Source organism: Streptomyces sp. NPDC102274 (assembly GCF_044766385.1).
Taxonomy (GTDB): domain Bacteria; phylum Actinomycetota; class Actinomycetes; order Streptomycetales; family Streptomycetaceae; genus Streptomyces.
This window is the reverse complement of record NZ_JBIWLW010000025.1, coordinates 1-114473: the sequence shown is the minus strand read 5'-3', so window position 1 is coordinate 114473 and position 114473 is coordinate 1. Positions and strand designations below refer to the sequence as shown.

Sequence of the window (114473 nt, the reverse complement as noted above, 5' to 3'; positions counted from 1 at the left end):
TAGCCCTGGGATTCACCGGTGAGCGCCGCGTGCAGCGCGTGATGGAAGTCGTCGTTCCACTGGGCGTGCAGCCCGAGGCCCCCCGCCCTGCGCGGGGTGGTGGTGCGTGGGTCGCCGAGGTCGGACTCGGCGATCAGGAAGAGCGGTCGCCCCAGCTCCGCGGAGAGCGCGTCGACGGCCGTCGACAGCTCTTCGAGGAAGGTCAGCGCACGCCGGTCGGCGAGCGCGTGTACGGCGTCGAGCCGCAGCCCGTCGAGCCGGAAGTCCCGCAGCCAGGCCAGGGCGCTGCCCAGCAGATACGCGCGCACCTCGTCCGAGCCCGGGGCGTCCAGATTGACGGCGGCCCCCCACGGGGTGTGGTGGGTGTCGGTGAAGTACGGGCCGAAGCGCGGCAGATGGTTGCCGGCGGGTCCGAGATGGTTGTGCACCACGTCGAGCACCACGCCCAGGCCGAGACGGTGTGCGGTGTCGACGAAGCGCTTGAGCCCCGCGGGACCGCCGTACGGCTCGTGCACCGCCCACAGCGAGACGCCCTCGTACCCCCATCCGTGAGTCCCGGGGAACGGGCACACCGGCATCAGCTCGACATGGGTGATCCCCAGTTCGGCCAGCGGAGCGAGCCGTTCGGCCGCCGCGTCGAAGGTGCCCTCACGGGTGAACGTGCCGATGTGCAGTTCGTACAGGACCGCGCGGGGCAGATCGCGGCCCTGCCAGGGCGTCTGCCACGCGTACGCCGACTGGTCGACGACGGCGCTCAGGCCGTCGGGGCCGTCCGGCTGGCGGCGGGAGCGCGGATCAGGCAGTACGGGACCGCCGTCGAGCGCGAAGCCGTACCGCGAACCGTCGGCGGCGGGCGCCTCGGCGGTCCACCAGCCCGTCCGCTCAGGATCGCGCTCCATGGGCAGTCCGGCGCCCGCGTCGCCCGCGTCGCCCGTGCCGCTCCCGCTGTCCCGGTCGTCGCGATGGTCCCGGTCGTCCTCGTCGTCCGCCAGCCGGAGCACGATCCCGTCCTGCGCCTGCGGCGCCCACACCTCGAACCGCACGGGTGGTTCCCCCTCGTCGTCGGCACTGTCCACTCTTCCCTCCATACGGTGGCAAATTCCATGCTGACAAGCGAGACGGCGCGAGGCGCGGCGACGGTGGTGAAAGGGGTGGGCACCTCCGGCGCCGTGGCCGGAGCGGCGGGAACCCCTGACCGTCTGGACACCTCAGGTGCGTCGGCAGGACAATCACGTCTGTGACGTCCTCCTTCGAGTTCCACACGTATCCCGCGCGGCTCTCCGACGCCGAGCGCGACCGTGTCCTCGCGGTACTCCGGGAAGGCGCCGCGCAGGGCAAGCTGTCGCACGACACCTTCCTGCGCCGGATGGATCTGGCGCTGGCGGCGCGCAGGGCCGATGAGCTGAAGCTGCTCACCGCGGATCTGGAGTCCGAAGGCCCGTGGTCCCGGCGGGTGTTCGGCACGGTGAGCCGGATGTCCGCGTTCTCGCAGCGGCTGCGCAGGGCCTGGCAGGCGGAGCGGCTGCCGAAGCTGCTGCTGCCCCATCCCGGCCCGTATCCGCTGCGGATAGGACGCGATCCGGTCAACGGACTGCGGCTCAGCCATGACACGGTCTCGCGGCTGCACGCCGAACTGAGCATGCAGGGCGGGCGGTGGATCCTGCGCGATCTCGGCTCGACCAACGGCACGACCGTCAACGGCCGGCGGGTGACGACGACGGCCGAGGTGCGCGACGGGGATCTGGTGAGCTTCGGGACGATGGGCTTCCGGCTCGCCTCGCACTGAGCGGGAACTCGCCCCGGTGGAGACCCCGGCCGCCGACGACCCGTTCCCGTCGGCGTTGTGGACCATCACCTCCTGGCCCCGTCGGCCGGCCCGTCACCGGTCCGTCAGTCGGCCGTCAGCAGCGCCACCGGGAACTGGCCGAGCAACTCCACGAGCCGTGGCGCGCCCGACATCTCACGCCCCGTCAGTACATCGCGCCAGCGGCCGGGCGGTAGCGCCAGTTCCGTGGAGCGCCACCCTCCGGAGCGCTCAAGTCCGTACGGCAGCCGGGTGGTTACCGTGATCACGCGCCCCGACCTGACGAAGGCCAGACAGTGCGAGGAGGCGGGTCCGGCCGCGGGCAGCGGGGCGTACGTCCCCGACTCGCCGAACAGCTCGGGCCGTTCACCGCGCAGCCGGAGCGCCGCTGTCGTGATCACCGTCTTGTCGTCCGGCGGCCCGGTCCTGAACGGCCGCCTGTTGTCCGGGTCCACCAGCGCGAAGTACGCGCGCTCGGTGCCCTGGTAGAGATCGGGCACCCCCGGCATGGTCAGCTGCACCAGCGCCGCGCCCAGCGCGGCGGCTCGCGTGTACGGCGCCAGCGAGCGGCTGAGCGCCGCGACCGTACGGCGCGCGGGACCGGCGGGGCCGGCCTCCACGAACGCGGCCACCGCCTGCTCGTACAGCGGCTCCGCCTCCGTCCAGCTGGTGTGCAGCCCGGCTTCCCGTACGGACTTCAGCAGCGCGGGCACCATCCGCGAGCCCTCCGGGAGGATGCCCTCGGCGGCCGGGGTGAAGCCCACCGCCGTCTGCCACGCCTGCCAGGCCACCTGCGGATCCGGCGCCGGCGCGGGGACGGCCCCCGCCACCTGTTCGAGCAGCTCGTCCCAGCGCTCCGGGCACTCGGACAGCACGGCGATCCCGGCCCGGACGTCCGCGCTCCGCTTGGTGTCGTGCGTGGTCAGCACGGTGCCGGTGGCCGGCCAGTCGCGCGCCAGCCGGGCGCAGTACGCGTGGAACCGCTCCGGGCTCACCGCGGGCGTGCCCGGATCGCCGCCCACCTCGTTCGCGGAGATCAGCGGCACATAGCGGTAGAACGCCGTGTCCTCCACCGACTTGGCGCGCAGCGCGGACGCGGTCTGGGCGAAGCGCGCGCAGAAGGCCGTATGGTCCGGGCCCGTACCGAGCCGGCCGAGCGCCAGCTCCCGCACCACGTCCACGGCCGTCGCCTCCCGCTCCACCGGGAAGACGGTCTTCGCCTGCCGCGCCGCCTCCATCGAGACCGCCGCCTCGGCGGCCTCGGGGCAGGGGCCGCCCGCCGTCGTATAGGGCCGGTAGACGGGGACCCGTACCAGCAGCTCACGGATCGCGGTGCGCAGCGCCCACGGCGCGTGGTCGCGCAGCGCGGGGTCGGCGGCGCAGACGCGCTGCGCGGTACGGACCAGGGCGGAAATCTCGGCGGCCAGTTCATGGAAGACGACCTTGTACGCGGCCCGGCGCACCGTCCCCTCCCAGTAGCCACCCCGGTCCCCGACGGGCGCGGCGACATCGCGGTAGCGCAACTCCAGCACCTCGGCGCCCACCGGGTCCGTGAACACCCCGTCGATATGGCGCAGCGCGTCATAGCCGGTGGTGCCGGCGACCGGCCACCCCGCGGGCAGTACCTCGTCGTCGGCGAGGATCTTCTCCACGACCGTCCAGCACTGCCCGGCCGTCGCCTCGTGCAGCCGGCGCAGATACTCCTCCGGGTCGGCGAGACCGTCCGGGTGGTCGACGCGCAGCCCCTGGACGACTCCGTCCCGTACCAGCTCGATGATCTTGGCGTGGGTGGCGGCGAACACCTCCGGGTCCTCCACCCGGACCCCGATCAGTTCGGCGATGGTGAAGAACCGTCGGTAGTTGAGTTCGGTACGGGCCAGCCGCCACCAGGCGAGCCGGTAGTGCTGGACGTCGAGCAGCTCGGGCAGCCCCAGGTGCTCGGTGCCGGGCGCGAGCGGGAAGCGCTGGTCGCCGTGGTGCAGCACCCCGTCCTCGACGCTCAGCCCGCCCGCGTCCAGCTCCTCCCCGATCGGCCCGGCCAGCACCGGCAGCAGCAGCTTGCCGTCGCCCGCCGCCCAGTCGATGTCGAACCACCGGGCGTACGGCGAGTCGCGGCCCTCGCGCAGCACCTCCCAGAGCGCCTTGTTGTGCCGGGGCGCCGCCGCCATGTGGTTGGGCACGATGTCGAGGACGATCCCGAGGCCGTGCTCACGGGCCCGGTCGGCCAGCCGCCGCAGCCCCTCCTCACCGCCCAGCTCGGCCCGTACGGTCGAGTGGTCGACCACGTCGTAGCCGTGCGTCGAGCCCGGTACGGCCTCCAGGACGGGCGACAGATGCAGATGCGAGACCCCGAGCGCGGCGAGATACGGGACGGCCTTGGCGGCGGCCGCGAACGGGAAGTCCGGCTGGAGCTGGAGCCGATAGGTCGCGGTGGGAGTCATACGATCGTACGTACCCCGCTTCTCGGTATCTGTGTCATACGGGATCCGTACGCGATGCGTGTCATACGAGGTCATACGAGGTCACCCGAGGGCGCCGGTCGAGCCGGGTGAGCCAGGTGAGTCCGGTGAGCCCGGTACCCGCGGCCGGTACAGGAACGGCGTGGTCGTGCTGAGCACCCTGAACCCGAGGCGCTCAAGGATCGGGCGGCTCAGGTCCGTCGCGTCGACATGGAGCCGGCGGTAGCCGCGCTCGGCGGCGATCCGGGCCCGATGGGCGACCAGGGCGCGGTAGAGACCGCGGCCGCGCCATCCCCGTACCGTCCCGCCGCCCCACAGCCCGGCGAAGTCCGCGCCCGGGGGCAGCTCCATCCGGGCCGCGCTCACCGGCGTGTCGCCCGCCATGGCGACGACCGCCACGACGGTCTCCGGGGCGGAGGCGAGCTGCGCCGACACTCGCTCCCGCAGCCCCGTGCGGTCCGTCCCGAACGCCCGCTCGTGGACCTCCGCCAGCAGCTCCACGCCCGCCGCGTCGGTCACGGTGAGCAGTCGTACGCCGTTGGGCAGGGCGGGCTCGTCGGGCGTGCCCCCGGTCTCCCGGACCATCAGCGCCTCGGTGGGCCCGGGGATGAACCCGGCCGCGCGGAGCAGACCGGTGAGGCCGGCGGGCCGGTCATGGGCGTACAGCTTCCACTCGAACTCACGCCCGAGCGAGGTGAAGTACACGATCTGCGCGGCGATCGCCCCGGCGGCCGTGTCCTCGGTCAGGTCCGACCAGAGGACACCGTGCCAGTCGTGCGCAGCGCCCGTCTGGCGGACGATCTCTCCCACCCGCTCGACCCGGGCGCCGGGGCCGTCGGGCCGCGCGTCCCGCCGCATCAGCCGGTCGAAGGCGGCCAGGGTCTGTCCGGCAGCATCGTGATCCATCCGGCCACTGGAACATCGCGGGGGCGGCGCGGCAACCGGGTTTCCCGTACGCGCCGCCCTCGGTACGGACCGAGCCGGGCCCCATCCGGAGAACGGGCCCTACGCCGGCCGCATCAGCACCGTCATGCTGCGGCCGATCATCGGGATCCGCTCACCCCCGTCGACCTTCTCGCCCTGCCCCGGAGCCACTCCCTCCGGCCGGGCCGTGTCCACCATGATCTGCCACTGCTCGCCGTGGTTCACCGGCACCACGAACTCCAGCTTCTCGGCGCTCGCGTTGAACATCAGCAGGAACGAGTCGTCCGCGATCCGCTCACCGCGCGGCCCCGGCTCGGAGATCGCGCCACCGTTCAGAAAGACCGTCATGGCCTTGGCGTGCGCGGCCTGCCAGTCCTGCTGGGTCATCTCCTCGCCCTCCGGCGTGAACCACGAGATGTCCGAGAGATCGTCGTGCGTGCCCTCCACCGGACGCCCGTGGAAGAAGCGCCGGCGCCGGAACACCGGATGGTCGCGCCGCAGCCACACCATCGCCCGGGTGAACTCCAGCATGGTGGTGTCGGTCTCCGCGCCCTTCTCCGGCCAGCGGACCCAGGAGACCTCGTTGTCCTGGCAGTACGCGTTGTTGTTGCCGCCCTGCGTACGGGCGAACTCGTCGCCGTGGCTGAGCATCGGGACGCCCTGCGAGAGCATCAGCGTCGCGATGAAGTTCCGCATCTGGCGGTTGCGCAGCTCCAGGATCTCCGGGTCGTCGGTGTCGCCCTCCGCCCCGCAGTTCCAGGACCGGTTGTGGCTCTCGCCGTCCCGGTTGGACTCTCCGTTGGCCTCGTTGTGCTTCTCGTTGTACGAGACGAGATCGTGCAGCGTGAAGCCGTCGTGACAGGTGGTGAAGTTGATGGAGGCCAGCGGCCGGCGTCCGTCGTCCTGGTAGAGATCGGACGAGCCGGTCAGCCGGGACGCGAACTCCGCCAGTGTCCTGGGCTCACCCCGCCACAGGTCCCGTACGGTGTCGCGGTACTTGCCGTTCCACTCCGTCCACAGCGGCGGGAAGTTCCCCACCTGGTAGCCGCCCTCGCCCACGTCCCACGGCTCGGCGATCAGCTTCACCTGACTGACCACCGGGTCCTGCTGGACGAGGTCGAAGAACGACGACAGCCGGTCCACCTCGTGGAACTGACGGGCCAGCGTCGCCGCGAGGTCGAAGCGGAAGCCGTCGACATGCATCTCGGTCACCCAGTACCGCAGCGAGTCCATGATCAGCTGGAGTACGTGCGGGCTGCGCATCAGCAGGGAGTTACCGGTCCCCGTGGTGTCCGTGTAGTAGCGGGGATTGTCGGCGAGCCGGTAGTACTGCGCGTTGTCGAGACCCCGGAAGGAGAGCGTCGGGCCGAGGTGGTTGCCCTCCGCCGTGTGGTTGTAGACGACATCGAGGATGACCTCGATCCCGGCGCGGTGGAGCGCCCGTACGGCCTGTTTGAACTCCAGGACCTGTTCGCCCCGGTCGCCCCAGGACGCGTACGCGTTGTGCGGGGCGAAGAAGCCGATGGTGTTGTAGCCCCAGTAATTGCCGAGGCCGGCGTCGACCAGTCGGTGGTCGTTGACGAACTGGTGGACCGGCATCAGCTCCAGCGCGGTCACGCCCAGCTCCGTCAGATGCTCGATCACCGCCGGATGGGCGAGTCCGGCGTAGGTGCCGCGCAGCTCCTCGGGCAGCTCCGGATGGAGCATGGTCAGGCCCTTCACATGGGCCTCGTAGAGCACCGTGCGGTGATAGTCCGTACGGGGCAGCCGGTCGTCGCCCCAGTCGAAGTAGGGGTTGACGACGACGGAGGACATCGTGTGGGGGGCCGAGTCCATGTCATTGCGCGAGTCCGGCTTGCCGAAGTGGTAGCCGTACACCGACTCACCCCAGTCGATACTGCCGCTGATCGCACGCGCGTACGGATCGAGAAGCAGCTTGGCGGAGTTGCAGCGGTGTCCACGCTCCGGCTCATAGGGGCCATGGACCCGGAAGCCGTAGCGCTGACCGGGCATGACACCCGGCAGATAGGCATGCCGTACGAAGGCGTCCGTCTCGCGCAGCTCCACCGCCGTTTCTGAACCGTCGTCGTGCAGCAGGCACAACTCGATTCGGTTGGCGGCCTCTGAGTAGACCGCGAAGTTGGTACCGGCGCCGTCGTACGTGGCGCCGAGGGGATACGTCTGTCCCGGCCAGACCTGCATAGATAAGACTCTTCCATTTCTGATCCGGGTGCTGCGGGGCTCTTGAGAGGCCGCACGCATGGGTGGGGCGGCGTCGCGTGCCGATGGGCGGCGCCCGGCGGCGTTGTCGTCGACGCTCCGCGTCGCCTTCCTCCTCCGCCTTGCCGGGCTTGCCCCTCGCCCCGCTCCTTCCTCCGCCCCACCTGTGTGCGCGGCCTCTGAGCCAGATCTTCCCCGAAAGAAGGGCAACCACCTAGGAACCCGATGGGTTCTTGCCCCTTCTTGCCGGTTCTCGGCCCGGGCGGCGAGAGGGGCGCGGCCCGGCGTCAACCTCGTGTGACGGGCCGTCGCCGGGATCGCCGCGACGGCCCCGGCTGTCCCGCGCGTCACCTGGTGTCCCGGTGGACCCGGGGACGGACCAGGTCCAATCACTATGAATCACCTCACTCCGGCTGATCTCGGCGCCGGGAACCGGCCTCATGAATAAGGGAGTTGGGAAAGGACCCTGTGCATCCTGCTGCACTGCCTCCGGGATGCGGAGTACCCTTCCTTGATCGTTGAAGGGGAGAGAAGGCGGTGCGCGGGTGAGCTCGGGAGGGCTGGAGTTGCCCCCTGGTGACGCAGGTCATGCGGGGGAATCCGGCGACATCCCGCCCGGAGCGGTCTCCCTCGCACGACCGATGGAGATCGGGGCGGAGCTGGAGTGGGGCGCGGACGCGTGGAGTGAAGTGCGTACGCGCGCACAGCGGGCCGGGCGCGCCTATATCTGGCTGAATCTCGTGGAACAGCGGCTGCGCGCGGTGGTCGCCGCGGTCCTGCGGCCCATCTACGAGCCCGTGCACGGCGAGGAGTGGGTGGTCGCCGCCGCCGGACCCGCCGGACAGGAATGGGTGCAGCGCGCCGTCGCCGTACGGGAGGTGTCGCGGCGCAAGGGGTATCTGCTCGACCCGGCCGACGACAACGTCCTGAGCTTTCTCACCCTCCCGCAACTGCGCGAGCTGATGGTCCAGCACTGGCCCTGCTTCGAGCCTTACTTCGACGACCGCCGGGACGTGGAGCTGGCGCTGGACGAGCTGGAGGTCGCGCGCAACGTCGTCTCCCGCAACCGCGCGCTCTCCGAGACGGTCCTCGCCCAGGCGGAGCGGGCCTCGGCCAGACTCCTGGAGATCCTGGGCGGCGGCAGCGGGGTGCCCTCGGCGGCGCGGCTCGGGGTCGACGCGGTGGAGGATCTGGTCGGCGACCGGTACGCGGACGTGGTCTCCGTACACCCCGACCGGGTGAGGCTGCAACGCCAGATCCCCGCCGAGGATCTCTTCGGCGGCGCCCGGCGTGTCGACGCCATCGGGATCGGTCTGAACCTGCTCGTACAGAACTTCTCGGGACGGCGGCTGATCCGGCTCGCCGAGTCGGGCTGCCGGATACGGCTGGTCTTCCTCAACCCGGCGAGCAGCGCGGTCAAACGCAGGGAGCGCGAGCTGGGGCTCAAGAAGGGCGAGCTGAGCCGGTCGGTGGAGATGAACATCCTTCATATGCGCCGGGTGCGCTCGAAACTGCGCGATCCGGGCGCCTTCGAGATCCATGTCTTCGACGAGACCCCGCGCTTCACCGCGTATCTCGTCGACGGGGACGGCCCCGACGGGCTGGCCGTCGTCCAGTCCTATCTGCGCAGGGCCCGGGGCATGGAGGCGCCGGTACTGGTGCTGCGGGGCGGCGGGCGTGAGGTGGTGCGCACGGGGCAGGACTCCGAGCACGGCCTCTTCCAGACCTACCGCGAGGAGTTCGAGTCGGTCTGGACCGACTCCCGGCCGGTCTCCTGAACCGACTGCCGGGGTCGGCTGCCGGAGCCGGGAGCCGGAGCCCGTGCCAGGGCACTGTCAGTGGTGCGTGGCAGGGTGAAGGTCCAACGGGGGAAGCACCACCGCACCATGAGGGAGGGCCACGATGACTTGGCATGGGGAATCACTGGTCGGTTTCGATCTGGAGACCACCGGCACGGAGCCGCTGGAGGCGCGGATCGTGACGGCCGCGGTGGTCGAGGTGCGGGGCGACGAGGTGATACGGCAGCGGACCTGGCTGGCCGACCCGGGCATCCGGATCCCCGCCCAGGCGTCCGCCGTGCACGGCATCAGCAGTGAACGGGCCGCCGCGGAAGGGCGTCCGGCGCCCGAGGTGGCCGCGGAGATCGCGGGGGTCCTCGGTGAGTACTGGACGCGCGGGGTGCCCGTCGTGGCGTACAACGCGCCGTTCGATCTGACGCTGCTCTCCGCCGAGTTGCGCCGGTACGGGCTGCCGCCGCTGGAGCCGGTCGGGCCGGTGATCGATCCCTATACGATCGACCGTGCCGTCGACCGCTACCGCCGCGGCAAGCGCACGCTGGAGGCGGTCTGCGCGGAGTACGGCGTCGTGCTGGACGCCGCGCACGAAGCGGGCGCGGACGCGCTGGCGGCGGTCCGGGTGGCCATGGCGATAGCGGAGCGGCATGCCCCGGTGGCCGGGCTGACCCCGGCTCTGCTGCATGAGCGTCAGATCGGCTGGTACGCCGAGTGGGCGGCCGACTTCCAGAAGTTCCTGCGGAAGAAGGGCAACGCGGACGCGGTGATCGACGGCGTCTGGCCGCTGCGCGAGCCGGCGGCCGAGCCCTCGGCGCGGGCCACGCCCTGACGGCGCCGCCGGGGCGGAGTGCGGCGAAGACCTGGGCGAGGGCGCGATCGGGATCCGCCCTGTGGTGGAGCGACGCGGACGCCTTCGGGGGCCACGACGGCCCGGCGGAGATCGGGCCCTGTCTTGGGGAAGTCCGGGGCGGGCCCGGCGGGGCCGGTCAGAAGGGGTACCAGCGGACCTCGGGATCGTCGTCGCGCAGCGAGGCGACCCGGCGCCGGAACTCGTCGAGGGCCTTGGGGTTGGCCGGGGCGTGCTGCGCCACCCAGGCGCAGCTGGCCGTCTCGCGGGCGCCGCGCAGGACCGGGCAGCCGGCCCATTCGCGTACGTCCCAGCCGTAGACGGCCGTGAAGGTGTCGTACGCCTCGGCGGACAGACCGTACCGGTCGCGGGAGAGCGCCATGACCACCAGATCGTGTTCCCTGAGGTCCGAGGAGAAGGTCTCCAGATCGACCAGGACGGGGCCGTCCGGGCCGACATGGACATTGCGCGGCAGCGCGTCGCCGTGGATCGGGCCCATCGGCAGCCGGGGGACGAGCGTGGCGGCGGCCTCGGCGAAGCCGTCGCGGCGCGCGCGCAGATAGCCGGCGTCGGCCGGGTCGATCGCGTCCCCGGCGATCCGCAGCCAGCGCTCGACGCCCCCGAGCAACTCCCGGCGGGGGAGCGTGAACAGCGACGAGTCCGGGGCGGGCAGCGCGTGCACCAACCGCAGCAGGGATGCCAGATCGCCGGGCCCGGCGGGCCGTACGGCGGCCGGCAGCCGGTGCCAGAGCGTCACCGGATGACCGTCCACCGTCCGCGCCTCCGGCTCGGCCGCCCGCACGGCCGGAATCCCGCACTCCGCGAGCCAGGACGCGAGAGCGACCTCGCGCCGCGCCCGCTCCAGCAGTTCGGTGTGGGCCGTCGCGTCCCGGCCGACCTTGACGACCAGCCCGGCCGTTCCGAATACCGCGTTCTCGCCCAGGGCCAGCAGCTCCGCGTCGCGCGGCAGCCCCGTCGCGGCCAGGATCTCCCGCGCCCGCGCCTCGTCCATCGATGACTCTCTTTTGCTTCCGGTGGTCGCACTCGTCGGCAAAGTCTCGCATTCGCGAACGCGGGCAGGTCCCTGGGGCTCTATTGAGTTGTACGAGACGTCTCGTCTCGTTTACGGTCGGCTCATGACCGCATCGAAGCGTGCCCATATCGCCATGTTCTCCATCGCCGCCCACGGGCATGTGAACCCGAGCCTGGAGGTCATCCGGGAACTGGTCGCCCGTGGGCACCGTGTCAGTTACGCGATCCCCGCCTCCTTCGCCGTGAAGGTCGCGGCCACCGGCGCGGAACCGGTGATCTACACCTCCGTACTGCCCGGCCCCGACGACGACCCCGAAGCCTGGGGCACGGAGCTGATCGACAATCTGGAGCCGTTCCTCGACGACGCCGTCCAGGCGCTGCCGCAGCTGGCCGAGGCGTTCGAGGGCGACCGCCCCGATCTGGTCCTCGGTGACACCACGTCCTATCCGGCGCCCGTGCTCGCGCACCGCTGGGGTGTTCCGTACTTCCAGTTCTCGACGCACATGGTCGCCTGGGAGGGGTACGAGAAGGACGTCGCCGAGCCGATGCTCGCGGAGCTCGACGCCTCCGAACGCGGCAGGGCGTACCGCGCGAGGTTCCAGGAGTGGCTGGACGAGCACCACATGGACCACACCGACCCGGACCGGCTGGTGGCCAGGCCCGCCCGTTCTCTCGTACTGATCCCCAGAGCGCTCCAGTACAACGCCGGGTCCGTGGACGAGTCCGTGTTCACCTTCGTCGGTGCCTGTCAGGGGGACCGCGCCGACCAGGGGGAGTGGGAGCGGCCCGCCGGGGCGGAGCGGGTGCTGCTGGTCTCGCTCGGTTCGGCCTTCACCAAGCAGCCCGCCTTCTACCGGGCGTGCGTCGAGGCCTTCGGGGATCTGCCGGGCTGGCATGTCGTCCTGCAGATCGGCGCGTACGTCGACGAGGCGGAGTTGGGCGACGTGCCGGCCAATGTGGAGGTGCACCGCTGGGTGCCGCAGCTCGCCATTCTCCAGCAGGCCGACGCGTTCATCACCCACGCGGGCGCCGGCGGCAGCCAGGAGGGTCTGGCGACGGGCACGCCGATGGTCGCGGTTCCGCAGGCCGTCGACCAGTTCGGCAACGCCGACACGCTGGTCGCGCTGGGCGTGGCCCGCCGTCTCGACACGGAAGCGGCCACCCCCGAGGCCCTGCGCGCGGCGGTCCTCGCCGTGGCCTCGGACCCCGAAGTGGCCAGGCGGCTGGGGGAGGTCGGGCGCGGGATGGCGCGGGAGGGTGGAACGCGACGGGCGGCGGACCTTATCGAGGAGGCCCTGCCCGCGGACGCGGTCTGAACAGCGAGTGCGTCTGAACAGCGGGTGCGGCGTGAGCGGCGTGAGCGGCGGGTGCGGCGGGTGCGGCGGGTGCGGCAGGTGCGGCGTGAGCGGCGGGCGCTCACCGAACGGCGCGCGTGCGGTCCGAACGGTGCGTGCTGAGCGAACGGCTGTGACGGCCGCCCGGGTTGGGCATGGACGGGTTCAAGCCGTGTCGTCCCGTGCGCCGGTGGTCCGGGAGGGGGGTTCTCTCCTCCCGGGGGCGTGCGGACATCTCGCGTAAACGGGATCGAAGTCCCCTGCGTCTCCGGGGGGTTGGCGGCCATGACCGATGTGTTCCGGACTGGCCGATTTCTTATGACAGAAATGTGTTTACTGCGTCACGGCCTCTTGAAGCTCTTGATATGAGCGCGTCAATCGGCCAGGGTTTCGCATCAGTCCGTCGGAGATCTTCCGTCCGGCGGCGATCCCCCCACAGACAGTGACGAGGAGTTCCCTCTTCATGCCAATACAGAAGCGCGCGAGCAGGATCAAGCTCACCGCCGCCCTCACCGCCGTGGCCGCCGCGGCCGGAATCACCGCGCTCACCTCCCCCACAGCGGGCGCGGCTCCGGCACAGGGAGTGGTGTACGGCGCCGACGCCAAGGACGCGGTCGCCGGCAGCTACATCGTGCTGCTGGACCAGAAGACCGCCAGGAAGACCGACAAGAAGGAGCTGGCGAAGGAGTACGGAGGCCGGCTGAAGCGCAACTACAGCACGGCCGTCAACGGCTTCTCCGCCAGTGGGCTCACCGCGACGGAGGCCAAGCGCCTCGCGGCCGACCCGGCCGTCGACAAGGTCGTCCAGAACAGGACGTTCACCGTCAGCGCCACCCAGGACAACCCGCCGTCCTGGGGGCTCGACCGGATCGACCAGACCGCGACCGCCGGTGACAGCGCCTACACCTACCCGGACAGCGCCGGCGAGGGCGTGACCGCGTATGTGCTCGACACCGGAGTCCGGATCAGCCACCAGGACTTCGAGGGCCGCGCCAGCTACGGATACGACGCCATCGACGGTGACGACAACGCCGACGACGGCTACGGCCACGGCACGCATGTGGCCGGCACGATCGCGGGCGCCGCGCACGGCGTCGCCAAGAAGGCGAAGATCGTCTCCGTCCGGGTGCTCGACAACAACGGCTCGGGCACCACCGAGCAGGTCGTCGCCGGGATCGACTGGGTCGCCGCCAACCACCAGGGCCCGTCCGTCGCCAATATGAGCCTCGGCGGCGGCGCCGACCCCGCCCTCGACGAGGCCGTCCGCAACGCCATCGCCTCCGGTGTCACCTTCGGCGTCGCGGCCGGAAACGACTCCAGCGACGCGAGCACCACCTCGCCCGCACGGGTCGAGGAGGCCATCACGGTCGCCTCGTCCACCGAGGCCGACGGCCAGTCGAGCTTCTCCAACTACGGCTCGCTGGTGGACCTCTACGCGCCGGGCTCCGCCATCACCTCGGACTGGAACGACAGCGACACCGGCGTCAACACCATCTCCGGCACCTCGATGGCGACGCCTCATGTGGTCGGCGCCGCCGCGCTCTATCTCGCCGGTCACCCGGACGCCACCCCGGACCAGGTCGCCACGGCCCTGACCGACGGCGCCATCCCGGACGCCATCACCGACGCGTCCGCGGGCACCCCGAACAAGCTGCTCAAGATCGTCGAGTAGCCCCGGCACGTACGGCAGGCTCAGCACATCCGGCAGGCTCAGCACATCCGGCGGCCGTCGCGCTCTCCCCCACGGAGTGCGGCGGCCGCCGCGCCGCGTGTGCCCGTCGCCGCGTGTGCCCGCCGCGACCCGCTCGCGCCGGGAGCCACGCGCGCGGCTGCCGTCCTATCGTGTGCTCATGACCACGACGTACGCCGCCCTCCTGCGAGGGATCAATGTGAGCGGCCACAGACGGGTCCCGATGGCCGACCTCCGTGAGTTGCTCGCGGAGCTGGGCCACGGCGATGTCCGTACCTATCTCCAGAGCGGCAACGCCGTCTTCACCAGCGCGTCGGACGACGAGAGCGCCCTCGGCGTCGCTCTGGAGCGCGCCATCGAACAGCGCTTCGGGTTCACCGTCGACTGCCTGGTGCGCGGCGCCCCGTATCTGCGGGCCGTCACCGAGGCCTGCCCCTTCCCGGCGCACACGCTGGAGGGCAAGCAGCTCCATCTCACCTACTTCTCCGAGCAGGTGGGCCCCGAGCGGCTCGCGTCACTCGATCCGGCCGCGTACCTCCCCGAGGAATTCCGGCTGGGCGACCGCGCGCTGTATCTCTACGCGCCGGACGGCCTCGGCCGCTCCAAGCTCGCCGGAGTCCTGGCCAGGCCGGCCCTGTTCAAGGGCGTCACCGCCACCAGCCGCAACTGGAACACCGTACTCAAACTGGTGGAGCTCACCCGTGACTGACCGAACCTCCGCGATCTCCGCCGCCATCCGGGCCGAACTGCGGCTGCTCGACCGGGCGGTACGGTCCTCGCCGGCCCTGCTCGCGGAGTTGCTCCACCCGGACTTCAGGGAGTTCGGCGCCTCCGGCCGGGAGTGGGACCGCGCCTCGGTCATCGCGATGCTCACGGAGCAGGGCGGCGCCTCGGCGCCCTCGCCGATCACCACCTCCAAGATGCGGGGCGTGCGGCTCGCTCCCGATGTGGTGCAGCTGACCTACGACAGCGAATCCAACGGCCGCCGGGCACACCGCAGTTCACTGTGGCGGCTGACCGATGACGGCTGGCTGCTCTTCTTCCACCAGGGCACGCTGTTCGACTAGATCCGGTCCCTGGACCCTTTTCTGTCCACGCGGCTCGGCGCGCGCCGTCCACCGGCCGTCCGTACGGGAGATCCGCACCGGATGGTCGAAGCAGGTGCTGACCCGGTCCGTGGTGAGCACGTCATCCGCGAGCCCCGCCCCCACACACCGCCCCGCGCGCAGCAGCATCGCATGGGTGGTGGAGGCGGGCAGCTCCTCCAGATGGTGGGTGACCAGCACCGTCGCCAGCTCGGGATGTTCCTGCCGTAGCGCGTCCAGACTGCTCAGCAGCTGCTCGCGCGCGGCGAGATCGAGACCGGTGGCCGGCTCGTCGAGCAGCAGGAGCCGCGGCCGGGGCATCAGCGCGCGGGCGATGAGCGTACGGCCCCGCTCGCCCTGCGAGAGCGTCGGCCAGCGGGCCTCGCCCTTGCCGTCCATCCCCAGCATGGCCAGCAGTTCGCCCGCGCGCTCGCGCTCGCGGGGGGGTGGGGGACCAGCGGGGTACCGGCTCGACCGAGTTCGTCAGCCCGGTCAGTACGACATCACGCACCCGCAGCGGCGAACGCAGCGGATGGCGAGGGTTGACATGGCCGAGCCGGGCGCGCAGCCGGCGCAGATCGACCCGGCCGAGGGACTCTCCGAGGATCTCGACCGTGCCGCGGGTGGGGTGCGTGACCGCGCCCACCATCCCCAGCAGGGTGCTCTTCCCGGCGCCGTTGGCACCGAGCAGTGCCCAGTGTTCTCCACCGCGTACGGTCAGTGACACCGAGTCCAGCAGCAGCTTTCCGTCGCGGACGACATCGACGCCTTCCGCGCGTACCACGGTGGCCGCGGTGATCATGCGCATGTGCTCCTGGGTTCCGTCAGTCGGTGCCGGGTGTGCCGGGTGTGCCGGGTGTGCCGGGTGTGCCGGGTGTGCCGGGTGTGCCGGGTGTGCCGGGTGTGCCGGGTGTGCCGGGTGTGCCCGGCGGGACACGCGTGGCAGGTGTGTTGAGCGCCGTGAGCGTTTCGAGCCTGCTCATGTCCTCGGCGGACAGCCGGACCTCCGCGGCGGCCAGATTCTCGTCCAGATGGGCGGGCGAGCCGGTGCCGGGGGTGGGGCACAGGACGGGGGAGCGGTGCAGCAGCCAGGCCAGGGCGATCTGCCCTCCGGTCGCTCCATGGCGGGCCGCGACGGAGCCGAGCGCCGTCGCCGCGTCACCGGTCAACGCGCCATTGGCCAGCGGGAACCACGGCAGAAACGCGAGACCATGGGCCTCGCACAGACTCAACACCGCGGCCGAGGTCCGGTCGAGGAGATGAAAACGGTTCTGCACCGAGGCGATCCCGGTCAGGGAGAGCGCCCGCTCCAGCTGGTCGGCGGTGATGGTGTCCAGACCGATATTCCGGATCTTACCTTCCCGCCGCAGCTCATCCAGAGCCCCCAGCTGCTCGGCGAGCGGTACGCCGGGGTCCAGCCGGTGCAGCTGGTACAGGTCGATCGTGTCCGTACGCAGCCGGCGCAGGCTCGCCTCGCACATCTCCCGCAGCCGTCCGGGGCGGCCGTCTATGTGCCAGGCACGGTCGCTGGTACGGACCACTCCGCCCTTGGTCGCGATCACCAGACCGGCCGGATACGGATACAGCGCCTCGGCGACCAGCTCCTCCGCGAGACCGGGTCCGTAATTGTCCGCCGTGTCGATGAGCGTCACCCCGCGCTCGACGGCCCGCCGCAGCACGGCGACTGCGTCGGCCCGCTCACCGCGCGGTCCCCAGTAGCCGGGCCCGGTCAGCTGAGCCGTACCGAACCCCAGCCGGCCCACGGGGAGGGTCCCGCCGAGCGGGAAGTCGTTCTGAATCATCCCCGGACGGTACCGAAGGACCCGGCCGGGGAGGGCTGCCGGGCCTCGTCACCTCCGGGAGGACTCGGCGGGGCCCGCGAGGTCGACGATGTCGTCGGAGGCGACGTCGTGCAGGCGGATGGCAAGATCCTCCAGCGCGCGGCTGGCGGCGAGTTCGTCACCTATCTCGGGTACGGTCCGGTCGATCGGATTGCGCCGGGCCATGCCTCTGCCCGCGATGCGTGAGGTGTCCCGGGTGGTCAGGACGGCATCGGCCTTGGTCTCGTCACCGTCTTCCGTGATGTGGATCCGGACGGTCCATTCCTTGGATTCCATGGCTACCACCTTCCGCTCTTCCGAGTCTCCGCACGGATGAGCGCGATGAATAGGGCCGAACGGTACCGGCAGGCGCTCTCGCGCGGACGCACGGCGTACCGCGGGCCGCGGGCCGCGGGCATGTCTCGCTACGCGGGGCGCGCCAGGGCCCTGAGGCGTGCCGGCGCCGTGAGGTGTTCCGGGGCCGTGAGGCGGTCCCGGGCCGATGCCCTCTCGTCGTACCTGCGCAGCAGCAGCCGCGCCAGCTCGGGGGCGGCGCCCAGCACCCCGGCCAGCACCTCCGCGCCGCCCTCCCGGGCACCGGCCGCGATGCGGTCCGGCAGGAAGCCGGGGGCGATGACGTACGGGGCCACGGCGACCCGCCGTACGCCCTCGGCGCGCAGCGCGCGCACCGCGTCCTCGGTGCGGGGCAGCGATGCGGAGGCGAACGCAGGCCGCACGGCGCACCAACCGGTGTGCCGCCACTCCCGCGCGATTTCAGCGATCACTGCGATCGCCTCCGGGTCGGAGGAGCCCGCCGAGGCCAGCACGACCCCGGTCGAGCCCTTGTCGGCGGGGGTGAGCCCCGCCTCGTACAGCCGCCGCTCCAGCGCGTCGGTCAGCAGCGGCGAGGGGCCGAGCACCTCGGCCTGCCCGATCCGCAGCAGCGGGTGGCGCGCCGACGCCTCGCGCAGCACCGCCGGGATGTCGGACTTGGCGTGGAAGGCGCGCGTCAGCAGCAGGGGCAGCGCGATCACGTTCCGTACGTCCTCCAGCGCCAGCCGGTCCAGCAGCTGGGGGACGGACGGGGCGTTGAAGTCCAGGAAGCCGGTCTCCACGCGCAGTCCGGGCCGCTGCGACCGCAGCCGCCCGGCGAGGGCGTGCACGGTCGCGGCATGCCGGGGGTCGCGGCTGCCGTGGGCGACGATCAGCAGGACAGGAGGCTCCGGGTGGTCCATGGGACGCCTGGAGCACGTGTGGAGCGTGGGGTGCCCGGAGTACGTGTGGTGCATGGGTTCAGCTCTTCACCAGGAGACCGCGGCCGCGCAGCACGCGCCGCTCCAGCGGACTGAAGATCAGCAGGTCGATGGCGATACCGACGATCAGGATCAGGAAGATGGCGAGGAACACCATCGGCATACTGCCGACCGTACGGCCGTTCTCCAGCAGCTGCCCGAGACCCACACCGAGATCGGGCGAGGACGCGATGATCTCCGCGGCCATCAGGGAGCGCCAGGAGAACGCCCAGCCTTGCTTCAGCCCGGCCAGATAGCCGGGCAGCGCGGCCGGCATGACGATGTGCCAGGTACCACGCAGCCCGGTGGCGCCGAGCGTACGCCCGGCCCGCAGGAAGAGCGGCGGCACCTGATCGACGCCGGAGACCAGGCCGTTGGCGATCGAGGGGACCGCGCCGAGCAGGATGACCGCGTACATCATCGAGTCGTTGAGCCCCAGCCAGATCACGGCCGGCGGCACCCAGGCCACCGAGGGCAGCGACTGGAGTCCGGAGAGGATCGGGCCGATGGCCGCGCGGATGAACTTCACCCGGGCGACCAGCAGCCCGAGCGGCGTGCCGATCACCAGCGCCAACAGGAAGCCCAGCAGACCGCGCGACACGCTGGTCCAGATATAGCCGAGCAGTGTGCCCTGCGCCCAGGCGTCGGACACCTCGCCCCACACCGCGCCGGGCGAGGGGAGCTTGTAGTCGTCGGTGACCTCGGCCCAGACGAGGATCTGCCACACCACCAGCACCAGCGCGATGGCGACGACCGGCGGCAGCACCTTCTGGACGAGCGTCTGGCGCAGCGGCGTACGCCCGGTCCGCACGGTCTCCAGCGCGTCGAGTCCGGCCTCCAGGCCGGCCATGTCGCCGTGCGACGGGGCGTTCCCCGGCGCCGTGTTTCCCGGCGTCGCGTCCCGTGGCGACGTGCCCTCCGGCGACGTGTCCTTCCGCGTCGTCTCAGTGCTGGCCATGGCGGCGGATCTCCCCACGCAGTTCTTCGGTGATCTCGACCGACAGCTCCGCGACGGCGCTGTCCTCGATACGGCGCGGCTGCGGGATGTCCACACGCCACTCACGGGCCACCCGGCCGGGGCGCGACGACAGCAGGACGACGCGCTCGGCGAGCCGTACCGCCTCGCGCACGTTGTGTGTGACGAAGAGGACCGACAGACCCGTCTCGCGCCAGATACGGGTCAGTTCGTCGTGCAGGACGTCCCGGGTGATCGCGTCGAGCGCCGCGAACGGCTCGTCCATCAGCAGGAGCCGGCTGTCCTGGGCGAGCGCGCGCGCCAGCGCGACCCGCTGCCGCATCCCGCCGGACAGCTCGTGCACCCGCTTGCCGTACGAGCCCTCCAGCCGTACGAGACCGAGCAGCCGCTCCGCCTCGCCGCGCCGCTCCTGCTTGGGCACGCCGCGCAGCCGCAGCGCCAGTTCGATGTTCTTGCCCGCGGTCAGCCACGGGAACAGCGCGTGCTCCTGGAACATCAGGGCGGGCCGGCCGCCCGGGGTCTCGATGGACCCGGCGGACGGCCGGTCGAGCCCGGCGACCAGATTGAGCAGGGTCGACTTGCCGCATCCCGACGCTCCCAGGAGGGTGACGAACTCGCCCGGTGCGACATCGAGGGTGATGTCGTCCAGGACGAGCTGCTGCCCGGCCGGTGTCACGAAGGACTTCGAGACATGCGCGATACGGGCGGCGTGGTCCACCGCCGGGGTGCTCTCGGCGGCCTTGGCGAACGTTGTGGCCATGGTCGTCACCTCCTGGGAACGGGTGGATACGGTCCGGGTCCTGGTGGGTCCTGGCTTACGGCTTACTCGGCGCCGAGTCCGGCGTCGGCCACCTCGGGCCGACCGGCGGCCTTGAGCACCTTGTTGAGGGGCCCCAGGTCGTAAATGCCGTTCAGGTCCGGCTTCTTGAGCAGTCCTGCCTTGACCGCGTGATCGGCCTGCGCCTGGAGCGTCGTGGCCAGCGGGTCGTCGGTGATCTGGATCGACTGCCACGCCGGGTCGAGGACCTCGGGCGGCAGCGCCTTGCCGGAGAGCGTCTTGAGCGCCTGGTTGGCGGACGCCTTCGCCTTGTCCTCGTTGGCGTTGATCCACTCGTTGGTCTTCACCGAGCCGCGCAGCACGGCCTCGACCACGTCCGGGTGCTCGCCGAGGAACTCCTGCGACACGATGATGTTCGTGATCACGAACTTCTTGTCCGGCCACAGGTCCGACTCGTCGAGCAGTACCTTGGCGCCCTCCGCGACCAGCTTGGACGCGGTCGGCTCCGGCACCCACGCGCCGTCGATGGAACCGGACTTGTAGGCGTCCGGGGTGATCTTGTTGTCCGTACGGACGACGGAGACATCGCCCTTGCCGGACTGGGCGTCGACCTTCCAGCCCTTCTCGGAGATCCAGTTGAGGAACGCCACGTCCTGCGTGTTGCCCAGCTGCGGGGTGGCGATCTTCTTGCCCTTGACGTCGTCCAGGGTCTTGATCTTCGCCGGGTCGACGACGAGCTTGACCCCGCCCGAGGCGGAGCCGCCGATGACGCGCAGGCTCTTGCCGCCGGTCTGGGTGTAGCCGTTGATGGCCGGCGAGGGGCCGATGAAGCCGATGTCGATGCTGCCCGCGTTGAGGGCCTCGATCTCGGAGGGGCCCGCGTTGAAGGTCGAGGGCGCCACCTTCGTACCGCCCAGCTCCTTCTGGAAGAGCCCCTCCTCGATGCCGACCAGGGCGGTCGCGTGGGTGAGGTTCGGGAAGTACCCGATCTTCACCGTGTCGGCGGAGAGCGCCTTGCCCTCGGCGGCCGGGGCGGCGTTGTCGCTCTTGTCCGCCTCGGAGCCGTAGCCGCAGGAGGTGAGCGCGACGGCGAGCAGCGGCAGCACGGCCACGAGGGTGAGTCCGCGGCGGGCGGTGATGCGGGAGACAGGCACGGGAGGGGTTCCTCTCGTTGGCCCGGTGCTCACGCCCTTCTTACGGAGTCGGGGGCGCGGCCGGGAGATCGGCAGGTCTTCGGCGGAACGGGTCGTGCGGGTGAGGCGGGCGGGGGGTGCGGGCGCGCATGCGGTGCGCGTACGTCATCGCGCACATCGCGCCACCCCGCCCGTTCCCGCGCCGAGGGCGCCGCTGCCGACCCGGCCGCCCTCCTTCGCGAACGTCGCGTAGACGTCGTGCACCGCCGGCGTCATCAGAAGTCCCAGCTCTCGTTGTCGGCGGCCGGGGCCGTGTCGGGCGCGGTGGCCGCGAAGGCGTCGCCCGCCATACCGGCGCTCAGCGTCGTTCCGTCGGCGGGGTCGATCAGCAGGAAGGAGCCGGTGTGCCGGGAGTCGGCGTAGCTGTCGAGCGCGAGCGGCTCGGCGGTACGGACCCTCACCCGCCCGATGTCATTGGCGACGAGTTGTCCGGGGGCCGGATGCTGGGAGAGATCGTCCAGCGTCAGCCGGGACGGGATGTCCTTGACGATCGCCTTGACCGTACGGGTGGTGTGCTTCAGCAGCACCCGCTGGCCCACGGTCAGCGGCTGGTCGGCGACATGGCAGACGGTCGCCTCGACGTCCTGGGTCGTGGCGGGCAGCTGTGCGGTGGGCGCGATCAGATCGCCGCGCGAGACGTCGATGTCGTCGGCGAGCCGGACCGTCACGGACTGCGGAGCCCAGGCGAGATCCACGGTGGTGCCCGCGCCCACGCCGACGCCCAGCGCGTCGATGCCCTCGATCGTGCTCGTACGGCCCGAGGGCAGGACGGTCACCGGGTCGCCGACGCGCAGCACCCCGGAGGCGATCTGGCCCGCGTAGCCGCGGTAGTCGGGGTGCTCGGCGCTCTGCGGGCGGATCACGTACTGCACCGGGAAGCGTGCCGGGCACCCGGCCAGGTCATGGCTGACCGGGACGGTCTCCAGGTACTCCAGTACGGTCGGGCCGCCGTACCAGTCCATGTGCGCGGACGGCTCCACGACATTGTCACCGGCGAGCGCGGAGATCGGGATCGCGGTGATCTCCGGGACGCCGAGGGAGGCGGCGTACGCGGTGAACTCCTCGGCGATCGCGGCGAACACGGGCTCCGCGTACCCGACGAGGTCCATCTTGTTGACGGCCAGGACCACATGCGGGACCCGCAGCAGGGCGGCCACCGCGGCATGGCGGCGGGTCTGCTCGACCACACCGTTACGGGCGTCCACGAGCACCACGGCCAGCTCGGCGGTGGAGGCTCCGGTCACCATGTTCCGGGTGTACTGCACATGCCCGGGGGTGTCGGCGAGGATGAACCGCCGCCGGGGCGTGGCGAAGTAGCGGTAGGCGACATCGATCGTGATGCCCTGCTCGCGCTCGGCCCGCAGCCCGTCCGTGAGCAGCGCCAGGTCGGGTGCCTCCTGGCCGCGGCGGCGGGAGGCGTGCTCGACGGCCTCCAGCTGGTCGGTCAGCACCGACTTGGAGTCGTGCAGCAGCCGGCCGACGAGCGTGGACTTGCCGTCGTCGACGGAGCCCGCGGTGGCGAACCGCAGCAGGGTGGTGGCCGACAGCCGCTCCGCGAACTGATCCGTGGCACTGTTGCTCGTCATGGCTAGAAGTACCCCTCGCGCTTGCGGTCTTCCATCGCGGCCTCGGACATCTTGTCGTCGGCGCGGGTCGCGCCGCGCTCGGTGAGACGGGAGGCGGTGATCTCGGCGATCACCGCGTCGAGCGTGGTGGCGTCGGAGTCGACGGCGCCCGTGCAGGACATGTCACCGACCGTGCGGTAGCGCACCCGGCGCTTCTCGGCGGGCTCGGACTCCTTGGGGCCGCCCCACTCCCCGGCGGTCAGCCACATGCCACCGCGCTGGAAGACCTCCCGCTCGTGCGCGAAGTAGATCTCCGGGAGCGCGATCCCCTCGCGGGCGATGTACTGCCAGACGTCCAGCTCGGTCCAGTTGGAGAGCGGGAAGACCCGGACATGCTCGCCGGGGGCGTGCCGGCCGTTGTAGAGCTGCCACAGCTCGGGCCGCTGACGGCGCGGGTCCCACTGCGAGAACTCGTCGCGCAGCGAGAACACCCGCTCCTTGGCGCGGGCCTTCTCCTCGTCGCGCCGGCCACCTCCGAAGACCGCGTCGAACCGCTCGGCCTGGATCTTCTCGGTGAGCGGCACGGTCTGGAGCGGATTACGGGTGCCGTCGGGCCGCTCGCGCAGCTTTCCCGCGTCGATGTACTCCTGCACGGACGCGACATGGAGCCGCAGTCCGTGCGCGGCCACCGTGCGGTCGCGGTATTCGAGCACCTCGGGGAAGTTGTGGCCGGTGTCGACATGGAGCAGGGAGAACGGCACCGGCGCGGGCGCGAACGCCTTCAGCGCCAGATGCAGCATGACGATCGAGTCCTTGCCGCCGGAGAAGAGGATCACCGGCCGCTCGAACTCGCCCGCCACCTCCCGGAAGATATGCACCGCCTCGGACTCCAGGGCGTCCAGATGGCTCAGCGCGTAGGGGGCGTCCGTGCCCTCGGCGATGGTGGCTACGGTGGTGGTCACGCGAGACCCCTCTCGGTGAGCAGCGCGTGGAGCGCGGCGGCGGACTCCGGTACGGACTGGGTGTGCGACTCGATCCGCAGATCGGGCGAGTCCGGTGCCTCGTAGGGGTCGTCCACCCCGGTCAGTCCGGAGATCTCGCCGGCCGCCTGCTTGGCGTACAGACCCTTCACATCGCGTACGGAGCACACCTCGACCGGCGTGGCCACATGCACCTCCAGATACCCGGTGCCCTCGGTCTGATGGCGTTTGCGCACCGCCTCGCGGCTGTCCGCGTACGGTGCGATCACCGGCACCAGCGCCTTGACGCCGTTCGAGGCGAGCAGCTCGGCGACGAACCCGATGCGCTGCACGTTGGTGTGCCGGTCCTCGCGGCTGAAGCCGAGGCCCGCGGAGAGGAACTCCCGGATCTCGTCGCCGTCGAGCACCTCGACACGGTGGCCCTCGGCGCGGAGCCGGTCCGCCAGCGCGTTCGCGATGGTCGTCTTGCCGGCGCTCGGCAGTCCGGTGAGCCAGACCGTCGCGCCCTGCTCCGTTGCCCCCGTCGTGCCGGTCGTCCCCGGTATCCGCGCCGTCTCCGTCACGATCCCCGGCGTCTCCGTCACGCTCGCACGTCCCTCCTGGCGGCCCGTCATCCGTGCAGCCCGCACTCCGTCTTGGCGCGTCCGGCCCAGCGGCCGGCGCGCGCGTCCTCGCCCTCCAGCACCCGGCGGGTGCAGGGGGCGCACCCCACGGAGGCGTAACCGTCCATCAGCAGCGGGTTGGTGAGCACACCGTGCTCGGCGACATAGGCGTCCACATCGTCCTGCGTCCACCGGGCGATCGGGGAGATCTTGACCTTGCCGCGCTTCTCGTCCCAGCCCACGACCGGCGTATTGGCCCGGGTCGGGGACTCGTCGCGGCGCAGTCCGGTGGCCCAGGCGTCGTACCCCGCCAGGCCCTCCTCAAGGGGCGCGACCTTGCGCAGGGCGCAGCACAGGTCGGGGTCGCGGTCATGCAGCCGGGGGCCGTGCTCGGCGTCCTGCTCGACGACGGTCCTGCGCGGGGTGAGCGTGATGACATGGACGTCCATCACGGCGTCCACCGCGTCCCGGGTGCCGATGGTCTCGGGGAAGTGATAGCCGGTGTCGAGGAAGACCACATCGACACCGGGCCGTACCCGGGAGGCGAGATGGGCGACCACCGCGTCCTCCATCGAGGACGTCACACAGAACCGCTCGCCGAAGGTGTCGACGGCCCAGGTGAGGATCTCCAGGGCCGAGGCGTCTTCGAGTGCGCGGCCCGCACGCTCGGCGAGCGCGCGGGGATCGTCGGTCTCCGTCAGTCCGGTCATATCTCTTCGCCTCCATCGCTCCGTTGGAGTCCACGGGACAGCAGCCCGAGGAACTTCAACTGGAAGGCGCGATTGCATGCCGCGCATTCCCAGGCGCCATGTCCCTGCTCGTTCGGACGCAGGTCCTCGTCGCCGCAGTAAGGGCAGTAGAAGGGCGCCGCGCGCTCGCTCATGACAGCGCCTCCTCCGACGCGCGCGCCGCCCAGCTGGCGAAGCGCTCGCCGTCCTCGCGCTCCTTCTGGAACCGCCCGAGCACCCGCTCGACGTAGTCGGGCAGTTCCTCGGAGGTGACCTTCAGACCGCGGACCTTACGGCCGAATCCGGCCTCCAGGCCCAGCGCGCCGCCCAGATGCACCTGGAAGCCCTCGACCTGGTTGCCGTCCTTGTCCAGCACCAGCTGTCCCTTGAGACCGATGTCCGCGGTCTGGATACGGGCGCAGGCGTTCGGGCAGCCGTTGACGTTGATCGTGATCGGCTCGTCGAACTCCGGGATACGGCGCTCCAGTTCGTCGATGAGCGTGGCGCCGCGCCGCTTGGTCTCGACGATCGCCAGCTTGCAGAACTCGATGCCGGTGCAGGCCATCGTGCCGCGCCGGAACGGTGACGGATCGACCCGCAGGTCCAGCGCCTCAAGACCGGCCACCAGCGAGTCGATCCGGTCCTCCGCCACATCGAGGACGATCATCTTCTGCTCGGCGGTGGTACGCAGCCGGCCCGAGCCGTGCGCCGCCGCCAGCTCGGCGATCTTCGTCAGCGTGGCGCCGTCGACCCGGCCGACGCGCGGTGCGAACCCGACGTAGAAGCGGCCGTCGCGCTGCCGGTGCACACCGACGTGGTCCCGCCAGCGGTGTACGGGCTGCTCGGGCGCCGGGCCGTCGATGAGCTCGCGCTTGAGGTACTCCTCCTCCAGGATCCGGCGGAACTTCTCCGCGCCCCAGTCGGCGAGCAGGAACTTCAGCCGGGCGCGCGTGCGCAGCCGGCGGTAGCCGTAGTCACGGAAGACCGAGATGACACCGGTGTAGACGTCCGGGATCTCGTCCAGCGGCACCCAGGCGCCGAGCCGCTGGCCGATCTTGGGGTTGGTGGAGAGCCCGCCGCCCACCCAGAGGTCGAAACCGGGGCCGTGCTCCGGGTGGTCGACCCCGACGAACGCGATGTCGTTGATCTCGTGCGCCACGTCCAGCGACGGCGATCCGGAGATCGCGGACTTGAACTTGCGCGGCAGATTGGAGAAGTCGGGGTTGCCGATGATCCGGCGCTGGATCTCGTCGATCGCCGGGGTGCCGTCGATGATCTCGTCCTCGGCGATACCGGCCACCGGCGAACCGAGGATCACGCGGGGGGTGTCACCGCACGCCTCGGTCGTGGAGAGACCCACCGCTTCGAGCCGGTTCCAGATCTCCGGCACGTCCTCGATCCGGATCCAGTGGTACTGGATGTTCTGCCGGTCGGTGATGTCGGCCGTCCCGCGCGCGAACTCCTGCGAGACCTCGCCGATGACCCGCAGCTGCTCGGTGGTCAGCCGGCCGCCGTCGATCCGTACCCGCAGCATGAAGTACTCGTCGTCCAGCTCCTCCGGCTCCAGGATCGCGGTCTTGCCGCCGTCGATCCCGGGCTTGCGCTGGGTGTAGAGACCCCACCAGCGCATCCGGCCGCGCAGGTCATTGGGGTCGATCGAGTCGAACCCGGCCTTGGAGTAGATGTTCTCGATGCGGGCCCGCACATTGAGGCCGTCGTCGTCCTTCTTGAACTGCTCATTGCCGTTGAGCGGAGTGAAGTGACCCACGGCCCACTGGCCCTCGCCGCGGTGACGGCTCACCTTGCGGCGTGGCGTGGCGCTGGCGGGCTTGTCCGGGGTGGCGGCCATGGCGGATACGTCCTTCGAGACATGCGGGAGGGCGGCTCTGAACCGCACACTCGCGCGTGGGCGCGGTAGTGCGCGGCAGGATTCAGAGAGAAGTCGGGGAGCGCGTGAGATCGCTGGATCGCGGCGGTGCTGGGACTCTCAGCCCGCCGGACAGATGGCGCTGGACATGCGGCCGAGGTCGACGTGCAGCCGACTCACCAAGGCAATTCCAGCTCGGGACATGATGGAAGCGTGGCACGCAGATCTCAGGGCAGTCCACTAGGATCCAAAGTGTGGACCTAGTCGTCCCATATTGCGGGACGGTGTGGTGTCTGTCACTGCCCCGGCGGGTTTGGAGCCTGCTCTACGGCTCCTCTTCGGTCTTGGTGTCGAAGAGCCGGAAGCCCCGGCGCAGATAGTTGTCCATGGCGTGCGGCCCGTCCTTCGAGCAGGTGTGCAGCCAGACCCGCTTGGTCGGCTCCGTACGCGGCCACCGCTCCGCCAGGTCCCAGGCCCTGGCCGCCCCGTACGACAGCAGATGGCCGCCGATACGCCGGCCCCGGAAGGCGGGGATCAGCCCGAAGTACACGATCTCGACCGTCGCCCCGTCCTGCGCCGCCAGCTCCATGTACCCCGCCGGGGTGCCCCGCTCGTACGCCACCCAGGTCTCCACCCCGGGCGCGGCGATGGTCTCCTGCCACCGCTCCCGTGTCAGCGAGAGCCGGTCACGCCAGCTCACGTCGTCGCCGACGGCCGTGTACAGGAACCGGCTGAACTCCGCGGACGGCACCTCCGCCCGTACGATCCGCACCTCGCCCGCGGGCTCCGCCGCGGGCCGCAGATCGTCGGGCGAGGTCTGTTCCAGGGACCAGGTGGTCACAGAGATGCTCATACCGGCCAGAAAACCACGCCGCCCGAACGCGCCCGGACGTGCCCCCGTGCGGCCCCGCCCCACCGCCGTCACGGACAGGGCTGCCGCCGTGCGCCGAGCACCGCCGGGGCCGTCGAGTGCGGCAGCAGATCGCCGGGGTCCTCGGGCCGTACGACCTCCACCTCGACCTCCTCGCTGAAGCGGTAGGGCCGGTGCGCCAGCACACCCGACAGATGGCGCCGTACCCGCGACATCTCGGCCCGTACGGTCACCGTCCTGGTGGTGTCGCCGAAGACATCGCCCGCCAGCTCCGCCGCGCTGCGGCCGGCCCGGTGCACCGCCAGGATGTACAGCAACTCGGCATGGCGCGGGGTGAGCTCCTGCGCCCAGCCGCCCGCCGACCCGGACACCGCGACCGACCAGCGCCGGGGGCGGCTCAGGTCCAGCACCACCCGGCTGGGTGTCTCGGCGGGCGGACACTCCTCGTCCACCTGTATGAGCCATCCGCCGGGCAGCGGCTCGACCGTGCACATGCCCAGCGAGGGCTGCCAGAGCCGGCCGGCCCGCAGCGTCTTCGGCAGCCGCAGCCGGTCCATCGGCGGCATGCCCGTCACCGCCGCCGTCCAGCCATGGGGGTCGACCGCCAGGGCGCGGCCCCCCAGTCGGCACAGGATCGGCGCCGCCACCGAACGCAGCCGCTCCACGGCCCGGCCGTGGAGCTGGCGCAGCTCGCTCTCCGCGAGCCGGGCGACGGAACTGACCAGCGCCAGTGTCGTCGGATGGAAGCCCGTCGCCGGGCCGCTCACATCGACCACACCCAGCAGCCGCCCGCCGCGCGGATCGTGCACCGGCGACGCCGCGCAGGTCCAGGTGTGCAGATCACGGACGAAATGCTCGGCCGAGTGGACCTGCACCGGCCGGCGCAGCGCCAGCGCCGTACCTATCGCATTGGTCCCCATGGCCCGCTCGGACCAGGCGGCGCCCTCTTCGAGACGGATGCCGTTCGCCTGCCGCAGCACCGCGAGGCCGCCCTCCCGCCACAGCACCCGCCCCTCGTCGTCGGTCACCACCATCACCTGGCGCGAGGAGCGGACGATCTCGCCGAGGGAGCCGCTGAGCGTGTTCATCACGTCGCCCAGCGCGGAGGCGCGTCTGCGCTGCTCCAGCTCGTCCGGCTCCAGCAGCACCCCGTTCGCGGACCGGTCGGGATCCAGCCCGATCCCGAGCATCCGCCGCCAGGACGCCTCGATCACCGGCCGGGGAGCCACCGGCGGCGGCTCACCCGCGAGCGCGGCGTCCCGTACCCGGTGCAGCAGCCGGGCGGCCCGCGCACTGTCCATGGCCATGAGCCGCGTCAGATCGAGCGGCACGTCGTTCAGTGGTGCGTCCTTCAGCGGTACGTCCTTCATCGGGCCCCCCGTGTCACCTGCGGTGCTTCGGATATCCAGCGCGCCCGCTTGCAACGGCCTGCAACTCTGGCGGAGCGCGGGTGGGTGCGTGAAAGTGAAGGCAAGCCAGGGGTGGTGCCGTGTCGGCGCGGCGCCACCCCGGCTTGCCGCCGGACAGCGCCTCGGCCCTGTCCGGCGGGCCCGCCAGGTTCTGTCCGCCCTAGCCCCTGACCGGCCGAGCCCGGTCCACGACCGATGCCAGATCGAGCGTGGGGGGCAGCGTGCCGAAGGCCGTGCCCCAGTCCCCGCCCAGCCGCGAGGCGCAGAACGCGTCGGCCACCTCCGGCGGCGCCCATCGCACCAGCAGCGAGCCCTGGAGCACCAGCGCCAGCCGCTCCACCAGCCGCCGGGCCCGCGCCTCGATGCCGGACAGATCGGCCAGTTCGGTCAGCAGCCCCTTGATCGCGCCGTCCAGCCGGTGATCGGCCCCCCGTGCCTCGCCGACCTCCCGGAGCACGGCGTTCAGCGCCTCCGGCTCGCGCTGGAGGGCCCGCAGCACGTCAAGGGCCTGCACATTCCCCGAGCCCTCCCAGATCGAGTTGAGCGGGGACTCGCGCAGCAGCCGCGGCATACCCGACTCCTCCACATAGCCGTTGCCGCCCAGGCACTCCAGGGCCTCGGCCGCGACCGGCGTACAGCGCTTGGTCACCCAGTACTTGGCCGCGGGCACCGCGAGCCGCAGAAAGGCCCGTTCCCGGTCCGCGCCGTCACCACCGTTCTGGACGGTGTCGTACGCGGACGCCAGCCGCAGCGCGAGGGTCGTCGCCGCCTCCGACTCCAGCGCCAGATCGGCCAGTACGTTGCGCATCAGCGGCTTGTCGATCAACTCACCGCCGAACGCGCGGCGGTACGTGGCGTGATGCACCGCCTGCGCCACCGACTGCCGCATCAGCGCGGCCGAGCCCACCACACAGTCGAGCCGGGTCGCCGCCACCATCTCGATGATGGTGCGCACCCCGCGGCCCTCCTCGCCGACCCGGCGTGCCCACGTCCCGTCGAACTCGACCTCGGCGGAGGCGTTGGAGCGGTTGCCCAGCTTGTCCTTGAGCCGCTGGATCCGGAACACATTGCGGGTGCCGTCGGCCAGCACGCGCGGTACGAGGAAACAGGTCAGACCGCCGGGTGCCTGCGCCAGGACGAGAAACCCGTCGCACATCGGCGCGGAACAGAACCACTTGTGCCCGGTCAGCAGATACTCGCCGGCCGCGTCCAGCGGCACCGCCCCCGTCGTGTTGGCCCGTACGTCGCTGCCGCCCTGCTTCTCCGTCATGCCCATCCCGAAGAGCACGCCGGCCTTCTCCGCGGCGGGCCGCAGACCCGGCTCGTACCGGTGGGAGATCAGCCTCGGCTCCCACTCGGCGGCGAGTTCCGGTTCCGTACGCAGCGCGGGCACCGCGGCGTGCGTCATCGACACCGGACAGCCGTTCCCGGCCTCCACCTGCGTCCAGACGAAGAAGCCGGCCGCACGGCGCAGATGGCCGCCGGGCCGGCCCCAGGCGTCGGTCAGTCCCGCGCCGACCGAGCGCCCCAGCAGCTGATGCCAGGCCGGATGGAAGTCCACCTCGTCGATCCGGTTCCCGTAGCGGTCATGGGTGCGCGGCTTCGGGGGATTCTCATTGGCCAGCGCACCCCACTCCTGGGCCTCGGCCGATCCGGCGGCCCGGCCGAGGGCCGTCAGCTCCGCTCGGGTCTCGTCGAGGAGTGCGGGCGCACTGTGCCGCTCCACGCCTTCGGTCAGGGCACGGTCGGCGCTGAAGACGTCGTACCCCACCAGGGGCGGAACCTGGTTGGTCACTGTGTGGGTGCTGGCTGCCATGCCGATACGGTAAGGAGGTGCAGGCAGCAAAAGAAACACCCGAGCGGCCGGCGGGTCGACTCCACCGGGCCCGAGTCCTCTATCGCGACGTATCCAAGCGGAAGATGGCCTGGTTGCTGCTGAAGGACACCGTCAACTCGTGCATCGAGTACCGCATCCTGGGGCTCGCGGCCGAGGCGGCGTTCTTCACGCTGCTCTCGCTGCCGCCGCTGCTGCTCGGACTCATCGGGCTGCTCGGCTATGTGGACGACTGGACCGACACCACCACCGTCGCCTCCATCGAGAAGAACATCCTCTCGGCGGCCGGCACGGTGCTCTCGCAGCGAGGCGTCGACGAGATCGCCAAACCCCTGCTGAAGGACATCACGCACGGTGGGCGGCCCGATGTGATCTCGCTCGGCTTCGCGATCGCGCTCTGGTCCGGTTCCCGCGCGGTCAATGTCTTTGTCGACACCATCACCGTGATGTACGGGCTCGACGGCCGGCGCGGCATCGTCGCGACCCGGCTGCTCGCCTTCCTGCTCTACCTCGTGGCGATCGTGATCGGCGCGGTGGTCCTGCCGCTCGCCGTGGTCGGCCCCGACCGCGTCGTCGAGCTCATCCCCTGGGGCACGGAGGTCGTCAGCGTCCTCTACTGGCCGGTGGTGATCCTGCTCTCCATCGTCTTCCTCACCACGCTCTACCACGTCTCCGTACCGGCACGGTCGCGCTGGATCGAGGACGTTCCCGGCGGGCTGGTCGCCCTCGGGATGTGGGTGCTCGGCAGCTTCCTGCTGCGGATCTATCTGACCAGTACGGTCGAGGGCCCCACCATCTACGGCTCCCTCGCCGCCCCCATCGCCGTGCTGCTCTGGATCGGTGTCTCGGCGTTCGCGGTGCTGGTGGGCGCGGCGGTCAACGCCGCCATCGACCGGGTCTGGCCGTCGGTCGCCACGGCCGCGGCGCGGGCGGCCAATGAACGGCTGCGCGCGGCCCAGGCGGCGGAGCTGGTGGCCCGTACGGTCGCGGCGGAGGGACCGGACGGGCCGCAGGACGACGATGTGACCGACCCGGACATGCCGTCGGAGTTCCCGGAGCGCTGGTCCAGGTTCCTGCCGCCGGACGATGTCAGGTCGCGGATGAGGGCGGGGCTGCACGGGACGCGGGAGAGCCGTGACAAGGGCCGGGACAGCCAGGGGAGTTAGGGTCTTTCGTTTGGATCAGGCCGGATCAGGGAGCGGGGGCTGGTGCCGTGGATCGCGAGGCGGAGGAGGGAGCCGACGCGGAGGGGGCACCTCCCACGCCCTTGAGGCTGTGGGGGAGTCGGCGACTGACGACAACGTGGCGAGGCATGGTGCCAGGGCTCGCGAGCCCGGCCTGATCCAAACGAGAGGCCCTAGCCCTCCGGCTCGGTGTTCCCCGGGGTCTCCGCGGCCGCTGTGTTCTCGTTCTCGGCGGTATCGCCGCCGCCGAACAGACGGCGCAGCCAGGAGGGCCGGTTCGCGGGCTTGGGCGGCGCGTAGTGAATGACCCGGTACCAGACGACATGCGTGCTGCCGTCCTCGGTCTCGATGTCGAAGGGACGGTAGCCCTCGGGCGCGCCGACCCGCCGGTACAGGTCGTCCCGTAGCCCCAGCATCATGGCGATCTTCCCGAACCCCATGCCGCCCAGCGTTCCCAGGGCCGGGGACTTCCGCTCCAGTTCCAGCGCCACGGCGTCCGGCGGCCCGGAGTGGAAATGGATGGTCAGCACCACGGGCAGCGGGAAGAGCCAGCTCGACATCCCCTCGGCCAGGAGCGGAGCGAACGGGTCGACGAGCCGGTCGAGTACATCGGCCGTCGTGTACTCCGGTCCGGCCGTCACACGCAGCGTGGTGTCGGGCACCATGGGGGTGCCGCGCTCCTCGAAGGTGCCCGGGTCGCCGAACGCCTCCCGGCACGCGTGCCGGAAGCGGGGGATGAAGAACAGTTTGGCTTCGGTCCGGGTGTCCCTGGGGACGCCGAACAACTCGGCGCCGCCGATGGCGAGGTGGACATCGTCACCCTGGACGGCCTCGGGCGGGGACGCGGCTTCCGGCGCGGCTCCGGATTCCGGTGGGCTCGTCGTGCCGGGCCCCGGCACCGCGCCGCGGGCGGCCTCCAACGAGCGGCGCCACGCGTGCAGTCGCTCCCGCTCCCGCTCGGCCCAGGCGCCCTCGATACCGTCCAGCGGCTCGCCGTACCAGTGCCCGAGAGCGGCGTCGTACAGCCAGGCGGCCCGCCGTGTCTCCCCCGCCTCCGCGGCACGCGCGGCGTCGGCGGCCAGCTGTTCGGCGAGGGAGAGGTCCAACTCGTCGGCGTCGAGCGGCAGACGGTAGTGCCCGTCGGGCCCCTCCACGGCATGCCCGTCGCTCAGCAGGACGACGAGGACATCCGCGACGAGGGTCGAGTCCCGGAGCGTGGGCGCGTCCCCCAGAGCGAGGACGAGCTCGGCCTCGGACACCGGCTCGCCGCGCGCCAGCAGCAAACTGCTGAGGGCGATCCGTCCCGCGTGCGAGACGGGTGTACGGTCACGCCCGCCGTGCATCGCCCGCAACGGGCCCAGCACGCCGTACTGCCAGGTGCTGCCCGGTACGGCCGACCTCAGCGTGTCGGCGCCGCGTCGGCGGGTCTCGGGGGCGTCGAGGAGGAGATCCATGATCGCCTCCGCCAGCGGGACCGGCAGGTCGGGCCGGAGTTCCCGCGGCGGGTGCCAGGTGTTCGCGGCGCCGATGGGCTTGACGCCGGTGGCGAGTTCGTACAGCACACGGCCCAGGTCGTGGAGTTCGTCGTAGGCGTCCTCGACCCCGGGAACGCCCTCGAATCCGCGGAACTTCACCGTCCCGTTCGGCAGCCGCATGATGTTCGTCAGGGACGGTGGCTCGGGCCGGATACCTCTCTCCCGGGCATGGACGAGGACGTCGAGCACCTGCACCGCGATGAGGATGATGCCGGTCACGGGGAGCGGACGGTGTCCGTTCTCCACCAGCAGCTCGTCGAGGGTTCTCCCTCCCAGAGCCTCGCTGACCAGGTAGACGACATCGCCGTAACTGCCGTGCTCCCGGACCTTCACGACGCCGGGGTGCCGCAGCGCGGCGGTGGACTCGTGCTCCGCCCGCGCCATCTCCAGGAGGAAATCGCTCGTCGCTCCAGGGCTGTCGAAGACCTTGACAGCGACCGTACGGTCCCGGTCCCGGTCGTGCGCCCGCCACACCACGCCGTGCGTACCGCGTTCGATGACCTCCACCAGCCGGTATCGCTTGGCCAGCAACCGCCCGCCGCTCTCCGGCGCGGGCTCCCCGGCGGCCTCGCCCGGCGGCTCGGGCCCCCGGAGCAGGCGTACGCTCTCCCGGCTCACCAGCGCGAACGGCTCGCCCGCCGCCCGGCCGTACCCCGCCCGGCCGTCGCCGGCGAGCAGTGCCCGGAACTCACCACGTGCCGAGCCCGCGCGCGACTCGATCACCGCGCCCACCCGTTCGAGCAGGTTGACCGTGCGGGCCAGCCCCGTACGCGGCAGCGCACCGAGCAGCAGTTCGCGCACGCCGGGCCGGAAGTCGTAGGAACCGGCGGGGCCGGGTACGGCCGTGAGCATGCCGCTCAGCACCACTTCCGCCAGATGCTGCGGCTGCGGACGCTCCTCGATGGCCGCCTGTACGAGCCGCATCACCGGCAAGTGCGGTGGGCCCACCGCCAGATGGGCCGCGAGCCGGACGGCCTGCGGAGAGGCGACCGAGCGGAAGCGCAGCACCAGCTCCCTGGCCGGCACCTCACGCGGGATCAGTCCGTCGTCCCTGTCGGCTCCGTCGGCCCCGTCGTCCGCGAGCATCGCGGACGGGCCGGCCGGTGGTCCCGCGGGCAACAGGGCCGCCGCACCCGGGAATTCGGCGCCGGCCGGGGAGGCCACCAGCCCCGCCCAGTGGCCGAGCCACTCCGGCGTCGGTTCGAGCACCGGCACGGGAACGCCCCGCGCCTCGGTGTCGTACGGCGTGAAGCGCAGCGTGGTGTTGGGGGCGCCGGGACCGGCCGCCGTGAACAGTCCGGGCACCGGTGCCGGTGGGGTGTGCCGCCACATCCGCTCCGGCAGCGGCTGGACCACGGCCACCGGCAGTTCACGGGTCCAGCGCCGCAACGTCCGGTACCACCGCCGTCCCGCGACTCCCGCCGTTCCTCTCAGCCCCGGCCGCCACTGCGGGCCCATCGTGTCGCTGAGGATCAGCACCGACGTCCGTCCGGCCGTCCACTGCCGAGGGGGTACGGAACCGTCCGCCCCGAGCCGTACCAGCTCCACGGTACGGAACGCGCCCGTCTGCCCGAAGGCCGTGTACAGATCGTGCGCGAGCGGCTGCCACATGGCCATCGTCGGGCCGCAGTCCAGGACGAGCCGCAGATGGAGCCAGCGCTCCGGTGCGGGCCGCAGCTCGGGCAGCCACCGGCCGCGCCGGGCGCCGAGCGCGGCGATGCGGTGCGCGGTGCCCGTCTCGTCCAGCTCCTGTTCGCGCGCCGACGGCACGGTCCTGCGCAGCGGACGCAACGCCCGCTGGACCGCGAGCGGATGGGAGATCATCGGCGGGGCGGGGGCGAGCACCTCGGCCCGCGCGTCGGGAGCCGGGGAGCGCGCCGCCGGTCCGGTGACGGCGGGCGGCGACAGGCGGTGCAGGGCGACCCGGCCGTTCGGGTTGTTCGGGGAAAGGGAGTACCCGGAGCGTGGGTCCGGCACGGTCCGTCCCGGGGGAGTCCCCTCGGGATCCGTGCCACGGGAAGCCCCGTGGGAGAGGGGCGCACGCAGGGCGGCGCCCGGCTCGGGCGGCGGAAGAACGTCCTCGGAGTCAGCTTCGGAGTCCGCGTCGGTCTCGGAGTCCGGCTCGGGCCGAACATGCGTCGCCAGCCAGAGCACCTCGGCCAGCTCCCGGCCGGTCGGCGGAGCGCCGCCCGCCGCCGCCAGCACCTCGCGCAGCGCGGCCAGTTCGGAGACCGCCCGGTCAGAAGTCATCGGGTTCCGGTGTCCGGCTCAGATAGCTCATCAGCCGGTCCGCCAGCTCGTCGCGTGTCGGCGCGTCGAGCCCCGAAGCCCGGGTCAGATAGATGGCGTTGAGCAGCTGGTCCGTCGCCAGCTCGCCTCCGCTGCCCCGCTCCAGGAACCGGTGGACCAGCTCGCGTGCCTGTCCGTCGAGCGGGCCCAGATGCGCCTGGACGATGGCCTCCAGATGCGCCGCCTCCGGCTGCTTCAGCTCCAGTGTGACGCAGCGCCGCAGAAACGCCGGCGGGAACTCCCGCTCCCCGTTGCTGGTCAGGACGGTGAACGGGAACGCACGGCAGCGCACCCGCCCCCGTTCCAGCGCCACCAGCCGGTCCGAGTCGGCGACCAGCACCTCCGCGGTGGAGCGGGTCCGCGCGGCGCGTACCAGCTCGGGGATCTCGTACTGGCCCTCCTCCAGGATGTTCAGCAGGTCGTTCGGGAGATCGAGATCGCTCTTGTCGATCTCGTCGATCAGCAGCGCCCGGGGCCGCTCGTACGGCAGCAACGCCGTGCCCAGTGGGCCCAGCCGCAGATGGTCCTCGATGTTGGTGTGCTCCGGATCGCCGCTCTCCGGGCCCCGGCCCGCCGCGTAGAGCCGGGAGAGCGGGTCGTACTGGTACAGCCCGTCGCCGAGAGCGCTCCGGCTGGTGATGTTCCAGCGCAGTACGGGGCCGAGTTTCAACTCCCGTGCCACCGCGTACGCGAGGCTCGTCTTGCCGCTGCCCGGAGGGCCCGTCACCAGCAGGGGCCGCCGCAAGTACAGGGCGGCGTTGACCAGTTGCACGCTCTCGTCCGTCGCGCGGTACGCCTGCGCGCGGTGCGCCCGGTCCGGCGAGGGCGCCGGGTCGTCCTGGGGCGGCCCGACCGCGGGGCCGCCGTTGAAGGCGCGCCAGGGCGGCGGCTCGGGCAACCGCCCGATGCCGTCGTGCGGTTCATCGGCTCCGGTGTAGACTGGCCACAGGGACATTCCGTTCTCCAGGTCTCGGCTTAGACGGTGTCGGGCTGCGGCTCAGCCGACCGGCGAATGGCTCAGTGGGGGCACGTCGGGGAACCACCGCGGATCCTCCCAGACGAAGGAGAGGCCGGCGGCCCAGTGCGGCTCGGGCCCGTCATGGCCGAAGGCGCTCTTGCGCAGTTCGAAGATCCGCTCGGGCAGATCGCCGGGCGGCAGTACGGAGAGCTGGTCGGCCAGCGCGTTCAGGAACTCGGTGCCCCGGCAGGAGTCGCCGCAGGCCGCCCCGCCGGCGCAGCCCGTGCGCGGCCACAGCACGATCGGGGCCGGGGCGTCCAGTACCGCGGTGTGCAGCCGGTCACCCTTGCTCCTCGGCGGTCTGGTCAGCCCCACCGGACCCAGCACGTCCTGGAGTTGCACGGTCAGCAGCTCGGGCCGCGCGGAGCCCGCGCAGCTGATCGGGTGGACGGGCGAGCCGGGCTGCCGGTCGAGTACGTCCCACATCTTCTTCAGCCGGAACTGGAGCCGTTTGCTGCCCCGCCGGTCGTGATCCATCACCACCACCGGCGCGACACACCCCAGCGGTGTGTTCATCCCCTTGCGCGCCGTCCACTGGTCGACCGGCTTGTTGAGCCAGGCGCGCGGCAGGGCGAACGCGATCAGTTCTCTTCCCTCGGTGTCGATCTCGGCGAACGCGTCGTCGATACGGTCCAGCACCCAGGCCCGGACCTTGCCCTCCGCCAGCCGCTCTTCACCGACCAGCCGCCGTCCGCCGTCGCGGTACGCGGACACCTCGACCAGCAGCGAGCCGCGGTCGGCCCCGCTGCGCTTGATCTCGACGAGGATCGGCGACCAGCGGCGGGTGGCGGGGCGCACGGGCGGCGTCGCGACGGCCGGTCCCGGGACCGCCGCCACGGCCGGGGTGGTCGCGTACGGGGCCGCACCGTACGGCGCGGCGTGCTCGGCCGCGTACGGTACCGCGTTCGGGGCGCAGTGCTCGGCCGCGTACAGCGTCGGTGGCGCGTAGCCCATGGTCCCCACAGCCGCGTGGCTCCCGGCGGGCGGTGCCACGGGAGGCGGATCGTGCCGCGCGCGGTGCGTGCGGGACCAGTCGCGCAGCTCCGCGCCCAGCGTCTCGTCGCCGACCAGCCCGGCCAGCCGTACCGTGAGCTCGGCGAGCGGCAGCGCCCCCGGCCCCGGCCGTCCGGCCTCCGACAGCAGATACCAGACCGCCTCCCAGAGGCTGCCCGGCTCACCGGGCGGCGGCTCCACGCCCAGCGGCCCGGCGGCGGTGCGCAGCAGTCTGCCGAGGGCACCGGCGAGCGCGGGGGAGCCGGAGGGGGCGCGGGAGCCGGAGGGGGCGACGCGGGCCACCAGTTCGCGCAGCGACCGCTTCTCCTCCGCCGGATAGCCGGGGGTGGGGACGAGATCGGCGAGCGGCGCCCAGTGCCGGGCGAGGATCCGCGCCGGGATCATCCGGCTGGTGTGGCTCACCGGATCGTGCGAGACGACCATCCCGGCCACCGCGCCGGTGCCCTCCAGCATCACGGCGGCGCCGCTGAACCCGTGGTCGGTCTCCTGCCCGTACCCCCGCCAGCCTCCCAGCTGCGCCCACTCGTCGCGGATCAACTGGCTGGAGATGGCGCGTAATTCGCTCTGCACGCCCTCCTGGTCGTATCCGTAGGGGAAGCCGTACGCCACCAGCTTCGGCGCGGGCGAGGCGTACGGCGCGTCGAGCGGGGCGAAGGACGCGGGGGCGAGGCCCGCCGGCCGGTCCAGCTCCAGAACGGCGAGATCGCCCGGATCACGGTCCCCGCCCGCCCAGGCGTGCCCCCGTACGACGACCCGGGCCGGTACGGGGGCGAGCCCCGGCGCGCCGGGGAAGACCACCGAGGCCCGGTCGCCCGTCACCACATGGGCGCACGTCAGCACGGTACGGCCGGAGACGAGGAAGCCGGAGCCCACCGCCCCGTCGGCGTCGATCCTGGCGTGCCAGGCCGGGGAGCGTGTCACCGGCCCGCCGTTCCCGGACTCCCCGTCGTTCCCGGGCTGCCCGTCGATCCGGAGCCTCCGGCGACCGCCGGGTCCGCGACCGTGCCCGGCTCACCGGTCGTGCCCGGGTTCCAGGAGAGTTTGACCGTCATATGGCCCTCGGCCGAGGTCTTGGCGATCACCGCCCCGGCCTCCGCCACCAGCTTCACTCCGAACTCAAGCTCCACACCGTCCGGTTTGAGCGAGCCGTCCCGGAACACCGCGAGGGCGGATTCAGCGGCCGAGCGGATCCCCTGGAGCGCCTCGCCGAAGGTATGGCCCGCCTGCGCGAGGGAGTTGCCGCGTGCGACCGGTCTGGCGCCCGGCGTGTCACGGTCGACCTCCACCACCACGGTGGCACCGCTGTCGGTCGTGAACTCCATCAGTGCCGTCATCGTCGCCCCCGCGATCGGAAAAGTACAACGTCCTACCGGACCTGCCCGACGCCCATTCTGGATCAATGGCCCACTTCCCGGCGAGGCTTTAGGGCGTTTCGTTTGGTTCGGGCCGGATCGGGGAGCGGTGCCGGCGCACGCGAGCCCGGCGACGCGGCGAGCACGCGTGCCGGGCGCCGCGTGCCGGGCGTCGCGTGCCAGACGGGATCTGTCGGACAGGGCCTAACCTGATCCGTATGTACGAGGAACGGGCATCGCGGCTGGACGGTGCGTTCGTCTGGACGCGGACGGCGCGGGCCGACGACGGCTCCCCTCCCTATCCCGTGCTGCCGGACGGCTGTATGGACCTGCTGTGGATCGGCGGCAGACTGCTGGTCGCGGGGCCGGACACCCGCGCGTACGCCCCCGAGGGGATCGCCGGGCTGTACTGCGCCGGAGTGCGCTTCGCGCCCGGGACCGCGCCGGCGCTGCTCGGCGTCCCGGCGCACGAGCTGCGCGACCGGCGGGTGGAGCTGGCCGATCTGTGGTCGCCGGCCGAGGTGCGCCGGCTGACGGCCCGGCTGGCGGCGGCTGCGGACCCGGTGGCCGCCCTGGAGGCCGTCGCGCTGCGCCGGGCCGCCGCGACGGGAGCGCCGGACCCGCTGCTCCGGGCGGTCGTCGACGCGCTGGAAGTGGGCCGTACGGTCGCCGCCACCGCCGACACCGTCGGCCTGGGCGCCCGGCAGCTGCACCGCCGCTCGCTGGATGCCTTCGGCTACGGGCCGAAGACCCTGGCCCGGGTGCTGCGGCTCCAGCGCGCGCTGACACTCGTACGGGCCGGAGCGCCGTTCACCGACGCGGCGCTCGCCGCGGGCTGCGCCGACCAGGCGCATCTCGCCCGGGAGACCCGCGAGCTGGCGGGGCTCACGCTCGGCGCCTACGCGGCGCTGGCGAACAGCGAGACCGCGCAGCCGTCCGGGTCGACCACCACCGCGTAACGCTGTCCCCAGACGGCGTCCCAGGGCTTGAGATGCCCGGTGTGCCCGGCCGCGACCAGCGCTTCGTAGGTGGCGTCCACCTCGGCGGGGCCGGCGCAGAGGAAGGCGAGTCCGATCCGCTCGCCGCCCCGCGGCCGGGTCCACCCCGGATCGTAGGAGCGGACGGTCTCCTCCGTGTCCCAGAGGATCCGCAGCCCGCTGGGCAGGGTGGCCTCGGCGTGGGCCGCGGTGTCGGCGTCGGCGGGGACGTCCACACCGAGCAGGCGGTAGAAGGCGAGCGAGGCGGCCATGTCGGAGACGACCAGGCCGACGGCGTCGAGTCGTGGTGTGCGTGGAACAGTAGTCATACGTCCACCGTAGGAGCGCGGGCCGGGCGGGTCTTGAACGAATCGGACGTCCGGGATCCATGGCCGTCATGGTGTCGGGCGTCATGGTTTCGTAAGAGGTGAGGGGCGGTGCACCGGTCACCGCCCGAGGAGACTGGACGTATGCACACCATCCTGGTCGTCGATGACGATCCGACCGTCGCCGAGGTCGTCACCGGCTATCTGGAGCGGGCCGGTTTCTCCGTGGACCGGGCGGCCGACGGCCCCGAGGCGCTGCGGCTCGCCGCCGCGGGCCCGCCCGCCCTGGTGGTACTCGATCTGATGCTGCCCGGTATGGACGGCCTGGAGGTGTGCCAGCGGCTGCGGGCCACCGCGCCCGTACCGGTGATCATGCTGACCGCGCGCGGCGACGAGGACGACCGGATCCTCGGGCTGGAGATAGGGGCGGACGACTATGTCACCAAACCCTTCAGCCCCCGGGAACTGGTGCTCCGGGTCGAGTCCGTACTGCGCCGCCACAGCGGTGACCAGGGGCGCGCGAGGGGGGCCGCGGAGCCCGAGCTGCGCCGGGCGGGTATCACCCTCGATCCGGCGGGCCGCCGCGCCACCAAGGACGGCAGGCCGCTCGCGCTCACGCTGCGCGAGTTCGATCTGCTCGCCCACCTCATGCGCCATCCCGGCGTGGCGATCGGCCGGGAGACGCTGATGCATGACGTCTGGGGCTGGGAGTTCGGTGATCTGTCGACGGTCACGGTGCATGTACGGCGGCTGCGCGGCAAGATCGAGGACGATCCGGCCAGGCCCCGGCTGATCCGGACGGTCTGGGGCGTCGGCTACCGCTTCGACGTACCGGCCGACGACCCGGCCCCGGTCCCCGGCCGGGTTTCGGTCCCGGCTTCCGTACCGGCGGCTTCCGTAGAGGCCGCGGCCGTATCCGTACCTGCACCGGTAGCCGCACCCGCACCGGTAGCCGCACCCGCGCCCGTACCCGCGCCCGTCGACGGGAGCCGAGGGCGCCGTGCGTGACATGGTGCTGATCGCTCTGCTGGCCTTTCTCGGCGCCGTTGCCGCCGGTCTGCTCGGCGCGCTGGTGCTGCGGTTGCTGCGGGACCGCTCGGTCGCCGTCGCGCTGACCGTCGTCGCCGCCGTCACCGTCACCGCCATGCTCGCGGGCACGCTGGTCGTCGCCCGCGCGATGTTCCTGTCCGCCCACGACCTCTCCGTCGTCACCACGGTCGTGGCGATGGCCGCGGTCGTCTCGCTGGCCACCGCGCTGCTGCTGGGACGCTGGGTGGTCGCCCGCAGCCACGATCTGGCGCTGGCCGCCCGCTCGTTCGGCGACGGCGGCAGCTTCGCCGCGCCCGATGGCGCCTCCACCGCCGAACTCGCCGCGCTGGGACGCGAGCTGGCGGCCACCAGCGCCAAACTGACCGCCTCCCGGGAGCGCGAACGGGCGTTGGAGACCTCCCGGCGCGAGCTGGTCGCCTGGATCTCGCACGATCTGCGTACGCCCCTCGCCGGACTGCGCGCCATGTCCGAGGCGCTGGAGGACGGCGTCGTCCAGGACCCGGACCGCTACTTCCGGCAGATCAGGGCCGAGGTGGAGCGGCTCAACTCGATGGTCGGCGATCTCTTCGAACTGTCCCGTATCCACGCCGGGGCGCTGGCGCTCGCCCCGACCCGGATGTCGGCGTACGACCTGGTCGGCGAGGCCCTCGCGGGCGCCGATCCGCTGGCCAGGGAGCACGGGGTACGGCTGGTCGGGGGCCGGGTGGAGGCCGTACCGGTCGAGGTGGACGGCAAGGAGATGACCCGCGTCCTCGCCAATCTCCTGGTCAACGCCATCCACCGGACCCCGGCGGACGGCACGGTCGCGGTGGCCGCCGAGCGGCGCGCGGACTCCGTGGTCCTCTCCGTGACGGACGGCTGCGGTGGTATCCCGGCCGAGGATCTGCCGCGGGTCTTCGACACCGGCTGGCGTGGCACCCAGGCGCGTACCCCGCCCGCGGGCGCGGGCCTAGGTCTGGCGATCGTCCGGGGCATCGTGGAGGCGCACGAGGGCCGGGCCGAGGTGCGCAATGTGACGGGCGGCTGCCGGTTCGAGGTCACGCTGCCCGCGGCGGCCACCGGCTGACACCGGCACGGTACGGGACCGCGTAACGGGACACGCCATGACGGGCCGCGCACCAGGTGCGCGGCCCGCCGGGCAGTCCGAGGGAGGGTGTCGCTTAGAAGACGCTGACGCCGTAGGCGTTGAGGGCCTCGACGACCGGCTGGAAGAACGTGGTGCCACCGGAGGAGCAGTTGCCGCTGCCGCCCGAGGTCAGGCCCAGCGCCGTGCTGCCGGCGAAGAGCGCGCCGCCGCTGTCACCGGGCTCGGCGCAGACGTTGGTCTGGATCATGCCGTAGACGATGTCGCCGCCACCGTAGTTGACGGTCGCGTTGAGGCCGGTGACCGAACCGCTGTGGACACCGGTGGTCGAGCCGCTGCGCCGGACGCTCTGGCCGACCGAGGGGTTCGCGGCGGAGGTGATGTCCTGGTACGAGCCGTTGTACAGGTAGACCCGGCCGTCGGCCGCAGCCGAGTTGGAGTGGCGGATGAGGCCGTAGTCGTTGGTCGGGAAGCTCGTACCGGCCCTGGTACCGATGTTCCAGGAGCTGCCGATGTTGGTGCAGTGTCCGGCGGTCACCGCGTAGTACGTCGAGCCGCTGCGGACGTTGAAGCCGAGGGAACAGCGGCTTCCGCTGGTGGTGATGGCCTCGCCGCCGGCGATGAGCTTGTTGATCTTGCCGGGGGTGTGCTTGACCGTGACGCCCGCGGCGTCGCCCACGGAGTCCTTGATCGTGGCTATCTCCGAGGCCGTGACCGTGCTGTCGACGGTGAGGACGATCTTGCCGGAGGCCTTGTCCGTGTACCAGGCCGTGCCGGCGACGTCCGCGTCGGCGATGGCGGTGCTCGCGCTGGCGAGCTGCGCCGCGCTCGGCTGGGGGGCCGGGGCGGGAGCAGCGACGGCCGCCGGGGCGGCAAGCGCGACGGCGGTCACCAGACCGGAGGCGGCGGCGAGGAGCCGAGCTCGTCTGGAAACCGAGCCGAGGGGGGAGAAGCGCTTGAAGGTCACAAAATCCTCCATTGGTGGGGGAAACGCGTGGCCCGTTGGGTGAGCGGGCCGCTGGGGGTGCGATCGTCCATGGCTATTCGGTTTTAGCCGTGGACCTGTCAACCGCACTTCCGAATCGTTGACTCCGTTTGCTTTTGAAGCAAGGCCGACTTCTGGACCGACGACGTGGATCGACCGTCGGCGGCCCGAGCGCCCCCGAAGTTCCGGGACGGACCGCCCTGTTGGCCGGTTTCACCGGCCCGGCGGACGGCGATGCGTGAGCTGCTGCAAAGCCTGTGCCGACGGCAAAGCACCGGCAAATATCCGTCAAGGCACACGCCAGGCAGGGGGTTTGTCTCCTGATGTCATTCGGCCACGCGAAGATCCGTCACAAACACACATGCTTCACCGAGGGTGGTGGATGTATGACGCAGTGGCTTCAAGTTACCGGCGGGAAGAGAGTGATCGCTCTCATCTATGCGCGTCCGTCGCCCGTTTATGCGCCGTACCACCGAATTGCCCTCGTGTTGATCATGGCTGAATGTAATCGGTACGGGCGTGGAACGGGTGTGCAACAGCCCGAGACAGTACGGGGATTCGACCGGCAGGGCGCTCTTGCGCACCCGTGTGGCGTGTGCTGCGGATGGGGCGGGGGCGACGGCCGTGCGGCCCCTCGGGCGAGCCGGGCGAATCCAGGGACCGCCGAGAACCGCCGAGGGACCGCCGAGAACCGCCGAGGCGCCGCCGAGGGGGCCGTTGAGGGACCTCCCGCGTCCGCCGAGGGGGCTGTGGCGCGGGCTACAGCGCGCTGTACAACGCGTCGATCAGCGCCATCTTGCGTGGATCGTCGGCGATGTGCGACCCCATCCGGTTCATGACGTAACCCATGCTGATGCCCGCCTCCGGATCCGCGAGTCCGCAGGAACCGCCGAAGCCGTCATGGCCCACCGCCCGGGGATTGGGGCCGTACGAGCCGTTGAGTCCGCTCAGCCAGAGCCCGAGGCCGATCTCCGTGTCATGGGCGAAGCCCGCCCCGAGCACCAGGTCCCGGCAGCCGCCCTGGCCCTCGCGGATCCGCTCGACGGTCTCCGGGGAGAGCACCCGGTGCTCGCCCAGGCGCCCGCGCCCGGCCACGATCCCGTACAGCGCGGCGACCGCGCGGGCCGTGCCGTGCCCATTGGCGGCGGGGATCTCGGCGGCGCGCCACGCGGCCGTGTTGGCCTCGGCGGCCCCTGTCGCCGGGTTGCCCAGGGTCGCGAGCGCGACCGGCTCCAACTGGGCGAATGCGGCGGCCCGTTCGCTGGTGAGTGGGGCGCGCGGATGCACCAGCTCGGCGGCGCGGGCGGTCTCCTTCTCCGGCAGCCCGATGGTGAAGTCGATCCCGAGCGGCCCGGTCACCTCCCGGTGCAGGAACTCGCCCGGCAGCAGGCCCGTGACGCGTCTGACCACCTCGCCGACCAGGAAGCCGTAGGTGATGGCGTGATAGCCGGACCGGGTGCCCGGCTCCCACCAGGGCTCCGTCGCGGCCAGCCGTGACGTGGTCAACTCCCAGTCGTAGAGCTGCTCGACGGAGTGCGGCTCGCGCAGTCCCGCCAGTCCCGCGCGGTGCGCGAGCAGATGCCGCACGAGCACGGCCTCCTTGCCCGCGGCGGCGAACTCGGGCCAGTACGCGGCGACCGGCGCGTCCGGGTCGAGCAGCCCGCGGTCGATCAGCAGATGCGCGCACAGGGCTGTCGGACCCTTGGTCGTCGACCAGACATTGACCAGGGTCTCGCGCTCCCACGGCCGGGTCCGCGCGCCGTCGGCCCACCCCGCCCATAGGTCGACGACCGTCTCGCCGCCGGCCAGTACGGTCACGCCCGCGCCCAGTTCGTCGCGCTCCTCGAAGTTCCGCTCGAACGCGGCGCGCACGGCGGCGAACCGCTCGTCGCAGTGCCCCTGTATTCGCGGTACGCGTGGTGTCATCTGGCCCCTCCGTCGCCCGGGGCGGGCCGGGTGGCCCGCTTGCCGATCTGGTTGCCGGAAACGTACCGACTGGTCGGACCGGCGGGAAGACGCGGGAAGACCCGGGACGGCGCCGGACGGCGCCGGACGGCGCCGGACGGCGCCGGACAGTATCGGGCAGCGCCGGACGGAACGTCTTTTCCGCGGCGGGGCCGGTGAGGAGACCCGTACGGCCGCGCGCGTGCCATCGCCATCAAGTTGCCGGTCCCGAAGGGGGGTAGGAGGGTGACCTCAAGAGCACTATCCGCCATAAAACGGACCATGAGGAGTGATCCACATGCCACGAGGTTCCAGCCCCAAACGTGAGCGCCAGTACGAACACATCAAGGACAGTGTGCGAAAGCGCGGCGAGAGCGCGATGCGGTCGGAGGAGATCGCCGCGCGTACCGTGAACAAGGAACGGGCCCGTGCGGGGGAGTCCCAGACGGCAAGCAAGACGTCGACCGAGGACATGTCGTCCTCCAGGCGCGGCGGGCAGCGCTCGCACAGCGGAGCCGCGGGGCCGACGTACGACCAGCTCTACGCCGAGGCGCAGCGCCGCAATGTCCACGGCCGCTCGTCCATGAACAAGGCCGAGCTGATGCGCGAACTGGGCCGCTGACCCGCTCGCGATCCGCTTCACCGGCAGTCGGTCATGGTCTTCCGCTGCCGGGACGGCGGCGCTCGGTGAGGATCGTCAGCAGCTCCAGGGTCAGCTCCGGGGCCGCGGCGCGGCGAGTTCCGTGCGTACGGCGTGGCCTGCCGCCGTGGCCCGCCGTGCGTCCAGGGCCGCGTTCGGCGTGACCGGATCCGTCTCGGTCCTGCGGAGCGCGGCCGGGGGGCCTCCGCTTCGATGCACGCGGGTCGCCGTGCCGCTGGTCGCCGGACGACCGGGCGAAGGACCCGCCCCGTGAATCCCGTGCCCCCCCGCGACCCCGCGCCCCCACGCGGCCGCTGTCGTCTCTGTCCCCGTTGTCTCCGCGAGCCCGGCGCCCCGCCTGGAACATCCGGCGCCCCGGCCCCATCTCTGACGGACCGCACCCGACCCTCCCGCCGCATCAGGCGCCGGCCGAGCCGGTGGACACCCCGCGCGGGCGCCGGAGGTTCGGCCTCCTCGTCGCGACGGGCCGCGAGGAGATCGAGATCGTCCACCCGTCCGCGAGCCGGACCGACTTCGATTCCGTACGTCATCTGGCCGAGAGACGGGCAACGGGCCACTGTCGCCGTTCGCCGCCGCGGGCCGGGACACCTCCGTGGACACCTCCGTACTCACCGCGTCCGTGCGCGCGGTGCCGGCGGTGGTCAACCGCGCGCTGAGCCGTCCGGTGCGGTGAAGGGATGATCGCACCGCACCACTACAGTTTCAGCGCCCCCTCAGCCCAGCACGAGAGGTATCAGTGACTCAGCACGCGTTCCCGGACGGCAATGGCGACGGCGACGGAAGCGGCAACGGCCACGGCTACGGCGGGAGAGACCACGGCGGGAGAGACCACGGGCGCGACTGGTGGCGGGAGTCCGTCGTCTACCAGATCTACGTCCCCAGCTTCGCCGACGCCGACGGCGACGGAATGGGCGACCTCCGCGGGATCACCGACCGGCTCGGCCATGTCGCCGAACTCGGCGCGGACGCCGTCTGGCTCACGCCGTTCTACCGCTCCCCACTGGCCGACGGAGGCTATGACGTCGCCGACTACCGGGACGTCGACCCGCGGCACGGCACCCTCGACGACTTCCGCGCGCTGCTCGGCCGGGCCCGCGCGCTCGGGCTCCGTACGATCGTCGACATTGTGCCGAACCACTGCTCCGACCAGCACCCCTGGTTCGCCGAGGCACTGGCGTCCGAGCCCGGCTCGGCCGCCCGTGACCGCTTCGTCTTCCGGGAGGGACGCGGCCCCGACGGCGCCGAGCCGCCCGCGGACTGGCAGTCGAAGTTCGGCGGCCCGGCCTGGACACGGGTCCCCGACGGCCAGTGGTACATGCATATCTTCGCGGCCGAGCAGCCCGATCTGAACTGGGAGAACCCCGACGTCACGGCGGAGTTCGAGAGCGTCCTGCGCTTCTGGCTGGACCTCGGGGTCGACGGCTTCCGTATCGATGTGGCGCATGGGCTGCGGAAGGACCTCACCGCGCCGCTGCGCGATACCCGGGGCGGTGACACCGCGCCCCTCAACTCCCCGCCCAGCGGCGAGAACCACCCCTTCTGGGACCGCGACGAGGTCCATGACATCTACCGCGTCTGGCGGAAGATCACCGACTCGTACGCCCCGCCCCGGATCATGGTCGCCGAGGCGGGTGTGAGCGCCGGCAGGCTGCCCCTCTACACCCGGCCCGACGAGTTGCACCAGGCGTTCAACTTCTTCCATCTGCGCTGCCCGTGGGACGCCGGTTCCTTCCGTGACGTCATCGACACCTCGCTCACCGGCGCGGCCTCGGCCGGGGCCCTGCCGACCTGGGTGCTCTCCAACCACGATGTGGTGCGCCACCGCACCCGGTACGCGCTGCCGGAGGGCATGGACGTCCGCGCCTGGCTGCGGACCGACGGCCGGGATCCGGAGCCCGACGACGCCCTGGGCGGCCGGCGGGCGCGGGCCGCCGCGCTGCTGACCCTGGCGCTGCCCGGTACGACGTACCACTACCAGGGCGAGGAACTGGGCCTGCCCGAGGTCGCCGATCTGCCGGCGGACGCGCTGCGCGACCCGATGTGGGAGCGCACGGGACACCGGGTGAAGGGCCGCGACGGCTGCCGCGTGCCGCTGCCGTGGACCACGGCCGGCTCCTCGTACGGCTTCGGCCCCGGCGGCAGCTGGCTGCCGCAGCCCGACGGCTGGGGCGGGTGGTCGGTGGAGGCCCAGTCCGGCAGGCCGGACTCCTTCCTGGAGCTGTACCGTACGGCGCTGTCCCTGCGCCGGGGCTTCCGCGGCGACGAGAGCTTCGCGTGGCTGCCGTCGGTCCCGGGCGAACTGGCCTTCAGGAAGGGCGCGGGCCTGGTCTGCCGGGTCAATCTCTCCGACGCGCCACTGCCGTTGACCCTGCCCGCCGGGGCGAAGCCGCTGCTGGCGAGCGGTGAACTGACGGCCGGCGCCGGGCAGAACGCCACCCTGCTGCCGCCGGACACGGCGGTCTGGCTGGACGCGAGGGAGATCCCCAGGGAGATCTGACGGGCCCTGCACAGGACTCGCGGTAACTCGCCGGAACTCGCCGGAACCTGGCGGGGCCGGGCCGACCGGCATGACACGCGGGGCGGCGGCCGTCGGCCACCGCCCCGCGTGTGTCCGCCCCGTCGGACGGCGGGCCGCTACTCGTCGCCGCCCTCGTCCTCCTCGCCCTCGTCCTCGAACGCGTCACCGATCTCGTCGACGACCTCGGCGGCCACCATGCCGCCGATCACACCTACCGCCACGCCCGCCGCGACACCGGCCACCACCGCTCCCGTACCGGGACCGGACCGATGCCCGCCGGAGTGGTGGTCGCCGTGGTGGTGGTCGCCGTGGTGTCCGCCGTAGTGGCCCGGCTGCGCGCCACGGCTGTCGACAAGTTGCTTGATCCACCTGTCGACCTCGGCGTTCCAGTCCACGTGCTGGACGTTGTGGTGCGAGACCGTGAACCGGTTGACCGTGTCGTGTCCGCCGGAGAACAGCCCGCCGCGCTTGTCGGCCTCGATGACGACGTCCATCCCGCCGGCGGTGGCGAGGAAGGTGACCTCGATCTCGTTCAGCACGTGCGCGTAGTGCGCCGGCGGGGTGAGTTCGAGCTCCTGGTAGAAGGGCAGCCGCTGGTCGGTGCCGTTGATCCGGCCCAGCTCCAGATCGGCCGATTTGAAACCCCAGCCGAGCTGTCCGAGGGCCTCCAGAACGGCCTCCTGGACCGGCAGGGGAGACACACTGAGCTGGTCGAGATCGCCCTTGTCCCGAGCCCCGGACACCGCCAGCTCGGTCCGTACGCCGAGTACCACGCCCAGCTGCTGGCCGTAGAGCTCGGTCACGGGCGTCTCCCACGGCAGGGTCAGCGTGAACGGAATCGTATGCTCCGACTCCTCCGCCAGCCGGAACCCGCCGGCGACGGTGACCCGGTCGAAGACGACCGTGCCCTCGCTCTCCTCGTCGTGTCCCTCGGCCTCCACACGGGCGACCAGGTCCAGCGTGATCTGCTCGATCTCCAGGTCCGTACGGCCGCCCCGCAGCAGCACCCGACCCGACAGCGGGCCGCCCGGCACGGCTGCCGAGCCGTCCAGCACTGTGTCGACCGAGGGGCCGCCGACACCGACGGCTCCGAGCAGTTTCTTGAACACCATCGTGGCGTCCACTCCTTCATAGGGGTGTTGAACGCCACCAGAACTACCCCAGAAGGTAAAGCGGTTCCCAAGAGGCCCACCGGCCGGGGCATTTTCAGCCACCGGGCCGACCGCGCGCTACGCGGAGCGGTTGCGGCGTTCCCTTGTGCGGGCGCGCTTCTCGCGCGGTACGAGTGTGGGGTTGACGTTGTCGAGCACGGTGTCGCGGTCGACCACGACCCGCGCCACGTCGTCCCGGCTCGGCACCTCGTACATCACATTGAGCAGCACCTCTTCGAGGATCGCGCGGGCCGCGCGGGCGCCGGTGCGACGCAACAGCGCCTGCTCGGCGATCGCGCCGATGGCGTCCTCGGTGAACTCCAGTTCCACGCCGTCGATTTCGAAGAGCCTCTGGTACTGCCTGATCAGCGCGTTGCGCGGCTCGGTGAGGATCCGCGACAACGCCGCCCGGTCCAGCGGCTGGACGGTCGTCACCATCGGGAGACGGCCGACGATCTCCGGGATCAGCCCGAACTTCAGCAGATCCTCGGGCATCACCTCGGCATAGACATCGCGCTGCTCCCGCTCCTCCTTGCCGGCGATCGTCGCGCCGAAGCCGATGCCCCCGCGGTCGGCCCGCTGCTCGACGATCCGCTCCAGCCCGGCGAAGGCGCCGCCGACGATGAACAGCACATTGGCGGTGTCGATCTGGATGAACTCCTGCTGCGGATGTTTCCGGCCGCCCTGGGGCGGTACGGAGGCGATGGTGCCCTCCAGGATCTTCAGCAGGGCCTGCTGGACGCCCTCGCCGGAGACATCGCGGGTGATCGACGGGTTCTCGCTCTTGCGGGCGACCTTGTCGATCTCGTCGATGTAGATGATCCCGGTCTCGGCCTTCTTGACGTCGTAGTCGGCCGCCTGGATCAGCTTCAGCAGGATGTTCTCGACATCCTCACCCACATACCCGGCCTCGGTGAGCGCGGTGGCGTCGGCGATCGCGAACGGCACGTCGAGCAGCCGGGCGAGCGTCTGGACCAGATAGGTCTTGCCGCAGCCGGTCGGACCGATCAACAGGATGTTGGACTTGCCGAGTTCGACCGGCTCGTCCGCGTGCGCGGCGTCCGCCCGCTCGTCCGTCCGGATGCGCTTGTAGTGGTTGTAGACCGCCACCGAGAGCGACATTTTGGCCTTCGTCTGACCGACGACATACTGGTCGAGAAAGGCATGGATCTCGCGCGGTTTCGGCAGCTCCCAGGGCCCGTCCCCGTACGCGTCGTCGAGCTCCTCCGCGATCAACTCATTGCAGAGCCCCACGCATTCGTCGCAGATGCAGACGGGACTCGGACCCGCGATGAGCTTCCTGACCTGCTTCTGGTTCTTCCCGCAGAAAGTGCACTTCAGCAGTTCGCCGCCGTCACCGATGTGTGCCACTGGGAAGCGTCTCCTCAACGGTTGTGCGGCGTTCGCATGGTTGGACCATATGACATCACCATCTGAGTGGTCACGGTATCTTGAAGCGGCACTGAACAGCAACGCGGGGACGAGTGAGGGCGATGGGCCGGCTCAGCAGAGCGGAGCTGCAGGAGCACAACCGCGCCAAGGTACTGGCCGCCGCCAGAGACGAGTTCGCGGAGCGCGGATTCAGGGACGCCAAGGTCGACGGTATCGCCGAACGCGCCGGACTGACACGCGGGGCGGTCTACTCCAACTTCCCCGGGAAAAGGGCCCTTTACTTCGCGGTCCTGGCCGGTCTCGCCGAGCGTGAGTCCATGTCCGACGCCGAGCTCTCATCCGAGCCCCTGCCCGAGTCCGTACCCGGGGCCGCACGTGGGACCGCACCCGAGGTCGTCGTCAGGACCACTCGTGAGGCGCTCGGCGCGCTCGCTCGCGCATGGGTCGCGCGGCTGCCGCTCGCCGACACCGACGAGGAACAGGGCCCGGCCCGGCTCGGTATGCATGTGATGCCCGAAGTCCTCGCCGAGGGGCGGATCCGGCGGCCCTTCGCACAGTTGATGAAGCTGGACGCGATCCTGCTCGGGCTGGCCCTTGAGCGCCTTCAGCCGTCCGAATGGCACGACGGGTCCGACGGGTCCGACGGGCACGACGCGCACGACGGGTCGGACGGGTCCGGCAGTCAGGTGCGCGTCGCGGAGGCCGCGCTCACCACCCTGCACGGCGCGAGTCGGCTCGCCGCCGTGGCGCCCGGCTTCGTGGAGCCCTTCAACGTCGTCAGCGCCGTCGAGCAGTTGGCCGGCCTCGTGCTGGACGACTGGTGGCCGCCCTCGCATGTGATCACCGAGGCATGGCCGACCGACGAGCCGTGGGACCCGCCGCGGGTGCGGGACGCGGTACGTGGCGGACCCGCGCGCCTCACGGACGACGGCGTGGTGGCGTTCCTCGGGCTGCACCGGATCGACGCCGTGGAAGAGGCGGTACGTGCCGCACCGGCCGGGGCCCGGATCACCGCCGTCCTCGTCACCGGCGACCCCGCGGAACTGGCACCACTGGCGCGGCTGACCGTCGCCGATCTCTGCAACTGTCTGCGCGAGGCGTTTCCGCCCTCGGCCTGGCCCCGGCTGCAAGTGGTGTTCGACGAGTCGGGCGCCTTCGCGGCGACGGCCGGCCTGCCCGCCGTCAGCGACGCGACCGAGGCCGCCGTACGGGTCGAGGCGGGCCGTATCGTCGCCCGCGCCGACGGTCGCGGCGCGTGCCACGCCGCGGCGTCCGCGGAGGTGGCGGCCCCGGCCGTATCGGCGGACGGGCCCGGATAAATATCTCGCGTCACCTCGCCCGGTACGTCTAGGGTGAGCGCCGTACGGCCGACCGCCGTCGTCGGCCGTCGCGTATCGGATCGGTCCGGTGCGGTGAGGTTCGGTTCGAGGAATCAGGAGGTGAGGACATTGATGACTGTCTCCACGCTGGGCGCTGCCCAGGAACAGAAGTTCATCAATCCCACCCCCGTGGTCTCCGGCTGACCTTCCTCTTTCTTTCTCGCGCCCACGCGCGCGCCGGGGCCACCCTTGTGAAGGGTTCCCCCTTGTCTTTCTCCTCTCTGCTGGCCTTCCCCACCTCACATCCGCTCGTCCCCTACGGCTGGGACGAGGGCTGGGAAGCCGAGTTCGCTCCGTATGCCGAACGCGGTCTGGTGCCCGGCCGTGTGGTGCGGGTCGACCGCGGCCAGTGTGATGTCGTCACCCCGTACGGACCGGTGCGGGCCGACACCGAGTTCGTGACGCCGCGTGATCCGCTGCGGGTGATCTGCACCGGCGACTGGGCCGCCGTCGACCCGGGCGGCGATCCCCGGTTCGTACGGGACTATCTGCCGCGGCGCACCGCGTTCGTACGGTCCACCGCCTCCACCCGGTCCGAGGGGCAGGTCCTCGCGGCCAATGTCGATCACGCGGTCATCGCGGTCTCCCTCGCCGTCGAACTCGACCTCGGGCGGGTCGAGCGCTTTCTCGCCCTCGGCTGGGAGAGCGGCGCCCTCCCGGTCATCGTGCTCACCAAGGCCGATCTCGTGAGTGACCCCGCCGTCCTCGGCCATCTCGTCGAGGACGTACGGAACACCGCGCCCGGAGTACAGGTGCTGACCGTCAGCTCGGCCACGGGGGAGGGGATCGATGTGCTCTCCGCCGTGCTGTCGGGCGGCACCAGCGTCCTCCTCGGTATCTCCGGGGCCGGGAAGTCGACCCTCGCCAACGCCCTCCTTGGGGACGAGGTGATGGAGGTGCGGGCCATCCGTGAGGTGGACGGGAAGGGGCGGCACACCACCACGACCCGCAATCTCCTCACCATGCCCGGGGGCGGTGTGCTCATCGACACTCCGGGGCTGCGCGGTGTCGGGCTGTGGGACGCCGAGACCGGGGTCGGGCAGGTCTTCTCGGAGATCGAGGGGCTCGCCGAGGAGTGCCGGTTCCACGACTGCGCGCATCTGGCGGAGCCCGGATGCGCCGTGCTCGCCGCGGTGGAGGACGGCTCGCTGTCCGTGCGGCGGCTGGAGAGCTACCGCAAGCTGCTGCGCGAGAACCAGCGCATCGTCGCCAAGACCGACGCCCGGCTGCGCGGCGAGATCCGGCGGGACTGGAAGCGCAAGGGCGCGGAGGGCCGCGCGGCCATGGAGGCCAAGCGCGGACGGATCCGGTAGCGCCGGGCCGGGGCGTATGGCTGTGCGCCTTACGCCGGCGTACAGCTGTGCGCCCCGGCAGCCCGTCCCCGGACCGCGGGACGCGCCGGGGCGCCGTACGCGCCGAGTGTGGCGTCCGAAATCCGCCAGTCCGGTGGTCCGGGCCGTCGCACACTGGAAACCGTGATGGACGAGGAGACGAGATACGAGGCGGTCGCCAGTCGCGACGCGCGTTTCGACGGCGCGTTCTTCTTCGCCGTCGAGACGACCGGGATCTACTGCCGGCCGAGCTGCCCCGCCGTGACGCCGAAGCGGAAGAACGTACGGTTCTACCCGACCGCGGCCGCCGCCCAGGGCCATGGCTTCCGCGCCTGCCGACGGTGCAGGCCGGACGCCGTGCCCGGGTCGGCGGAGTGGAACGTACGCGCCGATGTCGTCGGCCGCGCGATGCGGATGATCGGCGACGGGATCGTGGACCGGGAGGGCGTGCCGGGGCTGGCCGGGCGCCTCGGCTACAGCGCCCGGCAGGTGCAGCGCCAGCTCACCGCCGAGCTGGGCGCCGGGCCCGTCGCCCTCGCCCGTGCCCAGCGGGCGCACACGGCACGGGTGTTGCTCCAGACGACCGGGCTGCCGGTTACGGAGATCGCGTTCGCGGCCGGCTTCGCGAGCGTGCGCCAGTTCAACGACACGATCCGGCGGATCTACGCCCGTACCCCCAGCGCGCTGCGCGCCGAGTCGGGGACCGGGGCGGGCACCCGCACCCTGACCGGGCCCCCGGCGCTCCCCGCGGACCGGGCGCCGCGCACCGATGTGCCGCGTCTCACCGGCATCCCCCTGCGGCTCGCCTACCGGGGCCCCTACGCCGAGCGCGAGGTCTTCGACCTCCTCGCCGCGGAAGCGCTCCCGCACACGGAAGAGGTGACCGGCGAACCCGGCGCCCGCACCTACCGCCGTACGCTGCGGCTGCCGCACGGCCCCGGCTTCGTCTCCGTGGACGAGGCCCGGCCGGCCGGCGACGCACGGGACCCACGCGACCCACGCGCCCGGAGCGGCTGGCTGGAGGCGCGAATCCACCTCACCGAGCTGCGCGATCTCACCACCGCCGTACAGCGGTTGCGCCGGCTCTTCGACCTCGACGCCGATCCGTACGCCGTGGACGAGCGTCTCGGTGCCGACCCGCGTCTCGCCCCGCTCGTCGCGGCCCGCCCCGGGCTGCGCTCGCCCGGCGCGGCGGAACCGGAGGAGTACGCGCTGCGCGCGCTCGTGGGCCACGCGGCGGCCGTGCGGCTCGTCGAGAGATACGGCGAGCCGGTGAACCGCCCCCACGGCCGGCCCGACCGGCTGTTCCCCGAGCCGGCCGCCCTGCGTACCGACCCGGTGGCGGGCCCGCTCGCCACCGCGCTCGCCGACGGCACCGTACGGCTCGACCCCGGAGCGGACCGCGACGAGGCCGAGCGGGCTCTGCTGACCGTGCCCGGGGTGACCCGTCGTACGGCGGCGCTGATCCGGATGCGGGCGCTCGGCGACCCGGATGTGGCGCCCGAGGGCGAAGGCGACGACGAGGCGTGGCGGCCCTGGCGGTCCTACGCGACACGGCATCTGTGTCTCGACGCGGACCACGCCGTACCCGTCGGCACGGGCGGGGAGCCGGGCTCCGCGTGACGGATCACCAGGCCCGCCAGGACGAGCTGCCGCACTTCCGTCCGCCCCACCCGTGCGGGACCGGGCTCAGGGCCGCGGGTCGCGCGCCACCCAGCCCTTCTCGTAGGCGTGCCAGCCCAGCTGGAGACGGGTCGTCACCCCGCTCAGCTCCATCAGCCCCTTCACCCGGCGCTGTACGGTGCGCAGCCCCAGGTCCAGCTGTTTGGCCACGCTCGCGTCGGTCATGCCGACGAGCAGCAGGGACAGGATCTCCAGGTCGGTGGTGTCAGGGCCGGGAAGGCCGAGCTCCGTGACCGTGCCGCCGGTGCCGAGCCGTAGCGGCAGCGCCTCGCGCCACACCGCCTCGAAGAGCCCCAACAGCGACTCCAGCAGTCCGCTGGCGTGCACGACCAGGGCCGCCGGCCCGACCCCACGGCCCGTCAGCGGCACCATCGCCAGGGCGCGGTCCGCCACCACCAGCTTCGTCGGTACCCGCTCGGTCACCCGGACCTGCTCGTCGCGGCCGAGCGCGGCGGACAGTTCGGTGACACCGGTGGGCAGCGAGAGCACCTCGCGTTCGAGCACCACCCGGTACACGACCCCGCGCGCGGCCGCCCGCTCCTCGGCCTCGTTGTCCATCCCGGTCATGGCCACCGGCCGGCCGGTGACGAAGGCGCAGACCTCCTCCGCGGCGCCCAGTTGCAACTGGCGGAAGCGGTGGGCCACCGCGCTCGCGCCCGTCACCACCTCGATCAGATCGTGCACCGCGGGCTCGGTGGCCTCCGCGCGGTACTCCTCCGCGAGCAGCACGGCGGCCAGTTCGGCCTGTTCCAGCTCATGGCGGTGCTGGGTGAGCAGCGCGCCGAGCGCGACGGCCGGCGGCGCCGCGACCCAGCGTCCGGCACGGGACGAGGACCGCGCGGCCAGGCCCTGCCGTTCCAGCCGGCGCAGGGCCCGTTCGGTGTCGGGCTCGGGGAGCGCGAGCCGATGGGCCAGATCCGCCACCTCCGCGGCGCCGATCGCCACCAGCGCGCGGTACGCGGACTCCTGTCTCTCGTCGAGACCTATCGCTCCCAGCATCCCTGCCTACCCCTCCCTGGACGCCCGCGCGGCCTTCCCGGCCGCACTCTTTCCGCCACGGGTCGTGGCGGAAACCGGCCACGGCGTAAACCCGCCGCCCTCATCATCCCTGTACAGGCCGTCTGTCTGCCAAGGTGGCGCCATCACAGCGGCACCAGACCGGTCATATGCCACCTGGGTATGCATGACTTGGCTCTGCTCGAATCTGTGAACGTCCGCCGGGCGTCCTTCCCGTGGGGGGTGGGGTCGCCCGGCGGATTCCGGGTTTCTCCCCGCCCTCTTCTCGCCACCCTTTTTCCCCGCGCCCCGTTTTCTTTTCCCCGCGCTCCGTTTTCGCGTCCCTGCCGCGGTCGAAAATAGGGTCATGAGCCAGCAGGGGGAGAAGTCGGCCGACGGCGACTGGTGGAACCGGCTGTACGACGCGTCCACGCCGGACACCGGTCCGGCCCCGGCGGCGGGTGACACGCTCGACGACCGCTTCGACTCGGCGGCGGACGCGGTGTCGGAGGCGGTGTCGGAGGCGGTGTCGGACGCGGTCGTGGACTGGATGTCGGACGTGGCCGGGACGTGGCCGGAAACCGTGGCTCCGGAGCGACCGCGACCGCAGCCCCCCGCCGCGTGGGCACCGTGGGAGCCGGCCGCTCCCTACACGCCCAGCGACGCGCGACCGCTGCCGGGCGCCACGGCCGAGTCACCCCGGTCCCAGCCCACGCCCACGCCCCGGCCCCCGGACCCGCGCCGGCCAACTCCCGTCGCCTCCGCGCCCCGTGAGCCCGTCACCCCCGCGCCCCGCGAGCCCGCCGTCCCGCCTGCCCCGCCCGCCCCCGTCACCCATGTGGGCGACAGGCCGCCCACCTACGACCCCGAGCCCACCGCCCTGCCCGCCGCGCACGCCGACCGGATGGACGAGATCGTCGCCGACACCGTCCTCGACGGCGCGCGCTACGGCGCGTACACCCTGCGCGCCATGTCCGTACGGGGCGACTCCGCGCGCTACTGCGGCGATCCCCGCCGCGACGCGCTGCTGACCGCCCGCTTCGGGGACGGCGCCGACGCGCTCGTGCTCGTCGCCGTGGCCAGCGGCGCCCGCGCCACCGAGGGCGCGCATCGCGCCGCGGCGGACGTGGTCCGGTGGATCGGCGGCGCCGTCGGACGCAGCCACGGCAGCCTCTCCGCGGACATAAGGGCGGACCGCAGGGGCGATCTCAAGTCCGGGCTGCACCGGCTGACCGACCGGGGGTTCGGCAAGCTCCGGGCCCGCGCCGCCGAACTGGGGCTGCCTCCGGGGCAGTACAGCGCCGGCCTGCGCTGTCTGCTGCTCTCCGCCGATCCCGACTGCCGTACACGCGTGTTCTTCGGGGTCGGTGACGGCGGTCTCTTCCGGCTCAGGGACGGTGCGTGGCAGGACCTGGAGCCCCCTGTCGCCGAGCCCGCCCCCTCCACCGGCGCGCCCGTGACCGGCTTCGGCCCCTCGCCGGCCGAAACACCCGAGGGCGACCGGCTGACGATGGATCTGGCGATCACGAAGCCCCCGTCCCCGTACGCCCCCTCCCCGTACGCCCCCTCCCCGTACGGCGAGGAGCCGCCTCCGCCGCCCGAGCCGTTCCGGTTCCGCGCCTCGGTGGCACGTCCGGGTGACGCCCTCCTGCTGTGCAGCGCCGGTCTGTCCGAACCGCTGCGCGGTGAGCCCGCCCTCGCCCGCGAACTGGCCGACCGCTGGGGTCCGGGCGGTCCACCCGGTATGGCCGAGTTCCTCGCGGACACCCGGCTGCGGGTGAAGGGTTACGCCGACGACCGCACGGCGGTCGGCGTCTGGGAGGCGTAACCGCGTCCGGCATGCGTTGATGGACACCGGACAGAAGGGGTGCGCTTCCATGGCCAAGCAGAGTGTGGCGGAACAGTTCGTCGACCTCCTCGTCAGGGCAGGGGTCAAACGGCTGTACGGGGTTGTCGGGGACAGCCTCAACCCCGTCGTCGACGCCACCCGCCGTACCCGCGCGATCGACTGGATCCAGGTCAGGCACGAGGAGACCGCCGCCTTCGCGGCCGGTGCCGAGGCCCAGATCACCGGCAAGCTCGCCGCCTGCGCCGGCTCCTGCGGCCCCGGCAATCTGCATCTCATCAACGGCCTCTACGACGCGCACCGCTCCATGGCGCCCGTCCTCGCCCTCGCCTCCCACATCCCGTCCAGCGAGATCGGTCTCGGCTACTTCCAGGAGACCCACCCGAGTCTGCTGTTCGGCGAGTGCAGTCACTACAACGAGATGATCTCCAACCCGAAACAGATGCCGCGCCTCGTCCAGACGGCGATCCAGCACGCCATCGGGCAGAGCGGCGTCAGCGTGGTCACGCTGCCCGGCGACATCGCCTCCGCGCCCGCCCCCGAGAAGGCGGAGGAGCACGCGCTCGTCACCTCCCGGCCGTCCGTACGCCCCGGCGACGCGGAGATCGACAAGCTCGCCCGCATGATCGACGAGGCGGACCGGATCACCCTCTTCTGCGGCAGCGGTACGGCCGGCGCGCATGCCCAGGTGATGGAGTTCGCCGAGCGCGTCAAGTCCCCCGTCGGGCACGCACTGCGCGGCAAGGAGTGGATCCAGTACGACAACCCGTACGACGTCGGGATGAGCGGACTTCTCGGCTACGGCGCCGCCTACGAGGCCACCAACCAGTGCGATCTGCTGATCCTGCTGGGCACGGACTTCCCGTACAGCGCCTTCCTGCCCGACGATGTCAAGATCGTCCAGGTCGACATCAGGCCCGAACACCTCGGCCGCCGCTCCAAGCTGGACCTCGCCATCTGGGGAGACGTCCGCGAGACCCTGACCTGTCTGACGCCGCGCGTACGGGCCAAGACGGACCGTAGGTTCCTCGACAAGATGCTGAAGAAGCACGCCGACGCGCTGGAGGGCGTGGTCAAGGCGTACACCCGCAAGGTCGAGAAGCATGTCCCGATCCACCCCGAGTACGTCGCCTCCGTACTGGACGAACTCGCCGACGAGGACGCCGTGTTCACCGTCGACACCGGCATGTGCAATGTCTGGGCGGCCCGCTATCTCACACCGAACGGACGGCGCCGTGTCATCGGCTCGTTCAGCCATGGCTCGATGGCCAACGCGCTGCCGCAGGCCATCGGGGCGCAGTTCACCGACCGGAACCGCCAGGTCGTCTCGATGTCCGGGGACGGCGGATTCTCCATGCTGATGGGCGACTTCCTCACCCTCGTCCAGTACGACCTGCCGGTGAAGATCGTCCTGTTCAACAACTCCGCGCTCGGCATGGTGGAGCTGGAGATGATGGTGGCCGGGCTGCCCTCGTACGGCACGACCAACCACAACCCGGACTTCGCCGCCGTCGCCCGCGCCGCCGGAGCTTACGGGGTACGGGTGGAGAAGCCCCGGCAGCTCGCGGGCGCGCTCAAGGACGCCTTCAAGCACAGGGGCCCGGCGCTGGTCGATATCGTCACCGACCCGAACGCACTGTCCCTCCCACCGAAGATCAGCGCCGACATGGTGACGGGATTCGCGCTCTCGGCCAGCAAGATCGTCCTGGAAGGCGGGGTGGGCCGCATGGTCCAGATGGCACGCTCCAACCTGCGGAACGTGCCCCGGCTGTGATACCCACGGCCCGGTTCACCCCGTTCGCCTCAAAGGCTCAGGCGGGCGTGAGCCGCAGCGTCAGGATCTGGAACGGCCGCAGCCGCAGCCGCAGTCCCTCCTCGTCCGTCTCCGCGTCGTGCAGCGGCCGTTCCAGCAGATCCGTCACCCGCGCCCCGATCACCGGGAAACCGACCCGCAGCGTCGCCTCGGCCCGGCCGCCGGCCGACTCGTAGAGCCGTACGATCACATCCCCGCTCCGGTCCTCGGCGAGCTTGACCGCCTCCACGGTCACCGCCGGGTGGTCGACATTCACCAGCGGCACCTGCTCCGGCGCCGGTGCCACACGCAGCGGCAGATTGAGCGCCAGGCCCTCCCGTACGGTCTCCTCCACCGTCCCGCCGGGCAGCAGCGCGTACCGGAAGCGGTGCGTGCCCAGATCGGTCTCCGGGTCCGGGCTGTGCGGTGCGCGTAGCAGCGTCAGCCGTACGGTCGTGCCGAGCCCGTCGGGGTGCGGCGTCCGGGTCACATCGTGCCCGTAGGTCGAGTCGTTGAGCAGCGCGACGCCGTAGCCGGGCTCCGCGACCCGCAGCCAGCGGTGCGCGCAGATCTCGAACCGGGCGGCGTCCCAGCCGGTGTTGTCGTGCGTCGCCCGGTGCACATGGCCGAACTGCACCTCGGCGGTGGACCGTTCGGCGTGCACATCGAGCGGGAACGCGGCCTTGAGGACCTTCTCCGACTCCTGCCAGTCGACCTCGGTGACGATATCGACCCGCCGGGTGTCGGCGGTGAGCCTGATCTCCTGTGTGATCCGGGACGCCCCGAACGTCCGCACCACCCGTACCGCCGCCCTCAGCGGCCCCTCCTCGATCAGCTCGACGGAGTCGGCGGCGGTCAGATCGGTGTGCCGGCGGCGGTAGTGCCGGTCGATGTCCCAGGCGTCCCACTGATTGGGGTGGTCGGGATGCAGCTGCAACAGATTGCCCCGGCCGCCGGGCGCGAGCACCTCACGGTCCGCGACGAGATCCCTTACGGAGGCGAGCAGCCCGTCCGCGTCGATGACCACCTCCAGTCGCTGATCGCGCAGCACGTAGCCGCCGTCGGCCGGCACGGCCGTCACGGGGGCCGGGGCGAGCGGGGTGAACGTGCCCGGCGCCACCGCCCTGACCAGGGCCGGAGCGAGGACCTCACCGTCGGCCAGCGACTGCGTCACCACACCCTCCGCCACATCGGTGGCGCGGGCCGCGATGACATCGCGGCGGGCGAACGGGGCCGCGTTCCACACCCCCACCGCACTCCCGTCGCCGCCCAGCGCCGCCAGCGCGTCCCCGATGATGCCCGTCAGCTCGTCCCGTACCGCCGCGTAGGTCGCGCGCGCCTCCCGGTGCACCCAGGCGATCGACGAACCCGGCAGGATGTCATGGAACTGGTGCAGCAGCACCGTCTTCCAGATCCGGTCCAGCTCCTCGTACGGATACGCGTACGGAGCGGCATGGCCCCCGGAGCGCAGCGCCGCCGCCGTCGCCCACAACTCGGCCTCCCGCAGCAGATGTTCGGCACGCCGGTTGCCCTGCTTGGTCTTGGCCTGGGTGGTGTACGTGGCACGGTGCAGCTCCAGATACAGCTCGCCCGACCAGACCGGGGCCCGGTCGCCGTACTCCTCCTCGGCCGCCGCGAAGAAGGCCGCCGGGTGCTCGATCTCGACCCGGGGCGAGCCCTCCAGGGACTTCAGCCGCCGTGCCCGCTCCATCATCTCGCGGGTGGGGCCGCCACCGCCGTCGCCCCAGCCGAACGGCACCAGCGAGCGGGACGCCCGGCCCTTCTCGGCGAAGTTCCGCTCAGCGTGGGCCAGTTCGGAGCCATGGAACTGCGAGTTGTAGGTGTCGACCGGCGGGAAGTGGGTGAAGACGCGCGAGCCGTCGATGCCCTCCCACCAGAAGGAGTGGTGCGGCATCTTGTTGGACTGGTTCCAGGAGAGCTTCTGGGTGAGGAACCACTTCACCCCGGCGAGCTTCGCCAACTGCGGGAAGGCCGCCGTGTATCCGAAGGAGTCGGGCAGCCAGATCTCCTCCGTCTCGACGCCCAGCTCTTCCAGGAAGAACCGCTTGCCGTGCACGATCTGCCGGGCGAGCGCCTCACCGCCCGGCATATTGGCGTCCGACTCCACCCACATGGAGCCCACCGGCGCCCATGTCCCGTCCACCACCGCCTGCTTGATCCGCTCCCAGATACGCGGCTGATGGTCCCGCACCCAGGCGTACTGCTGCGCCTGCGAGCAGGCGAAGACCAGCTCCGGGTAGTCGGCGGCGAGCGCCGTGACATTGGCGAAGGTGCGCGACGCCTTCCGTACCGTCTCCCGCAGTGGCCACAGCCAGGCCGAGTCGATATGGGCGTGCCCGGCCGCCGAGATCCGGTGGGCGCTCGGGGACGCTGGCCGGGAGAGCACCTCCGTCAGCTCACCGCGCGCGGCGGCGGCCGTGCCCGCCACATCGTGCAGATCGAGCGCGTCGAGCATGGACTCCAGGGCGCGCAGGATCTCATGGCGGCGTGAGCGGTCGGCGGGCAGCTCGCGCATCAGCTCCGTGAGCACCTCGACATCGAGGATCAGATGCCAGACCTCCTCGTCCAGAACGGCCAGATCGGCGGCGGTGAAACGGTAGAGCGGACGGTCGCCCGCGGTCAGTACGTCACCGAGGAGCGTCGGCCGGAAGTCGTGCAGGACGGCCGGATTGGCAGCCGCCTCCAGCAGCAGACGGACGGGCTCGCCACCGGCCGCGGGCGCGGCGACGGGGATGTGCCGGTCGCGTGGATGGATGCCCTTGAGGGGGACGCCCGCGGTGTCGTACACCAGACCTTCGGCCTGGAAACCGGGCCCCGCACCGGTGAATCCGGGGTCGATGACCACCTCGACCGGCCGCCCGGCCCAGGACTCGGGGACCACGCCCTCCAGCCGGAACCAGCTGGTGGACCAGGGAGAGCCCCACTCCGTACCGGTCGTGAACGGCTCGTAGGAGCCCTGGAGCGCCTGCTCCACCGGTACCGGCTCGCCCGGCGCGTGCCAGACGGAGAGCGAGAGCGGCTCCCGGGCCGCGTACTGCGCGGGACGGATGAACTGGCGCAGCGCCCGTTCCAGCCGCCCTTCCACCAGGGATCGGTCGTCGTGCATCGGTGCTCCTCGCTCCTCGGGATCGGATCGCACGGTTTCACTCCCCCCTCACTTCCCCGGGCAGTCCTCGCGCACCCGCCGCGCGCCGTCTGCCCCCACCGCCGCGATCAGGTGATGAACACCATGAGTGGTCCATTCCGGGTGGGGAATGCATCTCCTGTACGCATACGAGCGCGGGGCGGGTCCGGACCAGCGGGGAGAGGGACGTCATGAGCGGGGGGAAAGAGTGATGAGAGATCTGCGACGCAGAGTGGGGGGCGCCGATCTCGCGGCCGTTCCCGAAGTACGCCACGCGTTAAGGGAGATGCTGCGGCACTGGCAGGAGCGGGACTCCGCGGCGGTGGCGGAGCTGCTGATCAGCGAGCTGGTCACGAACGCGCTCGTGCATACGGACGACGGCGCCGTGGTCACCGCGACCTTCGCGGACTCCCGGCTGCGGGTGGAGGTGCGGGACTTCGTCGCGGGGGTGCCGACGCCGCCCGCGCCGGAGCGGCCGGTGCCCGACGACGCGACGCACGGCAGGGGGCTCGCGCTGGTACGGAGCCTCGCGGACGACTGGGGGATACGGGCGAGGCCGGCGGGCAAGGTGGTGTGGTTCGAGCTCAACGGCGAGGCGGCGTAAGACCGGTGAGGGAGGGAACTCGGTAAGGGAGAGAGCCCGGTAGGGGAGAGAGGGCGGTGAGGGAGAGAGTGGGGCGGGACGAAACAGCGGACCGGCGTGACGGCTGTCCGTCACACCGGTCCGAGTGCTGTTCCCCCGAGGTCGCTCCAGCCGACCTGTCCGCGTCAGCGAAGCTGCCCGCGTCAGCCGAACTGCTGCTCCAGATCCTTGAGTTTGCGCTCCAGGGAGTCGAGCCTGGGCAGCGCCATGGTGTCGTCCTCCGCGGTCAGGTCGACCGTACGGGGAGTCTCAGTGGCCTTCACGGGCTGAAGGGAGAGCCGAGAGCGCTGGTTGAGCTGACCGGGCTCCAGCTCCACTATGGCAGGCTCCGCGGCGGCTTCGACGGCTTGCGGCGAGCCCGATCCCGAGTTCATGGCAGGAAGGGCCACCTGACGGCCACCACGTCCCCGGCCCCAGGCTCGGTGCTGACGGTTGAGCGCCTTGATCTGCGCGCGGTCCAGCTTCTCCTGCTCCCGCCTGCGGTGCCGGTTGTGCTCCTTCTGGCGGCGGTCCTCGCGAACCTCGTCGACCGCCTCGTCCAGCGTACGGACGCCTTCGAGCAGCATCAGCGACCAGGCGCCGAAGGTCTCGCGGGGGGCCCGCAGCCACCGTACGATCCGGATCTGCGGCAGCGGGCGGGGGACAAGGCCCTGCTCGCGCAGTGCCGCACGGCGGGTCTGCTTCAGCGCGCGGTCGAACAGGACCGCGGCCGAGAGGGACATGCCGGAGAAGAACTGCGGAGCGCCTTCATGGCCGAGACCCGTGGGGGCGTGCACCCAGTTGAACCAGGCGGCGGCACCGGCGAACGTCCACACCAGCAGCCGCGAGCCGAGGGCCGCGTCGCCGTGGCTGGCCTCGCGCACCGCGAGCACGGAGCAGAACATGGCCGCTCCGTCGAGACCGAACGGGACGAGATACTCCCAGCCTCCGCTGAGGCCGAGGTTCTCCTGGCCGAAGCCGACCAGGCCCTTGAACGAGAGCGCGGCGGCGACCGCCGCGCAGCAGAAGAGGAGCGCGTAGGAGGCGATGCCGTAGATGGCTTCCTTGCGCCTGCGGCGCTCCTCGCTGCGTTCCCAGGAATCCTCGATGGGTGCGGGCTTGTCAGCCGCGCGCTTGCCGCGCGCGAACACCGCGGCCGCCACCAGGATTCCGACGAGCAGGACGACGCCCGGAAGCAGCCAGTTCAGCGATATGTCTGTCAGTCGCATGCGGTGTTCCTTGCATCGCAGTAGGGCGTTTGGGACGCCATTTTGGCGGAAGTGCGGTGACGCTCAGGGGGTTTCGGGACAAGAGAACACCAACGAGGCGGTGCAGCACGTAAAGAGGCACGAACGGCTGACACCGCCGTTCGGCAGGTGACTGTCATGTTCGATTAATATCACCCCTGCGGGTGGCGTGGGACCGAGGGTGACGCGGAGTCAGACGCCCGCGGAGAGCCTCCGGACCCGGTCGTTGTCGCAGGTACGCGGACAGGTGACGCAGGTGTCCTCGGGGCGCAGCGTGTAGAAGAGGCAACAACTGGCCCGGTCACGGGTCGGCAAAGATTCGCCGTCGGGACCGGTCAGCTCGCGGAAACCCGCCGTCCCGACATACGGCGCGGTCGTGCCCGGCATCAGCCGCTCCAGCTCCGCCATCGCGTACCGCTCCTCGCCCAGCAGATGGGCGATGTACCAGAGGCCCTCGACGATCTCGTCGGTCGCCATCCCCCACAGCGCTCGCCGACCGCGCCGCATCCGCGGGGCGAAGCCGTCGAGAACCGGCGCGAGATGGCCGGCGACGGCCGCCCGCACCTCGGCGCGCAGGGCCTCCTCGTCCGGGACGACCCGGGCGCCGGGCAGTGCCGCGGCCGGGTCGTCCGGCAGACACGCGAAGTCGTCTATCCGGACGGTCATCCGGCCCAGCGTCCGGTGGAAGGACACGGCCTCGACGGGCAGGCGGGGCACTCTGCGGTGCAGGAACCAGGGCACGGTGATCAGCAGACAGGCCGGCCAGGCGTACCGGTGGAAGGCGAAGCCGGCGACCACATCGGGGCGCGCCTCCTGTCCGTAGTCTCGACGCACCTGCGCCTCGTCCCAGGCGAGAAACGTATCGAGGGCCGCGCCCCCGGCCGCCAGATCCGCCGCGCTCACCCAGCCGCCCTCGGCCGGGGGCCGCTCACTCTCGGTGAGCTGGTCGATGCTCAGCGCGGGGAACACCTCTGCCAGACGGGCATACGCGTCCGTCACGGGCGAGGCGAGGTGGCCGGGCAACAGGGTGGGCAGGGTCATGCAGGGACCACCGAATCGGGATCGTTTGCAGGTAAGCCTTACCTTACCCGATGTGATCGAGGTTTGAACTGCGGCCCGGTCGGCCTATCGTGCACAGGCGAGGAGAAGGAGGTGGACAAGGATGGAACAGGGCAGAGCGCGCGACGCGGCCGAGTCGCGGCCGTACGCGGCGGGGACGTCGGGAACGTCCGGGGCGTCGGCCGCCGGGTCCCGGCGGGTGCCGGAGCAGGTGCGCGGCGAGCACACACACGGTGAGCGGGACCGGTCCGGCTGCCCCACGCGGTCCCCGTCACCGCCCCCGTCCCCGTCACCGTCACCGTCCTCGTCCCCAACACCGCCCTCCTCCCCGTCGCCGTCCCCGCATCCGTGCCCGTCCTCGCCGGTACGCCGTCATTCCGTACGCGGACAGATCCTCGACGCCCTGCGCACCGCGCTCGTCAGCGGTGAGCTGGCCCCCGGAGAGGTCTACTCCGCCCCCGTGCTCGGCGAGCGCTTCGGTGTCTCCGCCACCCCGGTACGCGAGGCCATGCAGCAGCTCGCACTGGAGGGCGCCGTCGAGGTCGTGCTCAACCGCGGCTTCCGCGTCATCGAGCGCAGCGCCCGTGAACGGGCCGAACTGGCCGAGGTACGCGCCCTGCTCGAAGTGCCGGTGATGCTGCGGCTGGCCCGTACCGTATCCGCCGAACAGTGGGCGGAACTGGCCCCGTTGGCGGAGGCGACGGGCGCCGCGGCGGCCGTCGGGAACCGCGCGGCGTACGCGGAGAGCGACCGAGCCTTCCACCGCGCGCTGCTCGCCCTCTCGGGCAACGAGCAACTGGTCATGGTCGTGGACGATTTGCACCGGCGCTCGCAGTGGCCACTGGTCAGTGCCCCGGCCGTACGCCGTGCCGATCTCATCGCGGACGCCGCGGAACACTCCGCGCTGCTCGACGCGTTGATGGCGCGGGATCTGCCGGTGGTGCGGTCGCTGGTACAGGAACACGTCACGGGCTCGGCCGGCTGAACCGCACGGATTGCCCGGCGCCACCGTTCTCGGGGCGCTTCGAGTCACCGGTTCGCCGGTGTCAGCGCTGGCGGGAGGCGGCCGCCGCCATTGTCAGCGCCGAGGTCATCAGCTCCGCGTCGAGGAGAGTGGTGTCCGCGAGACGGTTCGCGCCCCCGTAGGCGTTCAGCATCACCTTGGCGGTCCGCAGCGCCGCCGCGGACCGGCGGACCATCGGCCTGACCCACGCCTCGACAGTGTTGTCGAGTTCGTCCACCGGGACGACCTTGTGCAGGACGGACAGCTCCACCGCTGTCGCCGCGTCGAAATTGTCACCGGTCAGCAGCAGCTCGCGGACCTTGGCGGCTCCCGCCTCCTGTATCAGTCTGGGCAGGGCGCCTCCCCAGGCCGGAGGCATACCCAGAGCGAGTTCGGGCATACGGAAACGGCAGTCGTCCGCCCCTGCCCGCAGATCGCAGAACACCGCGAGAGCGAGTCCCGCCCCTATGACGTCGCCGTGCAGCCGGGCGACGGTGACCACATCGGCCGTCGCGAGCGCGTCGCAGACCCGGCGTGCCTTCTTGGCCAGGGTGCGAAGGCTCACCCCACTGGGGTCCGCGGCCAGGAATTCGGCGAATTCCGCGCGGTCTCCACCGAGACAGAAGTTGTCCCCCGCGCCGGAGAGGATCAACACCCGGATTCCCGGGTCGTTCTGAAGGGTGCTCAGTACCGAGAGCAGATCGTCTAGGAGCGTGCCGGAGACGGCGTTGCCGGTCTCGGGGGAGTTCAACTCCACCTTCAGCACGGGCCCTTCCTGTATGACCCGGAGTGCCTTGAACTCTTCCACCACGCCGTTCCCTGTGTATGTGTCAGTTCTCAATGTGTTGCGTCGCTTTTTGCCCTGACCGCAGGTCAGGCTCTGGTCACCGGGAGTTCCAGAATCCGCCGGAAACCCACGCGGGGCGCCCAGACGGGATCCCCGTCGAGACGGAGATCGGGCAGCCTCCTCAGCAGGGACGTCAGCAGGGTCGTCGCCTCCAGCCGGGCCAGCGGCGCGCCGATGCAGTAGTGGATCCCGCCGCTGAAGCTGAGGTGCGTGGCCTTGCGCCGTACGTCGAAGAGCTCCGGCTCGGCGTGCTGCTCCGGGTCGTGGTTGGCGACGCCGACCATGAGATGCACCATCTGGTCCCGCTGGATATCCGTGCCGCCCAGGGTGGTGTCCTCGGCGGCGACCCTGCTGACCACGTGGTTCGGCGAGTCGTAGCGGAGCACCTCCTCGATGGCTCCCGGTATGTGCTCCGGATGCGTGTGCAGCCAGCGCAGTTGGCGAGGGTGCTTCAGCAGGAGCCACACCATGTGGGAGAGAAGCGTCGCCGTCGTCTCCGGCGCGGCCAGGAGGAAGAGGAACGAGAGGAAGTAGACGGCTTCGTCGGCCGTCTCCTGGTCGACTTCGAGGCCGTCCCAGGTCCGCAGCCACTCCGAGATCGGATCGTCGCCCGGCTCGCGGCGGCGTTCACGTATCACCGCGGTGAAGTACTCGCGCAATTGGGCGGTGGCGGCGTCCGACAGCGCGAGCTGGCTCGGCGTCGGGAGCAATTCCTGCGAGAACACCTGATCACGGGTGAGTGAGCGGAGCCAGTGATAATCGGAGGGCGGCAGGCCGAGCCATTCACCGATCGTGATGATGGGCAATTCTTCGCTGACCAGCGAACTGAAATCGACCCGACCGCTCCGCAATTTCTCGGTGAGCTGGTCGAGCAATTGCTCCGTGGTCTTCTCGATCGAACCCTTGGAATTCGCGAGGGATTTACGGTCGAAGGTGTTTCCGACCGACCGCCGCACCCGGGTGTGGTGCGGCGGGTTCAGTGCGGGCAGTGTCTTTCCCATTTCCCGCGAAGAGGAGGCGTTCCAACGGGTCGCCGCGCCCTGCCTGGCGCGCCACTCGCTGTCGGGAACCTGCCAGGTCTTGTTCCTCAGTACCTGGTCACAGAGGTTGTAGGAGGTCACCAGATGCCCACCCCAGGGGGCGGGGATGATACCCCCTATTGCTCTGAGTTCTGCGTAGAGAGGCAATGGATTCGATTGGCCATTGGATGTACGCAGACGAGAGAATATCGAGACTACAGCGCGTCGATCTACCGACGAGGTAGTCAGGGAGGGCTCCACGGAGACTCCTTTTCAAGGCATCACGTAAGATTCGCCCACCCTGTCTACCCCTACGGTTGAACCTTCATGCGAAGGTAAAGGACCCCGCTTTGTTGCGGATCTCACACCTTCCACCAGGCGAGGAATCCGCTCCAGAAGCTACCCTTCTGCGGCTTGTTCTGCGGCTCCCGCACGGGGGCATTTCCGGCAGTACGTCCGCTGTTCGCCGGATACGGTACCGATGCCGACTTCTCTTTCCGTACCGGGGTGAAACGGGCCGGAAGGGCGCTGAGCGCCCGGTGGAACGGGCCGGGCCGGGAGAGCAGCGTGTCCGCGGGCACCGCCAGCTCGATGTCCGGCAGGCCGTTGAGGAGCTTCTCGATGGCCAGTACGGAGATGAGCAGCGCCGGGTCCTTCGCCGGGCAGGCGTGCGGGCCGGCGCCCCAGGCCAGATGCGCCCGCTTGCTGAGCGTCTGACGGCTCACGGACAGGGCCGGGTCGGTGTTGGCGGCGGCGAAGCTGATGAGTACGGGATCACCGGCGTCCAGCTTGCTGCCGTTGAGGTCGACGTCGTACAGCGGGTAGTGCGCGGCGTAGTTGGCTATGGGGGTGCTGTTCCAGAGGACGTCGTTGATGGCGTCCTCGACCAGCAGGCCGGCCGAGTGCGGTCCGTCGGTGTACCTGTCGTCGGACAGCAGTACCCGCAGGGAGTTGGCGATCAGATTCGACAGCGGCTCCGTGCCCGCACCGATGAGCAGCAGGAGCTGATGGACCATCTCCTCGTCGGTGAGCCCGACCGGATGCTGCATCAGCCAGGAGGTCACGTCGTCGCCGGGCTTGGCCCGCTTGAGCGCGACGAGTTCGCCCAGCCCCTCCATCAGGACCTCGTTCGCCTTCTCCGCGTCGATGCCGTCGAAGATGCCGGAGAGCCCGAAGACCAGCCGGTCACCGATCTCGGCCGGGCAGCCGAACAGGTCGTTGAAGACGAGCAGTGGCAGCACCTGCGCGTAGTCGCCGATCAGATCGGCCTTGCCCCGGCCGCTGAACTGGCTGATGAGGTACGAGGCGACGCGCTCGACATGCCGGGTCACCCGGTGCGTGTCGATCTTGGCCAGGCTCTCCGTCACGGCCTGACGGAGCCTCAAGTGCTCGGCGCCGTCGGTGAACATCGGGTTCGGCCGGTACATCATCATGGGCAGGACCGGGCTGTCGAGGGGCACCCGGCCCTCGTTCAGCGCGCGCCAGCGGCGCGAGTCCCGTGCGAAGGCCTCGGGGTTCTGTAGCACATGGAGCGCCGCCGCGTAGTCCGTGACGAGCGAGGCCTCCACCCCGGGGGCCAACTCCACCGGCGCGGCGGGGCCGTAGTGCCGCATGTGCTCGTAGAAGGCGTCCGGGGCGGCAGCGAATTCGGGACCGTGCAGGGGCACGCGCAAACCGCTGTTGTGCGCCGGGCAGCCAGGTGGTGGGTCCTGGAATTCCGAATGAGATTGCATGCCGAACTCCTAGCGAAGGCGTGACTGGAGGTAACGGACGAGGACGATGAGAGCGTTCGCTGATGACCGTTGGTCCCGCGCGTCACAATTGACGAGGGGCGTCTCGGGGAGCAGGTCGAGAGCCTCTCGTATTTCCTCGTCCTGATGAGTCTCGGTGTCGTCGAATCGATTTACCGCTATGGTGTAGGGAATTCCGTAGTGCTCGACCAGGTCCATCACCGGGAAGGACTCTTCGAGGCGCTCGGGATCCACCAGCACCAGTGCGCCGAGGGCGCCCCTGGACATGTCTTCCCACACCTGGACGAAGCGCTGCTGCCCGGGTGTGCCGAAGAGGTAGAGGACCAGCCTGTCGCTGAGCGTGAGGCGGCCGAAGTCCATGGCCACCGTCGTCGTGGTCTTGCCCGGCGTGCCCTTGAGGTCGTCGATTCCCTCGCCGGCCTGCGTCATCAGTTCTTCGGTGCGCAGCGGCGGGATCTCGGACATGGTCCCGATGAATGTCGTCTTTCCCACGGCGAAATGCCCGACCACCAGAATCTTCGCGGCGGTCTGCACCGACTCGCGTAGATAGACACCGTCATCCAAAGCGGGCTTGAAGGCCATTCAGCACCTCCTCAAGTATGTGCCGGTCGACGAGTTTCGCGGCAGGTATGGGGGCGCGTGTGAAGATATACCCCTCCTCCGTGAGGTCGGACAGCAGGATTTTGACGACACCCACCGGGAGCTGAGAGTGTCCGACTATTTCGGCGACCGAGAGATAACCCCCTGAACACAACTCCAGCAGACGGCGCTTCTCAGGATCGAGATTCCCCGTTCTGGGTATGTCCTCGGCCGCTGTGACCAGAGTGATCAAGGAGAACTCGTGGTCACTGAGCAGGCTGCGGCCGTTGGTGATGACATACGGTCGCACTAATTGCGGGGCTATTGGTTCCTGATCCGGCTCATCTGATGTGGTCATGCCTTGGTGTCAGCAATCTCGCGAGGGGGACTGGTCAGGGATTTGCCGAGCTGGCCGACGAGCTGCTGCATACGGAAGGTGATCTCGGCCATGTCGACGTCGGGCGACGCTGAAACGGCGAGGTAGGCGCCCTCGCCGGCGGAGATGAGGAAGACCCAGCCGTGGTCGAACTCCACCAGCGTCTGGCGCCACTGCGGCCGGTTGCTCGGCGGGCCGCCGCAGAAGTCGGCGACCGTTCGGCTCAGCGACTGCATTCCGCTCATCGCCGCGGCGACGGTGTCGGCGTGATCCTTGCCGACATCCTTCGAGCGGGCCATGAGCAGACCATCGGCCGAGACGAGGATCGCGTGCCGTGCTTCGGGCACTTCAAGGGCACTGTCAAGCATCCATGACAGATCGTAATTCACTGAGTCTCATGCCCTTCGCTGCTTGAGTTGGTGGTACGGCGGCCCGACTGCGTACCCCGCTGGAACGCGCCCATGACGGAGGCGGCTTGTTCGCTGGAGCGAGCCGGGGCGTCCGAACTGTCGGCGGTCGGCACGATGGATATCGCGCCCCTCCTCCGCCGTTTCGGGAGACCGCCGAATGTGGTCGGGGGAGCCACCGGATTCTCCTCGGGCGGCATCGGGGAGGACGCTGCCACGGTGGAAAACTCCTTGGGCTCGGGCTTGGGCTCGGGCGCACGCTCTGGCAGGGCGGTGAGGAGCTCGTCGGGGAGCAGCACCACCGCGCGCACACCGCCGTAGGGGGACGTGGAATCCACGGACACGGTGAAGCCGTAGCGAGCGGCGAGCACACCGATCACGGTGAAGCCGAACTGCGGCGGATTGCCGAGACCGGAGACGCCGGGGGAGCGTTCGCTCGACAGGAGCTTGGCCGCCCTGGCCTTCTCTTCCTCGTTCATGCCGACACCCGCGTCATCGACGATGATGCAGACGCCCTTGGGCACGGGCCGGATGTTGATCTCGATCACTGTTTCCGGTGCCGAGTAACTGGTGGCGTTGTCCAGCAGTTCGGCGAGGGTGAGCGCGACCGGCTCGACGGCCCGGCTGACAATGGCGAAATTACTCTGGGCCCGGATCTCGGCACGGGTGAAGTGCCGAATACGGCCCTTCGCGCTGCGGACCACGTCGTACAGCGAGGCCGGATCGCGCTGGCGACCGAGCCATCCGTCGCAGAGCACGGCAATGGACTGCGCACGCCGGGCGAACTGCGAATTCATGTGGTCGATGTCCAGGAGGTCCTGGAGAATCTGGAGTTCGCCGTACTTGTCCTGAAGTTTGGTGATGGCCAGCTGCTGTTCGCTGGCGAGGCCCTGAAGTGTCCGCATAGCGGACTTCAGTGCGGTCTTGGTGGCTTCTTCCGCCCTGTCCTTGGCCTCTTCCACGGCCTCCGCGTAATGGTCCTCAAGGGTGGCGTAATGAGCCTTGAGCTCCTGTTTCTCCTTCCGTAGCTCGGCGATCGATTTTCTTCCGCGAATGATCGCGGTCGCGGCGACAGGAGTACCAGCGATCAGACCCCAAAGCGCTGGATCCTGGAAGTATTGCGTCATAAGACTCTCTTCGGGCGACTGGGCCACCAGGTACTGAATGTCTGGAGGGTGCGTTCGGGTGATCTCGCGGTCACAGACATATCGCGGTCACTGATTATGGGACGGGTCGGCGCATGCTCGCCTGCCGGACTGCCTTGAAGGCCCGGCTAATGGCATAGTTCTCCCCCGGGGGTGGCGGAATTCTGGGCCGATGCGCTGACTTTTCCTTTTATGCCTTAGCGGGTTTGGCACCGCTTGGCAAGCTTGGCGATCTTATCACCACACGATGGGGTGACGTACATGTCGTTCTGTTCCGTTTCTGGCATCTGACGGAAATTCAGCAAGGGTCCCCTTTTGGGGTTGTTGGTGATCGTTCCCTGTCCGTCACGGGGTGTCGCGAGCCGGAATCATTGCCCGAATTACGGGTGATGTGTTCCTTTTGCTCTTCCGGTGGGGGTGTACCGGAGGCGTCAACCCGGCGCGTTCATGGCGAGCCGGTGGTGAGGTCGTGCGAAGGCCGTAACGGTACGCGCGGCGGTGTACGTCCGGAAGGGTGGCGGGGCGGGTCGCCGCCGGGGCGGCCTGGGGCAGCGTCTGGATAATCGGGCCGACCCTGCCGCCGTATCTGCTCTCACGCGCGATCGCCACTGGGGTGCGCGCGGCCGAGAGGTTCGCGTCGGCCACGGGGGTTCGCGTCGGCCCGGACTCGGGGAAACGCCTGGTCCAGGGCCTTCCAATGGCGCCGACCGGGGAAAAGCTCAAGCATGGAACGGGGGAACGGACGGAGTGACGATACCCGTGGAGTGGTTCTCATGCCGATGCATACACCTCCGGTCCTGCTCGATCCGCTGACCAATCGCGGTACGGCCTTCACGGCCGAGGAACGGGAGCGCCTCGACCTGGTGGGCCGGCTGCCCGACGCCGAGCTCACCCTCGACCAGCAGGCGCTTCGTGCGTACGAACAGGTGCAGAGGGAGCCGACGGACCTGGCGAAGTTCATCAGCCTCGACCAGCTGCACGACCGCAACGAAGTGCTGTATTACCGACTGTTGTCTGATCATCTCGCTGAGTTGCTGCCGATTGTCTACGATCCGACGGTCGGGGCGGCGATCGAGCGGTACAGCCACGACTACCGGCGCCCTCGCGGAGTCTTCCTGTCGATCGACCGGCCGCAGGATGTGCGCCGCTCCTTCGAGGCACTGCGCCTCCACCGCGACGAGGTCGACCTGGTGGTGGTCACCGACGCCGAGGAGATCCTGGGCATCGGTGACTGGGGCGTGCAGGGTGTCCAGATCTCGGTGGGCAAACTCGCCGCCTACACCGCCGCCGCCGGGCTGCACCCGGCACGGTGTCTGCCGGTGGTGCTGGACGTCGGGACCGACAACGAGAATCTCCTCAACGACCCCCTTTACCTGGGCCTGCGCCACAGCCGGGTCCGGGGCAAGCGGTACGACGCGTTCATCGAGACGTACCTGGAGACCGTCTCCGAGCTGTATCCCAACGCGCTGCTGCACTTCGAGGACTTCGGGCCCGGCAACGCCCGCCGCATCCTGGAGACCTACGGGGACCGCTACCGGATGTTCAACGACGACATGCAGGGCACCGGCGCCATCACCCTGGCCGCCGCCCTGTCGGCCCTGAAGATCACCCGCGTGCCGTTCCGCGAGCAGCGACTGGTCGTCTTCGGCGCCGGCACCGCCGGCGTCGGCATCGCCGACCAGTTGCGCGACGCCATGGTCCGCGACGGCCTCGACAGCGCGGAGGCCACCCGCCGGGTGTGGCTGGTCGACAAGCAGGGCCTACTCGTGGCGGGCATGCCGGACCTGCGCGACTACCAGGCCCCCTACGCACGGCCCACCGAGGAGGTCAAAGGCTGGGCGGACGGGGAGATCGACCTGCTGACCACCGTCCGGCACGTATACCCCACCATCCTGATCGGCACCTCCACCACCCCGGGGGCTTTCGACATGGACGTGGTGACCGCGATGGCCGAGCACGTCGAGCGGCCGGTCATCTTCCCGCTGTCCAACCCCACCGAGAAGATCGAGGCCAGGCCCGCCGATCTGATGGCCTGGACGGACGGCAAGGTCCTGACGGCCACCGGCATCCCGCTCGACCCCGTCGAGCACGGCGGGGTGCGCCACGTCATCGGTCAGGCCAACAACGCGCTGCTCTACCCGGGCCTGGGCCTGGGCACCGTCGTCTCCGGCGCGAAGCGGATGACGGCCGGGATGCTGCTCGCCGCGGCGGAGGCGGTCGCCGGGCAGGTCGACGCCCGCGCCCCGGGCGCGCCCCTGCTGCCGCCGGTGGCGAACCTGCGCGCCTCGTCGGCGACGGTGGCGGTGGCGGTGGTACAGGCCGCTGTCGAGGACAAGGTCGCCACGCGTCGGCCGGATGATCTGGTCCAGGCCGTGCAGGACGCCATGTGGCAGCCGGTCTACGGACCGCTGTCCGAGAAGGAGGAGTCGCCATGACCGCCCGTCACCAGAACGCCGATGAGCGGCCGCCGAAGGTACGGGACGTGCCGATCGGCATCGACGCCACCGGCCACCGCCGCGAAACCGACTCGATGGGCGCCATCGAAGTGCCCGCCGACCGCTACTGGGGCGCCCAGACCCAGCGGTCCCTGATCCACTTCTCCATCGGGGACGACCGCATGCCCAAGGCCGTGTACCACGCCTACGGCTACGTCAAGAAGGCCGCCGCACTCGTCAACGGCCGCCAGGGCCGCCTGCCGCGGTGGAAGGCCGACCTGATCGCACACGTGGCCGACGAGGTGATCCACGGCGCCCTGGACGACCACTTCCCGCTGTACGTGTGGCAGACCGGCTCCGGCACCCAGAGCAACATGAACGTCAACGAGGTCATCGGCAACCGAGCGATCCAGCTCGTCGGCGGCGCCCTGGGCTCCAAGACACCGGTCCACCCCAACGACCATGTCAACATGGGCCAGTCCTCCAACGACACCTTCCCCACCGCCATGCACATCGCCGCCGTACGGCAGATCGAACAGCACCTGCTCCCGAAGGTGAGGGAACTTCAGCGGGCGATGGAAGCCAAGTCCCGTGACTGGTGGGAAATCGTCAAGATCGGACGCACCCACCTCGAGGACGCGGTCCCGCTGTCCGTGGGCCAGGAATGGTCCGGCTACGCCGCCCAGCTGTCCGGCGCCGTCGACCGTATCGAAGCCACGTTGCCGGGCCTGCACCAACTGGCCGTCGGAGGGACCGCGGTCGGTACCGGTCTCAACGCCCCCGAGGGCTTCGGCGAGCACGTGGCCGAGGAGATCGCCCATCTGACGGGTTACCCGTTCCGCACCGCCGCCAACTCCTTCGCCGCCCAGGGCGGTCTGGATGCCATGGTGGCGGCCTCGGCCGGGCTGAGGGCGCTGGCCGTACCGCTGATGAAAATCGCCAACGACCTGCGCTGGCTCGCCTCGGGCCCCCGCTGCGGCATCAGCGAACTCGCTCTGCCCGCGAACGAACCCGGCAGCTCCATCATGCCCGGCAAGGTCAATCCGACCCAGTGCGAAGCGATGGTCATGGTGTGCATCCAGGCACTCGCGGAGGACAGCGCCATCGCCTTCGCCGGCAGCCAGGGCAACTTCGAACTCAACGCCATGCGGCCCGTCATCATCAACAACTTCCTGCACTCCGCCCGCATCCTCGGGGACGCCGGCGAGAAACTGCGCGTCTACTGCATCGAGGGCGCCGACCTGCACCGTGAGCAGATCGACAGCTACCTCGCACGCTCCCTGATGCTCGTCACCGCACTCTCACCGGAGATCGGCTACGACAAGGCCAGCCGCATCGCCCACAAGGCCGACGACGAGGGGACCACACTTCGCGAAGCCGCCCTCGCCACCGGCTACATCACCGCACAGGACTTCGACCGCATCGTCGACCCCAGGAAAATGGTCAACCTCAACCACTGACGTGGTGAACGAACGATCACCACGTAGCGCCGTTGTCGTCCGCGCCCTCACCGCGGCGTGGTGGCGGTCAGCGGGTGAATCTCACCGAGGCGAAAGCGAGGAGACCGTCTTCGCCGGGTTTGAGCCGGGTGGCGTCGCCCCCGCATTGCTTCGCGCTGTAGAAGGTCGCGACACGGTCGGTGGAGTTCTGCGGGTCCTGGGCGTTTCCGACGCTGTAGCACAGGCCGTCCGTGGGGTTCTCCAGGACGATCGGGCCGTATTCCGACGTATAGAAGAGAAGCCCCTCGGCCGCTCGGGCGTCGAGCGGGAGGCCGACACAGAGAACAGCGGCGGCACCGGCGGTGACCAGGGTCCTTCCGAGACTCTTCACGGGAACCTCTTTCTGTGTGTGGGGGAGGAAGTGGAGCGGGGGCAGTCTGGCCATGCCGTTACGCGCGTATGCGCCCCTTCACTCGAACAGCCGCTGCGAAAACGTTCCTTCCTCACCCGTTCGTGGGGCGGCCGATGGCATGATCGGCGGCGTGAAGGTACTCGTCGTAGGTGCGACAGGAACGATCGGCAGCGCTGTTGTCAGCGCGCTGAGCGTCTCTCACCAGGTGATCGGCGCATCGCGCGGTGGTCGGGTCCGGGCGGATCTGGCGGATCCGCCCTCCTTGGACGCGCTGTTCGACACGGTGGGCGATCTCGACGCCGTGGTGTGCTGCGCCGCCAGTGGTCCGCTGGTGGACCTGGACTCGGCGACGGACGAGGAGATGGCCGCCGGGACGCGGGGCAAACTGCTCGGGCAGGTGGCCCTTGCCCAGCGGGCTTTGCGGCATCTGCGGGACGGCGGCTCCGTCACGCTGACCGGAGGCACGTTTCCCGCCCCGCTGCCGGGCGGTTCGCTGGGTGCTCTGATCAACGCCGGGCTGGAGGGTTTCGTCCGCAACGCGGCGAGCGAGCTGCCACGCGACCTCCGCATCAATCTGATCAGCCCCGGCTGGATCAAGGAAACCCTGCGCGGTATGGGTGCGGACGACATCGGCGGAACGCCCGTCTCCGAGGTCGCCCAGACCTATGTGCGGGCCGTGGAAGGAACGGCCCAGGGGCGGATCTTCCGCCCCTGACCGACCACTCAGACCGCGGGGGCCGCCGACGCCGGAGGGGTGAGCTGGTCCGCGAGCCAGGTGGGGACTCCGCCCAGCAGTCTGAACAGGCGGCCGGCCTCCGCGCGGAGACGGGTCGCCTCCGGCTCCGGTTCCGCGTCGGCCAGGGCCGCGAGGGCCGGCGCCGTGCCCACCAGATAGCCCAACTCCTCCCGGATACGCAGGGATTCGCCGAAGCCGTGCCGTGCCTCCGCCAACTCGCCCTCCCTCAGGGCCAGTCCGGCCAGATGACGCCAGGTGAAGGAGAGCAGGAGCGTCTCGCCGTGCGCCGTGGCGGCGGCGTGGGCGCGGCGGTACGCGGCGCGCGCCGACTGCGGGGAGTCCGCGAGGTGTTCGGCGACCAGACCGCGCCGGAAATCCAGTAGCGCGCGGCCGTGAGCCGTCGGATCCAGCAGCGCCGCCGCCCGCCCCAGCGCCGACCGGGCCTCGTCCGCCCGGTCGCGTACGCCGAGGACGGTGGAGGCGTAGGCGAGATGGCCGCGCTCGCACGCGGCGGCGCCCCGTTCGTGGTCCTCGCGCGCCGTGGCCTCCGCCGAGCGGAGCGCGTCCTCGGCCTCCTGCCAGCCGCCGCCCGTGAACAGGCAGCGCTCGACGAGCAGCGAGGCCCGCTGGAGCGTCCGGGCCGGGACGGAGGAGTGCGGTGCGAGCAGAGCCGCTGCGTCGGTCCAACAGCCGCGCGAGCGCAGCCGCCATACCGCGGTCTGGAGAGGGTCGTCACCAGCGGTGGTTCCGGAACCAGACATGGCGGTATGCGCCACATTGCCCTCCCGAGCGCGCCATTGTGCTGTTGAGTGTGGACGCATCTCAGCACGGATCGGCACGCCGGGCCAATAGGTCAGGTGAAAAATTTCACAATCGCTTGGTCATCGGCGGTGGCGGAGGGGAGCGGGTGACGGGCGTGCCAGGGGTCGCCGGCCGGGGCGCGCGGGACCGTCGGGAGGGCTGTCACCTGCGACGACCGGTACGGGAGGAGGCACGGCGGGCGCGCCGCGGTCCGTCCTCGCGGCGGGAACGGATCTTCTCGTGACCGATCCGGGTGATGGCGGTCAACCACCCGTCTCCCTGGCACCCGGTGACCGGCCGCCCCCGGAACGACCGACCACCTTCGCAAGGACGGACCACCTTCGCAAGGACAGGCCACCCCCGCCAGGACGGACCATCCGCGATCTCAGCTCATCCGCAACGCCAGGAAGAAGTCCAACTTGTCCTCCAGGCGCGCCAGATCCCGCCCCGTCAGCTGCTCGATCCTGCCCACCCGGTACCGCAGCGTGTTGACATGAAGATGCAGCCGGGCCGCACACCGGGTCCAGGAGCCGTCGCAGTCGAGGAACGCCTCCAGCGTCGGGATCAGTTCCGCGCGGTGGCGCCGGTCGTAGTCGCGCAGCGGGTCCAGCAGGCGTGCGGTGAAGGCGCGCCGTACGTCGTCCGGGACGAACGGCAACAGCAGTACGTGCGAGGCCAGTTCATGGTGGCCCGCCGCGCAGACCGGGCCCGGTCTGGCCGCCGCCACGCGGCGGGCGTGACGGGCTTCCTCCAGCGCGCCGCGCAGGCCGTCCGCCGAGTGCACCGCCGCGCTCACTCCCAGCGTCAGCCGGCCGTCGTCCGCGAGCCCCGCGGACAGCGGGGTCCGTACGGCGGCCAGCAGCGCGTCCGCGTGGAGGCCGGGGTCCGCGGTGTGGACGTCCAGGGGTTTCCCCGCCCCGCCCGCCCCGCCCGCCCCGCCCGCCCCGCCCGCCCCGCCGGGCTGCGACCCCTCGCCCGCATCCGGGACGGGTGCGGGATCCGCGGGCACCGCCGGCAGGGGTACCAGGGCGATCGCCTCGTCATCCGTATGGGCCACCGCGATCCGGTCGGAGGCGTCCGCGCCCGCCCCGGCCCCGGTGCCCGCCCCCGTCCACGCGGGGTCGACGAGGATCTCCTCCAGCAGCGACTGGGCCACCGGGCCGGCCTCGACCGGTGCCGCGCCGGTGCCGCCCGTACCGTTTCCGTTGGTGCCCGTGCCTTTCTGTGCCCACTCCACCCGGGCCACCACGACCTGCCAGTGCGGCGCTGCGCCCAGTCCGGGCAGCAGTACAGGGGCGGCCACCCGCAGCCGGGCGGCGATCTCGGCCGGGACGGCGCCCGTCTGCACCAGCTCCAGGATTTCCTGGGCGAGCCGGCGTCGTACCGTACGGGCCGCGTCGCGCCGGTCGCGTTCCACCGCGATCAGCTGTGTCACCCCCTGGAGCAGGTCCAGCCGGGCCGCGGGCCAGTCGCCCGCGTCCGCCTCGACCGCGAGCAACCAGTCGGAGAGCACGGTCTCACGCACATCCGGGAAGGCGGCCGGTGTGGTCCCGCGCCCCACATTGCGGACCGGGAAGAGGGAGTATGCCGTCCCGTCGACGGTCGTTCGATAGGGGCTACGGCGGCCGGTACGGGTGGCGGCCAGATGCTCGCCGGCCAGCGCGGCGGCCCTCGCCGGTGACAGCGGGGCACCGGCACCCGCGATCTGCCGCCCGGTGGGAGAGAGCACCCAGGCCCGCAGATCGAGGTCGGAGCCGAGGAGATCGAGGACCACATCGGGGCCGCCGCCCGCCGGGCCCGAGGTCATCAGCCTGCGGTGCCGGTCGACGACCGCCGCCAGATCCCCGGCGCGCTCGCCGGACACCTGGCGCACCACGTATTCCGTGACCGTCGCGAACGCCACGTCCTCGTTCACCGCGAAGAGCGGCAGCCGATGGTGCTCACACGCCGTGACCAGGTCGTCCGGGACAGCGCCCAGCTCCGCCTCGCCGGCGGCGAGCCCGGCCACCCCGGCGCCCGCGAGGATACGTACGAACGGTTCCGAGTCCTCGGCGGAGTGCCGCCAGGCGAGGCCGCTGAGGACCAGCTCTCCGCCCGACAGATAGCGGCTCGGGTCCCGCAGATCGGTGGTCATCACCCCGCGGACCGTCCGGTCCAGCTCCTTCTCGCCGCCGAGCAGTCGCAGGCCCAGCGCGTCGTTTTCCAGCAGTGCGCGCAGCCGCATCTCGTCGCCGCCGATCTCTGATTTCGCATCTTGCGTTTCGGCACGAAGACCTTGTGGTTACCGGGTCTTCGCCTTTCGTTCGAATCTACAAGACTTGGAAGCCGACCAGCCAATTCCTTCATGGTTTCGGTGACTGCACCAGGCGGAAGCGCTGCTTGTGTACTTGTGACACCGGCCGTCCCCGGAGCTCAGCGATCACCAGCGATCCCCAGCGATCACCAAGACGATCAAGAAGAGAGCCACAGATGGACTTCCTTCGCCCCGCCAGCTGGGAGGAGGCGCTCGCGGCCAAGGCCGAGCACCCCACCGCTGTGCCCATCGCGGGTGGCACGGACGTCATGGTCGAGATCAACTTTGATCACCGGCGGCCGGAGTACCTGCTCGATCTGAACCGGATCGGCGAGCTGCGTGACTGGGTGGTCGGCGAGGAGAACGTCCAGCTGGGCGCCTCCGTCCCGTACACCCACATCATGGAGCACCTGCGGACGGAGCTGCCGGGCCTCGCGCTCGCCTCGCACACCGTCGCCTCGCCGCAGATCCGCAACCGCGGGGGTGTCGGGGGCAACCTCGGCACCGCCTCCCCGGCCGGTGACGCGCACCCGGCGCTGCTCGCCGCGGGCGCCGAGGTCGAGGTCGAGTCGGTACGCGGCTCGCGCCGTATCCAGATCGACGCGTTCTACACCGGCGTGAAGCGCAACGCCCTCGAACCCGACGAACTGATCAAGTCGGTGCACATCAGGAAGGCGGACGGACCGCAGCAGTACTCGAAGGTCGGCACCCGCAACGCGATGGTCATCGCGGTCTGCGCCTTCGGGCTGGCCCTGCACCCCGAGACCCGGACCGTACGGACCGGAATCGGCTCGGCGGCGCCCACCCCCGTACGGGCGCGGGACGCCGAAACGTTTCTGAACGCGGCCCTCGACGAGGGCGGCTTCTGGGACAGCGGCAAGATCATCACGCCGTCCGTCGCCAAGCGGTTCGCGGAACTCGTCGCGGGTGCCTGCAACCCCATCGACGATGTGCGCGGCACCGCGAAGTACCGCCGTCACGCGGTCGCCATCATGGCCCGCCGCCAGCTCGGCTGGACCTGGGAGCAGTACCGCGCCGACGGCGGCGGCACCGACCGGACCCTCGAAGGAGCTGCATAGCCATGCGCGTCAACTTCACCGTCAATGGCCGCAGGCAGGAAGCCGACGACGTCTGGGAGGGCGAGAGCCTGCTGTACGTACTGCGCGAGCGCATGGGCCTTCCGGGTTCGAAGAACGCCTGTGAGCAGGGCGAATGCGGCTCCTGTACGGTACGGCTCGACGGCGTCCCGGTCTGTTCCTGTCTGGTGGCGGCCGGCCAGGCCGAGGGCCGCGAGGTCATCACCGTCGAGGGCCTGGCGGACTACGCCAGACACCGCGACAGCGCGCAACCCGGCGACGGCCGCGCCCCGGGTGCGTGCGGTACGGGCCTCGCGGGCGGTACGAGCCTTCAGAGCGCCCGGCAGTGGCAGGCCGGGGGTACGGACTCAGGGACCGGTGAGGCGGGTGAACTCGCCCCGATCCAGCAGGCGTTCATCGACGCGGGCGCCGTACAGTGCGGCTTCTGCACGCCGGGCCTGCTGGTCGCGGCCGACGAGATGCTGGAGCGCAACCCCTCCCCGAGCGACGCGGACATCCGTGAGGCGCTGTCGGGCAACCTCTGCCGCTGCACGGGCTACGAGAAGATCCTCGACGCGGTCCGTCTCGCGGCCGCCCGTCAGGAAGAGGCGGTCTGAGCATGGCCACGACTGGTTCACCCTCCGGCCCCGGGGCCCCCGCCGGGGCCCCCACCACGATCAGCCAGGGCTCGCAGACCAGGGGCGGCATCGGCGAGTCGACGCTCCGTCCCGACGGCATACTCAAGGTCACCGGCGAGTTCGCGTACTCCTCCGACATGTGGCACGAAGACATGTTGTGGGGTCACACATTGCGCTCCACCGTGGCGCACGCCGAGATCAGATCGATCGACACAACCGAGGCGCTCGCGACCCCCGGTGTCTACGCCGTACTGACCTATGACGATCTCCCGACGGCCGTCAAGAACTACGGTCTGGAGATCCAGGACACCCCCGTCCTCGCCCACGGCAGGGTCCGGCATCATGGCGAGCCGGTCGCCCTGGTGGCCGCCGACCACCCCGAGACCGCCCGCCGCGCCGCCGCCAGGATACGGATCGACTACGCCGAACTGCCGGTCGTCACCGATGAGGCATCCGCGACCGCGCCCGGCGCCCCGCTGATCCACGAGAACCGCGACGACCACCACATCGGGCATGTCCCGCACCCGAACATCGTCCACCGTCAGCCGATCGTCCGGGGCGACGCCGACGCGGCGGCCGCGCGCGCCGATGTGATCGTCTCCGGCGACTATGTCTTCGGCATGCAGGACCAGGCGTTCCTGGGCCCCGAGTCCGGCCTCGCGGTGCCCGCCGAGGACGGCGGCGTCGATCTGTATGTCGCCACCCAATGGCTCCACTCCGATCTGCGCCAGATCGCGCCCGTGCTCGGCCTGTCCGAGGACAAGGTCCGGATGACGCTCTCCGGCGTCGGCGGTGCCTTCGGCGGCCGGGAAGACCTCTCCATGCAGATCCACGCCTGTCTGCTGGCCCTGCGCACCGGCAAGCCGGTGAAAATCGTCTACAACCGGTTCGAATCCTTCTTCGGTCATGTGCACCGGCACCCCGCGAAGCTCTGGTACGAACACGGCGCGACGCGCGACGGCAGGATCACCCACATGAAGTGCCGGATCGTGCTGGACGGCGGCGCGTACGCCTCCGCCTCCCCGGCCGTCGTCGGCAACGCCTCGTCCCTCTCCGTCGGCCCGTATGTCATCGAGGACGTCGACATCGAGGCGATCGCGCTCTACACCAACAACCCGCCCTGCGGCGCGATGCGTGGCTTCGGCGCCGTCCAGGCGTGCTTCGCGTACGAGGCGCAGATGGACAGGCTGGCGGCGGCGCTGGACCTGGATCCGGTGGAGTTCCGGCAGCTCAACGCCATGGAACAGGGCTCGTTGCTGCCGACCGGACAGCGCGTCGACTCCCCGGCGCCCGTCGCCGAACTGCTGCGCCGGGTCAAGGCCAGACCGCTCCCGCCCGAGCAGCAGTGGCTCACGGCCGGTGAGGCGCCCGACGTACGGGCGCTGCCCGGTGGGCTCTCCAACACCACCCATGGCGAAGGGGTCGTGTTGGGCGTCGGCTACGCGGTCGGCATCAAGAACGTCGGCTTCTCCGAGGGCTTCGACGACTACTCCACCGCGCGCGTGCGGCTCGAAGTGATCAACGGGGTGCCGGTCGCCGTCGTCCACACCGCGATGGCGGAGGTCGGCCAGGGCGGCGTCACCGTACACGCCCAGATCGCCCGTACCGAACTCGGCGTCGCGCAGGTCACCATCCAGCCGGCCGACACCCGGGTCGGCTCGGCGGGGTCCACCTCGGCCTCCCGTCAGACGTATGTCACGGGCGGAGCGGTGAAGCACGCCTGCGAGAACGTCCGGGAGAAGGTCCTGGAGATCGGCCGGCGCAAGTTCGGTACGTACCACCCCGCCTGGGCCACCGCCGAGTTGCTGCTCGAAGGCGGCAAGATCGTCACCGACGGCGGCGAGGTCCTCGCTGATCTGGTGGACGTGCTGGAGGACGAGGCGGTGGATCTGGAGCTGGAGTGGCGCCACCGTCCGACCCAGCCCTTCGACCTCAGGACGGGACAGGGCAACGGCCATGTCCAGTACTCCTTCGCCGCGCACCGCGCGGTCGTCGAGGTGGACACCGAACTGGGGCTGGTCAAGGTCATCGAACTGGCCGTCGCCCAGGATGTCGGCAAGGCGCTCAACCCGCTCTCCGTCCTGGGCCAGATCCAGGGCGGCACCACGCAGGGCCTGGGGGTGGCGGTGATGGAGGAGATCATCGTCGACCCCAAGACCGCGAAGGTGCGCAACCCGTCCTTCACGGACTATCTGATCCCCACCATCCTCGATACACCGACGATCCCCGTCGACGTACTCGAACTGGCCGATGAACACGCGCCGTACGGTCTGCGCGGCATCGGCGAGGCTCCGACCCTCTCGTCAACTCCCGCCGTACTGGCGGCCATCAGGAACGCGACGGGTCTGGAGCTGAACAGGACGCCGGTACGTCCCGAGCACCTCACCGGCACCTGACGCACCATCAGTTCCCACCCGGACCTACCCACCCCAGCCCGACCCACCCCCACCCACCAGCCCCACCCACCAGTCCCACCAGCAGTCCCCGGGCGGCGCCGCTCGTGCCGCCCGGGACCTCGCCTTTGATTCGTCTCGGGCCGTCCCCCGGGTCGTGCAGCCCACGCACCATCCCAAATCCCGCATCCCCGTCTCTTCGCGGGTGCCCCTTTGAACCTTGGGAGCAGGCATACATGACCCATTCGTCAGTGGAGCCAAGGACCACCGCCGAGGACGCCGGCGCCGGCTCACGTCCCCCGGCCGGCAAGTCCTGGCTCGACCGGTACTTTCACATATCCCACCGCGGCTCGACCGTCGCGCGCGAACTGCGCGGCGGTGTCACGACCTTCATGGCCATGGCGTACATCCTGCTGCTCAACCCGCTGATCCTCTCCGGCGAGGACGTCGCCGGCGACACCCTCGGCCAGAAGGCCCTGATCACCGCGACCGCCTTCGCCGCCGCGCTGACCACCCTGCTGATGGGCTTCGTGGGCAAGGTGCCCCTCGCGCTCGCCGCCGGGCTCTCCGTCTCCGGTGTGGTGGCCGGACAGGTCGTGCCCGTGATGACCTGGCCGCAGGCCATGGGCATGTGCGTGATGTACGGAGCGGTGATCTGCCTGCTGGTGGTCACCGGCCTGCGGGAAATGATCATGAACGCCATCCCGCTCGCGCTCAAGCACGCGATCACCATGGGCATCGGCATGTTCATCGCGCTGATCGGACTGGTGAAGGCGGGCTTCGTGCACGCCTCGCAGGGCGGGGGGCCGGTCACGCTCGGCCCCACCGGTGAACTCGCCGGCTGGCCCGTCCTGATCTTCTGCGTCACCCTGCTGCTCATCTTCATGCTCCAGGCCCGCGATGTGCCCGGCGCCATCCTGATCGGCATCGTCATCGGCACGGTCATCGCCGTCGTCCTCAACGCCGCGGGCGGCATCAGCCCCAAGGCGTGGAACAGCGGCCCGCCGGAGCTGACCGGCAGCGCCGTCTCCATGCCCGACTTCTCGCTCTTCGGGAAGGTCGAGTTCGGCGGCTGGGGGCAGGTCGGCGCGATGACCGTCGGCATGATCGTCTTCACCCTCGTGCTCGCGGGCTTCTTCGACGCGATGGCCACCATCATCGGCGTCGGTACGGAAGCCGGGCTCGCCGACGACAAGGGCCGGATGCCGGGCCTGTCCAAGGCGCTGTTCATCGACGGCGCGGGCGGTGCCATCGGCGGGGTGGCGGGCGGCTCGGGACAGACCGTCTTCGTCGAGTCCGCGACGGGTGTCGGCGAGGGAGCGCGTACCGGCTTCGCCTCCGTCATCACCGGCCTCCTCTTCGCGGCCTGTCTCTTCTTCACCCCGATCACCCAGATCGTCCCGGGGGAGGTCGCGGCGGCGGCCCTGGTCGTCATCGGCGCGATGATGACGCAGAACGCACGGCACGTCGACTGGGGCGATCGCGCCGTCGCCATCCCGGTCTTCCTGACCGTCGTCCTGATGCCGTTCACGTACTCCATCACCGCCGGGGTCGCGGCGGGCGTCCTCTCGTACGTCGCGATCCGGATCGCCCAGGGCCGGGCCCGCGAGATCGGGGCCTTCATGTGGGGCCTCACCGTGATCTTCGTGGTCTTCTACGCGCTCCACCCGATCGAATCCTGGCTGGGCGTCTCCTGACCCGGCCTCCCCCGCGCCCGACGGCACCCACCCACCCGACCGCACCCACCCGACCTGAGGAGACCGACATGCTGGACATCGCCGAAGAGCTGAACCGGTGGGTCGAGCAGGGACGTGACTTCGCCGTCGCCACGGTCGTGGCGGTCACCGGCAGCGCGCCCCGCCTGCCGGGAGCCGCGCTCGCCGTCGACAGCGCGGGCACGGCGATCGGCTCGGTCTCCGGCGGCTGTGTGGAGGGGGCCGTGTACGAGCTGTGCCAACAGGCCCTCCAGGACGGCACCACCGTCCTGGAGCGGTTCGGCTACAGCGACGAGGACGCCTTCGCCGTAGGGCTGACCTGCGGTGGGGTCATCGACATCCTGGTGACGCCGGTACGGTCCGACGCCGCTGGACGCGCCCCGCGGGCGGTGTTCGCGGCGGCGCTGTCCACCGCCGCCCGGGGGGACGCGGCGGCGCTCGCGCGGATCACCGAAGGACCGGACGCGCTCCGGGGCCGCGCCCTGCTGGTGCGCCCCGACGGATCGTACGAGGGCGGCCTCGGCGGCCACCCGCGGCTGGACCGTACGGCGGCGGCCGAGGCCCGCGCCCTGCTGGACGCGGGCCGTACCGGCACGGTCGTACTGGGGGAGCGTGGATCGCGGTGCGGGCAGCCGCTGACGCTGCTGGTCGAGTCGAGCGTCCCGCCGCCGCGCATGATCGTCTTCGGTGCCATCGACTTCGCCGCCGCGCTGGTGCGTACCGGCGCGTTCCTCGGCTACCACGTGACCGTCTGCGACGCGCGCCCCGTCTTCGCCACCCGCGACCGCTTCCCCGACGCGGACGAGATCGTGGTCGACTGGCCGCACCGCTATCTGGCGTCGACGGCGGTCGACAGCCGTACGGTGCTCTGCGTGCTCACCCACGACGCCAAGTTCGATGTGCCCCTGCTGGAGCTCGCCCTCAGGCTTCCCGTCGCCTTCGTCGGCGCGATGGGCTCACGCCGTACCCACGAGGACCGCAACAGACGGCTGCGCGAGATCGGCGTCACCGAGCGCGAACTCGCCCGGCTGCACTCGCCGATAGGGCTCGACCTCGGGGCCCGTACGCCCGAGGAGACCGCGCTGTCGATCGCGGCGGAGATCGTCGCGGTCCGACAGGGCGGCAGCGGAGTCCCGCTGACGGGCGCGCACACCCCGATCCACCATGACGGGCCGAGGACGCGGGCGATCGGGTCGGTCGCCTGAGTGCGCCGCCGGTCGGACCTCCGGATATCCGGATATTCGGTTGTCACACGGGCCCGGCCGCCTGTTTCATCGAGGCGGCGCTCACCGCGGGCTCCTGACGAGTGTTCTCAAAGGGTGGTGTTGTATGCCTGTGGCCGGTCGGAACCGTTCTCATGACCGAGGCAGTTCTCTCTCCGTGATGCCTCCGCGGCACCGCTGCTGACCCGCACGGCCGACAGGCATCGGCGACCTGAGCGAACTTCCCTGGTACGAGACGGCGTTCACCCCCGACCGTCCGAGCATGACACCAGGAGTCGTTCTCACGATGTCCCGCAACTCCCGTAACACGTCAAAACGCGCGCGGCTCGAAGCGCGCGCCGAATCCTTCCGCTGTCTCCACTGCGGTCTCGACGTACCGATGACCGCGGCTGGCACCGGCCACCGCAACCACTGCCCGAACTGCCTGTGGAGCCGTCATGTCGACGACATCCCGGGCGACCGGGCCGCCGACTGCGGTGCCCGGATGGAGCCGCTCGCCATCTCCGTACGCGGGGACGGCGAGTGGGTACTCGTGCACCGCTGCGTCCACTGCGACGTACTGCACGCCAACCGGACGGCGGGCGACGACAACGTCCTGCCGCTCACCCGGCTCGCCGTACGACCGTTGGCCCAGCCGCCGTTCCCCCTGGAGCGACTCGGCTCGCTCTGAGCGTGAACGGTCGCCGCGCCGGGCCGTACCCCCACGGGACACGGCCCGGCGCGGCGCGGTCCTGCCGGCGCCGTTCACCCCGAGGCGCGTCGCACCAGTTCCGTGCGCAGGACCACGTGCTGCCAGGCCGCCGAGGAGTCGTTGATCGTCTCCAGCAGCACCCGGGCCATCGTGCGCCCCATCTCCTCCACCGGCTGGCGCACCGACGTCAGTTGAGGGTCCGTGTGGCGGGCGAGGGGGGAGTCGTCGAACCCCACCACCGCCACATCCTCGGGGACTCTGCGGCCCGCCGCTCGCAGGGTGTGCAGGGCGCCCACCGCCATCAGGTCCGAGGCGGCGAACACCGCGTCGAGATCCGGGTGGAGGCGCAGCAGCTCCGCCATCGCGCGGCGTCCGCTCTCCTCGGTGAAGTCGCCGTGCGCGATCCGGGCGGGGGCGGGGCCGGCGGGGTGTTCGCGTACCGCCTCCTCGTATCCGCGCAGACGGCACCGCGCCACATACATGTCCAGCGGACCGGTGATGGTGGCGATCGCCCGGCGTCCGGACGAGGACAGATGGTGTACGGCGGCCCGGGTGCCGCCCACGTTGTCGGAGTCGACGTACGACACCGATTCGTCCCCGGACCTGCGACCGCCGAGGACCGTCGGCATCTCCATCTCGGCCAGCAGATCGGGCAGCGGGTCGCTGCCGTGGACGGAGACCAGGAGGACACCGTCGATCCGGCGGGCGCGCGCGTACTGGAGGAAGCGGTGGCGCTCCTTCTCCGTGCGGACGAGGGTGAGCAGGAGTTGCAGATCGGTGTCGGCGAGACCGTCGCCCACGCCGTGCACGATCTCGGAGAAGTACGGCTCGGCGAAGAAGCGTTTCCCGGTCTCGGGTATCACCAGGGCCACGGCGTCGGTACGGCTGCCCGCCAGCGCGCGGGCGGCCCGGTTGGGTATGTAGCCGAGCTGGGCGATGGCCCGCTCGACCAGATGTCGCGTGGTGTCCTTCACCCGGGGTGAGTTGTTGATGACGCGGGACACCGTGCCCCGGCCGACGCCCGCGAGCGCGGCGACCTCCTCCAGGGTGGGCTGGCTCGTACGGCCCTTCGTCACCATCGTGCGACCTCCAGTCTGGGCCCGGGGCTGCCGGCGGGAACGGGAAGCGCCGTGGGACACGCGGTGCGGGCGGGGAACGGGCCTGCCGCCATCCAACCACCGGGGACGGCGCGGTGGTGCCGCTGTGCCGCTACGCCGCTGCCACCACGCCGCCGCTCCCGGGGTTCCGTGATCGACAGCGGACCTCGGTCGCGGTGATACGCGGCATCAGTGCTTCTCCTCGGGGGAGTTGGCGCCGGGGGAGTTGGGGCCGAGAGAGCTGACGGCGTCGGCGGAGCCGGGTGTGAGGGCGGCGACGATCAGGGCGAACGAGACGGCCCCCGGGTCGGGCGAGCCGAGGCCCCGGACCCCGTGGGTACGGGCCCGGCCCAGGCGCGCGGCGATGGCGGCGGTCGCCTCGGCGGCCTCGCCCGCGGCCCGCGCGGCCTGCGCCCACGCGGCGGCGAACCCGGCCGTGGGCAGGGCCGCCTCCAGCCGGTCGGCGAACGGCACGGCAGCGTCCACCAGCGTCTTGTCGCCGGGTCTCGCTCCGCCGATCCGCAGCACCGTGTCCACCGCGGCCCGCACGGCACGGGTCAGCCGGGCACCGTCGGCGCCGTCGCGTCCGGTGGTGACGCCGTCGCGTCCGGCGGTACGGCCGTCGCGCTCGGCCGTGACGCCGTCGTGGTCGCCGAGCACCGCGCCGAACGACGTCAGCGCCGCGCCCCACAGCGCGCCGGAGGTGCCGCCGGCCCGCTCCGACCAGGCCGCGCCGGCGTGCGCCAGCACCGTACCGGCGCCGGCACCGAGGGCCGCCGCCTCCCGCGCGGCCGCCGCCGCGGCCTCGGCCCCGCACCGCATCCCGATGCCGTGGTCGCCGTCGCCCGCCACGGCGTCGAGGTCCCCGAGCCGCGCCTCATGGACCACCACGGTGTCGCGGACCGTCAGCAGGGCCTCGGCCAGCCGCGCCCCCAGGGCCCGTGAACCGGGGCCGCCCGGTACGACCGGCGGCACCCGGTGGGTGGTGGTCAGATCGTCGGTACGCGGCGGCCGGGGCGCGAGGGCGCCCCGGCGGAAGGCGGGGGTGGCGGCCGGAGCCGTCCACAGCGCTTCCAGTTCGGCGTCGAGGAAGGTCAGGGTGAGGGAGAGCCCGGCCATCCCGAGGCTGGTGATCTGCTCGCCGATCACCGGCGCGACGATGGTCAGGCCCTCGGCGGCCAGCCGCTCGGCCACGCGGCGGTGGACGACGTACATCTCCTCGTACGTGGTCCCGCCCAGGCCGTTGAGCAGCAGCGCCACCCGGTCGGATCCGCCCACGCCGGCGGATGCCGCCGCCCGCTCCGCCAGGACGCTGTCCACCAGGAGGTCGGCGGCCCGGTCGGCGGCGGGCAGGGGGAGTTCCGCGATCCCGGGCTCGCCGTGGATGCCGAGGCCGATGCTCGTCCGCCCGGCGGGGACGGTGAACAGCGGCCGGTCCGCGCCCGGCAGGGTGCAGCCACCGGAGGCGAGGCCGAGCGAGCGGGTGGCCGCGTTGGCCCTGCGGCCCGCCCGTACGGCCGCGTCGATACCGAGACCGGCCTCGGCCGCGGCACCGAGGATCTTCAGTACGGGGAAATCGCCCGCGATGCCGCGGCGCGGCGCGGTGTCGTCGGCCGGTCCCGACGCGATGTCGTCGGTGACCGCGAGGGTCCTGGCGTCCACGCCTTCGGCACGGAGCTGTTCGGCCGCCCGCCCGAAGTGCAGGGTGTCCCCGGCGTAGTTGCCGAAGCCGAGGATCACACCGCCGCCGTTGCCGGCGGCCCGTGCCACCGAGCAGATCCGCGAGGCTGAGGGGGAGGCGAAGACCTGGCCGCAGGCCGCGCCGTGCGCGAAGCCGGGCCCGACCCAGCCGGCGAACGCGGGGTAGTGGCCGGTGCCGCCGCCGATGACGACGGCGACCTGGCCCGGCGGGGTGGCCGAGGCGCGGACGACGCCGCCGTGCACCGCACGGACCTCATCCGCGTGGGCGGCGGCGAACCCGGCCAGGGCCTCGTCGGCGAAGGCGCGCGGGTCGTTCGTCAGCGTGGTCACGGCCGGACCCCCTCGGCGTGGACCGGACCGTCGGAGCCCGCCGCCGGGGCGGGTTCGAGGGCGGGCCGGCAGAGGGAGGGCGCGAGGGTAGGCCGGTGGTTGATGCCCCCGCCCTCGATGTGCGGGGACTGAAGGACGGCGGCGCCGATGGGCCAGTCCTGTGCGGTGTGGGACATCGTCGTCTCCGGGTCTGTCAGAGGTGGCCGCGACCGGGATGTGGATCATAGACCCTATAGGATCTACTCAATAGGAGACACTCCGCGACCTCGTCCGGCCGGCCCGGTGACGCTAGGATGGCGAGCGAGATGAACAGGAACGAGACCAGTGACCTGGCCGCCCCGGCCGCCGGCCGTAAGCCGGTAGTGCCTCGCCGGGCCCTCCGCGACGGCGTGTACGACGCGATTCTGGAGAGGCTGCTCGACGGCTCGGCCCCGCAAGGGAGTTCGCTCGGTATCGACTCCCTCGCCCGGGAGCTGGAGGTGTCGCCGACCCCGGTGCGCGAGGCGCTCGTCCAGCTCGAAGACACCGGTCTGATCTCGCGGGTGGCGCTCAAGGGCTACCGCGTCGCCCCGCCGCTGTCACCGCGGCAGCTCGCGGAGCTGTTCGACCTGCGCACGGTCCTGGAGACCGCGGCCGTGGAGCGCGCGGTCTCCCGGACCGACGAGCTGGTGCCCGAGCTGCGTGCCGCACACGCCCGGCACGTGCTGCGCGCCCATCGCGTACGGACGTCACGCACGTCGCGGGGCGCGCACGGCCGGCCGGCCGACTTCTCCGATGTGCGTGAGTACGTCGCGGCGGACTGGGAGTTCCACCTCACGATCATCCGGGCCTCCGGCAACCGCTTCCTCCTCAGGACCGCCGAGTCCCTGAGCGCCCAGGTGCAGCGGCGGCGGCGGACCGCCGACCCCGGCACGACCGACGTCGACGTGGCCGTGGACGAACACGCGGCGATCCTGGCGGCGTTCGAGTCCGGCGACCCCGAACGCCCGGTCGTGGCCATGCGTGAGCATCTGGCCGCGGCGGCGCGGCGCGGGTCCGCCGACGGCTGACCGGTCTCGTCCCGCCGGCTCCTCACGGCACGGCTTTCGCCTTCACATATCCCATAGGATCTCTGATGTCCGATGCTTGCCTACAGCGGAAGCACGCAGACAGCCACCGGCGACGGGAACGCCGCGCCGGCCGAGCGCAGTTCGCCGCTGTCCGGGTCGACATGGAAGACCGTCACCGAGTTCGACCGCTGATTGGCGGCGAACAGCAGATCCCCGGAGGGGGAGAGGGCGAGCTGCCGGGGGAAGTCGCCGCCGACCGGCACGGTGTCGAGCAGCCGCAGCCTCGCGCCGGACGCCTCGACGGCGTACCGCGTCAGGCTGTTGTGACCGCGATTGGCGAGATACGCGAAGGCCCCGTCTCCGGTGACCACCAGCTGGGCCGGGAAGTTGCCGCCCGCCTGCCCCGCGCCGGTGGACTGCGGCTCGCCGGGGGTGAGTTCACCGGTCGCGGGGTCGTACGCGCAGACGACGACGGTGTTGTCCAGCTCGTTGGCCAGATAGGCGAACGCGCCCGACGGGTGGAAGGCGAGATGGCGAGGGCCCGCGCCGGGGCGCAGCCGCGCGTAAGAGACCTGGGCCAGCGTCCCGGCCGAGGTGTCGAGGCGGTACGTGTAGACGGTGTCGTTGCCGAGGTCGACGGCGAGTACATGGCCGCCGTCCGGCGTGGTGAGGATCTGGTGGGCGTGCGGCCCCTGCTGCCCGGGGCCCGGCGGCGGCGCGGAGTGCGTGACCAGGTCCGTACGCTCGCCCAGCGCGCCCGAGTCCCCGATGGGGTGCACGGCGACGCTGCCGGAGGTGTAGTTGGCGCTCAGCAGCCAGTCTCCGCCGGGGTGCACCGACAGATGAGTGGGCCCGGCGCCGCCCGTGGCGCGTGTACCCAGCACGGTCGGGCTCCCGCCCCCGGCCCCGGGCAGGGCGATCGCCGTGACGCCGCCGTCCTGTTGCTCATTGACGGTGTAGAGCGTGGTGCCGTCCGGATGGACGGCGAGATACGAGGGATTGTCGACGCCGGTGACCGTACCGGCGCCCGAGATCGCGCCCGTCACCGTGTCGTACGTGGCCAGGCCGACTCCGGTGCCGCCGCCTTCGGCGGAGGTGTACGTCCCGAGGAACAGCGGCCGGGAGGCGGCGCGCGGGCGGGCGGGAACGGGGGCCGCGGCGTGGGCCGGGACGGCGAAAGGAGCGGGCGCCGCCGCGACGACCGAGGCGGCGGCGAGCGCCCCCGCGCCCAGGAAGCGGCGGCGGTTCAGGCGGCGGCGGTCCGGGCCGCCGGCGGAATCGGTGAATCGCTTGGACGGTTCGGTGTTCCCGTGCATGACGTCACCTCGTGGGGGTCGGCAAGGATGCTGACGGACAGCTGATGAACCGCTGACGGGCCGTCAATTCCTGTTTGGTCCGGTGGGGGAACTCTCACTATCATCCGGCGATGATCATAAGTAAATGGCCGGCAGCCGCCGCGTGCGGTCTGGTGGCCACCCTGGCCGTAGGGCTCTTCCCTCCCGCCGCTGCCGCCGCCGACGAACCTACCGGGAAACCGGCCCCGAAGGTCGATCTGGTCCTCGATGTCAGCGGCTCGATGCGGACCCGCGACATCGACGGCCAGTCCCGGATGACGGCGGCGAAACAGGCGTTCAACGAGGTGCTCGACGCGGTTCCGCAGGAAGTGGAGCTGGGCATCCGCACCCTCGGCGCCGACTACCCCGGCAAGGACACCAAGGTCGGCTGCAAGGACACCAAGCAGCTCTACCCGGTGGGGCCGCTGGACCGTACCGAGGCGAAGACCGCGGTGGCCACACTCGCCCCCACCGGCTGGACACCCATCGGCCCCGCACTCCTCGGCGCCGCCGACGACCTGGAGGGCGACGGCGACGCCACCCGGCGCATCGTCCTCATCACCGACGGCGAGGACACCTGTGCCCCGCTCGACCCCTGCGAGGTCGCGCGCGAGATCGCGGCCAAGGGCATCCATCTCACCATCGACACCCTGGGCCTCGTCCCCGACGACAAGACTCGGCGGCAGCTGACCTGTATCGCCGAAGCCACCGGCGGCACCTTCACCTCAGTCCAGCACACCGATGAACTCTCCCGCCGCGTCACGCAGTTGGTGGACCGCGCGGCCGACCCGGTCGTCACTCCGGTGGCCACCGAGGGCGCCGCGCGCTGCGCCGACGCCCCGCGGATCAAGCCCGGCCTCTACAGCGACCGCGAGAAGTTCTCCGAGCACCGCTGGTACCGCGTGGACGTGCTGCCCGGCCAGGAGCTGCGCGCCTCCGTCAGCGTCGGCGCCGACCGCGCCGTCAACCGGGACTACGGCGTGCTGCTGCGCGCCGTGACCGTACACGGCAGGGAGATCGTCCGCGGCTCGGAAGCGGGCGACGGACGCACCGACGTGATCTCGTCGGGGCTGCGCTACCCGAAGCCGCCGCTCGACAACGAGGACGAGGTGAAGCCGGCCACCGAGACGGTCTGTCTCCAGGTCGGCAACGCCTTCTCCGCGCCCCCCTCCGTCAAGACCACCCCGGGCCTGCCCGTCGAGCTGAGCGTCGACCTGGTCGACTCGCCCGACGAGGCGTCCGACGCCGCCGCGTTCGGTCTCGGCCGCGGCTGGTGGCTGCTCGGCACCCTGGCCCTCACCGGACTGGTCGCCGGACTGCTCTGGGGCTGGCTCTCGCGCCTGCGTCTCGTATGGAGGAGCAACTGATGCGTATCACCGGTATGTTCACGGGTTCCCTGCTGGCCGGTGTGCTGCTTCTCGGTACGGCGGGGGGTGCCGTCGCCGACGGGACCCCGACGCCCACCGGCAGCTCGTCCGACGGCTCCAACGGCTCCGACACCGCCGAGGCGCTGACCGAGGCCGGGACCTCGTTCCGTACGGCCACCGCGTTCCGGCCGGGCCAGCGGGCCACGGCGGACGGCTCCTCGGGCGACTACCTGTACTGGGTGTTCCCCGCGGACGCCGGGCAGCGCCCGACCGTCACGGCGAAGGTCACCCTCCCCGAGTCCGCCGCGGCCAGGAAGGGCGCGACCACCTGGCAGGTGGACGTCTACGACGGACTGCGCCGCCGCCAGCCGTGTATGTACGGCGCCCAGACCAAGGCGCTCGCGGCCGACGCGCGCACGGTCGAGCTGCGGTGCACCCTGCGTACCGTACGGGCCTGGGCGGAGCCGTGGTCCAACGATCCGCTGCCGGGCAGCTACTACATACGGCTGACCGTCCTGAACGCGCAGGAGGTGGACCTCGGGCTGCCGGTACGGGCGGAGATCGAGGCCGCCACGCCGGACAAGGGCGGGGCCTCGGCGGTCGGCGGGCAGCTGGCCGTCCCGCTGACCCCGGGCCGTACCACTGTCGCGGCGGCCGACGACGGAGACGGGACCGGGACCGACAGCGGTCCGGGCGACGGAGCGCGGCCGTCCGCCTCCGGTGTCGAGCCCGAGGACGGCTGGTCCTCCGGCTGGTGGACAGACCGCTGGATCTGGACCGCCGCCGGCGGTGTGCTCGGCGCGCTCGCGGGCATCGGCGGCTACGCCCTCGCGCGCCCGTCCCGCCGCCCGACGGGGCCGCGCGGCGCCTGAGACACGAGGCATGCGGCGCCTGAGGCAAGGGGCGCGCGGCGCCTGAGACACCGGCGGCGCGGCGCCTGAGAGACGGGTCGCGTACGGCGACGAGCGCGGACGGCGGTCCGGGGAGACCCGGGCCGCCGTCCGTTTCCTCGTACCGGCACCGCGGGACCGCGCCGGTCAGACCGCCGCTGTCGCGCCCTCGTGCAGCTTGTCCAGGAAGCGGTCCAGATTCGTCCGGGTCCTGGTCAGCCGCTCTTCCAGCGAGAGGGACTCCTCAAGCCGCCGGCCGAGGGACTTCTTCTTGCCCCGGACATACAGAGGGCACGCCAGGTCCGCGCACATGTACATCCCGACGGAATTGCCCTGCCGGCCCGCCGTGCCGACCTTCGGCGCGGTCATCAGATCTATCCCGGAGGCGGAGTGCGGGGTGACACAGATCGAGCAGATGCTCGACTTGAGGAAACTCTTCTGTCCGGACGACGCGCCACGCAGCGTGATGCCCACCCAGGCGCCCGCGCGCTCCGTCACGAGATAGCCACGGTCGGGGGCCCCGGGATCGCGCCAGCCCAGGAAGTCGAGATCGGCCCAGGGCAGGTCGGTCAGCTCCCGGGGGAGGTTCATTCTGCGGGCCTCGCCCTTGGAACAGTTGACGAACGATCCGCGGATCTCGTGCTCGGTGAGCGGCTTCATGGTTCGGAAGCTAACAAACCGGGCGCCCGCGTGTCGCGGGAATTTCCATCCGTACGGGTGCGGAACGCGGCGGATCGCGGACAAATCGCGGACAAATCGCGGACAGATTGCGGACAGATTGCGGACAGAAGTTGTCCGCGATGCCCGCTAATTTTCCGCGTATGGCTTCGAAGACGACGACACACCCCGTGCTCGGCCCCCGTGCCCTCAACCGGGCGACCCTGGAGCGCCAGCTCCTGCTGCGCCGCGCGGACAGGTCGGACATGCCGGCCAGGGCCGCCGTCGCCCATCTCCTCGGACTTCAGGCCCAGAACGTCAAGCCGCCGTATTTCCAGCTCGCCGCCCGTCTCGACGGCTTCGTGCCCGAGGACCTGTCCCGGCTGATGGCCGCCCGCGAGGTGGCCCGGCTGGTCACGATGCGCTCCACCATCCATACGCACACCGCCGACGACTGCCTCACCCTGCGCCCGCTCGTCCAGGCGGCGCGTGACAGGGAGCTGCGGTCCTTCCGCTCCGGGCTGACCGGGGTGGACCTGGCGCGGCTCGCCGCCGTCGGCCGGGAGCTGGTGGAGGAGCGGCCCCTGCCGCTGAAGGAGCTGCGGGCGGCGCTGGCCGACGAGTGGCCCGAGGCCGATCCGGCGGCGCTCACCGTTGCCGCGCGCTGCCTGCTGCCGCTCGTCCAGACCACCCCGCGCGGGCTGTGGGGGCAGAGCGGGCAGGTCACGGTGACCACCGCCGAGCGCTGGTTCGGCCGGCCCGCGGAGCCGGTGCCCACGCCGGACGGCACCGTGGCGCGCTATCTCGCCGCCTTCGGCCCGGCGTCCGTCAAGGACATGCAGACCTGGTCCGGGCTCACTCGGCTGCGGGAGGCCTTTGAGCGGCTGCGGCCCCGACTCCGCACCTTCCAGGACGCGAACGGCGTGGAGCTGTTCGATCTGCCCGACGTGCCCAGACCGGACGAGGACACCCCGGCGCCGCCGCGCTTCCTGCCCGAGTTCGACAATCTGCTGCTCTCGCACGCCGACCGGAGCAGGGTGATCCCGCCCGTGTACAAGGGGCGCGCGTCACGCGGGAACATCGCGTACCGGACCCTGCTGGTGGACGGCTTCCTCGCCGGGATCTGGCAGCTGACGGAAAGCCGGGACGGCGGCGCCGCGACACTGACCGTCCAGCTCTTCGATCCGCTGACCCGCGCACAGCGCGCGGAGGTGGCCGAGGAGGGGGAGCGGCTGCTCACCACCTTGTCCTCGGCCACCTCGTACGACCTCCGGTTCGGCGACTTCGCGCCGTAGGAGTCCTCGCCGTAGGGGTCCTTGCCGTTGTTGGATTACTCGCCGTCGGAGCCCTCGCCGTAGGGGTCCTCAGAGGCCGACGTCCCGGGCGCGCAGATCCTCGAAGCTCTCCCGGCGCACCAGCAGCCGCGATCTCCCCCCGGAGACCGCCACCACGGGCGGGCGGCCCGTCATGTTGTAGCCCGACGCCATCGACACGTGGTACGCCCCGGCGGCGGGCACCGCCAGCACGTCCCCGGGCCTGATGTCCTCCGGCAGCTCCACCGACTCCGCGAGCACATCGCCCGCCTCGCAGTGCCGGCCGACGACCGTCGTCGCGCGCATCGGCGCGTCGGACGCGCGGCCCACCCGGCGGACCGTGTACCGCGCCCCGTACAGCGCGGGCCGCGGATTGTCGCTCATCCCGCCGTCGACGGCGACGAAGACCTGCCCGGCGGTGCGCTTCACCGACAGCACCCGGTAGAGGGCGATCCCGGCCGGGGCGACGACCGAGCGGCCCGGTTCCACGGTCAGCCGCGGGACCGGCAGACCGTGCTCGGCGCAGGCACTCGCCAGCGTGCCGCTGATCAGCGCGCCGTACTCCGCGGGCGCCGGCGCCGGATCGCCCGGCAGATACGCCACCGCGAAACCGCCGCCCAGGTCCAGTTCGGGCAGGGTCACCCCGTACCGGTCGCGGAGGGCGGACATGAACGCCACCACCCGCCGTACCGCCTCCGCGTACGGGCCCGGCTCGGTGATCTGCGAGCCCAGATGGCAGTGCAGGCCCACGAGTTCGAGCCGGGGCTGACCGAGGACGCGGGCGATCGTTTCCTCCGCGCTCCCGTCCGCGATGGACAGCCCGAACTTCTGGCCGTCCGCTCCCGTACGGATCTTGGGGTGTGCGCCCGCCTCGATCCCGGGCAGTACGCGGACCATCACCTGCTGAGGGTCCGGCCCCTGCACCTGGGCCGCCAGCCGGGCCGTCTCGCAGGCCGAGTCGATGACGACGCGGCCGACACCGAGGCGCAGCGCGGTCCTCAGGTCCTGCGGGGATTTGGCGTTGCCGTGCAGCACGATCCGCTCGGGCGGGAAGCCGCGCGTGGCCGCCAGCTCCAGTTCGCCCGCTGAACAGACGTCGAGGCCGAGGCCCTCCTGCTCCATCCAGTCGACGACGGCCCGGCACAGGAACGCCTTGGCGGCGTAGACGACATCGGCGTCGGGCAGCGCCTGGCGCCAGGCCCGCGCACGGGCCCGTACCTCGTCCTCGTCCAGGACATAGGTGGGGGTTCCATGGCGCTCGGCCAGTTCCGCGAGGGAGACTCCGGCCACCGCGATATCGCCGCCCGGGGCGAGGGCCGCGGACGCGGGCCAGACCGTCGGTGTGTTCAACTCGCTGACCAGCAGCAGAGGTTCGGCGGTCATACGGCCATCGCCTCCGGCACCTCCAGGGCGCGCCGGGCACAGGGCCCGGACGGCGCGGGCCGCCCGCTGATGGCGGGAGCGGTCAGCTGCGGATCGACGGTGACGAGGGCCGCGCCGAGCGGTTCGGCGAGCGCGCGCAGCGCGGGCTCCGCGAGCCTGATCCACGCCTGTCCCTCGCCGAGGACGGCCGTCAGCCGCAGGCTGCTGGTGAAACCGATCGCGGTCCGCGCGCCGAGCGGCGTGCGCGCGAACCGCAGCTGGTGGCCGCCGGCCGAGCCGAGCCGTACGGGTACGTACAGCGGCCGGGCCGTGCGGGGTTCGTCGGGGTCGGCGTCGGGGTCCGCGGCCGGGGCGGGGTCCGAACCGCCGTCCGCGTCCTCGGAAATGAGGCGCTCCATGGTGTCCTCCCAGGGGAGTCGATCGCTGTCTGACCGGTCGGGGTATCCGTACGCTCCGACACCTGGAAGCTTCGCCCCGCGTGGGGCGAAATGACCGGGCCATAACGCGGCGTTGACCTGGGGAGACCTCATTTTGACGCGATCCTGGCACCGCGCCGACCCGGACGGACCCGCTCGTGCCCGCTCTGACCTGCCGGTGCTCGTCCGACCCGCTCGGACCGGCTCGAACCCACTCAGTCCGCTCGGCCCGTCACCGCGCGGGCCCCGGCCATCGCGCGGCCGGGCCAGGTCAGGGCAGCAGACCCGCCCGGCGCGCCGCGACCACCGCCTCCAGCCGGGTGTGTGTCCCCAGCTTGCGCATCGCCGAGCGCAGATACCCCTTCACCGTCTCCGGCCGCAGACCGAGCAGTTCGGCCGCCGCCGCGTTGGTCGACCCCGACGCGACGCAGGTCAGCACGTCCACCTCGCGCGGCGCCAGCGTGACCGGGGTCCGGCGCGGCGCGGTGCCCGCCGGGGCGGACGCGTCCATCGGGTCCGACGCGCCGGCCAGGCGCCCGCAGACGCTGAGCAGTTCCGCGCGCAGCTCCGCGTCGACGACACGGGGCGCCAGCGCCCGCAGATCGCTGTGCGCCGCGCGGACCTCCTCCCAGGCCGCGGGGCCGGGCGTGGGCTCGCGGCTGACATCGAGCAGCCGCCGTACCTCGTCCCGTACGACCAGCGCCTGCTCCACGTCCCGCGCGGCGGCGACCGCCGCGTCGAAGGTGCGCTCGCCGATCGGCTGGGCGCTGCGCAGGGCTCCGTACAGCACCCCGCGCACGCTGCGCCGTACGACCACCGGCACCGCGAGCACCGAGCGCAGGCCCTCCGCCGCCACCGCCGCGTCGTACTCGTGGCTGATGTGCCGCGCCACGCGGTAGTCGGTCACCGCGCACGGCCGCGACAGCGCGATGGACTTGCCGCCCAGACCGTTGCCGGCGGAGATCGCCAGGCCGCGTAGCGCGCCCGTGAACGCGCCGTTCAGCTCGGCGATGTTCAGCCGTCCCGCCTCGTGCGTCAGCCCGCCGAACGCCACCGGCAGCCCGGTCGTCCTGCGCAGCCGCAGCAGCGCGGCCCGCATCTCCACCGCCTCGACCGGTTCGGCCACGCCTCTTCCTCCCGTCGCCACCGCCCCCCACCCCCATCCGGGGGTGGTGAGACCCATGTCACTGATTACACGATGTCAGAGAGTGGTCCGGCAATGAGGAGGACACATGACGGCTAGGAAGCCGAGGGCGGCCGACCGTCCGGCCGATCCGACCGAGCGGTTCCGGGCGGCCCGGGACTTCCTCCTGGCGCACCGGGAGGATTACGCGACGGCGTACGCGGGCTTCGACTGGCCGCGTCCCGAACGCTTCAACTGGGCCCTGGACTGGTTCGACCGGATCGCCGAGGGCGCGGACGGGCGGGGCAACGACCGTGTCGCCCTGCATATCGTCGAGGAGGACGGCCGCCAGGTCCGCGTCACCTTCGCGGAGATGTCCGCCCGCTCCAACCGCGCCGCCAACTGGCTGCGTGAGCAGGGCGTACGGGCCGAGGACCGCGTCGTCGTCATGCTCGGCAACCAGGTCGAACTGTGGGAGACCGCGCTCGCCGCGATGAAGCTGCGGGCCGTCGTCATCCCCGCCACCCCGCTTCTCGGCCCCGCCGATCTGCGCGACCGTGTCGAGCGCGGCCGGGCCGCGCATGTGATCGTCCGCGCCGAGGACACCGGGAAGTTCGACGCGATCCCGGGCCGCTTCACAAGGATCGTGGTGGGCGCCGGCCAGGGGGGCGCCCCGGAGGTCTGGTCCCCGTACGAGGACGCGTACGACCGGTCCGCCGTCTTCGAGCCGGACGGCGCCACCCACGCGGACGATCCGCTGATGCTGTACTTCACCTCCGGCACGACCGCCCGTCCCAAACTGGTCGAGCACACGCATGTCTCGTATCCGATCGGCCATCTCGCGACGATGTACTGGATCGGGCTCAAGCCGGGCGATGTCCATCTGAACATCGCCTCACCCGGCTGGGCCAAGCACGCCTGGTCGAACCTCTTCGCCCCCTGGAACGCCGAGGCGACCGTCTTCCTCCACAACTACACGCGCTTCGACCCCGCGAGGCTGATGGCGGAGATGGACGGGGCGGGCGTCACCAGCTTCTGCGCCCCGCCCACGGTCTGGCGGATGCTGATCCAGGCCGATCTGACCCAGCTGCGTACGCCGCCGCGCGAGGCAGTCGCGGCGGGCGAGCCGCTCAACCCGGAGGTCATCGAGACGGTCCGGCGCGCGTGGGGCGTGACGATCAGGGACGGCTTCGGCCAGACCGAGACGGCCGTGCAGGTCGCCAATTCGCCGGGCCAGCCGCTCAAGTCCGGGTCCATGGGACGGCCGACGCCCGGCTTCAAGGTCGAACTGCTCGACCCGGTCAGCGGCGCGCCCGGCGCGCGGGAGGGCGAGATCGCGCTCGATCTCTCCACCCGTCCGGTCGGTCTGATGACGGGCTACCACGGCGACCCCGACCGTACGGCGGAGGCGATGGCCGGCGGCTACTACCGGACCGGTGACATCGGCGCGCGCGACGCGGACGGCTACATCACCTACATCGGCCGCAGCGACGACGTCTTCAAGGCGAGCGATTACAAGATCTCGCCGTTCGAGCTGGAGAGCGCGCTGCTGGAGCACGAGGCCGTCGCCGAGGCCGCGGTCGTCCCCGCGCCCCATCCGACGCGGCTCGCCGTGCCGAAGGCGTATGTCGTCCTCGCCGAGGGCTGGGAGCCGGGCCCCGACACCGCGAAGGTCATCTTCGCGCACTCACGGGCGGTCCTCGCGCCGTACAAGCGCGTGCGCCGGCTGGAGTTCGCCGAGCTGCCCAAGACCGTGTCCGGGAAAATCCGCCGGATCGAACTGCGGGAGCGTACGGCACAGGGGTCCGGCGCCGAGTACGACGAGGGGGATCTGCGATGACGACGGGGACCACCGCGACGGTGAACTCGTACACACACGGCGTCGGGACGACCCCGCTGCTCGGTGACACGATCGGTGCCAACCTCGACCGGGCGATCGCCGCCTTCCCCGACCGGGAGGCGCTGGTCGACGTCCCTTCCGGGCGGCGCTGGACCTACGCGGAGTTCGGCGCGGCGGTCGGCGAACTGGCGCGGGCGCTGCTCGGGCGCGGTGTGGCGAAGGGCGACCGGGTCGGGATCTTGGCGGTCAACTGCCCCGAGTGGCTGCTCGTGCAGTACGCCACCGCCCGGATCGGCGCGATCATGGTGAACATCAACCCGGCCTATCGCGCGCACGAGGTGGAGTTCGTGCTCCGCCAGTCCGGGGTCTCCGTACTCGTCGCCTCCCTCGCCCACCGGTCCAGCGACTACCGCGCCCTCGTCGAGGAGGTCCGCGCGCGCTGCCCCGAGCTGCGCTCCGTGCACTACATCGGTGACCCGAGCTGGGACGAACTGATCGCCACCGCAGGTGAGGTGACGGTGAATCAGCTCGCCGCGCGCGAGGCCGCGCTCTCCTGCGACGACCCGGTCAACATCCAGTACACCTCGGGCACCACCGGCTTTCCCAAGGGCGCCACCCTCTCCCACCACAACATCCTCAACAACGGCTATTTCGTGGGCGAGACGGTCGGCTACACGGAACAGGACCGCGTCTGTCTGCCGGTGCCCTTCTACCACTGTTTCGGCATGGTCATGGGCAACCTCGGCGCCACCTCCCACGGCGCGTGCGTGGTCATCCCGGCGCCGTCGTTCGAGGCCGGGGCGACACTGCGCGCCGTCGAGCGGGAGCGCTGCACCTCGCTGTACGGCGTGCCGACGATGTTCATCGCGGAGCTGAACCTTCCCGACTTCGTCTCGTACGATCTCTCCTCGCTGCGCACCGGCATCATGGCGGGCTCGCCCTGCCCGGTGGAGGTGATGAAGCGGGTCGTCGCCGAGATGAACATGGCCGAGGTCTCCATCTGTTACGGCATGACCGAGACCTCACCGGTCTCCACCCAGACCCGGCGCGACGACGATCTGGAACGCCGTACGGGCACGGTCGGCCGGGCCCTGCCGCATATCGAGGTCAAGGTGATCGACCCGGTCAGCGGGGTGACACTGCCGCGCGGCACGGCGGGCGAGCTCTGCACGCGGGGCTACAGCGTGATGCTCGGCTACTGGAACGAGCCCGAGCGTACGGCCGAGGTCATCGACGCGGGCCGGTGGATGCACACCGGCGATCTGGCGGTGATCCGGGAGGACGGCTACGCCCAGATCGTCGGCCGGATCAAGGACATGATCATCAGGGGCGGTGAGAACGTCTCTCCCCGGGAGATCGAGGAGTTCCTGTACGGCCACCCGAAGGTCGCGGACGTGCAGGTGGTCGGTGTCCCCGACGAGAAGTACGGGGAGGAGATCCTGGCCTGTCTGATCCCGCGCGACCCGGCCGATCCGCCGACGTTGGCGGACATCGTGTCGTACTGCCGGGAACGGCTCGCGCACTACAAGATCCCGCGCCGGGTGGAGATCGTGGCCGAGTTCCCGATGACGGTGAGCGGGAAGGTGCGGAAGATCGAGCTGCGCGAGCGGTTCTCGGGGCCTTCGGGGACCTGACCGGCTTCGGCGTGCCCGCGCGGTACGTCGCAGCGCCCGCGCGGTACGTCGGCGTGCCCGCGCGGTATGTCCGAGCGCCCGCTCGGTACGTCGTCAGGACGCGCCGGACGAGACCAGTTCGTCCGCCGGGCCATTGACGGGCTGCGGCGCACCCGTGAGATCCAGGACGAAGAGCGGGACCCCGAGAACGTCCGCGCGGGCACGGGCGTCGTCCGCGTACCCCGCCAGGGAGAAGTAGACGCTCGTCACCGACGCGTTCATACCGTTGAGCCAGAGGCACTCGACGGAGCGCAGGGACGCCGGGCTGGTGGTCGGGTCGACCTGGGCGACCACATCGGGTCCGCGCAGACCGGTGCCGGGCGTGCTGATACCGGGCGACGGCGGCTCCCCGGACTCGACGACACTCTTGAAGCCGAGCCAGCGCAGATAGAGCGCGGCCGTCGTCACCGCGTCATGGGCCGTACGGATCGTCACCGGGCGGAACCCCGGGCGCGGCGCGGCTTCGGTGCGGAGCAGCGGGACACGCGTGGGCCGCTCGGGGGCGGGCCGATCCGACGCGGGCCGCTCGGGCTCGGGCGTCACCGCCTCCACCGCGATCCGCAGCATCGCTCCGCACGGGCAGCCCAGCTCCGGCCGCGGCCACTGGTCCTCGCGCGCGCAGGCCGTACAGCGGACCGTCACCCACTCGTCCGCCCAGGCACGCCGGGTGACCGCCTCCACAGAAGCGTTCCCGAGCAGCGTCGGTGCCACCGGAGCCCCGCACGCGCACGGATAGACCGACGCCGTCAACGTATGGCGGCTGCCGCACGACGGGCAGCACACCGAAACGCCCTCTCCCATCTCGACCTCCCCGTTCATCGTCCACCAAGGGCGGGCCGTGGGGGAGGGTCTTCGGCTATCCCTTGACGTCACATCGCGAGGACCTTAAATTGATTCCGTATAGCAGAACAAAACTTCCGCATCACGGAATTAGTGCTCTCAGGTGGCGCGACAGAGCCCTGATCCGCCGGCCGAAGCAGGAGCACTTCATGCCTCGAATGACCGCCGCCCGAGCGGCAGTTGAGATCCTCAAGCGCGAAGGCGTCAGCAACGCGTTCGGTGTGCCGGGCGCCGCGATCAACCCCTTCTATGCCGCCCTCAAGGCCGCGGGCGGGGTTCATCACACGCTCGCCCGCCATGTCGAGGGCGCCTCGCACATGGCCGAGGGCTACACCCGTACGCACCCGGGCAACATCGGTGTCTGCGTCGGTACGTCCGGGCCCGCGGGCACCGACATGATCACCGGTCTGTACTCCGCGATCGGCGACTCCATCCCGATCCTCTGCATCACCGGCCAGGCGCCGACCGCGGTGATCCACAAGGAGGACTTCCAGGCCGTCGACATCGCCTCGATCGCGCGGCCGGTCACCAAGGCCGCGACGACCGTCCTGGAGGCCGCGCAGGTCCCCGGCGTCTTCCAGCAGGCGTTCCACCTCATGCGCTCGGGACGCCCCGGGCCGGTCCTCATCGATCTGCCGCTCGATGTCCAGCTCACCGAGATCGAGTTCGACCCGGAGACCTACGAGCCGCTGCCGGTCTATCGGCCGGCCGCCTCGCGCGCGCAGGTCGAGAAGGCCGTCAGGATGCTGAACGCGTCCGAGCGCCCGCTGATCGTCGCCGGAGGCGGTGTCATCAACGCCGACGCCTCCGACCTGCTGGTCGAGTTCGCCGAACTCACCGGCACGCCGGTCGTGCCGACCCTGATGGGCTGGGGCATCATCGCCGACGACCACGACCTGAACGCCGGCATGGTGGGGCTCCAGACCTCGCACCGCTACGGCAACGCCACGTTCCTGGAGTCCGACTTCGTCCTCGGCATCGGCAACCGCTGGGCCAACCGCCACACCGGCAAGCTCGATGTCTATACGCGCGGACGCACCTTCGTCCATGTCGACATCGAGCCCACCCAGATCGGCAAGATCTTCGCCCCGGACTATGGCATCGCCTCGGACGCCAAGGCCGCCCTCACACTCTTCGTCGAGGTGGCGAAGGAGCTGAAGGCCGCGGGCGAACTGCCCGACCGCGCCGCGTGGGCCGCCTCCGCGCGGGAACGCAAGGCCACGCTGCACCGGCGTACCCACTTCGACAACGTGCCGCTCAAACCGCAGCGCGTGTACGAGGAGATGAACCGCGCCTTCGGTCCCGAGACCCGGTACGTCACCACCATCGGCCTCTCCCAGATCGCCGGCGCGCAGATGCTGCATGTCTACAAGCCGCGCCACTGGATCAACTGCGGCCAGGCCGGCCCGCTCGGCTGGACCATCCCCGCCGCGCTGGGGGTGGCCACCGCCGACCCCGACGCCACGGTCGTCGGGCTCTCCGGCGACTACGACTTCCAGTTCATGCTCGAAGAGCTGGCGGTCGGCGCGCAGCACCGCATCCCGTATGTGCATGTGCTGGTGAACAACTCGTATCTGGGCCTGATCCGTCAGGCGCAGCGCAACTTCGACATCGACTTCCAGGTCAATCTGGAGTTCGAGAACCTCAACTCGCCGGAGCTGGGTGTCTACGGCGTCGACCATGTGAAGGTCGCCGAGGGCCTGGGCTGCAAGGCGATCCGGGTCACCGAGCCCGACCAGCTGCTGCCGGCCTTCGAGCAGGCCAAGAAGCTGGCCGCCGAGTTCCGGGTCCCCGTGATCGTCGAGGCGATCCTCGAACGCGTCACCAATATCGCGATGAGCGGCAGCGACATCGCGAGCGTGAACGAGTTCGAGGACCTCGCCACCGAGCCGTGGCACGCGCCCACGGAGATCCTGCCGCTGACCTGACCCCGACCGGGCGGCAGCGAGGGCCCCGCACCGGAGCGATCCGGTGCGGGGCCCTCTGCCGCGTCCGCCGCCCTCCCAAGGGCTTTGAGGACACTCCCCAGGGCCGGTACGCTCACCCGCCGCAGCCCCCGCATCCGCCGCAGCCACCGCCACAGCCCCCACCGCCGTCGCCCCCGCATCCGCCGGACTCCGTCCCGGACTTTTCCTTCGGCTCCGGCTCCTTCGTGCCCGAGGAGTGCGACCCCGATGAGCCGTCGGCCCACCAGCTGTGGCCGCTCTCCTCGGCGCCCGCCGGTGCCGCGTGCGAGGTGACTCCGCCCATCACCATCATGAGCACGCCCCCGAGGGCGCCGAGCCAGACCAGTCCGGAAGGCCCCGCACCGGAAACGGCGGAGCCGACCCCGACGACGAATGCTCCGATCCCCGACACGGCGAGCACGAGAGCGGCCTTCCGCCGCAATGAGTTCACAGCCTCAGTGTCCGCCCGGTACCGGGCACGCGAAAGAGCGTGGAGTACGGGAAATATCCGTACTCCACGCTGTGCGCGGGGGGTTGGGGGAGGCATGAGTCGTCGGGACCGCGGCGGCGGCGACGGGAGACGCACGGTCCTTCCCTCAGGCCGGGAAGAACCGCCGTTCCCCTCACCACCGCACTGGCTCGCTCGCCGCCGCGGTCCTTTCGCTGCCCGCACCGTCGGCAACCCCTCATACGGGGCCGACGGTACGGGACGACGCACGGGAGCTGACCTCCCGTCATCTCCCGTGCGTGGCTCGATTGTCCAGCCGGTCGTTCGGTACGCCGCTCAGTCCGCGCGCGACGCGCGGACCGCGTCCTGGAGGCGCGCCGCGCCGTCAGCGCCCGCTTCGGAGCGGTGACCTTCCGCGCGGGCGCGGGGGCCGCTGACGGTTTCAGGAGCGTAAATTCACACCGAACGTGACATCGACAGTTTGTTGAAAGTGGAGATTGTGGCTCCGAGGGGGCGGGGTGGGTTCCGGGCGGCGGCGACGCCTGGGCGCGACAGGACAGGTGTCAGCGCCACCGCTGCCCGGAGATCAGGGGAGCCGGCCGGCCGGGCTCAGACCTCGGTGCCCGACAGGCGCTCGACCGCGCGCAGCAGAGCGGAGTGGTCGAGCCCGCCGTCGCCCTGCGCCCGCAGGGAGGCGACGAGCTGGGCCACGACGGCGCCCACGGGGAGGGCGGCGCCCACATTGCGGGCGGCGTCGGTAACGATGCCCATGTCCTTGTGGTGCAGATCGATCCGGAAGCCGGGCTTGAAGTCGCGGTTGAGGAAGTTGTCCTTCTTACGGGTCAGCACGGTCGACCCGGCCAGCCCGCCGTTGAGGACGTCCAGCGCGGCGGTGAGATCCACGCCGGACTTCTCCAGGAAGACCACGGCCTCGGCGCACGCCTGGATGTTCACGGCCACGATCAGCTGGTTGGCGGCCTTCACCGTCTGGCCCGAGCCGTGCGGCCCGCACCGCACGATGGTCTTGCCGAGCGCGTCCAGCAGCGGCTTCGCCTCGTCGAAGTCGGCCTGTTCGCCGCCGACCATGATGGAGAGGACCGCCTCGATGGCGCCCGCCTCGCCGCCGGAGACCGGGGCGTCCAGGACGCGGATGCCCTTCTCGGCCGCGTTCTTCGCCAGATCCACCGATGTCTGCGGGGTGATGGACGACATGTCGATCAGCAGCGCGCCGGACCGGGCGTTCGCGAGGATGCCGTCCTCTCCGTACGCGATGGCCTCGACCTGCGGGGAGGCGGGCACCATCGTGACGATCACATCGGCGTCCCGTACCGCCTCGGCGATCGAGCCCGCGGCCGTACCACCGGCCGCGGCCAGCCGGTCCAGCTTTTCCCGCTCCAGCGTGAAGCCGGTCACGGAGTAGCCGGCCTTGATCAGATTCTCGGACATGGGGGAGCCCATGATGCCGAGACCGATCCACGCGATCGTGGGGAGATTACTCATCAGGGTGCCTCTTTCGATACCCGCGCACATCACAACACGCGCGTGAATACGGTCAGTTGGCGGGCCTGCGGTCGGGGACCCGGGCCCTGGCGAGCCGGTCAGGCCCCCGCGGCGAGCCAGCCGAAGGACTCGGCGCTCGGCCGGTCGCCCGGCTTGTACTCCAGGCCGACCCAGCCGGTGTACCCGGCCTTCCGCAGCCGGTCGAGGAGGTCCCCGAGCGGCAGCGATCCGGTGCCCGGCGCGCCACGGCCCGGGTTGTCCGCGATCTGTACGTGGCCGGTCCTGTCGGCGTACCGGTCGATGACCTCGTTCAGGTCCTCGCCGTTCATCGACAGGTGGTAGAGATCGAGCAGGAACGCGGCGTTGCCGAGACCGGTGGCCGCGTTGACCTTGTCCACGACCTCGACCGCGGAGGGGGCGCTCACCAGCGGATAGAGAGGGGACTCCGGCTTGTTGAGGGCCTCGATCAGCAGGGTCGCCCCGACCCGGTCGGCCGCGCGGGCCGCCCGTACGAGGTTCTCCAGGGCCAGCTCGTCCTGTGCCCGCGGGTCGACGCCCTCGACGCGGTTGCCGTACAGCGCGTTGAGAGCCTTGCACCCGGTGGCAGCGGCGAAGTCGGCCGCGACCTCGATATTGGCGACGAACCGGTCGGACTCCTCACCGGGCACCGAGAGCGCCCCGCGGTCCGGTCCGGGCAGCTGTCCGGCGTAGAAGTTCAGCCCCACCAGCTGCGTGCCCGCGTCGTCGAGCGCCTTCCCCAGGGCGTCGAGCTCGGCCTGCGGCGGGGTGGGGGTGTCGGTCCAGGGCCACCAGAGCTCCACCGCGCCGAAGCCGGCCGCCGCCGCGGCGGCGGGGCGCTCCAGCAGCGGGAGCTCGGTGAAGAGGATGGACAGGTTCACATCGAAGCGCTGCTCGGTGCCGCGCCCGTTCGTGAAGAGAGGGGCCATGAGGAGTCAGGCGCTCCTTCCGTATCGCGGAAGTTATCTTCTGCTTGATGGAAGACTGCCTGGGTGGCTCGGGGGCTGTCAAGGGGGGCTCCCGGAATTCGTCGCCCGCACAGTAGGTTGAGCGCGTGCGATTGAGAGTCAAGTCCTGCTGCGCGGCTCTGACCTGCGGGGACGCACGCTGATCTGTGCTGACCTGCAGAAAAGCCCCTCAAATGTTCTCGCTGCTTCGCAGCGTTTTCCAGGTGCGTGTGCCCTGGATGTGCCCTCTGGGCGGACGAATCAGGGGCGTTTTGTAGTGATGCGGCGTCGGTCCGACTTGGCGCAGGTCGTAACTACGGTCCAGGGGCGTCCGGTCGATCCATGGCAGGTGCGTAGTGCCGGGTCAGGGCCTCACAGTCCGGGGAGTCCGCGCAGTTGGTGAGACCTGTGTGAGAGCGCGTGAGACGACGAAGCCCCGCCGGAAGGGCGAATTCCAGGGGTCGTTGCAACACAAGTGATCAACTGGCTGTGGTCAGGAGCTTAGCGAGGCGCTCGGCTGGGGTTTCCCAGCCGAGCGTTTTGCGTGGGCGGCTGTTGAGTTCGGCGGCGACGGCGTTCAGGTGCTCGCGGGTGTAGACGGCGAGGCTGGTGCCCTTGGGGAAGTACTGCCGCAGCAGGCCGTTGATGTTTTCGTTGGAGCCGCGCTGCCAGGGGCTGGCGGGTTTGCGGAAGTAGACCGGGATGTCGGTGGCGAGGGTGCCTCATGCACCACGCTCACCTCGTGACCGCCGCAGAGTTTACACCGCGAAGGATACGCATCTCGTCGGCGAGCCGCTTCCGAATCCGCTTGACGGCGGTGTTGCTGGGCTTTATGAGGAGCTTGCCGTTGTGGTAACGGCGGATATTGAAGCGTCGGGTAGCGGGGACGCATTGCTGCGTCCCCGCCCCTAACCTCGCCGTTTCGGTTGGGTCGGCGTCGATTGGTGGCTGGTAACGCGAAAGTGCCTTCTGAACTGGGACGATGAACCTTGTCGAGGGGTTCTATCGGTCCAAGTGGAAGGCACTTTCTGCGTGAAGGCTATCGGTTCGCGTCCCCGGGTTCATGTCTCCGCTGACGGAACGGGGGTGGTCGGGCATGCCGGAGGACGTCTACTGGCCGATCTCGCCGATGCAACCGGGCTGACGAGTGCGTACTCCACCGTGCTGGGTCCGCTGCGGCCGCGTGGGACCGGCCACGATCCCGGCCGGGTCGCCGTCGATCTGGCGGTGACCCTCGCAGGCGGCGGTGAGACCATCACGGACTTGGCCGTAGGTCAGGGCGGTTGAGTACGGCAGGTTCTTCTTCTCGTCCGGATGCTGCTGGCTTTTCTGCTCGTCGTCTCCGTTGCTTTTCAGCTTCTCCCATTCATCCCGCACGCTGCGCGGGAAGATCCGTACGTACACCTTCTGGCCCTTGACGAGTTCGGGGGTGCAGCGCAGGGTGAGGGTGCTCGGGAGAGTCGCGGTGGTGTCACTCAATGCTGTGATCTCTTTCGGGAAGAAGCGTTGGGCTATGCGGAGAGGGCGAGGTCGACGCCTGCATAGGTCAGGAACGCGTTGACCGCTTCGCCGTACAGTTCGGCCATCTGCCGGCGTTCTTCCGGCAGCCACCGGGAGGCCATGCGTTCGATGATGCTGGCCAGGTCGGAGCTCCATGTCTCATCGTGGAAGGCGTAGTCCACGAAGTGCAGTTCCATGTTGGTACCGCCGCGCCGTGCTCGGCCGGCGAGCTGGATGAGGGACACCAGCATTCCGGCGACCATCTGTTCCTGGAGGACGAGGTCCATGGTCGAAAGCTGCGGGGAGGAGCGCAGAATGGTGGCCAGGTGGTCGCGTGCTGCGGTGCGAGCCGTCTGCAGAGCCTGGACGGGATCCGACACACCAGATACGGGCAACGAGTTGATGCCTGCGGCGTTGACACTGCCGTACATCCAGGTGGGATCGTCGATGATCAGCGGGGGCCTCACGCACAGGTAGATGGAGTGGATGGCTGAGCGGAGATTGACGACGATGTTGAGTCCTCTGGCGATGTTAGCCAGGGGAGCGATCAGAATGTCGCCGAATTGGGGGAATTCCTCGACCTCCTCGACAGTGATACGGCGGACCAGTGACGGGTCGGGAAGGTAGCGGACGTTGCTGAGGCGGTCTTCTTCCCGGACGAGGACGCACACTCGGTGGGAGAGTCCTTTCGCCTTGGCGATGCCAGTGGCGATGTGGCCGCACTGTTCGTAGCTGTTGGCGGTGAGGATCACGCGGGCGCGGGTGCGGGTCGATTCCGATTTGGCCAGGCGCGTGAGTTTCCTCGACAGCTTTGTCTCGTAAAGGCGTTCACCGATTTCGCGCAGGGCTTCGGGCTTGTCGGAGGGAAACTGGCCGGCGATCGGGATGCGTTCTCCGGCCTTGCGGTGGCCGTTGCCGTAGGTGACGGCCGAGGACTCGACCAGGATGGATTCTTCCTGGGCGTCGGTCATCCACCACATCACGGGGGCGTGGACGTGCTCTTTGACCGCCTGGGGGAAGTAGGCCGTGGCGGAGAGCCCGAAGATGGGCCGCTCCACGCCGGCGGTGATCAGTGAGACGAGTCCGCCGAGTTCCGACACGTAGGTGTGCGGGTCGCCGGCCATGTGCTGTGTGGAGAGCTTGGCGTCCTTCTCCGGGTTCTTCATGCCGGTGACCCGGTAGCCGTTGATCGGCCTGCCGATTGTTCCGTGCGGAAGTACGTCGGCGATGCCGCCGGAGCGCATCGAGTCGATGATGCGGTTGGCGGTGAGCAGCCCGGAGTGACGCAGGGACTGGGCGGTGTCGCGCAGAACGGCGAGCGACACGTCTAGGGCCTGTTGCAACAGTGGATCTTGTTCGTTCATGATCGTGTTTTGTGGGACGTGGAGATCTGACGAACGACCAGTGGGCCCGGCTTGAGCCGTTGCTGCCGCTGGGCA

The 114473-nt window shown here is 71.0% G+C and carries 92 protein-coding genes and 4 pseudogenes (1 of these 96 running past the window's edge); 37 read left to right on the top strand and 59 right to left on the bottom strand.

Features of this window, described 5'->3' with window-relative positions; genetic code table 11:
• Positions 1 to 899, bottom strand: partial view of a malto-oligosyltrehalose trehalohydrolase gene (treZ, locus tag ACIRQP_RS28865; protein ID WP_403894714.1) — the 5' portion only. 775 nt of this gene lie to the left of the window's left edge; 899 of the gene's 1674 nt are visible here — the first part of the coding sequence; the start codon lies at positions 897 to 899; its stop codon lies off the left edge, out of view.
• Between the two features lie 338 nt (positions 900 to 1237).
• Here treZ and ACIRQP_RS28860 point away from each other — a divergent pair, with 338 nt between their 5' ends.
• On the top strand, positions 1238 to 1786 hold the full coding sequence (locus tag ACIRQP_RS28860; protein ID WP_403894646.1) for an FHA domain-containing protein: 549 nt from the start codon (positions 1238 to 1240) through the stop codon (positions 1784 to 1786).
• A 104-nt stretch (positions 1787 to 1890) separates the two neighbouring features.
• Here the strand turns inward: ACIRQP_RS28860 and treY are convergent, their stop codons facing one another.
• From treY to glgX, 3 genes are all read right to left on the bottom strand, one after another.
• Positions 1891 to 4245, bottom strand: a complete 2355-nt coding sequence (gene treY / locus ACIRQP_RS28855) for a malto-oligosyltrehalose synthase (protein WP_403894643.1) — start codon at positions 4243 to 4245, stop codon at positions 1891 to 1893.
• Positions 4246 to 4326: 81 nt separating this feature from the next.
• Positions 4327 to 5169: a GNAT family N-acetyltransferase gene (locus tag ACIRQP_RS28850; RefSeq protein WP_403894640.1), complete on the bottom strand. Its 843-nt coding sequence runs from the start codon at positions 5167 to 5169 to the stop codon at positions 4327 to 4329.
• Between the two features lie 99 nt (positions 5170 to 5268).
• Positions 5269 to 7389, bottom strand: coding sequence for a glycogen debranching protein GlgX (gene glgX, locus ACIRQP_RS28845; protein WP_403894637.1), 2121 nt, complete (start codon positions 7387 to 7389; stop codon positions 5269 to 5271).
• Between the two features lie 563 nt (positions 7390 to 7952).
• Between glgX and ACIRQP_RS28840 the strand changes: the two genes are divergently transcribed.
• Together ACIRQP_RS28840 and ACIRQP_RS28835 are read left to right on the top strand one after the other, a co-directional pair.
• Positions 7953 to 9185: an SAV2148 family HEPN domain-containing protein gene (locus ACIRQP_RS28840; protein WP_403894634.1), complete on the top strand. Its 1233-nt coding sequence runs from the start codon at positions 7953 to 7955 to the stop codon at positions 9183 to 9185.
• 124 nt (positions 9186 to 9309) lie between these two features.
• Complete coding sequence (locus tag ACIRQP_RS28835; RefSeq protein WP_403894631.1) at positions 9310 to 10029, top strand: 3'-5' exonuclease; 720 nt, start codon at positions 9310 to 9312, stop codon at positions 10027 to 10029.
• 157 nt (positions 10030 to 10186) lie between these two features.
• Here ACIRQP_RS28835 and ACIRQP_RS28830 read toward each other — a convergent pair whose 3' ends face one another.
• Positions 10187 to 11059 carry a phosphotransferase enzyme family protein gene (locus tag ACIRQP_RS28830; RefSeq protein WP_403894628.1) on the bottom strand — a complete coding sequence of 291 codons (873 nt, stop codon included), beginning with the start codon at positions 11057 to 11059 and terminating at the stop codon, positions 10187 to 10189.
• Positions 11060 to 11183: 124 nt separating this feature from the next.
• On the opposite strand from ACIRQP_RS28830, the gene mgt reads away from it, so the two are divergent.
• The 4 genes from mgt to ACIRQP_RS28810 all read left to right on the top strand — a co-directional run bounded on the left by mgt (position 11184) and on the right by ACIRQP_RS28810 (position 15170).
• Entirely contained in the window at positions 11184 to 12395 is a 1212-nt protein-coding gene (gene mgt / locus ACIRQP_RS28825; RefSeq protein WP_403894626.1) for a macrolide-inactivating glycosyltransferase, read from the top strand.
• 481 nt (positions 12396 to 12876) lie between these two features.
• Complete coding sequence (locus ACIRQP_RS28820) at positions 12877 to 14085, top strand: S8 family peptidase (RefSeq protein ID WP_403894623.1); 1209 nt, start codon at positions 12877 to 12879, stop codon at positions 14083 to 14085.
• A gap of 178 nt (positions 14086 to 14263) precedes the next feature.
• On the top strand, positions 14264 to 14812 hold the full coding sequence (locus ACIRQP_RS28815; protein ID WP_403894620.1) for a DUF1697 domain-containing protein: 549 nt from the start codon (positions 14264 to 14266) through the stop codon (positions 14810 to 14812).
• On the top strand, positions 14805 to 15170 hold the full coding sequence (locus tag ACIRQP_RS28810; RefSeq protein ID WP_403894618.1) for a DUF4440 domain-containing protein: 366 nt from the start codon (positions 14805 to 14807) through the stop codon (positions 15168 to 15170). The genes ACIRQP_RS28815 and ACIRQP_RS28810 overlap by 8 nt, the downstream gene beginning before the upstream one ends.
• Here ACIRQP_RS28810 and ACIRQP_RS28805 read toward each other — a convergent pair.
• The 17 genes and pseudogenes from ACIRQP_RS28805 to ACIRQP_RS28725 form a co-directional block, all read right to left on the bottom strand.
• A pseudogene (locus tag ACIRQP_RS28805) lies at positions 15105 to 15990 on the bottom strand (ABC transporter ATP-binding protein). The gene ACIRQP_RS28810 and the pseudogene ACIRQP_RS28805 sit on opposite strands and share 66 nt — an antisense overlap.
• A 22-nt stretch (positions 15991 to 16012) precedes the next feature.
• Entirely contained in the window at positions 16013 to 16990 is a 978-nt protein-coding gene (locus ACIRQP_RS28800; RefSeq protein WP_403894616.1) for an aldo/keto reductase, read from the bottom strand.
• A 48-nt stretch (positions 16991 to 17038) separates the two neighbouring features.
• A complete protein-coding gene (locus ACIRQP_RS28795) occupies positions 17039 to 17305 on the bottom strand; it encodes a DUF1876 domain-containing protein (RefSeq protein ID WP_403894614.1) in 267 nt (88 codons plus the stop codon).
• Positions 17306 to 17433: 128 nt separating this feature from the next.
• Positions 17434 to 18243 (bottom strand): sirohydrochlorin chelatase, encoded by an 810-nt coding sequence (locus ACIRQP_RS28790; protein WP_403894611.1) that lies wholly within the window; start codon positions 18241 to 18243, stop codon positions 17434 to 17436.
• 58 nt (positions 18244 to 18301) lie between these two features.
• Positions 18302 to 19258, bottom strand: a complete 957-nt coding sequence (locus ACIRQP_RS28785; protein WP_403894608.1) for an ABC transporter permease — start codon at positions 19256 to 19258, stop codon at positions 18302 to 18304.
• Positions 19245 to 20036 carry an ABC transporter ATP-binding protein gene (locus ACIRQP_RS28780; RefSeq protein WP_129768885.1) on the bottom strand — a complete coding sequence of 264 codons (792 nt, stop codon included), beginning with the start codon at positions 20034 to 20036 and terminating at the stop codon, positions 19245 to 19247. Before ACIRQP_RS28780 ends, ACIRQP_RS28785 begins: the two co-directional genes overlap by 14 nt.
• 62 nt (positions 20037 to 20098) lie before the next feature.
• Entirely contained in the window at positions 20099 to 21208 is a 1110-nt protein-coding gene (locus ACIRQP_RS28775; protein ID WP_403894605.1) for an aliphatic sulfonate ABC transporter substrate-binding protein, read from the bottom strand.
• Between the two features lie 254 nt (positions 21209 to 21462).
• A complete protein-coding gene (locus ACIRQP_RS28770; protein ID WP_403894602.1) occupies positions 21463 to 22833 on the bottom strand; it encodes a sulfate adenylyltransferase subunit 1 in 1371 nt (456 codons plus the stop codon).
• A gap of 2 nt (positions 22834 to 22835) precedes the next feature.
• Entirely contained in the window at positions 22836 to 23774 is a 939-nt protein-coding gene (cysD, locus tag ACIRQP_RS28765) for a sulfate adenylyltransferase subunit CysD (protein WP_403894600.1), read from the bottom strand.
• The gene (cysC, locus tag ACIRQP_RS28760) at positions 23771 to 24406 is read right to left on the bottom strand and encodes an adenylyl-sulfate kinase (RefSeq protein ID WP_403894597.1); all 636 of its coding nucleotides are present in this window, start codon (positions 24404 to 24406) and stop codon (positions 23771 to 23773) included. Before cysC ends, cysD begins: the two co-directional genes overlap by 4 nt.
• Positions 24403 to 25104 carry a phosphoadenylyl-sulfate reductase gene (locus ACIRQP_RS28755; RefSeq protein WP_403894594.1) on the bottom strand — a complete coding sequence of 234 codons (702 nt, stop codon included), beginning with the start codon at positions 25102 to 25104 and terminating at the stop codon, positions 24403 to 24405. Before ACIRQP_RS28755 ends, cysC begins: the two co-directional genes overlap by 4 nt.
• A complete protein-coding gene (locus ACIRQP_RS28750; protein ID WP_165371890.1) occupies positions 25101 to 25277 on the bottom strand; it encodes a hypothetical protein in 177 nt (58 codons plus the stop codon). Before ACIRQP_RS28750 ends, ACIRQP_RS28755 begins: the two co-directional genes overlap by 4 nt.
• Positions 25274 to 26971, bottom strand: coding sequence for a nitrite/sulfite reductase (locus tag ACIRQP_RS28745; RefSeq protein ID WP_403894591.1), 1698 nt, complete (start codon positions 26969 to 26971; stop codon positions 25274 to 25276). The genes ACIRQP_RS28750 and ACIRQP_RS28745 overlap by 4 nt, the downstream gene beginning before the upstream one ends.
• A 138-nt stretch (positions 26972 to 27109) precedes the next feature.
• Entirely contained in the window at positions 27110 to 27193 is an 84-nt protein-coding gene (locus ACIRQP_RS28740) for a putative leader peptide (RefSeq protein WP_326614601.1), read from the bottom strand.
• A gap of 121 nt (positions 27194 to 27314) precedes the next feature.
• The gene (locus ACIRQP_RS28735) at positions 27315 to 27842 is read right to left on the bottom strand and encodes a GNAT family N-acetyltransferase (protein WP_403894588.1); all 528 of its coding nucleotides are present in this window, start codon (positions 27840 to 27842) and stop codon (positions 27315 to 27317) included.
• Positions 27843 to 27910: 68 nt separating this feature from the next.
• Complete coding sequence (locus tag ACIRQP_RS28730; RefSeq protein WP_403894585.1) at positions 27911 to 29230, bottom strand: GAF domain-containing protein; 1320 nt, start codon at positions 29228 to 29230, stop codon at positions 27911 to 27913.
• Between the two features lie 199 nt (positions 29231 to 29429).
• Positions 29430 to 31085, bottom strand: coding sequence for an acyl-CoA dehydrogenase family protein (locus ACIRQP_RS28725; RefSeq protein ID WP_403894582.1), 1656 nt, complete (start codon positions 31083 to 31085; stop codon positions 29430 to 29432).
• Between the two features lie 17 nt (positions 31086 to 31102).
• Between ACIRQP_RS28725 and ACIRQP_RS28720 the strand changes: the two genes are divergently transcribed.
• Complete coding sequence (locus tag ACIRQP_RS28720; protein WP_403894579.1) at positions 31103 to 32269, top strand: YihY/virulence factor BrkB family protein; 1167 nt, start codon at positions 31103 to 31105, stop codon at positions 32267 to 32269.
• A 191-nt stretch (positions 32270 to 32460) separates the two neighbouring features.
• Here the strand turns inward: ACIRQP_RS28720 and ACIRQP_RS28715 are convergent, their stop codons facing one another.
• The 4 genes from ACIRQP_RS28715 to ACIRQP_RS28700 are packed head-to-tail and all read right to left on the bottom strand — an operon-like array spanning position 32461 to position 39465.
• On the bottom strand, positions 32461 to 36072 hold the full coding sequence (locus ACIRQP_RS28715) for an SAV_2336 N-terminal domain-related protein (protein ID WP_403894576.1): 3612 nt from the start codon (positions 36070 to 36072) through the stop codon (positions 32461 to 32463).
• Positions 36062 to 37066 (bottom strand): AAA family ATPase, encoded by a 1005-nt coding sequence (locus tag ACIRQP_RS28710; RefSeq protein ID WP_403894574.1) that lies wholly within the window; start codon positions 37064 to 37066, stop codon positions 36062 to 36064. Before ACIRQP_RS28710 ends, ACIRQP_RS28715 begins: the two co-directional genes overlap by 11 nt.
• Before the next feature lie 42 nt (positions 37067 to 37108).
• On the bottom strand, positions 37109 to 39064 hold the full coding sequence (locus ACIRQP_RS28705; protein ID WP_403894571.1) for a trypsin-like peptidase domain-containing protein: 1956 nt from the start codon (positions 39062 to 39064) through the stop codon (positions 37109 to 37111).
• Positions 39061 to 39465: a CU044_2847 family protein gene (locus ACIRQP_RS28700; RefSeq protein WP_403894568.1), complete on the bottom strand. Its 405-nt coding sequence runs from the start codon at positions 39463 to 39465 to the stop codon at positions 39061 to 39063. The genes ACIRQP_RS28705 and ACIRQP_RS28700 overlap by 4 nt, the downstream gene beginning before the upstream one ends.
• 248 nt (positions 39466 to 39713) lie before the next feature.
• Between ACIRQP_RS28700 and ACIRQP_RS28695 the strand changes: the two genes are divergently transcribed.
• Positions 39714 to 40454: a helix-turn-helix domain-containing protein gene (locus ACIRQP_RS28695; RefSeq protein WP_403894566.1), complete on the top strand. Its 741-nt coding sequence runs from the start codon at positions 39714 to 39716 to the stop codon at positions 40452 to 40454.
• Here the strand turns inward: ACIRQP_RS28695 and ACIRQP_RS28690 are convergent.
• Entirely contained in the window at positions 40394 to 40801 is a 408-nt protein-coding gene (locus ACIRQP_RS28690; RefSeq protein ID WP_403894563.1) for a VOC family protein, read from the bottom strand. The two genes, ACIRQP_RS28695 and ACIRQP_RS28690, sit on opposite strands and share 61 nt — an antisense overlap.
• A gap of 150 nt (positions 40802 to 40951) precedes the next feature.
• On the opposite strand from ACIRQP_RS28690, the gene ACIRQP_RS28685 reads away from it, so the two are divergent.
• Complete coding sequence (locus tag ACIRQP_RS28685; RefSeq protein ID WP_403894711.1) at positions 40952 to 41806, top strand: response regulator transcription factor; 855 nt, start codon at positions 40952 to 40954, stop codon at positions 41804 to 41806.
• Entirely contained in the window at positions 41799 to 42914 is a 1116-nt protein-coding gene (locus ACIRQP_RS28680) for a sensor histidine kinase (RefSeq protein WP_403894560.1), read from the top strand. Before ACIRQP_RS28685 ends, ACIRQP_RS28680 begins: the two co-directional genes overlap by 8 nt.
• 94 nt (positions 42915 to 43008) lie before the next feature.
• On the opposite strand, the gene ACIRQP_RS28675 is transcribed toward ACIRQP_RS28680, so the two are convergent.
• Both ACIRQP_RS28675 and ACIRQP_RS28670 read right to left on the bottom strand, forming a co-directional pair.
• Positions 43009 to 43899 (bottom strand): S1 family peptidase, encoded by an 891-nt coding sequence (locus ACIRQP_RS28675; protein WP_403894557.1) that lies wholly within the window; start codon positions 43897 to 43899, stop codon positions 43009 to 43011.
• Between the two features lie 777 nt (positions 43900 to 44676).
• Positions 44677 to 45843, bottom strand: a complete 1167-nt coding sequence (locus tag ACIRQP_RS28670) for a serine hydrolase domain-containing protein (protein ID WP_403894554.1) — start codon at positions 45841 to 45843, stop codon at positions 44677 to 44679.
• 316 nt (positions 45844 to 46159) lie between these two features.
• Between ACIRQP_RS28670 and ACIRQP_RS28665 the strand changes: the two genes are divergently transcribed.
• Positions 46160 to 46483, top strand: a complete 324-nt coding sequence (locus ACIRQP_RS28665) for a plasmid stabilization protein (protein WP_403894551.1) — start codon at positions 46160 to 46162, stop codon at positions 46481 to 46483.
• A gap of 907 nt (positions 46484 to 47390) precedes the next feature.
• The gene (locus ACIRQP_RS28660) at positions 47391 to 49019 is read left to right on the top strand and encodes a glycoside hydrolase family 13 protein (RefSeq protein ID WP_403894708.1); all 1629 of its coding nucleotides are present in this window, start codon (positions 47391 to 47393) and stop codon (positions 49017 to 49019) included.
• Positions 49020 to 49156: 137 nt separating this feature from the next.
• On the opposite strand, the gene ACIRQP_RS28655 is transcribed toward ACIRQP_RS28660, so the two are convergent.
• Together ACIRQP_RS28655 and clpX are read right to left on the bottom strand one after the other, a co-directional pair.
• On the bottom strand, positions 49157 to 50152 hold the full coding sequence (locus ACIRQP_RS28655) for a sporulation protein (protein ID WP_403894548.1): 996 nt from the start codon (positions 50150 to 50152) through the stop codon (positions 49157 to 49159).
• A gap of 117 nt (positions 50153 to 50269) precedes the next feature.
• On the bottom strand, positions 50270 to 51562 hold the full coding sequence (gene clpX / locus ACIRQP_RS28650) for an ATP-dependent Clp protease ATP-binding subunit ClpX (protein WP_403894545.1): 1293 nt from the start codon (positions 51560 to 51562) through the stop codon (positions 50270 to 50272).
• A 122-nt stretch (positions 51563 to 51684) separates the two neighbouring features.
• On the opposite strand from clpX, the gene ACIRQP_RS28645 reads away from it, so the two are divergent.
• The 3 genes from ACIRQP_RS28645 (at position 51685) to ACIRQP_RS28635 (ending at position 55916) form a co-directional block, all read left to right on the top strand.
• Entirely contained in the window at positions 51685 to 52902 is a 1218-nt protein-coding gene (locus ACIRQP_RS28645) for a TetR/AcrR family transcriptional regulator (RefSeq protein ID WP_403894542.1), read from the top strand.
• A gap of 266 nt (positions 52903 to 53168) precedes the next feature.
• Positions 53169 to 54275, top strand: coding sequence for a ribosome small subunit-dependent GTPase A (gene rsgA, locus ACIRQP_RS28640; protein WP_403894539.1), 1107 nt, complete (start codon positions 53169 to 53171; stop codon positions 54273 to 54275).
• A 165-nt stretch (positions 54276 to 54440) separates the two neighbouring features.
• Positions 54441 to 55916, top strand: a complete 1476-nt coding sequence (locus ACIRQP_RS28635) for a bifunctional transcriptional activator/DNA repair enzyme AdaA (RefSeq protein ID WP_403894706.1) — start codon at positions 54441 to 54443, stop codon at positions 55914 to 55916.
• Positions 55917 to 55982: 66 nt separating this feature from the next.
• Here the strand turns inward: ACIRQP_RS28635 and ACIRQP_RS28630 are convergent, their stop codons facing one another.
• Positions 55983 to 56975 carry a helix-turn-helix domain-containing protein gene (locus ACIRQP_RS28630; protein WP_403894536.1) on the bottom strand — a complete coding sequence of 331 codons (993 nt, stop codon included), beginning with the start codon at positions 56973 to 56975 and terminating at the stop codon, positions 55983 to 55985.
• A gap of 364 nt (positions 56976 to 57339) precedes the next feature.
• On the opposite strand from ACIRQP_RS28630, the gene ACIRQP_RS28625 reads away from it, so the two are divergent.
• Both ACIRQP_RS28625 and ACIRQP_RS28620 read left to right on the top strand, forming a co-directional pair.
• The gene (locus ACIRQP_RS28625) at positions 57340 to 58800 is read left to right on the top strand and encodes a protein phosphatase 2C domain-containing protein (RefSeq protein WP_403894533.1); all 1461 of its coding nucleotides are present in this window, start codon (positions 57340 to 57342) and stop codon (positions 58798 to 58800) included.
• A 49-nt stretch (positions 58801 to 58849) separates the two neighbouring features.
• Positions 58850 to 60592, top strand: a complete 1743-nt coding sequence (locus tag ACIRQP_RS28620) for a pyruvate dehydrogenase (RefSeq protein ID WP_403894530.1) — start codon at positions 58850 to 58852, stop codon at positions 60590 to 60592.
• Positions 60593 to 60629: 37 nt separating this feature from the next.
• On the opposite strand, the gene ACIRQP_RS28615 is transcribed toward ACIRQP_RS28620, so the two are convergent.
• The gene (locus ACIRQP_RS28615) at positions 60630 to 63737 is read right to left on the bottom strand and encodes an alpha-mannosidase (protein ID WP_403894528.1); all 3108 of its coding nucleotides are present in this window, start codon (positions 63735 to 63737) and stop codon (positions 60630 to 60632) included.
• 229 nt (positions 63738 to 63966) lie between these two features.
• On the opposite strand from ACIRQP_RS28615, the gene ACIRQP_RS28610 reads away from it, so the two are divergent.
• Positions 63967 to 64359 carry an ATP-binding protein gene (locus ACIRQP_RS28610; protein ID WP_403894525.1) on the top strand — a complete coding sequence of 131 codons (393 nt, stop codon included), beginning with the start codon at positions 63967 to 63969 and terminating at the stop codon, positions 64357 to 64359.
• Between the two features lie 182 nt (positions 64360 to 64541).
• Here ACIRQP_RS28610 and ACIRQP_RS28605 read toward each other — a convergent pair whose 3' ends face one another.
• Together ACIRQP_RS28605 and ACIRQP_RS28600 are read right to left on the bottom strand one after the other, a co-directional pair.
• Positions 64542 to 65606 (bottom strand): DUF2637 domain-containing protein, encoded by a 1065-nt coding sequence (locus tag ACIRQP_RS28605; protein WP_403894523.1) that lies wholly within the window; start codon positions 65604 to 65606, stop codon positions 64542 to 64544.
• Positions 65607 to 65816: 210 nt separating this feature from the next.
• On the bottom strand, positions 65817 to 66665 hold the full coding sequence (locus tag ACIRQP_RS28600) for a (2Fe-2S)-binding protein (protein ID WP_403894520.1): 849 nt from the start codon (positions 66663 to 66665) through the stop codon (positions 65817 to 65819).
• A 121-nt stretch (positions 66666 to 66786) separates the two neighbouring features.
• Here ACIRQP_RS28600 and ACIRQP_RS28595 point away from each other — a divergent pair, with 121 nt between their 5' ends.
• A complete protein-coding gene (locus ACIRQP_RS28595) occupies positions 66787 to 67668 on the top strand; it encodes a GntR family transcriptional regulator (protein ID WP_403894518.1) in 882 nt (293 codons plus the stop codon).
• Positions 67669 to 67729: 61 nt separating this feature from the next.
• Here the strand turns inward: ACIRQP_RS28595 and ACIRQP_RS28590 are convergent, their stop codons facing one another.
• From ACIRQP_RS28590 to ACIRQP_RS28560, 7 genes are all read right to left on the bottom strand, one after another.
• A complete protein-coding gene (locus tag ACIRQP_RS28590) occupies positions 67730 to 68497 on the bottom strand; it encodes an enoyl-CoA hydratase/isomerase family protein (protein WP_403894515.1) in 768 nt (255 codons plus the stop codon).
• A 62-nt stretch (positions 68498 to 68559) separates the two neighbouring features.
• On the bottom strand, positions 68560 to 69813 hold the full coding sequence (locus tag ACIRQP_RS28585) for a cytochrome P450 (RefSeq protein WP_403894512.1): 1254 nt from the start codon (positions 69811 to 69813) through the stop codon (positions 68560 to 68562).
• 101 nt (positions 69814 to 69914) lie between these two features.
• The gene (locus tag ACIRQP_RS28580) at positions 69915 to 71285 is read right to left on the bottom strand and encodes a cytochrome P450 (protein WP_403894509.1); all 1371 of its coding nucleotides are present in this window, start codon (positions 71283 to 71285) and stop codon (positions 69915 to 69917) included.
• A gap of 9 nt (positions 71286 to 71294) precedes the next feature.
• A complete protein-coding gene (locus ACIRQP_RS28575; RefSeq protein ID WP_403894507.1) occupies positions 71295 to 71885 on the bottom strand; it encodes a GTP-binding protein in 591 nt (196 codons plus the stop codon).
• Positions 71860 to 72240, bottom strand: a complete 381-nt coding sequence (locus tag ACIRQP_RS28570; protein ID WP_403894504.1) for a DUF742 domain-containing protein — start codon at positions 72238 to 72240, stop codon at positions 71860 to 71862. The genes ACIRQP_RS28575 and ACIRQP_RS28570 overlap by 26 nt, the downstream gene beginning before the upstream one ends.
• Complete coding sequence (locus tag ACIRQP_RS28565) at positions 72237 to 72647, bottom strand: roadblock/LC7 domain-containing protein (protein ID WP_403894502.1); 411 nt, start codon at positions 72645 to 72647, stop codon at positions 72237 to 72239. Before ACIRQP_RS28565 ends, ACIRQP_RS28570 begins: the two co-directional genes overlap by 4 nt.
• Positions 72644 to 73792, bottom strand: coding sequence for an ATP-binding protein (locus ACIRQP_RS28560; protein WP_403894704.1), 1149 nt, complete (start codon positions 73790 to 73792; stop codon positions 72644 to 72646). The genes ACIRQP_RS28565 and ACIRQP_RS28560 overlap by 4 nt, the downstream gene beginning before the upstream one ends.
• A 791-nt stretch (positions 73793 to 74583) precedes the next feature.
• Between ACIRQP_RS28560 and ACIRQP_RS28555 the strand changes: the two genes are divergently transcribed.
• Entirely contained in the window at positions 74584 to 76245 is a 1662-nt protein-coding gene (locus tag ACIRQP_RS28555; protein WP_403894499.1) for an NAD-dependent malic enzyme, read from the top strand.
• The gene (gene fumC, locus ACIRQP_RS28550) at positions 76242 to 77705 is read left to right on the top strand and encodes a class II fumarate hydratase (RefSeq protein WP_403894496.1); all 1464 of its coding nucleotides are present in this window, start codon (positions 76242 to 76244) and stop codon (positions 77703 to 77705) included. Before ACIRQP_RS28555 ends, fumC begins: the two co-directional genes overlap by 4 nt.
• A 67-nt stretch (positions 77706 to 77772) precedes the next feature.
• Here fumC and ACIRQP_RS28545 read toward each other — a convergent pair whose 3' ends face one another.
• On the bottom strand, positions 77773 to 78075 hold the full coding sequence (locus ACIRQP_RS28545) for a hypothetical protein (protein WP_403894494.1): 303 nt from the start codon (positions 78073 to 78075) through the stop codon (positions 77773 to 77775).
• Positions 78076 to 78226: 151 nt separating this feature from the next.
• Between ACIRQP_RS28545 and ACIRQP_RS28540 the strand changes: the two genes are divergently transcribed.
• Complete coding sequence (locus ACIRQP_RS28540; RefSeq protein ID WP_403894491.1) at positions 78227 to 78811, top strand: short chain dehydrogenase; 585 nt, start codon at positions 78227 to 78229, stop codon at positions 78809 to 78811.
• Positions 78812 to 78819: 8 nt separating this feature from the next.
• Here the strand turns inward: ACIRQP_RS28540 and ACIRQP_RS28535 are convergent, their stop codons facing one another.
• Together ACIRQP_RS28535 and ACIRQP_RS28530 are read right to left on the bottom strand one after the other, a co-directional pair.
• Positions 78820 to 79608, bottom strand: coding sequence for a hypothetical protein (locus ACIRQP_RS28535; protein WP_403894488.1), 789 nt, complete (start codon positions 79606 to 79608; stop codon positions 78820 to 78822).
• A 410-nt stretch (positions 79609 to 80018) separates the two neighbouring features.
• Positions 80019 to 81857, bottom strand: coding sequence for a PucR family transcriptional regulator (locus tag ACIRQP_RS28530; RefSeq protein ID WP_403894485.1), 1839 nt, complete (start codon positions 81855 to 81857; stop codon positions 80019 to 80021).
• Positions 81858 to 82102: 245 nt separating this feature from the next.
• Between ACIRQP_RS28530 and ACIRQP_RS28525 the strand changes: the two genes are divergently transcribed.
• From ACIRQP_RS28525 to ACIRQP_RS28500, 6 genes are all read left to right on the top strand, one after another.
• Positions 82103 to 83005, top strand: a complete 903-nt coding sequence (locus ACIRQP_RS28525; protein ID WP_403894482.1) for an FAD binding domain-containing protein — start codon at positions 82103 to 82105, stop codon at positions 83003 to 83005.
• A 2-nt stretch (positions 83006 to 83007) separates the two neighbouring features.
• Positions 83008 to 83619, top strand: a complete 612-nt coding sequence (locus ACIRQP_RS28520; RefSeq protein WP_403894480.1) for a (2Fe-2S)-binding protein — start codon at positions 83008 to 83010, stop codon at positions 83617 to 83619.
• 2 nt (positions 83620 to 83621) lie between these two features.
• Positions 83622 to 86036, top strand: a complete 2415-nt coding sequence (locus ACIRQP_RS28515; protein WP_403894478.1) for a xanthine dehydrogenase family protein molybdopterin-binding subunit — start codon at positions 83622 to 83624, stop codon at positions 86034 to 86036.
• Positions 86037 to 86269: 233 nt separating this feature from the next.
• Entirely contained in the window at positions 86270 to 87730 is a 1461-nt protein-coding gene (locus ACIRQP_RS28510; RefSeq protein WP_403894476.1) for an NCS2 family permease, read from the top strand.
• A gap of 68 nt (positions 87731 to 87798) precedes the next feature.
• Positions 87799 to 88953 carry an XdhC family protein gene (locus ACIRQP_RS28505; RefSeq protein WP_403894473.1) on the top strand — a complete coding sequence of 385 codons (1155 nt, stop codon included), beginning with the start codon at positions 87799 to 87801 and terminating at the stop codon, positions 88951 to 88953.
• Between the two features lie 280 nt (positions 88954 to 89233).
• Positions 89234 to 89641 carry an RNHCP domain-containing protein gene (locus ACIRQP_RS28500; RefSeq protein ID WP_403894470.1) on the top strand — a complete coding sequence of 136 codons (408 nt, stop codon included), beginning with the start codon at positions 89234 to 89236 and terminating at the stop codon, positions 89639 to 89641.
• Between the two features lie 74 nt (positions 89642 to 89715).
• Here ACIRQP_RS28500 and ACIRQP_RS28495 read toward each other — a convergent pair whose 3' ends face one another.
• The 3 genes from ACIRQP_RS28495 to ACIRQP_RS28485 form a co-directional block, all read right to left on the bottom strand.
• Positions 89716 to 90741 (bottom strand): LacI family DNA-binding transcriptional regulator, encoded by a 1026-nt coding sequence (locus ACIRQP_RS28495; protein ID WP_403894467.1) that lies wholly within the window; start codon positions 90739 to 90741, stop codon positions 89716 to 89718.
• Positions 90742 to 90948: 207 nt separating this feature from the next.
• Positions 90949 to 92790, bottom strand: coding sequence for a dihydroxyacetone kinase family protein (locus tag ACIRQP_RS28490; RefSeq protein WP_403894464.1), 1842 nt, complete (start codon positions 92788 to 92790; stop codon positions 90949 to 90951).
• A complete protein-coding gene (locus tag ACIRQP_RS28485) occupies positions 92787 to 92966 on the bottom strand; it encodes a hypothetical protein (protein ID WP_403894462.1) in 180 nt (59 codons plus the stop codon). Before ACIRQP_RS28485 ends, ACIRQP_RS28490 begins: the two co-directional genes overlap by 4 nt.
• Positions 92967 to 93095: 129 nt before the next feature.
• Here ACIRQP_RS28485 and ACIRQP_RS28480 point away from each other — a divergent pair, with 129 nt between their 5' ends.
• Positions 93096 to 93839, top strand: a complete 744-nt coding sequence (locus ACIRQP_RS28480) for a GntR family transcriptional regulator (RefSeq protein WP_403894459.1) — start codon at positions 93096 to 93098, stop codon at positions 93837 to 93839.
• Positions 93840 to 93919: 80 nt separating this feature from the next.
• Here ACIRQP_RS28480 and ACIRQP_RS28475 read toward each other — a convergent pair whose 3' ends face one another.
• The gene (locus tag ACIRQP_RS28475; protein ID WP_403894456.1) at positions 93920 to 95155 is read right to left on the bottom strand and encodes a lactonase family protein; all 1236 of its coding nucleotides are present in this window, start codon (positions 95153 to 95155) and stop codon (positions 93920 to 93922) included.
• 110 nt (positions 95156 to 95265) lie between these two features.
• Here ACIRQP_RS28475 and ACIRQP_RS28470 point away from each other — a divergent pair, with 110 nt between their 5' ends.
• Together ACIRQP_RS28470 and ACIRQP_RS28465 are read left to right on the top strand one after the other, a co-directional pair.
• Entirely contained in the window at positions 95266 to 96540 is a 1275-nt protein-coding gene (locus ACIRQP_RS28470; protein WP_403894454.1) for a VWA domain-containing protein, read from the top strand.
• The gene (locus tag ACIRQP_RS28465; protein ID WP_403894451.1) at positions 96540 to 97412 is read left to right on the top strand and encodes a hypothetical protein; all 873 of its coding nucleotides are present in this window, start codon (positions 96540 to 96542) and stop codon (positions 97410 to 97412) included. Before ACIRQP_RS28470 ends, ACIRQP_RS28465 begins: the two co-directional genes overlap by 1 nt.
• A gap of 165 nt (positions 97413 to 97577) precedes the next feature.
• Here ACIRQP_RS28465 and ACIRQP_RS28460 read toward each other — a convergent pair whose 3' ends face one another.
• On the bottom strand, positions 97578 to 98090 hold the full coding sequence (locus ACIRQP_RS28460; RefSeq protein WP_403894449.1) for an FBP domain-containing protein: 513 nt from the start codon (positions 98088 to 98090) through the stop codon (positions 97578 to 97580).
• Between the two features lie 161 nt (positions 98091 to 98251).
• Here ACIRQP_RS28460 and ACIRQP_RS28455 point away from each other — a divergent pair, with 161 nt between their 5' ends.
• Positions 98252 to 99382: a winged helix DNA-binding domain-containing protein gene (locus ACIRQP_RS28455; protein WP_403894446.1), complete on the top strand. Its 1131-nt coding sequence runs from the start codon at positions 98252 to 98254 to the stop codon at positions 99380 to 99382.
• A gap of 69 nt (positions 99383 to 99451) precedes the next feature.
• On the opposite strand, the gene lysA is transcribed toward ACIRQP_RS28455, so the two are convergent.
• From lysA to ACIRQP_RS28440, 3 genes are all read right to left on the bottom strand, one after another.
• Entirely contained in the window at positions 99452 to 100783 is a 1332-nt protein-coding gene (gene lysA, locus ACIRQP_RS28450; protein WP_403894443.1) for a diaminopimelate decarboxylase, read from the bottom strand.
• Entirely contained in the window at positions 100780 to 101181 is a 402-nt protein-coding gene (locus ACIRQP_RS28445) for an SAV_915 family protein (RefSeq protein WP_403894440.1), read from the bottom strand. The genes lysA and ACIRQP_RS28445 overlap by 4 nt, the downstream gene beginning before the upstream one ends.
• 289 nt (positions 101182 to 101470) lie before the next feature.
• Positions 101471 to 102325, bottom strand: a complete 855-nt coding sequence (locus tag ACIRQP_RS28440) for a response regulator transcription factor (protein WP_403894437.1) — start codon at positions 102323 to 102325, stop codon at positions 101471 to 101473.
• Between the two features lie 106 nt (positions 102326 to 102431).
• Between ACIRQP_RS28440 and ACIRQP_RS28435 the strand changes: the two genes are divergently transcribed.
• Positions 102432 to 104162 (top strand): AMP-binding protein, encoded by a 1731-nt coding sequence (locus ACIRQP_RS28435; RefSeq protein WP_403894434.1) that lies wholly within the window; start codon positions 102432 to 102434, stop codon positions 104160 to 104162.
• The gene (locus ACIRQP_RS28430; RefSeq protein ID WP_403894431.1) at positions 104159 to 105796 is read left to right on the top strand and encodes an AMP-binding protein; all 1638 of its coding nucleotides are present in this window, start codon (positions 104159 to 104161) and stop codon (positions 105794 to 105796) included. Before ACIRQP_RS28435 ends, ACIRQP_RS28430 begins: the two co-directional genes overlap by 4 nt.
• 93 nt (positions 105797 to 105889) lie before the next feature.
• On the opposite strand, the gene ACIRQP_RS28425 is transcribed toward ACIRQP_RS28430, so the two are convergent.
• Entirely contained in the window at positions 105890 to 106636 is a 747-nt protein-coding gene (locus tag ACIRQP_RS28425; RefSeq protein ID WP_403894428.1) for a hypothetical protein, read from the bottom strand.
• Positions 106637 to 106833: 197 nt separating this feature from the next.
• On the opposite strand from ACIRQP_RS28425, the gene gcl reads away from it, so the two are divergent.
• Positions 106834 to 108603: a glyoxylate carboligase gene (gcl, locus tag ACIRQP_RS28420; RefSeq protein ID WP_403894701.1), complete on the top strand. Its 1770-nt coding sequence runs from the start codon at positions 106834 to 106836 to the stop codon at positions 108601 to 108603.
• A gap of 112 nt (positions 108604 to 108715) precedes the next feature.
• On the opposite strand, the gene ACIRQP_RS28415 is transcribed toward gcl, so the two are convergent.
• The 4 genes and pseudogenes from ACIRQP_RS28415 to ACIRQP_RS28400 all read right to left on the bottom strand — a co-directional run.
• Complete coding sequence (locus ACIRQP_RS28415) at positions 108716 to 109072, bottom strand: hypothetical protein (protein ID WP_403894425.1); 357 nt, start codon at positions 109070 to 109072, stop codon at positions 108716 to 108718.
• A gap of 606 nt (positions 109073 to 109678) precedes the next feature.
• The gene (locus ACIRQP_RS28410) at positions 109679 to 110569 is read right to left on the bottom strand and encodes a 2-hydroxy-3-oxopropionate reductase (protein WP_403894423.1); all 891 of its coding nucleotides are present in this window, start codon (positions 110567 to 110569) and stop codon (positions 109679 to 109681) included.
• Between the two features lie 98 nt (positions 110570 to 110667).
• A complete protein-coding gene (locus tag ACIRQP_RS28405; protein ID WP_403894420.1) occupies positions 110668 to 111516 on the bottom strand; it encodes a TIM barrel protein in 849 nt (282 codons plus the stop codon).
• 497 nt (positions 111517 to 112013) lie between these two features.
• Positions 112014 to 112253 (bottom strand): annotated as a pseudogene (locus ACIRQP_RS28400) (IS30 family transposase); the annotation flags it as partial.
• 295 nt (positions 112254 to 112548) lie between these two features.
• Between ACIRQP_RS28400 and ACIRQP_RS28395 the strand changes: the two are divergent.
• Positions 112549 to 112806: pseudogene (locus ACIRQP_RS28395) on the top strand (IS1380 family transposase); the annotation flags it as partial.
• Positions 112807 to 113045: 239 nt separating this feature from the next.
• On the opposite strand, the pseudogene ACIRQP_RS28390 reads toward ACIRQP_RS28395, so the two are convergent.
• A pseudogene (locus ACIRQP_RS28390) lies at positions 113046 to 114473 on the bottom strand (hypothetical protein); the annotation flags it as partial.

Excerpts from the sequence above, each read along its gene's own strand:
- treY (WP_403894643.1), bottom strand. The coding sequence starts at position 4,245 with ATGACTCCCACCGCGACCTATCGGCTCCAGCTCCAGCCGGACTTCCCG.
- ACIRQP_RS28850 (WP_403894640.1), bottom strand. The coding sequence starts at position 5,169 with ATGGATCACGATGCTGCCGGACAGACCCTGGCCGCCTTCGACCGGCTG.
- glgX (WP_403894637.1), bottom strand. The coding sequence starts at position 7,389 with ATGCAGGTCTGGCCGGGACAGACGTATCCCCTCGGCGCCACGTACGAC.
- ACIRQP_RS28835 (WP_403894631.1), top strand. The coding sequence starts at position 9,310 with ATGACTTGGCATGGGGAATCACTGGTCGGTTTCGATCTGGAGACCACC.
- ACIRQP_RS28830 (WP_403894628.1), bottom strand. The coding sequence starts at position 11,059 with ATGGACGAGGCGCGGGCGCGGGAGATCCTGGCCGCGACGGGGCTGCCG.
- mgt (WP_403894626.1), top strand. The coding sequence starts at position 11,184 with ATGACCGCATCGAAGCGTGCCCATATCGCCATGTTCTCCATCGCCGCC.
- ACIRQP_RS28820 (WP_403894623.1), top strand. The coding sequence starts at position 12,877 with ATGCCAATACAGAAGCGCGCGAGCAGGATCAAGCTCACCGCCGCCCTC.
- ACIRQP_RS28815 (WP_403894620.1), top strand. The coding sequence starts at position 14,264 with ATGACCACGACGTACGCCGCCCTCCTGCGAGGGATCAATGTGAGCGGC.
- ACIRQP_RS28800 (WP_403894616.1), bottom strand. The coding sequence starts at position 16,990 with ATGATTCAGAACGACTTCCCGCTCGGCGGGACCCTCCCCGTGGGCCGG.
- ACIRQP_RS28795 (WP_403894614.1), bottom strand. The coding sequence starts at position 17,305 with ATGGAATCCAAGGAATGGACCGTCCGGATCCACATCACGGAAGACGGT.
- ACIRQP_RS28790 (WP_403894611.1), bottom strand. The coding sequence starts at position 18,243 with ATGGACCACCCGGAGCCTCCTGTCCTGCTGATCGTCGCCCACGGCAGC.
- ACIRQP_RS28785 (WP_403894608.1), bottom strand. The coding sequence starts at position 19,258 with ATGGCCAGCACTGAGACGACGCGGAAGGACACGTCGCCGGAGGGCACG.
- ACIRQP_RS28780 (WP_129768885.1), bottom strand. The coding sequence starts at position 20,036 with ATGGCCACAACGTTCGCCAAGGCCGCCGAGAGCACCCCGGCGGTGGAC.
- ACIRQP_RS28770 (WP_403894602.1), bottom strand. The coding sequence starts at position 22,833 with ATGACGAGCAACAGTGCCACGGATCAGTTCGCGGAGCGGCTGTCGGCC.
- cysC (WP_403894597.1), bottom strand. The coding sequence starts at position 24,406 with ATGACGGGCCGCCAGGAGGGACGTGCGAGCGTGACGGAGACGCCGGGG.
- ACIRQP_RS28755 (WP_403894594.1), bottom strand. The coding sequence starts at position 25,104 with ATGACCGGACTGACGGAGACCGACGATCCCCGCGCGCTCGCCGAGCGT.
- ACIRQP_RS28750 (WP_165371890.1), bottom strand. The coding sequence starts at position 25,277 with ATGAGCGAGCGCGCGGCGCCCTTCTACTGCCCTTACTGCGGCGACGAG.
- ACIRQP_RS28745 (WP_403894591.1), bottom strand. The coding sequence starts at position 26,971 with ATGGCCGCCACCCCGGACAAGCCCGCCAGCGCCACGCCACGCCGCAAG.
- ACIRQP_RS28740 (WP_326614601.1), bottom strand. The coding sequence starts at position 27,193 with ATGTCCCGAGCTGGAATTGCCTTGGTGAGTCGGCTGCACGTCGACCTC.
- ACIRQP_RS28735 (WP_403894588.1), bottom strand. The coding sequence starts at position 27,842 with ATGAGCATCTCTGTGACCACCTGGTCCCTGGAACAGACCTCGCCCGAC.
- ACIRQP_RS28730 (WP_403894585.1), bottom strand. The coding sequence starts at position 29,230 with ATGAAGGACGTACCGCTGAAGGACGCACCACTGAACGACGTGCCGCTC.
- ACIRQP_RS28725 (WP_403894582.1), bottom strand. The coding sequence starts at position 31,085 with ATGGCAGCCAGCACCCACACAGTGACCAACCAGGTTCCGCCCCTGGTG.
- ACIRQP_RS28715 (WP_403894576.1), bottom strand. The coding sequence starts at position 36,072 with ATGACTTCTGACCGGGCGGTCTCCGAACTGGCCGCGCTGCGCGAGGTG.
- ACIRQP_RS28710 (WP_403894574.1), bottom strand. The coding sequence starts at position 37,066 with ATGTCCCTGTGGCCAGTCTACACCGGAGCCGATGAACCGCACGACGGC.
- ACIRQP_RS28700 (WP_403894568.1), bottom strand. The coding sequence starts at position 39,465 with ATGGAGTTCACGACCGACAGCGGTGCCACCGTGGTGGTGGAGGTCGAC.
- ACIRQP_RS28695 (WP_403894566.1), top strand. The coding sequence starts at position 39,714 with ATGTACGAGGAACGGGCATCGCGGCTGGACGGTGCGTTCGTCTGGACG.
- ACIRQP_RS28690 (WP_403894563.1), bottom strand. The coding sequence starts at position 40,801 with ATGACTACTGTTCCACGCACACCACGACTCGACGCCGTCGGCCTGGTC.
- ACIRQP_RS28670 (WP_403894554.1), bottom strand. The coding sequence starts at position 45,843 with ATGACACCACGCGTACCGCGAATACAGGGGCACTGCGACGAGCGGTTC.
- ACIRQP_RS28665 (WP_403894551.1), top strand. The coding sequence starts at position 46,160 with ATGCCACGAGGTTCCAGCCCCAAACGTGAGCGCCAGTACGAACACATC.
- ACIRQP_RS28655 (WP_403894548.1), bottom strand. The coding sequence starts at position 50,152 with ATGGTGTTCAAGAAACTGCTCGGAGCCGTCGGTGTCGGCGGCCCCTCG.
- ACIRQP_RS28645 (WP_403894542.1), top strand. The coding sequence starts at position 51,685 with ATGGGCCGGCTCAGCAGAGCGGAGCTGCAGGAGCACAACCGCGCCAAG.
- ACIRQP_RS28635 (WP_403894706.1), top strand. The coding sequence starts at position 54,441 with ATGGACGAGGAGACGAGATACGAGGCGGTCGCCAGTCGCGACGCGCGT.
- ACIRQP_RS28630 (WP_403894536.1), bottom strand. The coding sequence starts at position 56,975 with ATGCTGGGAGCGATAGGTCTCGACGAGAGACAGGAGTCCGCGTACCGC.
- ACIRQP_RS28625 (WP_403894533.1), top strand. The coding sequence starts at position 57,340 with ATGAGCCAGCAGGGGGAGAAGTCGGCCGACGGCGACTGGTGGAACCGG.
- ACIRQP_RS28620 (WP_403894530.1), top strand. The coding sequence starts at position 58,850 with ATGGCCAAGCAGAGTGTGGCGGAACAGTTCGTCGACCTCCTCGTCAGG.
- ACIRQP_RS28615 (WP_403894528.1), bottom strand. The coding sequence starts at position 63,737 with ATGCACGACGACCGATCCCTGGTGGAAGGGCGGCTGGAACGGGCGCTG.
- ACIRQP_RS28610 (WP_403894525.1), top strand. The coding sequence starts at position 63,967 with ATGAGAGATCTGCGACGCAGAGTGGGGGGCGCCGATCTCGCGGCCGTT.
- ACIRQP_RS28605 (WP_403894523.1), bottom strand. The coding sequence starts at position 65,606 with ATGCGACTGACAGACATATCGCTGAACTGGCTGCTTCCGGGCGTCGTC.
- ACIRQP_RS28600 (WP_403894520.1), bottom strand. The coding sequence starts at position 66,665 with ATGACCCTGCCCACCCTGTTGCCCGGCCACCTCGCCTCGCCCGTGACG.
- ACIRQP_RS28595 (WP_403894518.1), top strand. The coding sequence starts at position 66,787 with ATGGAACAGGGCAGAGCGCGCGACGCGGCCGAGTCGCGGCCGTACGCG.
- ACIRQP_RS28580 (WP_403894509.1), bottom strand. The coding sequence starts at position 71,285 with ATGCAATCTCATTCGGAATTCCAGGACCCACCACCTGGCTGCCCGGCG.
- ACIRQP_RS28575 (WP_403894507.1), bottom strand. The coding sequence starts at position 71,885 with ATGGCCTTCAAGCCCGCTTTGGATGACGGTGTCTATCTACGCGAGTCG.
- ACIRQP_RS28570 (WP_403894504.1), bottom strand. The coding sequence starts at position 72,240 with ATGACCACATCAGATGAGCCGGATCAGGAACCAATAGCCCCGCAATTA.
- ACIRQP_RS28560 (WP_403894704.1), bottom strand. The coding sequence starts at position 73,792 with ATGACGCAATACTTCCAGGATCCAGCGCTTTGGGGTCTGATCGCTGGT.
- ACIRQP_RS28555 (WP_403894499.1), top strand. The coding sequence starts at position 74,584 with ATGCCGATGCATACACCTCCGGTCCTGCTCGATCCGCTGACCAATCGC.
- fumC (WP_403894496.1), top strand. The coding sequence starts at position 76,242 with ATGACCGCCCGTCACCAGAACGCCGATGAGCGGCCGCCGAAGGTACGG.
- ACIRQP_RS28530 (WP_403894485.1), bottom strand. The coding sequence starts at position 81,857 with ATGCGGCTGCGCGCACTGCTGGAAAACGACGCGCTGGGCCTGCGACTG.
- ACIRQP_RS28525 (WP_403894482.1), top strand. The coding sequence starts at position 82,103 with ATGGACTTCCTTCGCCCCGCCAGCTGGGAGGAGGCGCTCGCGGCCAAG.
- ACIRQP_RS28520 (WP_403894480.1), top strand. The coding sequence starts at position 83,008 with ATGCGCGTCAACTTCACCGTCAATGGCCGCAGGCAGGAAGCCGACGAC.
- ACIRQP_RS28515 (WP_403894478.1), top strand. The coding sequence starts at position 83,622 with ATGGCCACGACTGGTTCACCCTCCGGCCCCGGGGCCCCCGCCGGGGCC.
- ACIRQP_RS28510 (WP_403894476.1), top strand. The coding sequence starts at position 86,270 with ATGACCCATTCGTCAGTGGAGCCAAGGACCACCGCCGAGGACGCCGGC.
- ACIRQP_RS28505 (WP_403894473.1), top strand. The coding sequence starts at position 87,799 with ATGCTGGACATCGCCGAAGAGCTGAACCGGTGGGTCGAGCAGGGACGT.
- ACIRQP_RS28500 (WP_403894470.1), top strand. The coding sequence starts at position 89,234 with ATGACACCAGGAGTCGTTCTCACGATGTCCCGCAACTCCCGTAACACG.
- ACIRQP_RS28495 (WP_403894467.1), bottom strand. The coding sequence starts at position 90,741 with ATGGTGACGAAGGGCCGTACGAGCCAGCCCACCCTGGAGGAGGTCGCC.
- ACIRQP_RS28485 (WP_403894462.1), bottom strand. The coding sequence starts at position 92,966 with ATGTCCCACACCGCACAGGACTGGCCCATCGGCGCCGCCGTCCTTCAG.
- ACIRQP_RS28480 (WP_403894459.1), top strand. The coding sequence starts at position 93,096 with ATGAACAGGAACGAGACCAGTGACCTGGCCGCCCCGGCCGCCGGCCGT.
- ACIRQP_RS28475 (WP_403894456.1), bottom strand. The coding sequence starts at position 95,155 with ATGCACGGGAACACCGAACCGTCCAAGCGATTCACCGATTCCGCCGGC.
- ACIRQP_RS28470 (WP_403894454.1), top strand. The coding sequence starts at position 95,266 with ATGATCATAAGTAAATGGCCGGCAGCCGCCGCGTGCGGTCTGGTGGCC.
- ACIRQP_RS28465 (WP_403894451.1), top strand. The coding sequence starts at position 96,540 with ATGCGTATCACCGGTATGTTCACGGGTTCCCTGCTGGCCGGTGTGCTG.
- ACIRQP_RS28460 (WP_403894449.1), bottom strand. The coding sequence starts at position 98,090 with ATGAAGCCGCTCACCGAGCACGAGATCCGCGGATCGTTCGTCAACTGT.
- ACIRQP_RS28455 (WP_403894446.1), top strand. The coding sequence starts at position 98,252 with ATGGCTTCGAAGACGACGACACACCCCGTGCTCGGCCCCCGTGCCCTC.
- lysA (WP_403894443.1), bottom strand. The coding sequence starts at position 100,783 with ATGACCGCCGAACCTCTGCTGCTGGTCAGCGAGTTGAACACACCGACG.
- ACIRQP_RS28445 (WP_403894440.1), bottom strand. The coding sequence starts at position 101,181 with ATGGAGCGCCTCATTTCCGAGGACGCGGACGGCGGTTCGGACCCCGCC.
- ACIRQP_RS28435 (WP_403894434.1), top strand. The coding sequence starts at position 102,432 with ATGACGGCTAGGAAGCCGAGGGCGGCCGACCGTCCGGCCGATCCGACC.
- ACIRQP_RS28430 (WP_403894431.1), top strand. The coding sequence starts at position 104,159 with ATGACGACGGGGACCACCGCGACGGTGAACTCGTACACACACGGCGTC.
- ACIRQP_RS28425 (WP_403894428.1), bottom strand. The coding sequence starts at position 106,636 with ATGGGAGAGGGCGTTTCGGTGTGCTGCCCGTCGTGCGGCAGCCGCCAT.
- gcl (WP_403894701.1), top strand. The coding sequence starts at position 106,834 with ATGACCGCCGCCCGAGCGGCAGTTGAGATCCTCAAGCGCGAAGGCGTC.
- ACIRQP_RS28410 (WP_403894423.1), bottom strand. The coding sequence starts at position 110,569 with ATGAGTAATCTCCCCACGATCGCGTGGATCGGTCTCGGCATCATGGGC.
- ACIRQP_RS28405 (WP_403894420.1), bottom strand. The coding sequence starts at position 111,516 with ATGGCCCCTCTCTTCACGAACGGGCGCGGCACCGAGCAGCGCTTCGAT.